This is a genomic window from Streptomyces puniciscabiei, from assembly GCF_006715785.1.
Lineage (GTDB): Bacteria > Actinomycetota > Actinomycetes > Streptomycetales > Streptomycetaceae > Streptomyces > Streptomyces puniciscabiei.
Window position 1 is genome coordinate 4,010,001 of the sequence record NZ_VFNX01000001.1, and the last position, 115,343, is coordinate 4,125,343.

The 115,343-nt window shown below is 71.6% G+C and carries 87 protein-coding genes, 1 tRNA gene, 2 rRNA genes, 1 other RNA gene and 1 pseudogene (2 of these 92 cut by a window edge); 60 read left to right on the top strand and 32 right to left on the bottom strand.

Going from position 1 to position 115,343, the window contains the following annotated elements; translation table 11 throughout:
* Positions 1–2,412: ribosomal RNA gene (locus tag FB563_RS18560) — 23S ribosomal RNA — on the top strand (it extends 708 nt beyond the left edge of the window).
* 84 nt (positions 2,413–2,496) lie between these two features.
* Positions 2,497–2,613, top strand: a 5S ribosomal RNA gene (gene rrf, locus FB563_RS18565).
* An 89-nt stretch (positions 2,614–2,702) separates the two neighbouring features.
* On the opposite strand, the gene FB563_RS18570 is transcribed toward rrf, so the two are convergent.
* Genes FB563_RS18570 through FB563_RS18590 form a run of 5 tightly spaced genes read right to left on the bottom strand, consistent with a single transcriptional unit; the run spans position 2,703 to position 8,346 of the window.
* A complete protein-coding gene (locus FB563_RS18570; RefSeq protein WP_142218798.1) occupies positions 2,703–4,013 on the bottom strand; it encodes a DUF58 domain-containing protein in 1,311 nt (436 codons plus the stop codon).
* A complete protein-coding gene (locus FB563_RS18575) occupies positions 4,013–5,002 on the bottom strand; it encodes an AAA family ATPase (RefSeq protein WP_142219070.1) in 990 nt (329 codons plus the stop codon). Before FB563_RS18575 ends, FB563_RS18570 begins: the two co-directional genes overlap by 1 nt.
* Positions 5,002–6,198 carry a DUF4350 domain-containing protein gene (locus FB563_RS18580; RefSeq protein ID WP_142218799.1) on the bottom strand — a complete coding sequence of 399 codons (1,197 nt, stop codon included), beginning with the start codon at positions 6,196–6,198 and terminating at the stop codon, positions 5,002–5,004. The genes FB563_RS18575 and FB563_RS18580 overlap by 1 nt, the downstream gene beginning before the upstream one ends.
* Positions 6,195–6,977, bottom strand: coding sequence for a DUF4129 domain-containing protein (locus FB563_RS18585; protein ID WP_208766302.1), 783 nt, complete (start codon positions 6,975–6,977; stop codon positions 6,195–6,197). The genes FB563_RS18580 and FB563_RS18585 overlap by 4 nt, the downstream gene beginning before the upstream one ends.
* Positions 6,978–6,981: 4 nt before the next feature.
* A complete protein-coding gene (locus tag FB563_RS18590; RefSeq protein WP_142218800.1) occupies positions 6,982–8,346 on the bottom strand; it encodes a DUF7847 domain-containing protein in 1,365 nt (454 codons plus the stop codon).
* A gap of 140 nt (positions 8,347–8,486) precedes the next feature.
* Between FB563_RS18590 and mtnA the strand changes: the two genes are divergently transcribed.
* The 7 genes from mtnA to FB563_RS18625 all read left to right on the top strand — a co-directional run bounded on the left by mtnA (position 8,487) and on the right by FB563_RS18625 (position 17,487).
* A complete protein-coding gene (gene mtnA / locus FB563_RS18595; RefSeq protein ID WP_055710073.1) occupies positions 8,487–9,629 on the top strand; it encodes an S-methyl-5-thioribose-1-phosphate isomerase in 1,143 nt (380 codons plus the stop codon).
* 266 nt (positions 9,630–9,895) lie between these two features.
* On the top strand, positions 9,896–10,585 hold the full coding sequence (gene mtrA / locus FB563_RS18600) for a two-component system response regulator MtrA (protein WP_191870552.1): 690 nt from the start codon (positions 9,896–9,898) through the stop codon (positions 10,583–10,585).
* Between the two features lies 1 nt (position 10,586).
* On the top strand, positions 10,587–12,701 hold the full coding sequence (gene mtrB, locus FB563_RS18605) for an MtrAB system histidine kinase MtrB (RefSeq protein ID WP_199833026.1): 2,115 nt from the start codon (positions 10,587–10,589) through the stop codon (positions 12,699–12,701).
* On the top strand, positions 12,691–14,529 hold the full coding sequence (locus FB563_RS18610) for an LpqB family beta-propeller domain-containing protein (protein WP_234358067.1): 1,839 nt from the start codon (positions 12,691–12,693) through the stop codon (positions 14,527–14,529). Before mtrB ends, FB563_RS18610 begins: the two co-directional genes overlap by 11 nt.
* Before the next feature lie 145 nt (positions 14,530–14,674).
* Positions 14,675–15,532, top strand: a complete 858-nt coding sequence (locus tag FB563_RS18615; protein ID WP_055710081.1) for a ComF family protein — start codon at positions 14,675–14,677, stop codon at positions 15,530–15,532.
* Between the two features lie 311 nt (positions 15,533–15,843).
* Positions 15,844–16,536, top strand: coding sequence for a ribosome hibernation-promoting factor, HPF/YfiA family (gene hpf, locus FB563_RS18620; RefSeq protein ID WP_411573231.1), 693 nt, complete (start codon positions 15,844–15,846; stop codon positions 16,534–16,536).
* 204 nt (positions 16,537–16,740) lie between these two features.
* The gene (locus FB563_RS18625; RefSeq protein WP_055710076.1) at positions 16,741–17,487 is read left to right on the top strand and encodes a response regulator; all 747 of its coding nucleotides are present in this window, start codon (positions 16,741–16,743) and stop codon (positions 17,485–17,487) included.
* 3 nt (positions 17,488–17,490) lie between these two features.
* On the opposite strand, the gene FB563_RS18630 is transcribed toward FB563_RS18625, so the two are convergent.
* Together FB563_RS18630 and FB563_RS18635 are read right to left on the bottom strand one after the other, a co-directional pair.
* A complete protein-coding gene (locus FB563_RS18630; protein ID WP_055710077.1) occupies positions 17,491–18,666 on the bottom strand; it encodes a winged helix-turn-helix domain-containing protein in 1,176 nt (391 codons plus the stop codon).
* A gap of 52 nt (positions 18,667–18,718) precedes the next feature.
* Positions 18,719–19,288, bottom strand: a complete 570-nt coding sequence (locus FB563_RS18635) for a GNAT family N-acetyltransferase (protein ID WP_055710082.1) — start codon at positions 19,286–19,288, stop codon at positions 18,719–18,721.
* A 262-nt stretch (positions 19,289–19,550) separates the two neighbouring features.
* Between FB563_RS18635 and secA the strand changes: the two genes are divergently transcribed.
* Positions 19,551–22,361 carry a preprotein translocase subunit SecA gene (gene secA / locus FB563_RS18640; RefSeq protein ID WP_055710078.1) on the top strand — a complete coding sequence of 937 codons (2,811 nt, stop codon included), beginning with the start codon at positions 19,551–19,553 and terminating at the stop codon, positions 22,359–22,361.
* Positions 22,362–22,435: 74 nt separating this feature from the next.
* Here the strand turns inward: secA and FB563_RS18645 are convergent, their stop codons facing one another.
* The gene (locus tag FB563_RS18645; RefSeq protein WP_055710079.1) at positions 22,436–23,026 is read right to left on the bottom strand and encodes an Rv3235 family protein; all 591 of its coding nucleotides are present in this window, start codon (positions 23,024–23,026) and stop codon (positions 22,436–22,438) included.
* Positions 23,027–23,357: 331 nt separating this feature from the next.
* Between FB563_RS18645 and FB563_RS18650 the strand changes: the two genes are divergently transcribed.
* A complete protein-coding gene (locus FB563_RS18650) occupies positions 23,358–23,870 on the top strand; it encodes a DUF6912 family protein (RefSeq protein ID WP_055704230.1) in 513 nt (170 codons plus the stop codon).
* A gap of 67 nt (positions 23,871–23,937) precedes the next feature.
* Positions 23,938–24,606 (top strand): HAD family hydrolase, encoded by a 669-nt coding sequence (locus FB563_RS18655; RefSeq protein WP_055704229.1) that lies wholly within the window; start codon positions 23,938–23,940, stop codon positions 24,604–24,606.
* Positions 24,607–24,757: 151 nt separating this feature from the next.
* Here FB563_RS18655 and FB563_RS18660 read toward each other — a convergent pair whose 3' ends face one another.
* Complete coding sequence (locus FB563_RS18660; protein WP_055704228.1) at positions 24,758–25,324, bottom strand: DJ-1/PfpI family protein; 567 nt, start codon at positions 25,322–25,324, stop codon at positions 24,758–24,760.
* Positions 25,325–26,093: 769 nt separating this feature from the next.
* Here FB563_RS18660 and FB563_RS18665 point away from each other — a divergent pair.
* From FB563_RS18665 to FB563_RS18675, 3 genes are all read left to right on the top strand, one after another.
* The gene (locus tag FB563_RS18665; RefSeq protein WP_055704227.1) at positions 26,094–31,028 is read left to right on the top strand and encodes an NAD-glutamate dehydrogenase; all 4,935 of its coding nucleotides are present in this window, start codon (positions 26,094–26,096) and stop codon (positions 31,026–31,028) included.
* Between the two features lie 159 nt (positions 31,029–31,187).
* The gene (locus tag FB563_RS18670; protein ID WP_055704226.1) at positions 31,188–31,673 is read left to right on the top strand and encodes a GtrA family protein; all 486 of its coding nucleotides are present in this window, start codon (positions 31,188–31,190) and stop codon (positions 31,671–31,673) included.
* Positions 31,654–33,165, top strand: a complete 1,512-nt coding sequence (locus FB563_RS18675; protein WP_425281733.1) for a hypothetical protein — start codon at positions 31,654–31,656, stop codon at positions 33,163–33,165. The genes FB563_RS18670 and FB563_RS18675 overlap by 20 nt, the downstream gene beginning before the upstream one ends.
* Positions 33,166–33,441: 276 nt before the next feature.
* On the opposite strand, the gene FB563_RS18680 is transcribed toward FB563_RS18675, so the two are convergent.
* From FB563_RS18680 to FB563_RS18695, 4 genes are all read right to left on the bottom strand, one after another.
* Positions 33,442–35,106 (bottom strand): glycosyltransferase family 2 protein, encoded by a 1,665-nt coding sequence (locus tag FB563_RS18680; protein ID WP_055709599.1) that lies wholly within the window; start codon positions 35,104–35,106, stop codon positions 33,442–33,444.
* Positions 35,103–37,319, bottom strand: a complete 2,217-nt coding sequence (locus tag FB563_RS18685) for a CDP-glycerol glycerophosphotransferase family protein (RefSeq protein WP_055709598.1) — start codon at positions 37,317–37,319, stop codon at positions 35,103–35,105. Before FB563_RS18685 ends, FB563_RS18680 begins: the two co-directional genes overlap by 4 nt.
* A gap of 148 nt (positions 37,320–37,467) precedes the next feature.
* Complete coding sequence (locus FB563_RS18690) at positions 37,468–38,304, bottom strand: ABC transporter ATP-binding protein (protein WP_055709600.1); 837 nt, start codon at positions 38,302–38,304, stop codon at positions 37,468–37,470.
* 100 nt (positions 38,305–38,404) lie between these two features.
* Positions 38,405–39,319, bottom strand: coding sequence for an ABC transporter permease (locus FB563_RS18695; RefSeq protein ID WP_142218802.1), 915 nt, complete (start codon positions 39,317–39,319; stop codon positions 38,405–38,407).
* Between the two features lie 200 nt (positions 39,320–39,519).
* Between FB563_RS18695 and FB563_RS18700 the strand changes: the two genes are divergently transcribed.
* Positions 39,520–40,143 carry a TetR/AcrR family transcriptional regulator gene (locus tag FB563_RS18700; protein WP_055710127.1) on the top strand — a complete coding sequence of 208 codons (624 nt, stop codon included), beginning with the start codon at positions 39,520–39,522 and terminating at the stop codon, positions 40,141–40,143.
* Between the two features lie 133 nt (positions 40,144–40,276).
* On the opposite strand, the pseudogene FB563_RS18705 reads toward FB563_RS18700, so the two are convergent.
* The 4 genes and pseudogenes from FB563_RS18705 to FB563_RS18720 form a co-directional block, all read right to left on the bottom strand.
* Positions 40,277–40,435, bottom strand: a pseudogene (locus tag FB563_RS18705) (ADP-ribosylglycohydrolase family protein); the annotation flags it as partial.
* A 10-nt stretch (positions 40,436–40,445) separates the two neighbouring features.
* Positions 40,446–41,426, bottom strand: coding sequence for a UDP-glucose 4-epimerase GalE (gene galE / locus FB563_RS18710; RefSeq protein WP_055710126.1), 981 nt, complete (start codon positions 41,424–41,426; stop codon positions 40,446–40,448).
* Between the two features lie 140 nt (positions 41,427–41,566).
* A complete protein-coding gene (locus FB563_RS18715; RefSeq protein ID WP_055710128.1) occupies positions 41,567–43,231 on the bottom strand; it encodes a glycosyltransferase family 2 protein in 1,665 nt (554 codons plus the stop codon).
* A gap of 44 nt (positions 43,232–43,275) precedes the next feature.
* Positions 43,276–44,544, bottom strand: a complete 1,269-nt coding sequence (locus FB563_RS18720; RefSeq protein WP_142218803.1) for a glycosyltransferase family 87 protein — start codon at positions 44,542–44,544, stop codon at positions 43,276–43,278.
* Between the two features lie 245 nt (positions 44,545–44,789).
* Between FB563_RS18720 and FB563_RS18725 the strand changes: the two genes are divergently transcribed.
* Positions 44,790–46,421: a glycosyltransferase family 39 protein gene (locus FB563_RS18725; RefSeq protein ID WP_208766323.1), complete on the top strand. Its 1,632-nt coding sequence runs from the start codon at positions 44,790–44,792 to the stop codon at positions 46,419–46,421.
* Here the strand turns inward: FB563_RS18725 and FB563_RS18730 are convergent.
* Entirely contained in the window at positions 46,369–46,845 is a 477-nt protein-coding gene (locus FB563_RS18730; protein WP_055707221.1) for a MarR family winged helix-turn-helix transcriptional regulator, read from the bottom strand. The genes FB563_RS18725 and FB563_RS18730 overlap by 53 nt on opposite strands.
* Before the next feature lie 102 nt (positions 46,846–46,947).
* Between FB563_RS18730 and FB563_RS18735 the strand changes: the two genes are divergently transcribed.
* Complete coding sequence (locus tag FB563_RS18735; RefSeq protein WP_055707222.1) at positions 46,948–47,361, top strand: organic hydroperoxide resistance protein; 414 nt, start codon at positions 46,948–46,950, stop codon at positions 47,359–47,361.
* A 59-nt stretch (positions 47,362–47,420) separates the two neighbouring features.
* Here FB563_RS18735 and FB563_RS18740 read toward each other — a convergent pair whose 3' ends face one another.
* The 7 genes from FB563_RS18740 to FB563_RS18770 form a co-directional block, all read right to left on the bottom strand.
* A complete protein-coding gene (locus FB563_RS18740; protein WP_055707220.1) occupies positions 47,421–49,643 on the bottom strand; it encodes a bifunctional glycosyltransferase/CDP-glycerol:glycerophosphate glycerophosphotransferase in 2,223 nt (740 codons plus the stop codon).
* Positions 49,644–49,649: 6 nt separating this feature from the next.
* Entirely contained in the window at positions 49,650–51,851 is a 2,202-nt protein-coding gene (locus FB563_RS18745) for a bifunctional glycosyltransferase/CDP-glycerol:glycerophosphate glycerophosphotransferase (protein ID WP_055707219.1), read from the bottom strand.
* A 173-nt stretch (positions 51,852–52,024) separates the two neighbouring features.
* Positions 52,025–54,271, bottom strand: coding sequence for a bifunctional glycosyltransferase/CDP-glycerol:glycerophosphate glycerophosphotransferase (locus tag FB563_RS18750; RefSeq protein ID WP_055707218.1), 2,247 nt, complete (start codon positions 54,269–54,271; stop codon positions 52,025–52,027).
* A gap of 171 nt (positions 54,272–54,442) precedes the next feature.
* Positions 54,443–55,282: a carbohydrate ABC transporter permease gene (locus FB563_RS18755; protein ID WP_055707217.1), complete on the bottom strand. Its 840-nt coding sequence runs from the start codon at positions 55,280–55,282 to the stop codon at positions 54,443–54,445.
* Positions 55,279–56,559, bottom strand: coding sequence for a carbohydrate ABC transporter permease (locus tag FB563_RS18760; RefSeq protein ID WP_055707216.1), 1,281 nt, complete (start codon positions 56,557–56,559; stop codon positions 55,279–55,281). The genes FB563_RS18755 and FB563_RS18760 overlap by 4 nt, the downstream gene beginning before the upstream one ends.
* 70 nt (positions 56,560–56,629) lie before the next feature.
* A complete protein-coding gene (locus FB563_RS18765) occupies positions 56,630–58,015 on the bottom strand; it encodes an ABC transporter substrate-binding protein (protein ID WP_055707215.1) in 1,386 nt (461 codons plus the stop codon).
* Between the two features lie 195 nt (positions 58,016–58,210).
* Positions 58,211–62,002 (bottom strand): FHA domain-containing protein, encoded by a 3,792-nt coding sequence (locus FB563_RS18770; RefSeq protein WP_142218804.1) that lies wholly within the window; start codon positions 62,000–62,002, stop codon positions 58,211–58,213.
* Between the two features lie 357 nt (positions 62,003–62,359).
* Between FB563_RS18770 and FB563_RS18775 the strand changes: the two genes are divergently transcribed.
* The 4 genes from FB563_RS18775 (at position 62,360) to FB563_RS18790 (ending at position 68,345) form a co-directional block, all read left to right on the top strand.
* On the top strand, positions 62,360–64,036 hold the full coding sequence (locus FB563_RS18775; RefSeq protein WP_055707519.1) for a serine/threonine-protein kinase: 1,677 nt from the start codon (positions 62,360–62,362) through the stop codon (positions 64,034–64,036).
* A 144-nt stretch (positions 64,037–64,180) separates the two neighbouring features.
* Positions 64,181–65,407 carry a serine/threonine-protein kinase gene (locus tag FB563_RS18780; protein WP_142218805.1) on the top strand — a complete coding sequence of 409 codons (1,227 nt, stop codon included), beginning with the start codon at positions 64,181–64,183 and terminating at the stop codon, positions 65,405–65,407.
* Between the two features lie 617 nt (positions 65,408–66,024).
* Positions 66,025–67,131, top strand: coding sequence for a peptide chain release factor 2 (gene prfB / locus FB563_RS18785; RefSeq protein ID WP_142218806.1), 1,107 nt, complete (start codon positions 66,025–66,027; stop codon positions 67,129–67,131).
* 308 nt (positions 67,132–67,439) lie between these two features.
* Complete coding sequence (locus FB563_RS18790) at positions 67,440–68,345, top strand: hypothetical protein (RefSeq protein ID WP_055707747.1); 906 nt, start codon at positions 67,440–67,442, stop codon at positions 68,343–68,345.
* A gap of 102 nt (positions 68,346–68,447) precedes the next feature.
* Here FB563_RS18790 and FB563_RS18795 read toward each other — a convergent pair whose 3' ends face one another.
* Positions 68,448–68,639, bottom strand: coding sequence for a hypothetical protein (locus FB563_RS18795; protein ID WP_023550109.1), 192 nt, complete (start codon positions 68,637–68,639; stop codon positions 68,448–68,450).
* A gap of 236 nt (positions 68,640–68,875) precedes the next feature.
* Here FB563_RS18795 and ftsE point away from each other — a divergent pair, with 236 nt between their 5' ends.
* The 5 genes from ftsE to ssrA all read left to right on the top strand — a co-directional run bounded on the left by ftsE (position 68,876) and on the right by ssrA (position 72,788).
* Positions 68,876–69,565 carry a cell division ATP-binding protein FtsE gene (gene ftsE / locus FB563_RS18800; protein WP_055707746.1) on the top strand — a complete coding sequence of 230 codons (690 nt, stop codon included), beginning with the start codon at positions 68,876–68,878 and terminating at the stop codon, positions 69,563–69,565.
* Between the two features lie 34 nt (positions 69,566–69,599).
* Complete coding sequence (gene ftsX, locus FB563_RS18805) at positions 69,600–70,517, top strand: permease-like cell division protein FtsX (RefSeq protein WP_055707745.1); 918 nt, start codon at positions 69,600–69,602, stop codon at positions 70,515–70,517.
* Positions 70,518–70,584: 67 nt separating this feature from the next.
* Entirely contained in the window at positions 70,585–71,769 is a 1,185-nt protein-coding gene (locus FB563_RS18810) for a S41 family peptidase (protein WP_079048907.1), read from the top strand.
* A 66-nt stretch (positions 71,770–71,835) separates the two neighbouring features.
* Entirely contained in the window at positions 71,836–72,315 is a 480-nt protein-coding gene (gene smpB, locus FB563_RS18815) for an SsrA-binding protein SmpB (RefSeq protein ID WP_055707743.1), read from the top strand.
* Between the two features lie 104 nt (positions 72,316–72,419).
* Positions 72,420–72,788: a transfer-messenger RNA gene (gene ssrA, locus FB563_RS18820) on the top strand.
* A gap of 142 nt (positions 72,789–72,930) precedes the next feature.
* On the opposite strand, the gene FB563_RS18825 is transcribed toward ssrA, so the two are convergent.
* Positions 72,931–74,154, bottom strand: a complete 1,224-nt coding sequence (locus FB563_RS18825) for an MFS transporter (protein ID WP_234357847.1) — start codon at positions 74,152–74,154, stop codon at positions 72,931–72,933.
* A gap of 84 nt (positions 74,155–74,238) precedes the next feature.
* Here FB563_RS18825 and FB563_RS18830 point away from each other — a divergent pair, with 84 nt between their 5' ends.
* The 5 genes from FB563_RS18830 to FB563_RS18850 all read left to right on the top strand — a co-directional run bounded on the left by FB563_RS18830 (position 74,239) and on the right by FB563_RS18850 (position 79,690).
* Positions 74,239–75,210 carry a LysR family transcriptional regulator gene (locus FB563_RS18830; RefSeq protein ID WP_055707741.1) on the top strand — a complete coding sequence of 324 codons (972 nt, stop codon included), beginning with the start codon at positions 74,239–74,241 and terminating at the stop codon, positions 75,208–75,210.
* 158 nt (positions 75,211–75,368) lie between these two features.
* Positions 75,369–76,748: a nitrate/nitrite transporter gene (locus tag FB563_RS18835; protein WP_055707740.1), complete on the top strand. Its 1,380-nt coding sequence runs from the start codon at positions 75,369–75,371 to the stop codon at positions 76,746–76,748.
* 88 nt (positions 76,749–76,836) lie between these two features.
* A complete protein-coding gene (locus FB563_RS18840) occupies positions 76,837–78,006 on the top strand; it encodes a uroporphyrinogen-III synthase (protein ID WP_055707739.1) in 1,170 nt (389 codons plus the stop codon).
* A 246-nt stretch (positions 78,007–78,252) separates the two neighbouring features.
* The gene (locus tag FB563_RS18845; RefSeq protein WP_055707738.1) at positions 78,253–78,993 is read left to right on the top strand and encodes a 2OG-Fe dioxygenase family protein; all 741 of its coding nucleotides are present in this window, start codon (positions 78,253–78,255) and stop codon (positions 78,991–78,993) included.
* Between the two features lie 79 nt (positions 78,994–79,072).
* The gene (locus tag FB563_RS18850) at positions 79,073–79,690 is read left to right on the top strand and encodes a LysE family translocator (RefSeq protein WP_055707737.1); all 618 of its coding nucleotides are present in this window, start codon (positions 79,073–79,075) and stop codon (positions 79,688–79,690) included.
* On the opposite strand, the gene FB563_RS18855 is transcribed toward FB563_RS18850, so the two are convergent.
* Positions 79,679–80,176: a YbaK/EbsC family protein gene (locus FB563_RS18855; protein ID WP_055707736.1), complete on the bottom strand. Its 498-nt coding sequence runs from the start codon at positions 80,174–80,176 to the stop codon at positions 79,679–79,681. The genes FB563_RS18850 and FB563_RS18855 overlap by 12 nt on opposite strands.
* A gap of 190 nt (positions 80,177–80,366) precedes the next feature.
* Between FB563_RS18855 and FB563_RS18860 the strand changes: the two genes are divergently transcribed.
* The 6 genes from FB563_RS18860 (at position 80,367) to FB563_RS18885 (ending at position 87,590) form a co-directional block, all read left to right on the top strand.
* Positions 80,367–80,960 carry a CGNR zinc finger domain-containing protein gene (locus FB563_RS18860; RefSeq protein WP_055707735.1) on the top strand — a complete coding sequence of 198 codons (594 nt, stop codon included), beginning with the start codon at positions 80,367–80,369 and terminating at the stop codon, positions 80,958–80,960.
* A 217-nt stretch (positions 80,961–81,177) separates the two neighbouring features.
* A complete protein-coding gene (locus FB563_RS18865; RefSeq protein ID WP_030167252.1) occupies positions 81,178–81,762 on the top strand; it encodes a sigma-70 family RNA polymerase sigma factor in 585 nt (194 codons plus the stop codon).
* Between the two features lie 62 nt (positions 81,763–81,824).
* Positions 81,825–82,589 (top strand): anti-sigma factor family protein, encoded by a 765-nt coding sequence (locus FB563_RS18870; protein ID WP_234357846.1) that lies wholly within the window; start codon positions 81,825–81,827, stop codon positions 82,587–82,589.
* A 184-nt stretch (positions 82,590–82,773) separates the two neighbouring features.
* The gene (locus FB563_RS18875) at positions 82,774–85,179 is read left to right on the top strand and encodes a HelD family protein (RefSeq protein ID WP_055707733.1); all 2,406 of its coding nucleotides are present in this window, start codon (positions 82,774–82,776) and stop codon (positions 85,177–85,179) included.
* A 365-nt stretch (positions 85,180–85,544) separates the two neighbouring features.
* The gene (locus FB563_RS18880) at positions 85,545–86,960 is read left to right on the top strand and encodes an NAD-dependent malic enzyme (RefSeq protein WP_055707732.1); all 1,416 of its coding nucleotides are present in this window, start codon (positions 85,545–85,547) and stop codon (positions 86,958–86,960) included.
* A 348-nt stretch (positions 86,961–87,308) separates the two neighbouring features.
* Positions 87,309–87,590: an HU family DNA-binding protein gene (locus tag FB563_RS18885; RefSeq protein WP_023550134.1), complete on the top strand. Its 282-nt coding sequence runs from the start codon at positions 87,309–87,311 to the stop codon at positions 87,588–87,590.
* Positions 87,591–87,770: 180 nt separating this feature from the next.
* Here the strand turns inward: FB563_RS18885 and murA are convergent, their stop codons facing one another.
* Positions 87,771–89,111: a UDP-N-acetylglucosamine 1-carboxyvinyltransferase gene (gene murA, locus FB563_RS18890; protein ID WP_055707731.1), complete on the bottom strand. Its 1,341-nt coding sequence runs from the start codon at positions 89,109–89,111 to the stop codon at positions 87,771–87,773.
* A gap of 277 nt (positions 89,112–89,388) precedes the next feature.
* Here murA and FB563_RS18895 point away from each other — a divergent pair, with 277 nt between their 5' ends.
* From FB563_RS18895 to FB563_RS18945, 11 genes are all read left to right on the top strand, one after another.
* Positions 89,389–89,961 carry a YqgE/AlgH family protein gene (locus FB563_RS18895; RefSeq protein ID WP_055707730.1) on the top strand — a complete coding sequence of 191 codons (573 nt, stop codon included), beginning with the start codon at positions 89,389–89,391 and terminating at the stop codon, positions 89,959–89,961.
* 29 nt (positions 89,962–89,990) lie between these two features.
* On the top strand, positions 89,991–90,272 hold the full coding sequence (locus FB563_RS18900) for a DUF3039 domain-containing protein (RefSeq protein WP_055707729.1): 282 nt from the start codon (positions 89,991–89,993) through the stop codon (positions 90,270–90,272).
* 173 nt (positions 90,273–90,445) lie between these two features.
* Positions 90,446–92,137 (top strand): beta-N-acetylhexosaminidase, encoded by a 1,692-nt coding sequence (locus FB563_RS18905; protein ID WP_107100691.1) that lies wholly within the window; start codon positions 90,446–90,448, stop codon positions 92,135–92,137.
* Positions 92,138–92,395: 258 nt separating this feature from the next.
* Entirely contained in the window at positions 92,396–93,289 is an 894-nt protein-coding gene (locus FB563_RS18910; protein ID WP_055707728.1) for an FAD binding domain-containing protein, read from the top strand.
* A complete protein-coding gene (locus tag FB563_RS18915) occupies positions 93,286–95,322 on the top strand; it encodes a 2Fe-2S iron-sulfur cluster-binding protein (RefSeq protein WP_055707727.1) in 2,037 nt (678 codons plus the stop codon). Before FB563_RS18910 ends, FB563_RS18915 begins: the two co-directional genes overlap by 4 nt.
* Complete coding sequence (locus tag FB563_RS18920) at positions 95,319–97,628, top strand: xanthine dehydrogenase family protein molybdopterin-binding subunit (RefSeq protein WP_055707726.1); 2,310 nt, start codon at positions 95,319–95,321, stop codon at positions 97,626–97,628. The genes FB563_RS18915 and FB563_RS18920 overlap by 4 nt, the downstream gene beginning before the upstream one ends.
* A 184-nt stretch (positions 97,629–97,812) precedes the next feature.
* Positions 97,813–97,983 carry a hypothetical protein gene (locus FB563_RS45215; RefSeq protein WP_324615854.1) on the top strand — a complete coding sequence of 57 codons (171 nt, stop codon included), beginning with the start codon at positions 97,813–97,815 and terminating at the stop codon, positions 97,981–97,983.
* Between the two features lie 128 nt (positions 97,984–98,111).
* Positions 98,112–99,272, top strand: a complete 1,161-nt coding sequence (locus FB563_RS18930) for an SUKH-4 family immunity protein (RefSeq protein WP_055707725.1) — start codon at positions 98,112–98,114, stop codon at positions 99,270–99,272.
* A 183-nt stretch (positions 99,273–99,455) separates the two neighbouring features.
* Positions 99,456–99,863 carry a hypothetical protein gene (locus tag FB563_RS18935; RefSeq protein WP_055707724.1) on the top strand — a complete coding sequence of 136 codons (408 nt, stop codon included), beginning with the start codon at positions 99,456–99,458 and terminating at the stop codon, positions 99,861–99,863.
* Between the two features lie 80 nt (positions 99,864–99,943).
* Positions 99,944–100,453 carry a SigE family RNA polymerase sigma factor gene (locus tag FB563_RS18940; protein ID WP_055707723.1) on the top strand — a complete coding sequence of 170 codons (510 nt, stop codon included), beginning with the start codon at positions 99,944–99,946 and terminating at the stop codon, positions 100,451–100,453.
* Positions 100,454–100,515: 62 nt separating this feature from the next.
* On the top strand, positions 100,516–101,229 hold the full coding sequence (locus FB563_RS18945; RefSeq protein ID WP_055707722.1) for a hypothetical protein: 714 nt from the start codon (positions 100,516–100,518) through the stop codon (positions 101,227–101,229).
* A gap of 100 nt (positions 101,230–101,329) precedes the next feature.
* On the opposite strand, the gene FB563_RS18950 is transcribed toward FB563_RS18945, so the two are convergent.
* Positions 101,330–101,404: transfer RNA gene (locus FB563_RS18950), tRNA-Cys, on the bottom strand.
* 175 nt (positions 101,405–101,579) lie between these two features.
* Here FB563_RS18950 and FB563_RS18955 point away from each other — a divergent pair.
* The 7 genes from FB563_RS18955 to dapE all read left to right on the top strand — a co-directional run bounded on the left by FB563_RS18955 (position 101,580) and on the right by dapE (position 109,437).
* Positions 101,580–103,010 (top strand): MFS transporter, encoded by a 1,431-nt coding sequence (locus tag FB563_RS18955; RefSeq protein ID WP_055707721.1) that lies wholly within the window; start codon positions 101,580–101,582, stop codon positions 103,008–103,010.
* A gap of 47 nt (positions 103,011–103,057) precedes the next feature.
* Positions 103,058–103,255 (top strand): Arc family DNA-binding protein, encoded by a 198-nt coding sequence (locus FB563_RS18960; protein ID WP_055707748.1) that lies wholly within the window; start codon positions 103,058–103,060, stop codon positions 103,253–103,255.
* A 3-nt stretch (positions 103,256–103,258) separates the two neighbouring features.
* Positions 103,259–103,642: a type II toxin-antitoxin system death-on-curing family toxin gene (locus FB563_RS18965; protein WP_055707720.1), complete on the top strand. Its 384-nt coding sequence runs from the start codon at positions 103,259–103,261 to the stop codon at positions 103,640–103,642.
* Positions 103,643–103,759: 117 nt separating this feature from the next.
* Positions 103,760–105,559, top strand: a complete 1,800-nt coding sequence (locus FB563_RS18970; protein WP_055707719.1) for a DEAD/DEAH box helicase — start codon at positions 103,760–103,762, stop codon at positions 105,557–105,559.
* A gap of 294 nt (positions 105,560–105,853) precedes the next feature.
* Positions 105,854–106,495 carry an IclR family transcriptional regulator gene (locus FB563_RS18975; RefSeq protein WP_055707718.1) on the top strand — a complete coding sequence of 214 codons (642 nt, stop codon included), beginning with the start codon at positions 105,854–105,856 and terminating at the stop codon, positions 106,493–106,495.
* 429 nt (positions 106,496–106,924) lie between these two features.
* On the top strand, positions 106,925–108,385 hold the full coding sequence (locus FB563_RS18980; protein WP_055707717.1) for an amino acid permease: 1,461 nt from the start codon (positions 106,925–106,927) through the stop codon (positions 108,383–108,385).
* On the top strand, positions 108,382–109,437 hold the full coding sequence (gene dapE / locus FB563_RS18985) for a succinyl-diaminopimelate desuccinylase (protein ID WP_055707716.1): 1,056 nt from the start codon (positions 108,382–108,384) through the stop codon (positions 109,435–109,437). Before FB563_RS18980 ends, dapE begins: the two co-directional genes overlap by 4 nt.
* On the opposite strand, the gene FB563_RS18990 is transcribed toward dapE, so the two are convergent.
* Positions 109,418–110,974 (bottom strand): PucR family transcriptional regulator, encoded by a 1,557-nt coding sequence (locus FB563_RS18990; protein WP_055707715.1) that lies wholly within the window; start codon positions 110,972–110,974, stop codon positions 109,418–109,420. The genes dapE and FB563_RS18990 overlap by 20 nt on opposite strands.
* A 100-nt stretch (positions 110,975–111,074) precedes the next feature.
* Here FB563_RS18990 and FB563_RS18995 point away from each other — a divergent pair, with 100 nt between their 5' ends.
* From FB563_RS18995 to FB563_RS19005, 3 genes are read left to right on the top strand one after another with little or no spacing between them, the layout of a single operon-like run.
* On the top strand, positions 111,075–111,824 hold the full coding sequence (locus FB563_RS18995) for a hypothetical protein (protein WP_055707714.1): 750 nt from the start codon (positions 111,075–111,077) through the stop codon (positions 111,822–111,824).
* The gene (gene menC / locus FB563_RS19000; RefSeq protein WP_055707713.1) at positions 111,821–112,930 is read left to right on the top strand and encodes an o-succinylbenzoate synthase; all 1,110 of its coding nucleotides are present in this window, start codon (positions 111,821–111,823) and stop codon (positions 112,928–112,930) included. The genes FB563_RS18995 and menC overlap by 4 nt, the downstream gene beginning before the upstream one ends.
* Before the next feature lie 32 nt (positions 112,931–112,962).
* Positions 112,963–113,754 (top strand): S16 family serine protease, encoded by a 792-nt coding sequence (locus tag FB563_RS19005; protein ID WP_055707712.1) that lies wholly within the window; start codon positions 112,963–112,965, stop codon positions 113,752–113,754.
* 24 nt (positions 113,755–113,778) lie between these two features.
* On the opposite strand, the gene FB563_RS19010 is transcribed toward FB563_RS19005, so the two are convergent.
* The gene (locus FB563_RS19010; protein ID WP_055707711.1) at positions 113,779–114,264 is read right to left on the bottom strand and encodes an Lrp/AsnC family transcriptional regulator; all 486 of its coding nucleotides are present in this window, start codon (positions 114,262–114,264) and stop codon (positions 113,779–113,781) included.
* 122 nt (positions 114,265–114,386) lie between these two features.
* On the opposite strand from FB563_RS19010, the gene hppD reads away from it, so the two are divergent.
* Positions 114,387–115,343, top strand: the 5' portion of a protein-coding gene (gene hppD / locus FB563_RS19015; protein WP_055707710.1) for a 4-hydroxyphenylpyruvate dioxygenase. The gene runs 189 nt beyond the window's last position; 957 of the gene's 1,146 nt are visible here — the first part of the coding sequence; it begins with the start codon at positions 114,387–114,389; the stop codon falls past the right edge of the window.

Consider the following 115,343-nt stretch of genomic DNA (forward strand, 5'->3'; position numbering starts at 1 on the left):
CCCGGGTGGGGAAGCCGTAGCGAAAGCGAGTCCGAATAGGGCGCTGTAGTAGCACGCTCAAGACCCGAAGCGGAGTGATCTAGCCATGGGCAGGTTGAAGCGGAGGTAAGACTTCGTGGAGGACCGAACCCACCAGGGTTGAAAACCTGGGGGATGACCTGTGGTTAGGGGTGAAAGGCCAATCAAACTCCGTGATAGCTGGTTCTCCCCGAAATGCATTTAGGTGCAGCGTCGTGTGTTTCTTGCCGGAGGTAGAGCACTGGATAGGCGATGGGCCCTACCGGGTTACTGACCTTAGCCAAACTCCGAATGCCGGTAAGTGAGAGCGCGGCAGTGAGACTGTGGGGGATAAGCTCCATGGTCGAGAGGGAAACAGCCCAGAGCATCGACTAAGGCCCCTAAGCGTACGCTAAGTGGGAAAGGATGTGGAGTCGCACAGACAACCAGGAGGTTGGCTTAGAAGCAGCCACCCTTGAAAGAGTGCGTAATAGCTCACTGGTCTAGTGATTCCGCGCCGACAATGTAGCGGGGCTCAAGCGTACCGCCGAAGTCGTGTCATTGCAGCTTTAGCCCCAACGGGTGCTGTGATGGGTAGGGGAGCGTCGTCTGCCGGGTGAAGCGGCACTGGAAGGTAGTCGTGGACGGTTGACGAGTGAGAATGCAGGCATGAGTAGCGATTCACACGTGAGAAACGTGTGCGCCGATTGACTAAGGGTTCCTGGGTCAAGCTGATCTGCCCAGGGTAAGTCGGGACCTAAGGCGAGGCCGACAGGCGTAGTCGATGGATAACCGGTTGATATTCCGGTACCCGCTGTGAAGCGTCAAACATCGAATCCAGTGATGCTAAGCCCGTGAAGCCGCCGGCTGAGTCTTCGGACGAGGTCGGAGTGGTGGAGCCGGTGACCCGAGCTGGTAGTAGGTGAGTGATGGGGTGACGCAGGAAGGTAGTCCATCCCGGGCGGTGGTTGTCCCGGGGTAAGGGTGTAGGACGCAGGGTAGGCAAATCCGCCCTGCATGTGTCTGAGACCTGATGCCGAGCCGATTGTGGTGAAGTGGATGATCCTATGCTGTCGAGAAAAGCCTCTAGCGAGTTTCATGGCGGCCCGTACCCTAAACCGACTCAGGTGGTCAGGTAGAGAATACCGAGGCGTTCGGGTGAACTATGGTTAAGGAACTCGGCAAAATGCCCCCGTAACTTCGGGAGAAGGGGGGCCAGTCCTGGTGATGAGCTTCGCGCTCTGAGCTGGGGGTGGCCGCAGAGACCAGCGAGAAGCGACTGTTTACTAAAAACACAGGTCCGTGCGAAGCCGTAAGGCGATGTATACGGACTGACGCCTGCCCGGTGCTGGAACGTTAAGGGGACCGGTTAGCTCCATTTCGGTGGGGCGAAGCTGAGAACTTAAGCGCCAGTAAACGGCGGTGGTAACTATAACCATCCTAAGGTAGCGAAATTCCTTGTCGGGTAAGTTCCGACCTGCACGAATGGCGTAACGACTTCTCGACTGTCTCAACCATAGGCCCGGTGAAATTGCACTACGAGTAAAGATGCTCGTTTCGCGCAGCAGGACGGAAAGACCCCGGGACCTTTACTACAGTTTGATATTGGTGTTCGGTTCGGCTTGTGTAGGATAGCTGGGAGACTGTGAAGCATGCACGCCAGTGTGTGTGGAGTCGTCGTTGAAATACCAGTCTGGTCGTGCTGGATGTCTAACCTGGGTCCGTGATCCGGATCAGGGACAGTGTCTGATGGGTAGTTTAACTGGGGCGGTTGCCTCCTAAAGGGTAACGGAGGCGCCCAAAGGTTCCCTCAGCCTGGTTGGCAATCAGGTGTTGAGTGTAAGTGCACAAGGGAGCTTGACTGTGAGACCGACGGGTCGAGCAGGGACGAAAGTCGGGACTAGTGATCCGGCGGTGGCTTGTGGAAGCGCCGTCGCTCAACGGATAAAAGGTACCCCGGGGATAACAGGCTGATCTTCCCCAAGAGTCCATATCGACGGGATGGTTTGGCACCTCGATGTCGGCTCGTCGCATCCTGGGGCTGGAGTCGGTCCCAAGGGTTGGGCTGTTCGCCCATTAAAGCGGTACGCGAGCTGGGTTTAGAACGTCGTGAGACAGTTCGGTCCCTATCCGCTGTGCGCGTAGGAGTCTTGAGAAGGGCTGTCCCTAGTACGAGAGGACCGGGACGGACGAACCTCTGGTGTGCCAGTTGTTCTGCCAAGGGCATGGCTGGTTGGCTACGTTCGGGAGGGATAACCGCTGAAAGCATCTAAGCGGGAAGCCTGCTTCGAGATGAGGACTCCCACCCACTTGATGGGGTAAGGCTCCCAGTAGACGACTGGGTTGATAGGCCGGATCTGGAAGCCAGGTAACTGGTGGAGGTGACCGGTACTAATAGGCCGAGGGCTTGTCCTCAGTTGCTCGCGTCCACTGTGTTGGTTCTGAAACCACGAACAGCCCCGCCGTTATGGCGGTGCGGCGTTCACAGTTTCATAGTGTTTCGGTGGTCATAGCGTGAGGGAAACGCCCGGTTACATTCCGAACCCGGAAGCTAAGCATCACAGCGCCGATGGTACTGCAGGGGGGACCCTGTGGGAGAGTAGGACGCCGCCGAACAATTCTTGGGAAAGGCCCACGCCATTTGGCGTGGGCCTTTCTGCGTTTCAGGACCCGCAATACCCGAAGGGCGGCGGGGCCAGGACCGATCAGAGGCGGCCCGCCGCCTTCAGAGCCAGATACGCGTCCGCCAACGCCGGTGCCAGATTCTCAGGTGTCGCGTCCACAACGGTCACGCCATGCCGTCGTAGCTGTTCGGCTGTGCGCTGACGCTCGCTCTGTGCCTGAGCCGCCGCCGCTGCCTCGTACACCGCCTCTGCACTGCCTCGGGACTCCGCCATGCGTGCGATGTGCGGGTCGGCCACTGAGGCGACGAGAAGGGTGTGCCGCTGAGTGAGCTGCGGAAGCACCGGGAGCAGACCTTGCTCCACAGGGGCCGCGTCGAGCGTCGTGAGCAGGACGATCAGAGATCGGCGCGGCGCCGTACGCAGAGCTGCCGCGGTGAGACCCCGGGCGTCCGTCTCGACGAGTTCCGGTTCCAGCGTGGCCATCGCGTTCACCAGGCCCGGCAGTACATCTCCTGCCGAGCGGCCTTGGACGAGGGCGCGGACCCGGCGGTCGTACGCCAGGAGCGCCACGCGGTCGCCGGCTCGGGAGGCCAGGGCTGCGAGGAGGAGCGCGGCGTCCATGGAGGCGTCGAGGCGCGGCGCGTCGCCCACGCGGCCGGCCGAGGTGCGGCCCGTGTCCAGGACGAGCAGGATGTGGCGGTCGCGTTCCGGCCGCCAGGTGCGGACGGCGACGGTGGACTGGCGGGCGGTGGCTCGCCAGTCGATGGAGCGGGTGTCGTCTCCGGGGACGTACTCCCGCAGGCTGTCGAACTCGGTTCCCTCCCCGCGGGTCAGCACGCTGGTGCGGCCGTCGAGTTCACGCAATCGGGCGAGTTTCGACGGGAGATGCTTTCGGCTGGTGAAGGGGGGCAGAACTCGTACGGACCAGGGCAGCCTGTGGGCGCCTTGGCGGGAGAACAGTCCGAGGGGGCCGTAGGAGCGGATCGTCACGCGGTCGGCCTGGCGGTCGCCCCGGCGGGTGGGGCGCAGCCTGGTCGTCACGCGTCGGCGCTCACCCGGAGGCACGGTCAGACGGTGCCGGGAGGCCTCGACCTCGGTGTCCGGTTGCCAGCTGCTGGGCGGCCAGGCGTCCCGCAGCTGTGCCCGCAGGGGGCGGCGGGACGGGTTGGCGATCGTGAGCGTGACGTCGGCGGTCTCGCCGAGACGGGTGGAGGTGTCGCCGGACCGGGACAGGACGAGCCGTCGTACGGGGGCAGCCAGCGCGTAGTCGCAGGCGCAGGCGAGGGCCAGCGGGCCGTTGACCGCGAGGATGCCCGTCCAGCCGGGTTCCAGGATGCCGACGGGGATCGAGCCGAGTGCCGCGAGGAGGGCGGCGCGTCCGGTGAGTGCCATCAGCGGGGGACCGGGACGTGCGCGAGGATGGCGTTGATGACGGAGTCCGCCGTCACGCCTTCCATCTCGGCTTCGGGGCGCAGCTGGACCCGGTGGCGCAGCGTGGGCAGGGCGAGTGCCTTGACGTCGTCGGGGATGACGTAGTCGCGGCCGGTCAGCCAGGCCCACGCGCGGGAGGCGGCCAGCAGGGCGGTGGCGCCGCGCGGGGAGACGCCGAGGGTGAGGGAGGGCGACTCCCTGGTGGCGCGGCAGATGTCCACGACATACGCGGTGATCTCGGGGGACACGGCCGTCTTGGCGACGGCGGCGCGGGCCGCTTCCAGGTCGGCGGGTCCCGCGACGGGGCGTACGCCGGCTGCACGGAGGTCTCGGGGGTTGAAGCCCGAGGCGTGGCGGGTCAGGACGTCGATCTCGTCCTGCCGCGAGGGCAGAGGGATCGTCAGTTTCAGGAGGAATCGGTCGAGTTGGGCCTCGGGGAGGGGATAGGTGCCCTCGTACTCGACCGGGTTCTGGGTCGCGGCGACCAGGAACGGCTCGGGGAGCGGACGCGGGGTGCCGTCGACCGTGACCTGGCGCTCCTCCATGGCTTCGAGGAGGGACGACTGGGTCTTGGGCGGAGTGCGGTTGATCTCGTCCGCGAGCAGGAGGTTGGTGAAGACCGGGCCCTCCTGGAAGGAGAACTCGGCGGTGCGCGTGTCGTAGACGAGGGAGCCGGTGACGTCGCTCGGCATCAGGTCGGGGGTGAACTGGACACGCTTGGTGTCGAGTTCGAGCGCGGATGCCAGGGCGCGGACGAGCAACGTTTTGGCGACTCCGGGGACTCCTTCAAGGAGAACGTGTCCGCGGCACAGGAGGGCGACGACGAGGCCGGTCACGGCGGGGTCCTGGCCGACCACGGCTTTGGCGATCTCGGCGCGCAGGGCTTCCAGGGAGGCTCGGGCGGTGCCCGCGTCCCCGGAGTTCCCGGCGTTGTCAGTGGTCGGGTCCATCATGAACGGCGTACCTCTCTTTCGAGGGCGTCGAGTTGGTCGGTCAGTGCGATGAGGGCCGCGTCGTCGCCGGGCGGCGGTCCGAAGAGGAGGGAATCCAGGCCCGGTTGGTTGCCGGTGAGGTGGGCGGCCAGGGCGGGGAGCAGGGCCTCGGGCGTGTGCGCCTGGGTGACGGGGATGCCGACGAGGGGGGCGAGCCGGATGCGGGTGGTGGAGCGAAGAGCGGTGGCCGCGCGGTCGCGGGCGTCGGCCTTGCGGTAGAGGCGGGCGCGGCCTTCGGCGGTCTCGGAGGCGCGGATCGCGACAGGGAGTTTCTCGGGCACGAGGGGGCCGAAGCGGCGTGCCCGCCAGAAGGCGGCGAGGACCGCTGCGATGAAGAGCTGCAGGGTGCCCCAGAGCCAGCCCGAGGGGAGCAGTTCGAGGAAGCCCTTCCGGTCGCCGCTGCCGGTGGCCGAGACGTCGGAGAGTGAGGGGAGGTACCAGACCAGATGGGGGCGGGAGCCGAGGAGTTGAAGGGCGAGCGAGGCGTTGCCCTGCTTGTCGAGGCGGTCGTTGTAGAGGATGTCGGGCGCGCCGAGCACGACGGTGTCGCCGCTCCCCGATGCCTCGGGGATGCGCAGCACGGTGGCGAGACGCGCGCTTGGGTAACAGCGGTCCGCGCCGGGGCGGGTGGTGGTGTAGCGAATGCCGCCGGTGTCGGCGCTGCCGGCTCGCCGGGCCTCGGGCAGGGCGCAGTCGGGGGCGAGCGTGGTGGCGCTGCTGGTGGCGGGGTCCGCGGTGACTCCGGGGGCGAGTCCTTCGACGGAGGAACTGCCGGCCGCGACCAGGACGGTGCGGCCGCCGGAGGCCACGGTGGCCGCGCGGAGCTGGGCCTGTTGACCGCTCGTCAGCAGGTCCGGTACGGCGACCAGGAGGGTGGTGTCGGCCCCGGCGGCGTTCCGTGCGTCCCTGAGCGTGGTGACCACGCGCGTGGAGACGCCCCGGTCGGCGAGGAGTTGAGCGACGGCACGGCTGCCGTAGGGGTCGGCGGAGCGCGGATCCAGTTCGCCGTGCCGGTCGGTGGAGCGTACGGCGGCCATGGCGACGGCCGCCACCAGGATGAGCACGGCGGCGAGGGCGAGGCCTCGCGCGCGGGTCCACACCTGGCGGACGGTGGGCGCGGTGGAGGTCGTCGGCAGCGTGGCCCCGGCGGTCACTCGGTGGCCCCCTGGCGGGTGGTGTGGGCCGTGCTGGTGGTGCTGTGGCTGAGGGCAGGCCTGGCGTGTTCCAGGTCGCGGTCGAGTTCGGCGATACGGTGGTACGACTGCTCGCCCGCCCTGCGCCCGCCATATGTCACGTCATCGAATTCACGAGCCGCGGACCGCAGTCGTTCGGTGTGTGCGGGCAGGGTCCGGCCGGCCTCGGCGGCCGCTTCGTCGGCGGTGCGGCCCGGGCGGACATCGAGCAGGGTGCGCTCCTCCAGGGAGCGGACGATGGCCCGCATCCGTTCCTGGACGGCCTGGTTCCAGTGGCCCTGGGCCGCGTGTGCCTCTGCGGCCGCGCGGTGTTCGGCGGCGCTGCGGGGTCGGTCGTCGAACAGGGTGGCGGCGGTGGAGGAGGGTTGCCGGTGCGGGGTGCCAAGGCGCCACCACAGGGCGGCCAGGACGGCGACGACGAACAGGACCACGACGACCAGGCCGGTCGTGCCGCCGGGTGTGGCCGACGCAGCCGAGTTGAGTACCCGGTCGAGCCAGTCCCAGAAGGCGTTCAGTGCGCGCTGGAAGAGTCCAGGGTCGTTCTCGTGGTACATCCGCTTGGACAGCTCGCGGCGAGCCGCCTCCCGCGCGGGATCGCGCGGGGTGGTGACGGGCGGCCCGTCTCCCGAGCCGCCTGCCGCGCGGACGGCCGTGTCCGCCGCGCGCAGCAGGCCTCGTACGACCGTGCCGCCGGCGCCGGACGGGACCGCCGCCGTGAGTACTCCCCCCGTGGGACTCACCGCATCAGCTCCCCGGGACGGGACCGGGGCCGCCGGTGCCCTGCACACCGGCGGCGCGGGCCAGCTCGAGGTCGAGGGCCTCGCGGCGGATGCGCTGGTCGATGTAGAGGAGCACGGTGACGCCCGCGCTGATCGGCAGGGTGAGCGTGGTGCCGATCAGGGCGCCGATGCCCCGGATGATCAGGGCGGTCCAGCCGATGTGTCCACCGCTGGTGCCGAGCACCTCGCCCGTGCTGTCGCCGCTGACGGCGGCCCCGATGAGGGCGAAGGGGACGGAGATGACCGAGGCGACGATGACAGTGATGATCATCGTGAGCAGCACGATGCCGAAGGTGCGCCACCAGGAGCCGCGGACGAGCTTCGCGGAGCGCTTCAGGGACTTCACGATGCCCTGCCGCTCCAGCATCAGGGCGGGCGCTGCCAGGTAGAAGCGGATCCCCAGCCACAGCGCGACGACGGAGGCCGCGAGGAAGCCCAGGACGAGCAGGGCCGCTCCGCCGACGGTGCTGCCGGAGAGCACGAGGAGGATGCCGGGCAGTCCACCGACGAGCGCGACCCCGGCGAAGATCAGGCCCAGCAGGATGAGCAGCCCGAAGAGCTTCAGGATCTGCGGGCGGGATTCGCGCCAGGCCTCGCCGACGGTGACCGACCTGCCGAGGACGGCCCGGCTGGTGATGGTCGTGAGCAGGGCGGTCAAAAGGATGATGGCGACCGTGCGGATCACCGAGACGATGCCGGTGCCGATCATGGTCTCGCGCAGGGCGTGGAGCGCTTCGTCGGGGCTGGCGCTGTTCGGGTCGTTGATCGTCGTCTGGACGGTGGTGTCGTTCAGGACGAAGCCCTGCAGCAGCACCATGCTGGTGTTCAGGAGCAGGGAGACCGCCAGCGAGATGCCGAGCACCGTGCGCCAGTGGGTGCGCATGGTGGAGACGGCGCCGTCGAGGATCTCGCCGACGCCGAGCGGGCGCAGCGGGATGACGCCGGGCTTGGCTGCGGGCGGGGGGCCACCCCAGCCGCCGCCCCAGGCTCCGTGGCCGCCGGGGGCGCCGTAACCGCCGTAGCCGGCGGGAGGGGCTCCGTGCCCGCCTCCGTAGCCGCCGGGCGGTTGTCCGGTCCAGCCCGGGCCGGGCGGCGGGGGAGGCGGGGTCTGCTGGGGGCTGGGGGCACCGGTGGGCGCGGACCACTGGCCGGGTGGCGGCTGCTCCTTGGACCACTTCACGCCTGGGCCCTGCGGCTGGGCACCCGGCTGCGGTGCGGGCGGGGTGTCGCCGGGGCGGTCGCCAGGCTCGGCGGGACCGGACGCGCCGGGTTCCCGCCCCTCGTTCGACGGGGCGGTTCCGGGCGAGGCCCAGCCCGGAGTGTCTGTCATCGAAGCTCCTTCTCGGTGCCCGTCCGCGGTCGCGGCGGCAGGTTGGCAGCCATCGTGCCATGGGGTGGTCATCAAGGGACCGGCCGCGGTAGGTGCTGGATGCCTTCAATTGTTCGCCGGATCCGGGGCAGACTGACCGCATGGCTGATCAGCAGGCGCGAACCGATGGGGACAAGCGGTCGACCGAGATACCTGCGATCCGATGGGAGGAACCGCCCGAAGGCCCTGTGCTGGTGCTTCTCGATCAGACACGGCTGCCGGCCGAGGAGGTCGAGCTGGTGTGCACCGACGCGCCGGCGCTGGTGGAGGCGATCCGGTCGCTCGCCGTGCGTGGGGCGCCGCTGCTCGGGATCGCGGGGGCGTACGGTGTCGCGCTCGCCGCCGCGCGTGGCTACGACGTGGCCGACGCGGCGCGGGCTCTCGAAGGGGCCCGGCCCACGGCGGTGAACCTGTCCGTCGGCGTGCGCCGGGCCGAGGCCGCGTATCAGGCCGTGCTGGCGACGAGCGGCGATCCCACCGAGGCGGCGACGGCGGCGCTGGCCGCGGCGCGGGCGCTGCACCGGGAGGACGCCGAGGCCAGTGCCCTGATGGCGGCCCACGGACTGGCGCTGCTGGACGAGCTGTTGCCCGGCGGCGGACACCGGATCCTCACCCACTGCAACAGCGGTTCGCTGGTGTCGGGTGGTGAGGGCACGGCCTTCGCGGTGGCGCTCGCGGCACACCGTCAGGGGCGGCTGCGGCGGCTGTGGGTGGACGAGACCCGCCCGTTGCTGCAAGGTGCTCGCCTCACGGCGTACGAAGCGGCCCGCACCGGCATGGCGTACACCTTGCTCACCGACAACGCGGCGGGTTCGCTGCTCGCGGCCGGTGAGGTGGACGCGGTGCTGATCGGGGCGGACCGGATCGCGGCCGACGGCTCGGTGGCGAACAAGGTGGGGAGCTACCCGCTCGCCGTGCTCGCGCGGTACCACCATGTGCCTTTCATCGTGGTGGCGCCGGTGACCACGGTCGATCCGGACACTCCGGACGGGGCGTCCATCGAGGTCGAGCAGCGACCCGGCTTCGAGGTGACCGAGGTCGCCGTACCGCATGTGCCGGTGACGGGAGCGGGAGGAGGTGTTCCGGTGGCGCCCCTGGGGACCCAGGCGTACAACCCGGCGTTCGACGTGACGCCGCCCGAGCTGGTGACGGCCATCGTCACCGAGGAGGGGATCGTCTCCCCCGTGACAGCCCAGGCTCTTGCGGAGCTGTGCGCCGGCTCACGCCAGGTGACGACCGGCTGATCGGCTTGCGCCGCAAGCTCAGCGCCGCATGGTCACCAGACCCGGATGCACCAACCCGACTCCGGCGATCCCGAACCGCAGTCGCTGTCCGCTTCCCCTGCCGCATGGCCCGTGTCGTCTGTCACGGGATTGCCGCCGGGGCGCCCGGCAGCCGTCCCTGACATCGGCGTCGTTGGACGGGGGCAGACAGTGACGCCCTCGTACGACTATCGTCACCGGCCAGTGACCTCGCTCACCAGCGCCTCTGTCACTGTTACGAGAATGGGATGATGTCGTTTATGAAGGGACGAGTCCTTGTCGTCGACGACGACACCGCACTGGCCGAGATGCTCGGCATCGTGCTGCGTGGTGAAGGTTTTGAGCCGTCTTTCGTAGCCGACGGCGACAAGGCGCTGGCCGCTTTCCGGGAAACCAAACCCGATCTGGTTCTGCTCGACCTGATGCTGCCCGGGCGGGACGGCATCGAGGTGTGCCGGCTGATCCGGGCGGAGTCCGGCGTGCCGATCGTGATGCTCACGGCGAAGAGCGACACCGTCGACGTGGTCGTGGGCCTGGAGTCGGGCGCCGACGACTACATCGTCAAGCCGTTCAAGCCCAAGGAGCTGGTCGCCCGGATCCGGGCGCGGCTGCGGAGGTCGGAGGAGCCGGCGCCGGAGCAGCTGACCATCGGTGACCTGGTCATCGATGTGGCCGGGCACTCGGTGAAGCGGGACGGGCAGTCCATCGCGCTGACCCCGCTGGAGTTCGACCTGCTGGTCGCGCTCGCCCGCAAGCCGTGGCAGGTGTTCACCCGTGAGGTGCTGCTCGAGCAGGTGTGGGGCTACCGCCACGCCGCCGACACGCGGCTTGTGAATGTGCACGTCCAGCGGCTGCGTTCCAAGGTCGAGAAGGACCCGGAGCGGCCCGAGATCGTGGTGACCGTCCGTGGTGTCGGTTACAAGGCCGGACCGAGCTGACATGACCGGGGACAGCGCCGCTTCGGCTCCCGGTCGGTCCGGGGCCCGTCCGGGGCGGCCTGTCGGCCGGACGGCGGGTGCCCGGTTCAGGAATCTCTTCGAGGGCGGACTGCTCGAGGGCGGGGTCCAGCGCAGCCCGGTCCTCAGGCTGCTTCTGCGCTGGGTGCGCCGTCCGCTGCTGCCCGTGATGCGGCTGTGGCGGCGCAACATCCAGCTACGGGTCGTCGCCATGACGCTGGTGATGTCCCTGGGCGTGGTCCTGCTGCTGGGCTTCGTCGTGATCGGGCAGGTGCGCAACGGCCTGCTGGACGCGAAGGTGCGAGCCTCGCAGAGCCAGGCCACGGGCGGCTTCGCGGTGGCCAAGCAGAAGGCGGACGAGGCCGCCAGCGGCGCCGACAAGGGCGCGGCCGCGGGGAGCGGCACCGCCGATGGCACCGCGACCGTGGACGGCCGGCAGTCGCAGAACGTCATCCCGTGGATGAGCGACCTCGTGGAGTCGCTGTCCAGCGGCGGTGCGGGCGCCTTCGACGTCGTCACGCTGCCCGTCGGCGACGACAGCGGCGGCGGCCGCAGCCCGCGCGGCTCCGGGAACGTCAATCCGACGTCCAGCATCCCCGACGACCTGCGCGAGCGCGTCAACGGCGGTACGACGGCCGCCCAGAGCTATACCCGGATCGTCTACGCCAACGGCAAGGAGTCGCAGCCGGCGCTGGTCATCGGCAAGCAGGTCAACGACCCGCACGGGCGGCCGTACGAGCTGTACTACCTCTTCCCGCTCACGCAGGAGGAGAAGTCGCTGAGCCTGGTCAAGGGCACGCTCGCGACCGCCGGTCTGTTCGTCGTCGTCCTGCTCGGCGCCATCGCCTGGCTGGTGGTGCGCCAGGTCGTCACGCCGGTGCGGATGGCGGCCGGGATCGCGGAGCGGCTGTCCGCGGGCAAGCTGCAGGAGCGGATGAAGGTCACCGGCGAGGACGACATCGCGCGTCTGGGCGAGGCCTTCAACAAGATGGCGCAGAACCTCCAGGTGAAGATCCAGCAGCTGGAGGACCTGTCGCGGATGCAGCGCCGGTTCGTGTCGGACGTCTCGCACGAACTGCGCACCCCCCTGACCACCGTCCGCATGGCCGCCGACGTCATCCACGAGGCGCGCGAGGACTTCGACCCCGTGACCGCTCGCTCGGCCGAGCTGCTCGCCGACCAGCTGGACCGGTTCGAGTCGCTGCTCGCGGACCTGCTGGAGATCAGCCGCTTCGACGCGGGCGCGGCGGCGTTGGAGGCCGAGCCGATAGACCTCAGGGAGGTCGTCCGGCGTGTGGTCAGCGGTGCCGAGCCGCTCGCCGAGCGCAAGGGCACGCACATACGCGTGGTCGGCGACCAGCAGCCCGTCGTCGCCGAGGCAGACGCCCGCCGGGTGGAGCGTGTGCTGCGCAACCTCGTCGTCAACGCCGTCGAGCACGGCGAGGGCAAGGACGTCATCGTCAAGCTCGCCGCCGCGGGCGGCGCGGTCGCCGTCGCCGTGCGCGACTACGGCGTGGGACTCAAGCCGGGCGAGGCGACGCGGGTCTTCAGCCGCTTCTGGCGGGCGGACCCGGCACGCGCGCGTACCACCGGCGGTACGGGCCTCGGGCTGTCGATCGCCCTGGAGGACGCGCGGCTGCACGGCGGCTGGCTGCAGGCCTGGGGCGAGCCGGGCGGCGGTTCCCAGTTCCGGCTGACGCTGCCCAGGACCGCTGACGAGCCGCTGCGGGGTTCACCGATACCGCTGGAGCCCAAGGACTCGCGCCGCAACCGTGGCCTCGACGAGGCCGGTCTGCCGGGCGGGGGCGAGGAGAAGCGGGCGACCGTTCCGGTGCAGCCCACCGGCAGCCAGGCGCCGGCGCTGCCGCCGCGCGCCCCGATGGCGCCGCGGCTGACCTCTGCCGCCCCCGCCGCCGACCCGGCCGCGCTGCCCGGTAACGGCAACGGCGCGCGCGTGGTGCCCCGGCCCGCGGGTGGCGCACGGCGCGCGGACGACAGGCCCGCCACGCGTCCGGCATCCGGCGCGGGCGCGGCCCGGCCGGATGCCGCCGACAGGGAGGACTCGACCGAGCCAGGGGAGGCATTTCGTGGGCGCTGACCGCAGGAGGGGCGCCCGGCCCCGGCCGGGACGCGCGGTGGCGTACACCGCCCTGGGGACCGTACTGCTGGCCGGGTGCGCCTCGATGCCGGACAGCGGGGATCTGCGGAACGTGGAGTCCACGCCGCGGCAGGACACCGGTGTCCGGGTGTTCGCCATGCCGCCGGCCGAGGGCGCCGGGCCCGCCGAGATCATGCAGGGCTTCCTGGAGGCCCTGACCAGCGACGACCCGGCGTACGACACGGCCCGCAAGTACCTGACGTCCGGCGCGGCGAACAGCTGGCGGCCGGAGCAGTCGACGACCGTCCTCGCCAACGGGCCGAGCATCGAGCCCGACTGCCGGGCGGGCAGCGGCCGCGAGACGGCCAACAGCGTCACCTGCGTGCTCGCGGGCAGCAGGGTCGCGACGGTGGACTCCCAGCAGGCGTACCAGCCGGCCGACGGCTCCTACCAGAAGAAGGTGCACCTCACCCGGGATCCCAAGAACGGGCAGTGGCGCATCGACGCGCTGCCCGACGGCGTGGTGATGGGCAAGTCGGACTTCCAGCGCAACTACACCTCCGTCGACAAGTACTACTTCGCCTCCGGCACGACGGGCGGGTCCACGGGGGAGCCGGTCGCGGTCGCCGATCCGGTGTTTTTGCGCAGCAAGGTGGACCCGATGACGCAGATGGTCCGCTCGCTGGTGGCCGGCCCCACCCGTTGGCTCGGGCCGGTCGTCAGGTCCAGCTTCCCGACCGGTACGGCCCTGCAGAAGGACGTGTCGGGGCTGGCACCGGACGACCAGAACAAGCTGACCGTGCCGTTGAACCTGAAGGTGTCCCAGGTCGCGGCGACCAGGTGCACCGAGATGGCGACGCAGGTGCTGTTCACGCTGCGGAACCTGGCGCCGACGCTGGAGTCCGTCGAGTTGCAGGGCATCGGCGGCCATCGGCTGTGCGACCTGAGCGAGGAGCGCGCCGAGGCCACCGCCTGGCACGGGTCGGCCAAGAGCCCCGAGAACCTGTACTACCTCGACGGCAAGCACCGGCTGGTGCGGATGCCGACCGGGAGTACCACCACCAGTGCCGTACCGGTGCCCGGTCCGTTGGGCGAGGGCGGCAAGACGCTCGAGTCGGTGGCGGTGTCGCGGGACGAGCACAGCGGGGCCGGCGTCGGCGACCAGGGCAGGTCGCTGTACGTGACGTCGCTGGCGTCGGGCGGTTCGCTGGGTCAGGCGCTGGTGACCAGCCAGGGCGCGACCCCGGACGAGCGGCTGACGACACCGAGCTGGGACGCCCGCGGCGATCTGTGGGTGGCCGACCGGGACCCGCGCCGTCCGCGGCTGTACGTCCTCGAACAGGGCGCCGCCAAACCGGCGGAGGTCTCGGTCCCGGACCTGTCCGGCCGGATCAGCGACGCGCGGGTCGCCGCCGACGGCGTGCGGATCGCGCTCGTGGTGGAGAAGGCCGGCAAGCAGTCCCTGCTCATCGGCCGGATTCAGCACGACGACGGCACGGGGCAGGGCACATCGGTGGTCGAACTGCGGTCGGCGGCGCCCGACCTGGAGCAGGTCAGCGCCCTGTCCTGGGCCGGGGACAGCAGACTGCTCGTGGCAGGCCGGGAGCAGGGCGGCGTGCTGCAGATGCGGTACGTCCAGGTCGATGGCTCCACGCTCGACGGACCGGCGCCGGGCGCGCTCACCGGTGTGAAGTCGGTCGCCGCGTCCGAGGACGAGCGGGTGCCGCTGGTGGCCTACTCGCAGGACGACGGGATCGTACGACTGCCGTCCGGGTCGCAGTGGCAGAAGGTGGACAAGGACGGAACGGCGCCGGTCTATCCGGGCTGAGCGCCGCGCGCAGCGTTTCCCCCGGATGGCCGTATGCCGCCCTTCACTCGTGTGAGTGAAGGGCGGTGCGCGTTCCCCGGGGTTGTCCACAGGGGGTTTTCCACAGGGGTGGCCGGGCCGCTTCCGCGTTGGCACAGTGGTGGACATGCGGGGGTGGTGGCAGGACCTCACCGACCTGGTGCTGCCGACCGACTGCGCGGGCTGCGGAGCACCTCGTACGGTGCTCTGCCCGAGGTGCCGGCGCGCGCTGTACGGCCGCACGCCGCGGCGGGTGCGGCCGGTGCCGGAGCCGGCCGGGCTGCCGGTGGTGCATGCGGTGGCCCCCTATGGGGAGGAGGTGCGCACGCTGCTGCTCGCGCACAAGGAGCGGGGCGCGCTGGCCCTCACGGGGACCCTGGGCAGGGCCCTGGCGGGAGCCGTGCGGGCGGGGCTCGGCGCGGGCCCCGGGGCCGTTGCCGCCGGTTCAGGGTCCGTGCTGCTCGTGCCTGTGCCCTCCGCCCGGTGGGCGGTGCGGGCACGTGGGCACGATCCGGTGCGGCGGATGGCGCTCGCGGCGGCCGGGGAGCTGCGGCGTACCGGCACGCCGGCCAGGGTGGCGGCCGTGCTCCGCCAGCGTCGGCCGGTCGCGGACCAGGCCGGGCTGGACGCGCGGCGGCGCCAGGCGAACCTCGCGGGCGCGCTGGAGGTGACGGCGGGCGGTGGCCGGCTGCTCGGCGCGGGACACGTCGTGCTCGTCGACGACCTGATCACCACGGGCGCCAGCCTCGCGGAGGCGGCGCGGGCTGTCCGGGAGGTGGCAGAGGAGGGAACTGGAGTGAGAACAGTCGTGTACGGGGCCGTAACTCGGGAAGGAAGGGATGAACGACGGAGCGGAGCACGGTGGGAGAGCGCGAAGTGGGTGCATGGTGCACCGGAAAAGACGGTCGTGAACACCCTCGGGCATGCGCTCCGTGCTGCCGTGATCGCCGCTCCGCTGGATTCTTTCGAAATAAACAGGAACTGACCGCCGACCTGCATCGTTGCAGGTAGCGAGAGGGGTAATTCACCTGAACGGAGGTACGCCGGAGTAGAGGGTGACGACATCCGTCCGGGCGAGATATGTTCGGTTGTGAGGAAAGGCGCAGGCCACACCTCTCATATCGAATGCCGTGCCACGGGTTTTCGGCAATCACCCGTGCCGGTGGGGTGGAGATCTCGCCCTTGGGGGAGGAGGAGGTGGAAGTCACCGAGTCCGAGGTCCGGTGCTCACCGGACCTGGTGCAAAAGGGAGATGCTCCGCCGATGGAGCGGAGCGATCCGGGAACGGAGTTCTGCGTGGACATCGTCGTCAAAGGCCGCAAGACCGAGGTGCCCGAGCGGTTCCGCAAGCACGTGGCCGAGAAGCTGAAGCTGGAGAAGATCCAGAGGCTCGATGCCAAGGTGATCAGCCTCGACGTCGAGGTGTCCAAGGAGCCCAACCCGCGACAGGCAGACCGCTGTGACCGAGTGGAGATCACCCTCCGCTCCCGCGGTCCGGTGATCCGGGCGGAAGCAGCGGCCAGCGACCCGTACGCGGCACTCGACCTGGCGGCGGAGAAGCTGGACGCCCGGTTGCGCAAGCAGCACGACAAGCGGTTCTCGCGCCGTGGCGCACGCCGGATCTCGGCGGCCGAGGTTCCCGACCACGTCCCGGGCGCGGCGACGCTGAACGGCAACGGCCTCCCCGTCCAGGAGGAAGAGACGGACGGAGTGCCGACGAAGAAGATCGGCTCGCTGGAGGTCAAGGGAGAAGGTCCCCTCATCGTCCGCGAGAAGACCCACGTCGCCGCCCCGATGAGCCTGGACCAGGCCCTCTACGAGATGGAACTGGTCGGCCACGACTTCTACTTGTTCGTCGACGCAGAGACGAAGGAACCGAGCGTCGTCTACCGGCGGCACGCCTACGACTACGGCGTGATCCACCTCAGCACGGACCCGATGGTCGCTGAGGCGCAGCCCCCCGCGGCAGGTGGCACGCTCGGCGGCTGACCCGCCCGTCCCATGCCGAGCCGGTGCCCCTGGAAGCGCGTGTGCGCCCCCAGGGGCACCTGTGTGCGACCAGTTCGCGCCTCGCACGTCACCCCGGTGCCGCCCGGGCATGAAATCATGACCGGACCGGCCCAACCGGTGGGCCGCTGCCTTGGGTTGGCGATGGCGCAGGATCACAGGCCACAGCCTTCAGGGGGAGGAACGATGGCGGACACCTTCGGACCGATGCGGGACGAAGAGGACGACGGCGGTGTCGTCGGCATGGGCCCGGAGGTGGGCGCCGTGCGCGCGGAGCCGATCAGAGTCCTGGTCGTGGACGACCACGCCCTCTTCCGGCGCGGCCTGGAGATCGTGCTCGCCGCCGAGGAGGACATCCAGGTCGTCGGCGAGGCCGGTGACGGGGCCGAGGCCGTGGACAAGGCCGCAGACCTGCTGCCCGACATCGTGCTGATGGACGTCCGCATGCCCAAGCGCGGCGGGATCGAGGCCTGCACCTCCATCAAGGAGGTCGCCCCCAGCGCCAAGATCATCATGCTGACGATCAGCGACGAGGAGGCGGACCTCTACGACGCGATCAAGGCGGGCGCCACCGGCTACCTCCTCAAGGAGATCTCCACGGACGAGGTGGCGACCGCCATCCGCGCGGTGGCCGACGGGCAGTCGCAGATCAGCCCGTCCATGGCGTCCAAACTCCTCACCGAGTTCAAGTCGATGATCCAGCGCACCGACGAGCGCCGGCTGGTGCCCGCGCCGCGGCTGACCGACCGGGAGCTGGAGGTCCTCAAGCTCGTCGCCACCGGGATGAACAACCGGGACATCGCCAAGGAACTGTTCATCTCCGAGAACACCGTGAAGAATCATGTCCGCAACATCCTGGAGAAGCTCCAGCTGCACTCCCGGATGGAAGCCGTGGTCTACGCGATGCGGGAGAAGATCCTCGAGATCCGCTAGCCCCTACCCGAGCAGTCCGGCGAGTTCCCTCGTCAGGGGCTCGCGCAGGCCGGGTGCGTCCACCCGCTCCACCCGGACGTCCGTGCAGTCCACCCAGGTCGCCGCCTCGACCAGGGCCTGGGCGACCGCCGGGACCGCCTTCGGGCCGTCCAGGGTCACCTGCCTGGCCACCAGTGTGCGGCCCTCGCGCGCCGGGTCCACCCGTCCGATCAGCCGGCCGCCCGCGAGCACCGGCATCGCGAAGTAGCCGTAGACCCGCTTCGGCCTGGGCACGTACGCCTCCAGGCGGTGGGTGAAGCCGAAGATCCGCTCCGTACGCGCCCGCTCCCAGATCAGTGAGTCGAACGGCGACAGCAGCGTGGTGCGGTGCCGGCCACGCGGCGGTGCCGCCAGCGCCGCCGGATCGGCCCAGGCCGGCTTTCCCCAGCCCTCGACCTCGACCGGCACCAGACCCGAGTCGGCGATCACCGCGTCGACCTGCTCGCCCTTGAGGCGGTGGTAGTCGGCTATGTCCGCGCGGGTGCCGACACCGAGGGACTCGCCGGCCAGCCGGACCAGGCGGCGCAGGCACTCGGTGTCGTCCAGCTCGTCGTGCAGCAGCGTGTCCGGGATCGCGCGCTCGGCGAGGTCGTACACCCGCTTCCAGCCCCGCCGCTCGACGCACACCACCTCGCCGTACATCAGCGCGCGCTCCACCGCGACCTTGGTGCCGGACCAGTCCCACCAGTCGCTCGTCTTCTTCGCGCCGCCCAGCTCCGTGGAGGTCAGCGGGCCCTCCGCGCGCAGCTGCTTGATGACCTGGTCGTAGACACCCTCGGGCAGCTCGTGGTTCCAGTGCGGGCGGTGGCGGTAGGCGCGGCGGCGGAAGGCGAAGTGCGGCCATTCCTCGATGGGCAGGATGCATGCCGCGTGCGACCAGTACTCGAAGGCGTGGGCGCCCTTCCAGTAGGCGGCCTCGACCGTCTTGCGGCCGACGGCGCCGAGCCGGGCGTACGGCACCAGTTCGTGGGAGCGGGCGAGGACCGAGATCGTGTCGAGCTGGACCGCGCCGAGATGACGCAGCACGCCGCGCACGCCGGCCCGCCGGTCGGGCGCGCCGAGGAAGCCCTGGGCCCGCAGGGCGATGCGGCGGGCGTCGTCCGCGGTGAGGGTGGTGGTCGGGCGCGGAAGGGTCGTCATGCCCGGGACGATAGAGGGTGCCACTGACAACCCGCGCTGAGCTGCGGTTTCGCTAGCCGCGCGCGGGCAGGTACGGCGCCGTGGACGGCAACCCCAGGTCCGAGGGAAGCAGGGAGCCGACCCAGCAGTCCCGGCGCACTCCCTTGTTGTTGATCGCGGAGCGCAGGGTGCCCTCGATGGTGAACCCCGCCCGTTCGGCCACCGCGCGGGAGGCGTGGTTGCCGACCTCGGCGCGCCATTCGACCCGGTCGACGCCGACCTCGGTGAAGATCCAGCGGCAGGCGGTGAGCGCGGCCTCGGTGACGTAACCGTGGCCGCGGTGCTCCTTGGCCGCCCAGAAGCCGACCTCCGCCACGCCGAGCGAACGCATGGTGAGACCGAGCATGCCGGCGAGCTCCCCGCCGGTGAGGAACACACCGAAGGTGAACATCGAGCCCTGCGCCCAGCCGTCGGGGACCAGCTCCTCGGTGAATCCGCTCGCGTGCTCGGCCAGATACGGCGAGGGCACCGTGGTCCAGCGCTGGATCTCGGGGTCCTGCGCGGCGTCGTACACCGCCTGGGTGTCCTGCGGGCCGACGGTGCGCAGGATCAGGCGGTCCGTGGTGAGTGTGACGGGTTCCATCGGCTGATTGTGCTCGGCGGTACCCGGCCGGGCCACGGATTTTCGCTATACGTGAGCGCGTGATCACAATTCGCGCAAATCCTCGCGCGGATGCGGCACTATGCGCATGCCCCGTCCGTTGTCCTGGATGAAGCAGCGACGAACAGCCGTCGGACCGCCAGGCCTCCCGGCCCAGCCGGGTCCTCGCATACGATGGCCGTTGCTCAGTACGTCAAATGGAAACCGACCGTCCCAGGCCCGACCGGCAAGGAGACAAACCCCCGTGTCCGTCCTCTCGAAGATCATGCGTGCAGGCGAAGGCAAGATCCTGCGCAAGCTGCACCGCATCGCGGACCAGGTCAACTCCATCGAAGAGGACTTCGTGAACCTCTCCGACGCCGAGCTGCGGGCCCTCACCGATGAGTACAAGCAGCGGTACGCCGACGGTGAGAGCCTGGACGACCTGCTCCCGGAGGCGTTCGCCACCGTCCGTGAGGCCGCCAAGCGCGTCCTCGGCCAGCGGCACTACGACGTGCAGCTGATGGGTGGCGCCGCGCTCCACCTCGGCTATGTCGCCGAGATGAAGACCGGTGAGGGCAAGACCCTCGTCGGCACCCTGCCCGCTTATCTCAACGCTCTGTCCGGCGACGGCGTCCACATCGTCACGGTCAACGACTACCTGGCCGAGCGCGACTCCGAGATGATGGGCCGCGTCCACAAGTTCCTGGGCCTGAGCGTCGGCTGCATCCTCGCCAGCATGACCCCGGCCCAGCGGCGCGAGCAGTACAACTGCGACATCACCTACGGCACGAACAACGAGTTCGGCTTCGACTACCTGCGCGACAACATGGCGTGGTCCAAGGACGAGCTCGTCCAGCGCGGACACAACTTCGCCATCGTCGACGAGGTCGACTCCATCCTCGTCGACGAGGCGCGTACGCCGCTGATCATCTCGGGCCCGGCCGACCAGGCCACCAAGTGGTACGGCGACTTCGCCAAGCTGGTCACGCGCCTGAAGAGGGGCGAGGCGGGCAACCCGCTCAAGGGCGTCGAGGAGACCGGCGACTACGACGTCGACGAGAAGAAGCGCACGGTCGCCATCCACGAGGCCGGCGTCAGCAAGGTCGAGGACTGGCTGGGCATCGACAACCTGTACGAGTCGGTGAACACCCCGCTCGTGGGCTACCTGAACAACGCCATCAAGGCCAAGGAGCTCTTCAAGCGCGACAAGGACTACGTCGTCCTCGACGGCGAGGTCATGATCGTCGACGAGCACACCGGCCGTATCCTCGCCGGCCGCCGTTACAACGAGGGCATGCACCAGGCGATCGAGGCGAAGGAAGGGGTGGACATCAAGGACGAGAACCAGACGCTCGCCACGATCACCCTGCAGAACTTCTTCCGCCTCTACGACAAGCTCTCCGGCATGACCGGTACGGCGATGACCGAGGCCGCCGAGTTCCACCAGATCTACAAGCTCGGCGTGGTCCCGATCCCGACCAACAAGCCGATGATCCGCAAGGACCAGTCGGACCTGATCTACCGCACCGAGGTCGCCAAGTTCGAGGCGGTCGTCGACGACATCGCCGAGAAGCACGAGAAGGGCCAGCCGATCCTCGTCGGCACCACGTCCGTCGAGAAGTCGGAGTACCTCTCCCAGCAGCTCAGCAAGCGCGGCATCCAGCACGAGGTGCTCAACGCCAAGCACCACGAGCGCGAGGCGCAGATCGTCGCTCAGGCCGGCCGCAAGGGTGCGGTGACCGTGGCCACCAACATGGCCGGCCGTGGTACGGACATCAAGCTCGGCGGCAACCCCGAGGACCTCGCCGAGGCGGAGCTGCGCCAGCGCGGCCTCGACCCCGAGGAGCACATCGAGGAGTGGGCCGCGGCCCTGCCGGCCGCGCTGGAGCGGGCCGAGGCGGCGGTCAAGGCCGAGAAGGAGGAGGTCGAGGCGCTCGGCGGTCTCTACGTCCTCGGCACCGAGCGGCACGAGTCCCGGCGCATCGACAACCAGCTGCGCGGTCGTTCCGGCCGTCAGGGCGACCCGGGCGAGTCCCGCTTCTACCTCTCCCTCGGCGACGACCTGATGCGCCTGTTCAAGGCCCAGATGGTCGAGCGCGTGATGTCCATGGCCAACGTGCCGGACGACGTGCCGATCGAGAACAAGATGGTCACGCGCGCGATCGCGTCCGCGCAGTCGCAGGTGGAGCAGCAGAACTTCGAGACCCGTAAGAACGTTCTGAAGTACGACGAGGTCCTCAACCGGCAGCGTGAGGTCATCTACGGCGAGCGCCGGCGCGTTCTGGAGGGCGAGGATCTGCACGAGCAGATCCAGCACTTCATGGACGACACGATCGACGCGTACGTCCAGGCGGAGACCTCCGAAGGCTTCCCCGAGGACTGGGACCTGGACCGGCTGTGGGGCGCCTTCAAGCAGCTCTACCCGGTGAAGGTCACCATCGAGGAGCTGGAGGACGCCGCCGGTGACCGGGCCGGTCTGACCGCGGAGTTCATCTCCGAGTCCATCAAGGAGGACATCCACGAGCAGTACGAGGCCCGGGAGGCGCAGCTCGGCTCCGAGATCATGCGTGAGCTGGAGCGCCGGGTCGTGCTGTCGGTGCTCGACCGCAAGTGGCGCGAGCACCTCTACGAGATGGACTACCTCCAGGAGGGCATCGGCCTGCGCGCGATGGCGCAGAAGGACCCGCTGGTCGAGTACCAGCGTGAGGGCTTCGACATGTTCACCGCGATGATGGACGGCATCAAGGAGGAGTCCGTCGGCTACCTGTTCAACCTGGAGGTCCAGGTCGAGCAGCAGGTCGAGGAGGTTCCGGTCGAGGCCGCGGAGCCGGTCGGCGAGGGTGTGCCGGAGACGGTGCCGGCGCAGGCCGGGGCGCGTCCGGAGATCCGCGCGAAGGGGCTGGACGTTCCGCAGCGCAGGGATCTGCACTTCTCAGCGCCGACCGTGGACGGTGAGGGCGGCATCGTGGAGCGCGACCTCGAGGACGACGAGCCGGTGCGGTCCGAGGCGGACGGGCTGACGCGGGCCGAGCGGCGGCGGCAGGCCAAGGGCGGGCGGCGCCGCAAGAAGTAGCGGTCGCCTGCGGCGCGTTGACCGTGAGAAGGGCCGGGCCTCCTTCGGGGGTCCGGCCCTTCGGCGTCGCTCCCTCAGGTGTCAAGGGGCGTTTGCTGGGGGCGGGGGCCCGTTTCCACCGCTGTGCAGCGCCAGCGGCGGTCCTGGCCGCGTTCCAGGCGGAAGGCCAGGGCGCGGAGTTGGTCGCCGGCCGCGACGCGGGCGAAGACCTCGAGGGCGCCCTCGCTGGGGACGTAGTAGCCGATGTCGTGGACGACGGGGCGGGCCCCGCGCGTGCGCAGGGGGCTGCGTTCGGCGAGGCGGGTCAGGTCGTCGTAGGCGCGGCCGGCGGTGTGGCGGAGCATCCAGTGAACGGGCCGCTGACCGCTCAGGACGGCCAGCAGACGGTCGGCGAAGACGTCGGTGGGGCGTACCGAGGGCAAGGTGGTCTCCGGCCTGGTGGGAGCCGTGATCTCCGGCATGGGCGGAGCCGTGGTCTCCGGTGTGGTGAGGGCCGTGCCGGCGTTTCGGGGTGCGGTCGGTGGCATGCCATGCCTGCCCCTGATCGACGGCTTCCGGGGCGGGGTGCCGCCCGGGCGGCGGGTGTCGTGGCGGGTCGGCGGGCGGTGGCGCGGGGTGCGGTTCGTCGTCGCCTTGGGCGTGGTGCGGCTCATGACCTTGTTCATGGGGGTCCCCGTTCGGCGGGCCCGGTGGATACCGGACGGTAACTCGCTGGTGGGGATCTTGTACGGGGGCGGGGAGTGGGGTGGCAAGGGAGGCGTGGGCCGGCCGGGCGGTGCGCAGATGTTCACCTATCCGAGTGAGGCGGGTGTCGCGGATCCCTGGTGTTCGGCGGGTCGCCCCGTGATCGCGTGATCCGGAGTCGACGGCTCCCGGGGCGTGGGCACAGACCCGAAAGGGGACGGGCGCACGTATCCTGAAGGCCCTCCGGGAGACGCCGGCAGCGCACCTTCCCGGGGCCTCAGCGGAGCCTTTGAGCAGGAAAGAGCGGCCAGCATGCGCGTCTACGTCCCCCTGACCCTCCCCGGTCTCGCCGAGGCGTACAAGACGGGTGAGCTGGGGAGCGGTCCCTTCGTCGGGTATGCCGTCACGCCCGCGCTGCGCGAGTGGTATCTCTCCGAGGACATCGAGGAACTGGAGTACGCGGCGCTCGGCCGGGCCGCGCTGGCCTCGCTGCGGCTCCTGGCCGCGGATCCGGGTGCGGTACGGCGCCGGGTCGTGGTCGCCGTGGACGTGGCCGACGGCGCCGCTGGCGTCGCCCCGGACCGTGGCCTGGACCCGGACGCCATCGGCGAGGTGACCGTGACGGTGACCGTGCCGCTCGCCAAGGCGGCCGCGGTGCACATCGACGCGGATGATGCGACGCAGGACGTGGCCGCGGCGGCGGACGCGCTGGAAGCGGCCGACGGCGGGGACGACGACGCGCAGTTCGTCGTGGACGGCGCGGACGATCATGAGCTGCTGTGGTACGCCACGCAGGAGATCCCCAACCTCGTCGGACTCGCCTGACCCGGTCCGACCTGCGCGGATACGTCGGCCGGCCGCGTTGTCAGTGGGGGCGGGTACGGTTTCTGGCATGGGGATGAACGGGAGCGCGCACATCGTCTGGGACTGGAACGGCACGTTGTTCCACGACAATGACGCGATCATCGGGGCGACGAACGCGGCCTTCGCCGAGCTGGGGCTCGCGCCGATCACGCTGGAGCAGTACCGGTCGCTGTACTGCGTGCCGGTGCCGAAGTTCTACGAGCGGCTGCTCGGCCGGCTGCCGACCGATGCCGAGTGGGAGCTGATGGACGAGGTCTTCCACCGGTACTACGCCGAGCACCGGGCACGGTGCCGTCTGACCGACGGGGCGGAGGAGCTGCTCATGGGGTGGCGGTCGGCGGGGCACAGCCAGTCGCTGCTCAGCATGTATGGGCACGACGAACTGGTGCCGCTCGTGCGGCGGTTCGGGATAGAGGCGCACTTTCTGCGGGTCGACGGGCGTACGGGGCCGTCCGGGGGGAGCAAGGCCGCGCACATGGTGCGGCATCTGAAGGCGCTGAGCGGGGTCGTGGAGCCTGCGCGGACCGTGGTGATCGGGGACGCGGCGGATGACGCGGTTGCCGCGCGGGGCGTGGGGGCGCGGGCGGTGCTGTACACCGGGGGGTCGCACAGCCGGGCCAGCCTCGAGGAAGTGGGGGTGCCGGTGGTGGACACGCTGGCCGAGGCGGTGGAGGAAGCGGAGCGAATAGCGGCGTAGCCGGGGGCGCCGGGTTCTTGGGGTCCGGTGCCGGTGCGGGTGCCCTGTGCTGCGGCGGGGCGGGGCTTGTGAGGTGCCCGCGGCACGGGTATCCGGTTCCAGTGGCTGCCCGCAGCGGCACAGGCACCGCTGAGACGCCCCCGGCCGCTGCTCAGCTCGCCGGCGCCTTCGAGCGCAGTACCTGGAGGAACTCGCGCATCCAGGCCGGGTGGTCGGGCCAGGCCCGGGAGGAGACCAGGGTGCCGTCGACCACGGCCTCGGTGTCCTGGAAGCTCGCTCCGGCCGCCTGCATGTCCGGCTCCAGCGCGGGGTACGCCGTGACCCGGCGGCCGCGCAGGCTGTCGATCGCCGCGGTGAGCAGCGGGCCGTGGCAGATCTGGGCGACCGGCCGGTCGGAGTCGAAGAACGCCTTGAGGATCTTGCGGAGTTCGGGATCGTTGCGCAGATACTCGGGGGCCCGGCCGCCGGGGATGACGAGGGCCGCGTACTCGCCGGGGTCCACGTCGGCGAAGGCCAGGTCGGCGGGCCAGGTGTAGCCGGGCTTCTCGGTGTAGGTGTCGTAGCCGGGTTCGAAGTCGTGGACCACGAAGCGGAGGGTCTTGCGGGAGGGGGCCGCGATATGGACCTCGTAGCCTTCCTCGCGCAGGCGCTGGTAGGGGTAGAGGACTTCCAGGGACTCCGCCGCGTCGCCGGTGACGATCAGGATCTTCGCGGGCATGTCGGCTCCTCCGGTACTCCGGTGCTGGGTGCTCCTGCACTCCTGGGCGGGACGCACTGTCCCTGGGCAACGTGCCAACACCGGGCGTGCTTGCCAAGGGGGGCCGTCGCGGTTCCGGCCCCCCTCGGGCGAGCGCCGGGGCCTCGCGCCGGGGCCTCACCTGGTGGCAGGGTGCCCTCTTCTCAGATTGCGGTCGGGGCCCCGCCGGCGCGACCGGACGCCCGCCGCCACAGGACGGGCGCCCGCCCCCCGCTCCGGCAGGCGCACGCACCCCGCACCGCCGCCCTCCCAAACGCCACGTACCCCCATCCGACCGAATACGTCACCACGCCCCGGCCCACCCCTGTGCAGAACGTCAAACTTCACCCCTCGGTTTTGTACACATACGGCTCATGACGGGCCCCCGGTAAGGAGCGATAGCCTTGTGGCGTGATCAGCGCGATATCCCGCGGGGGCGATCCTGCTCCTGCCCTGCGCCCGGGTTGCACGGAACACCTCCGTGACCGGGCGGCGGTCGCTGGTCTTCGCGGGCGGGACGGGGCCGTAGGAGCCTCCGGGACGCCGAGGACACCCCTGGACACGACGGCGCCGAGACCGGCGTCACACCCGACGGGCGTGTCGAGAATGGCCGAATTCCCCCCGCTCATCTCACCTCGCGGCATAGCGTCGACACGGACCGGACACCCCGGGCCGTGGCGTCGAGCCGGTGGGAAAGAGACCGTACTTCCTTCTACGTCACGCAACGGCGCGCGACAGGAGTCAGAGGACAATGCAGACCAAGCTGGACGAAGCCAAGGCCGAGCTGCTCGAGAGGGCTGCCCGGGTAGCTGAGAACAGCCCGGTCGGGGGGTATCTACCGACCGGGACCGAGGGCGAGGGCTCCCCGGGCACCCCGGACAGCGAGTCCGTGCTCGCGTTCCTCCAGCGCTACTACCTGCACACCGCCCCGGAAGACCTCACCGACCGCGACCCGGTCGACGTCTTCGGCGCCGCGGTCTCGCACTACCGTCTCGCCGAGATGCGCCCCCAGGGCACGGCGAACGTGCGGGTACACACCCCGACCGTCGAGGAGAACGGGTGGACCTGCAGCCACTCGGTCGTGGAGGTCGTCACCGACGACATGCCCTTCCTCGTCGACTCGGTCACCAACGAGCTGACCCGGCGCGGGCGCGGCATCCATGTCGTCGTCCACCCGCAGTTCGTGGTCCGCCGCGACCTGACCGGCAAGCTGATCGAGGTCCTGCCGACCCCGCCGAGCGGCGACCTGCCGCACGACGCGTACTTCGAGTCCTGGATCCACGTCGAGATCGACCGGGAGACCGACCGCGCCGACCTGAAGCAGATCACCGCCGATCTGCTGCGCGTGCTGTCCGACGTGCGCGAGGCCGTCGAGGACTGGGAGAAGATGCGGAGCACGGCGACCCGGATCGCCGACGAGCTGCCGAGCGAGCCCGCCCCGGGCGACCTGCCCTCGCCGGAGGTGGAGGAGGCCCGCGAGCTGCTGCGCTGGCTGGCCGACGACCACTTCACCTTCCTCGGCTACCGCGAGTACCAGCTGCGCGAGGACGACACGCTCGCCGCCGTGCCCGGCACCGGCCTGGGCATCCTGCGCTCCGACCCGCACCACGCCGAGGACGAGGAGCACCCGGTCAGCCCCTCCTTCGAGCGGCTGCCGGCGGACGCCCGCGCCAAGGCCCGCGAGCACAAGCTGCTCGTGCTGACCAAGGCCAACAGCCGGGCCACCGTGCACCGGCCGTCGTACCTGGACTACATCGGCGTCAAGAAGTTCGACGCGGACGGGAACGTGGTCGGGGAGCGGCGCTTCCTCGGTCTGTTCTCCTCGGCCGCCTACACCGAGTCCGTCCGCCGGGTGCCCGTCATCCGGCGCAAGGTGGACGAGGTCCTCGAGCGCGCCGGGTTCTCGCCGAACAGCCACGACGGCCGCGACCTGCTGCAGATCCTGGAGACCTACCCGCGCGACGAGCTGTTCCAGACACCCGTCGCCGAGCTGCAGTCCATCGTGACCAGCGTCCTGTATCTGCAGGAGCGGCGGCGCCTGAGGCTCTACCTGCGCCAGGACGAGTACGGCCGCTACTACTCGGCCCTCGTCTACCTCCCGCGCGACCGCTACACCACCGGTGTCCGGCTGCGGATCATCGACATCCTGAAGGAGGAGCTCGGCGGCGTCAGCGTTGACTTCACCGCCTGGAACACCGAGTCGATCCTCTCCCGGCTGCACTTCGTCGTCCGTGTCCCGCCGGGCACCGTGCTGCCCGAGCTGTCGGACGCCGACAAGGACCGGATCGAGGCCCGCCTGGTCGAGGCCGCCCGGTCCTGGGCCGACGCGTTCGCCGAGGCACTCACCGCCGAGTGCGGCGAGGAGCGCGCGGCCGAGGTGCTGCGCCGCTACAACCACGCCTTCCCCGAGGGTTACAAGGCCGACCACACCCCGCGCGCCGCGGTCGCCGACCTGGTCCACCTGGAGCAGCTCAGCGAGGACAAGACCTTCAGCCTGAGCCTGTACGAGCCGGTGGGCGCCGGGCCGGAGGAGCGCCGGTTCAAGATCTACCAGAAGGGCGGCACCGTCTCCCTCTCCAAGGTGCTGCCGGTGCTCAGCCGCCTCGGTGTCGAGGTCACCGACGAGCGGCCGTACGAGCTGCGCTGCGCGGACCGCACGACCGCCTGGATCTACGACTTCGGTCTGCGCATGCCCAAGGCGGTCAGCGGCGACCACCTCGCCGACGACGCCCGCGAGCGCTTCCAGGAGGCCTTCGCCGCCACCTGGACCGGCAAGGCGGAGAACGACGGTTTCAACGCGCTCGTGCTGAGCGCCGGGCTGACCTGGCGGCAGGCGATGGTGCTGCGCGCCTACGCCAAGTACCTGCGGCAGGCCGGTTCGACCTTCTCGCAGGACTACATGGAGGACACCCTCCGCAACAACGTCCACACCACCCGCCTGCTGGTCTCCCTGTTCGAGGCGCGGATGTCGCCGGACCGGCAGAAGGCCGGGCTGGAGATCACGGACGCCCTGCTGGAGGAGCTGGACGCGGCCCTGGACCAGGTGGCGAGCCTGGACGAGGACCGGATCCTCAGGTCCTTCCTCACCGTCATCAAGGCGACCCTGCGCACGAACTTCTTCCAGGAGGCGCACGGCGGCGAGCCGCACGACTACGTCTCCATGAAGTTCGACCCGCAGGCCATCCCGGACCTCCCGGCGCCGCGCCCGGCGTACGAGATCTGGGTGTACTCGCCGCGGGTCGAGGGCGTGCACCTGCGCTTCGGCAAGGTCGCGCGAGGCGGCCTGCGCTGGTCCGACCGGCGTGAGGACTTCCGCACCGAGATCCTCGGCCTGGTCAAGGCGCAGATGGTGAAGAACACCGTCATCGTGCCGGTCGGCGCCAAGGGCGGCTTCGTCGCCAAGCAGCTGCCGGACCCGAGCGTGGACCGGGACGCGTGGCTGGCCGAGGGCATCGCCAGCTACAAGATGTTCATCTCGGGCCTGCTCGACATCACCGACAACATGGTCGCCGGGGAGGTCGTGCCGCCGCAGGACGTGGTCCGGCACGACGGCGACGACACCTACCTGGTCGTCGCCGCCGACAAGGGCACCGCGACCTTCTCGGACATCGCCAACGGGGTCGCCGAGAAGTACAACTTCTGGCTCGGCGACGCCTTCGCCTCCGGCGGCTCGGCCGGTTACGACCACAAGGGCATGGGCATCACCGCGCGCGGTGCCTGGGAGTCCGTCAAGCGGCACTTCCGTGAGCTGGGCGTGGACACGCAGTCCGAGGACTTCACGGTCGTCGGCATCGGTGACATGTCCGGTGACGTGTTCGGCAACGGCATGCTGCTCTCGGAGCACATCCGCCTGGTCGCCGCCTTCGACCACCGGCACATCTTCATCGACCCGACGCCGGACGCGGCGACCTCGTACGCCGAGCGCCGCCGGCTGTTCGAGCTGCCCCGCTCCAGCTGGGCCGACTACAACACCGAGCTGCTGTCGGCGGGCGGCGGGATCTTCCCGCGCAGCGCCAAGGCGATCCCGGTCAACGCCCACATCCGCGAGGCCCTCGGCATCGAGGGCAAGGTCACCAAGATGACCCCGGCCGACCTGATGAAGGCGATCCTGGAGTCGCCGGTCGACCTGCTGTGGAACGGCGGCATCGGCACGTACGTGAAGTCGTCCGTCGAGTCGAACGCGGACGTCGGCGACAAGGCCAACGACGCCATCCGGGTCGACGGCAAGGACCTGCGGGTCAAGGTCGTCGGCGAGGGCGGCAACCTGGGCCTGACCCAGCTCGGCCGGATCGAGTTCGCCATGCACGGCGGCAAGATCAACACCGACGCGATCGACAACAGCGCGGGCGTGGACACCTCCGACCACGAGGTGAACATCAAGATCCTGCTGAACGGCCTGGTCGCGGACGGCGACATGACCGTCAAGCAGCGCAACAAGCTGCTCGCCGAGATGACCGACGAGGTCGGCGCGCTGGTCCTGCGCAACAACTACGCACAGAACACCGCGATCGCCAACGCCCTGTTCCAGGCCAAGGACATGCTCCACGCCCAGCAGCGGTTCATCCGCCACCTGGTGCGCGAGGGCCACCTGGACCGGGCGCTGGAGTTCCTGCCGACCGACCGCCAGATCCGCGAGCGCCTCGCCCAGGGGCAGGGGCTCACCGGCCCGGAGACCGCCGTCGTCCTGGCGTACACGAAGATCACGGTCGCCGAGGAGCTGCTGCACACCTCGCTGCCGGACGACCCGTACCTGCGCAGCCTGCTGCACGCCTACTTCCCGACGGCGCTGCGCGAGCGGTTCGCGGACGCGGTCGACAACCACCCGCTGCGCCGCGAGATCACCACGACCGTGCTGGTCAACGACACGGTCAACACGGGCGGTACGACGTATCTGCACCGCCTGCGCGAGGAGACCGGTGCCTCCCTGGAGGAGATCGTCCGCGCCCAGACCGCGGCCCGCGCGATCTTCTGCTCGGCACCGGTGTGGGACGCGGTGGAGGCCCTGGACAACAAGGTCGACGCCGCCGTCCAGACCCGGATCCGGCTGCACTCGCGGCGCCTCGTCGAGCGTGGCACGCGCTGGCTGCTCAACAACCGGCCGCAGCCGCTGCAGCTCGCCGAGACGGTCGAGTTCTTCGCCGAGCGGGTCGAGCGGGTCTGGCAGGAGCTGCCGAAGCTGCTCAAGGGCGCGGACCTGGAGTGGTACCAGCACGTGTACGACGAGCTGTCCGCGGCCGGTGTCCCGGACGAACTCGCCACGCGCGTGGCCGGTTTCTCCTCCGCCTTCCCGGCGCTCGACATCGTGTCGGTGGCGGACCGCATGGGCAAGGAGCCGCTGGACGTCGCCGAGGTCTACTACGACCTCGCCGACCGGCTCAGCATCACCCAGCTGATGGACCGCATCATCGAGCTGCCCCGCAACGACCGCTGGCAGTCCATGGCCCGCGCCTCCATCCGCGAGGACCTGTACGCGGCGCACGCGGGGCTCACCGCTGACGTCCTCGCGGCCGGAAACGGCACGTCCACGCCCGAGCAGCGGTTCGAGGCCTGGGAGCAGCGGAACGCGCCCATCCTGAGCCGGGCGCGCACCACTCTCGAGGAGATCCGCGGCTCGGAGACCTTCGACCTCGCCAACCTGTCGGTGGCGATGCGGACGATGCGGACGCTGCTGCGCACGCATTCGTAGCCGTACGACAGCGAGTGCGCAGCCGTACGACGGTGTGAGCGCCCCGGGCCGACGACGAACCGGCCCGGGGCGTTCCGTTTCTTGCCGAGGATTAGCCAAAAAAGTTCAACGATTTTACCGTTTCCTGCTAATCGATGGCCGTCGGATAGGGTCTGCGGTGTGACTGTTCAACTCACCGAGACCCGACCGGCACCAGCACCCGCGCCGGCTCCGGCTCCGGCCCGGCGGCCCGTCACGCGTGTCGTGCTGGAGGTCGTGAAATTCGGGATCGTCGGCGGCAGCGGCGTCCTCGTCAATTTCCTGATCTTCAACCTGCTGCTGCACGGCCTGGGTTGGCAGGCGATGACGGCGACCGTCCTGGCCAGCTGTATCGCCATGGTGACCAATTACGTGGGTTTCCGCTATTTCGCCTATCGAGACCGGTCCTCGCGCACCCGCAGCCAGATCATCCTGTTCTTCGTCTTCAGCGGCCTCGGTGTCGTGATGGAAATCGGCCTGTTCTGGGTCGGTTACCACGGTTTCGGCCTGCACAGCGTGCTGGCATCGAATGTGGCGAAGGCACTGTCGATCGTGCTCGCCTCCGCCTTCCGATTCCTCGTCTACCGCACTTGGGTGTTCCAGCAGGATGCACACCGCACCGTCTGACATCGAACCGGTGAGCCGCACACAGTCACCGCAGGGTGCCGCGCGGGCCGGCCGGGCGCTGCCGCAGGCCGCCGCCGCGCTCGTCGTGGTGCTGCTGCTCCTGGTGATCGTCCGCCTGCCCTGGGCGGGCGACCTCGGCATGCACGCCGCCACCGTCCAGCGTCTGAGCCACAACCTGTTCCATCCGGGCAACCCGCTGGTGGACGCGGACACGCCGAGCCCCTACTACTCGCCGTGGATGCTGGTCCTGGGCCTGGTCGCCAAGGTGACCGGCCTGTCGGTGTTCGTGGTGCTGCGCCTCGCGGCGCTGGCCGGCCTGTCCCTGCTGGTCACCGGGGTCTGGCGGTACGTCCGCACGCTCAGCGCCCACCGCGCCGCCCCCGCCCTGGCCCTCCTCAGCCTGCTCTTCCTCTGGGGCCCGCTGCTGTTCAACTGGTCCGGCTTCCTGGGCCTGAACTCCCTCGCGCTGACGGTGTCGTACCCCAGCGTCTTCGCGCTCGGCCTCACCTTCCACTTCTGGGCCTGGGTCACGCGCGCGACGCGGGAGGAGGCCGCGTGGGGAAGGTGGCTGTGGCTCGGGGTCCTGTGGGCGCTGGTCCTGCTGTGCCACCAGTTCACCGGCGTCGTGGCCTCACTGGGCGCGCTGGCGATGGTGATCGCGGCACGGCCGGCCCGCCCGGTGCTGCTGCGGCTGGCCGCCGCGCTCGCCCTGGGCATGCTCCTGCTGTGGCTGTGGCCGTACTACGACTTCTTCTCCCTCTTCTCCGCCGGCGCGGACCTGGAGGCCATCCACAAGCCGCTGTACGAGGACCTGGCCGCGCGGTTCGGCCTGGTGCTGCTCGGGGTGGCGGCGCTGGTGCTCCGTCTCCGCCGCGACCGCTGGGACCCGCTGGTGCTGTTCTTCCTGCTGGGCGTGCTGGTGTTCGCCGCGGGCGGGCTGTCCGGCCACTACTCCTGGGGCCGCGCCCTGCCGGCCGCGCTGATCCCGGCGCAGCTCGCGGCCGCGCTGGAGGTCGTCTCGGCCGGGCGGCGGGCGGTGCGGGCGGGCTGGGCGTGTGTGCTGGGCGCCGCGCTGGCCGTCGGGGCGTGGACGCAGGTGGGGACGCTCGGTTATGTGACGGGCCGTGCCGCACTGCCCTCCGCTGTCGCCGCGAAGTACCGGACGCCGTGGGTGGGGTACCACTGGATCACACCGTGGGTGAAGTACGGGGATGTGGTGATGGCTCGGACGACTCCGGCGCGGCAGATCCCCGCGTACGGGGCGTACACCGTGGCGCCGGGGTATCCGGATGTGTTCCTGAAGGACGCCGGGCGGCGGGAGGCGGCGGTTGAGCGGTACTTCGCCGCGGGCACCTCTTCTGCCGACCGGGCCGGGATCCTGCGGGAGTACGACGTGAAGTGGGTCGTGGGTCCGAAGAGCCTGGCGGGACCGGGTCTTCGGAAGGTGACCGTCGGCCCCGCGTCCCAGGTCCTGTACCGAGTGCTGCCCTGAGCCGCGGCCGGCCAACGGGGGTTTCGCTCGCCCGCGCTTGCGGGGTGCCGCTGCGCCCACCCGTGCCGCCCCCAGCGGCACGACTGCGCGCAGCGGCGGCGGCACTAGGAAGCCGACGGCACTGCAGCGCCCCCGAAGGGGCGCGGGGAACTGCGCGACCAGCCACGACGGGCCCGCAGTCGGCCATGTGCCGTCAGTGCAACGGCGCTTCGCCTCCCACGGACCCGCAGTCGCCCACGCCCCTCAAGCGGAACGGCGCTTCGAACCGGCCGCCTCTTACCGCAGCACGCTCGACAGCAGCTTCGCCGCCTTGCGGACCTTCGGGCGGGCCACCTTCTGCACGACCGGGCGGATGACGCGGGCCGTGACTCCCACCGGCATCCAGCGGAGCTGCAGGCGGCCGGGGTTGCGGCCCTCCGGTTCGACGGTGAGCTCGTGCGGGGTCGCGCCGGAGCGGTACTCGATGCGGGCGGTGAGGGTGGGGAAGTCCGGAGGGGCCAGCAGGAGACCGGAGTTGGCCAGGCCCTGCTGCTGAAGGCGGACCAGGGGGTGCCGTACGCCCGCGAAGCCCTGCAGGGGCAGCGGGGCCTCGGTGAGGTCGAGGTGGACCGTGCCCTCGAAGACGCCGGGGCTGACCGGGTCCAGGCGGAAGGGCACCGTCATGCGGCGGTTGCCCGGCGACAGGATCAGACCGGCGCGCTGCGGGCCGACGGGGAGACGCAGACCGGGGTCGTACGTGCGGATGGCCAGCGTGAGGGAGGCTCCCCGGCCGGGCGTCAGCTCGACGATCTCGTGCCGGAAGAGCGCGCTCGGGAACGGGCGCGTGTCCAACTCCAGGTCGGACACGGCCAGTTCACGGCGTCCGCGGTCGGAGGAGGGCACGCTGTCGCCCCAGTACGGCACTCCCGTCGCGTCGGCCGTGACCTGCCGCGGCGCCACCGGATGCCCGAGCCCGCGTGCCGCGAGCCCGAGCTCGTCCAGCCGGCGTTCCCGCAGCAGCTCCAGCACCACCCGCTCCTGCCGGGGCAGCCGGACGTACGCGCCGTCGGACAGCGTGTCCAGGTAAGGGTTCATGATGTCCGCGAAGGCGGCCAGCCACTCCTCGTCCCGGTAGGGCAGGTCGCCGGCGTACATCCGGAAGTCGTGCTTGAGGAACTTGTAGTCCTTGTCCTCGCGCAGCCCCGCGTGTCCGCTCTCCACCAGGAAGTCGTCGATCAGGCGCTGGACATGGACGCGGTCGCGGACGTTGGTGACCTTGTGCCGCTGGTTGGAGATCGAGGCCGCCGCGGCCGCCGCGTACGGGTCGATGTACCAGATGTACACCGGGTCCGGAATGATCGTGAACGCCTTCGCCAGGCAGTACGACTGCGCCGAGAACAGCTGGTCCTCGTAGTGGATGCCCTCCGGGAAGCGGAGTTCGTGGCGGTCCAGGAAGGAGCGCGCGTACATCTTGCTCGTCGACAGGTGCTCGAACAGCAGGCGGGGGTCCGCGTCGATGCCCTCCACCGTGCGGCGCTCGGCGACGAGGTGCGGCATCCACGTGGTGCGGCGGCCGGTGTCCACCCGGTGCCGGCGCACCGCGCCCATGGTGAAGTCCACCTCGCGCTCGCGGTGCGCGGCGAGCAGCAGCTCGACCGCCCGCGGCGTCAGTTCGTCGTCGCTGTCGAGGAACATCAGATACGGCGCCCGGGCGATGTCGATGGCCCGGTTGCGCGGGGCGCTGCAGCCGCCGCTGTTCTCCGGCAGGCGGAGGTAGCGGACGCGGTCGTCCTGCGCCTCCAGCCGGCGTGCCACCTCGGGCGTGTTGTCCGTCGAGTGGTCGTCGCTGATGATGATCTCGATGTTCGCGTGCGTCTGGGCGCGCAGCGAGGCGACCGCCCGGGGCAGGCGGGCGGCGTCGTTGTAGACGATGACCGTCACCGTCACGTCGGGGGTGGTCATGCCGAGGCCTCCTCGGGGGTCGGGGCGGGGGTGCGTTCCTCGAGCGGGATCACCGGTGGCAGGGACTCCTCCGGCTCGCCCAGGAACACCCGTCGTACGACCCGTTCGGCGGCGCGGCCGTCGTCGTACTCGCAGAACCGGCGCCGGAAGGCGGCCCGTGCCTTGGCCGCGCTCTCGTCACGCCAGGCGCCGGAGACGAAGATCTCCGTCAGCTCCTCCTGGGTGCGGGCGACCTGGCCGGGGTGGTCGGTCATGAGGTCGAAGTAGACGCCCCGGGTGGTCCGGTAGGTCTCCCAGTCGTCGGCGTAGACGACGATCGGGCGGTCGAGGTTGGCGTAGTCGAACATGATCGACGAGTAGTCCGTGACCAGCGCGTCGGCGGCCAGGCACAGCTCCTCGACGGGGTCGTAGGAGGAGACGTCGATGATCCGGCCGGAGCGGCGCAGGCCGGTCAGCGGGGAGGCGGCGCCGCCGTAGAAGTAGTGGGCGCGCACCAGGAGCACGGTGTCCTCGCCGAGGCGGTCGGCGAGGGCCGCGAGGTCCAGGCGCGGGGTGAAGCCGGCCTCGTAGTCGCGGTGCGTGGGCGCGTACAGGACGGCCGTCTTGCCGGGCGGGATGCCGAGGCGCTCGCGGGCGGCGCGGACGTCGGCGGCCGTGGCCGAGTAGAAGACGTCGTTGCGCGGGTAGCCGTAGTCCAGCGAGGTGTAGCGGGCCGGGTAGGCGCGCTCCCACATGCGGGTGGAGTGGCTGTTGGCGCTGACGCTGTAGTCCCACTTGTCGATGCGGGCCAGCAGGGCGTCGAAGTCCAGGCCCTTGGCGGCGGCCGGGTGCTCCATCTGGTCCAGGCCCATGCGCTTGAGCGGGGTGCCGTGGTGGGTCTGGAGGTGGATCGCGTCGGGGCGCTTGACCACCGCGTTGGGGAAGTTGACGTTGTTGACGAGGTACTTGGCGGTGGCCAGGGTCTCCCAGTAACGGCGGGTGCCGGGGATCACATGGTCGGTGCCGGGCGGCAGCAGGGCCTCGTTGCTCTTCGACACCACCCACACCGGGTGGATGTGCGGGGCGAGTTCGCGGAGCTTGGCGGCGATCGCGGCCGGGTTGCAGGCCACTCCGCGCTCCCAGTAGGCGGCGAACACGGCCAGGTTCGGGTCGACCGGGCGGGTCAGGGCGCGGCGGTACTGCTGGTCGCGGAGCTTGGCGCCGACCTGCTTCTTCCGGGTCCGTACGGCCTTCTTGGCGGCGCGGCGGGTGCGGTTGGCGGCCTGGAACGCACGGTACTTGGTGTACGCGCCCTCCTCCAGCAGGGCGTGCCGTACGCCCTCCACGCCCGCCGGGTGCTCGTGGTTCTCGGGGCGCCAGCGGACCGCGGCCAGGGAGGCGCGGCGGAAGAACTCGCGGGCCACCGCGTCGGGCAGGTTCTCCCCGGCGAAGGTGCGCACGAGGTCGCGCATCATCAGGTCGTACAGCACCACGCGGGCGGCGCGGCGGTCCTTGGCGAGCGCGAGCACCGACTCGTAGCGCTCGATCAGGTCGAACCGGTCCTCGGGGGCGAGCGGCGGCAGGCTCTCGGGGCGCAGTTCGCGGCTTTCGTACGCCGCCTGGTTCAGGCAGGCGACACGGTCGGCGAGCAGCAGGGCGGCGTGGGCGGCCTGCGGTTCGTCGTCGGTGGTGAGGCGCTCCTCGTGGGCCCGCCAGAAGTCGGCGCGCAGGACCCGGTTGCCGAGCAGCGGGGTGAGGCGCAGCAGGTCGGCGGCCTCGTCCAGGGGCAGGCTCGCGCGGCCGACGGCGGCGAGGAGCCGGCCGTCGCGGGAGGGCGTGCCGGCGGTCTGCCAGGTGGTGGTGACGTGGTCGACGAGCAGAATATCCGCGCCCGTTACGCCATCGGGGTCAGTGGCGTCCAGCTCTGCGGTCCGCTCGGCGATCAGCCGCGCGGCGCCGGCCGGCAGGCTGTCCTTGGCGTGGACGAAGTGCAGCCAGCGGCCGGTGGCGCGGGCGGCGCCGGCGGCCCGGGCCGCCGCGTCACCGGTGCCGTCCGGCAGCGGTACGACGACCGTCTCGGGGGCGTGCCCTTCGGCGGCCTCCCGTGCCCAGTCACCGACCGCCGCGACGATCACCTCGGCGTCGGACAGCGGGTGGGCCTCCAGAGAGTCCAGCAACTCTGTCAGATGCCCCTGTGCGTTCGGTCCGTAGACGATGACGCTGAGTTGGGGCATCGCAGTGGACTCCTTCGGGTCGTGGATTTTGGCCCCCTTCATAACATACTGTCACTAAGCGGATGAAAGGGATAACCGCTGTCGGAGTAAGAGACGCCCAGGAGGGAAGGGGAAGTTCCGTTACCTGGGGTTTCTCTTCCGACAACTTTTACGCCGCCTTCTTACCAGCGGCCTTCTTGTCGCTCTTGTCACCGGTGAAGGCCTCGTACTCCTTCATGACGTCCTCCGTCGGCCCGTCCATGCGCAGTTCGCCGCGCTCCAGCCAGATCGTCCGCTCGCAGGTGTCGCGGATCGACTTGTTGTTGTGGCTGACCAGGAAGACGGTACCCGCTGTCGCGCGCAGCTCGCGGATCCGTTCCTCGGAGCGCATCTGGAACCTGCGGTCACCGGTGGCCAGGGCCTCGTCGATCAGCAGCACGTCGTGGTCCTTGGCGGCGGCGATGGAGAAGCGGAGCCGGGCGGCCATACCGGAGGAGTACGTGCGCATCGGAAGGGTGATGAAGTCGCCCTTCTCGTTGATGCCGGAGAAGTCGACGATGTCCTGGTAGCGCTCCTTGACCTGCTCCCGGGACATGCCCATGGCGAGCCCGCCGAGGTAGACGTTGCGTTCGCCCGTGAGGTCGTTCATCAGGGCCGCGTTGACGCCGAGCAGGGAGGGCTGGCCGTGGGTGTAGATGTGGCCGTTCTCCACCGGCAGCAGGCCGGCGACGGCCTTGAGCAGCGTGGACTTGCCGGAGCCGTTGGTGCCGATCAGGCCGATCGCCTCACCCTTGTAGGCGACGAAGGACACGTTCTTCACCGCGTGCACCCGGCGCACACCGGCCGCCTTCTCCGCCTGCTTGCGGCGCAGGATGCGGTTGAGGGCGGCGGTGGCGGAGCCGCGGCCGGAACCGGTGCCGTTGACGCGGTAGACGATGTCGACGCCGTCGCAGACGACGGTGGGGATCCTCTCCGCCTTGGACAGACGCTCGAGCCTCTCCCGCATCATGCGCTCGTCGGGAGTCTCCTCGGCGGTCCCGTCGGGGTTCGCGGGGTTCGCGGAGCGCTCGGGGTTCTTGGGGTTCTCGGGGTTCCCGGGAGTCTGCTCAGCCACGGCCGTACCTCTCCTCAGCCTTCCAGAAGTAGATGAAGCCGCCGACGCCGGCGACCAGCGCCCAGCCGATCGCCGTCGGCCACACGTGCGGGGGCAGCTGCTTGGCGTGGAAGCTCTTGATCAGGGCGAAGCGCATGAGGTCGATGTAGACCGCGGCCGGGTTGGTCTCGAGCAGGACCGTGACGACGTGCGGCAGGTGGTCCTTCTTGGTGAGCGAGTGGATGCTCCACATCACGCCGGACACGTACATCCAGGTGCGCAGGACGAACGGCATCAGCTGGGCGATGTCCGGGGTCTTGGCGCCCATCCGCGCCATGATCATCGCCATGCCGGCGTTGAACACGAACTGCAGGATCAGCGCGGGGAGCACCAGCAGCCAGGAGACGGAGATCGGCACGCCCAGACTGAGCAGGATGACGACCAGCGCGGCCATCGAGAACAGCAGCTGCTGCAGCTGCTGGATGCAGAAGGAGATCGGCAGGGCGGCGCGCGGGAAGTGCAGGGCGCGGACCAGGCCCAGGTTGCCGGAGATCGCCCGGGTGCCGACCTGGATCGAGCTCTGCGTGAACGTCCAGACGAACACGCCGGTGACCAGGAACGGGATGTAGTCCGGGACGCCCTTCTTGGTGCCCAGCAGCACGCCGAAGATGAAGTAGTAGACCGCCGCGTTCAGCAGCGGGGTCATGACCTGCCAGATCTGGCCGAGCTTCGCCTCGCTGTACTGGGCGGTGAGCTTGGCGGTGGCGAAGGCGGTGATGAAGTGGCGCCGGGCCCACAGCTGGCGGACGTACTCCGGCAGGGAGGGGCGGGCGCCGCTGACCGTCAGGCCGTGCCGGGCGGCCAGTGCCGCGAGGTCGTCGTCGGCCGGGGCCTGGGTGGGGGGCGGTGTGTCGAGGACCTGGCTCACATCCGCTGCTTTCGCTCGGGGGGAGGGGGTGCCGCGGCCCGGCCGGCTGCCGGGGCGCACGGTCACCGGTCCGACGTTTCCTTACGTTTCTCTTCACGTTCTCTTACGTCGGGACGGGACCGTATCGTCGCAACGGCGAGCGTAGAACCAATCGACGTCGGAACGCAACCGTATCGTCGTCACGGCCTATGCTGTGCGTCATGACGACGAACGCCGACGACCCGACGACGCGTCCGCGCCGGACCCCCGCCGGGGCCGCCGTACTCCGGGAGGATGTGACCGAGGCCATCCGGGCCGCGGTCTTCGAGGAGCTCGCGGCCGTGGGATACGCGCGGATGTCCATCGAGGGCATCGCGCGGCGGGCCGGGGTGGGCAAGACCGCGGTGTACCGGCGCTGGCGTTCGAAACTGCATCTCGTCCTGGACGTGGTGTCGGCGATGGCGGTGCTGGGCCTGCCGGTACCGGACACGGGCTCCCTGGAGGGCGACCTCCGCCTCCTCTACGAGGTCACCTCCCGCGCCCTGCGCCATCCGGTCGCCTCGCAGATCATCCCCGACCTCCAGGCCGAGGCGGCCCGCAATCCCGACATCGCCGACGCCTTCCAGAAGGCCCTGCGGGACGGACAGGAGGGCGTGGCCAGCAAGATCGTGGCGGCGGCGGAGGAGCGGGGTGAGGTGCGCGCGGGTGTCGACCCCGACCTCGCCCTCGACCTGATCTCCGGCCCGCTGTACTGGCGCGCGGTGGTCATCCGCTCCCCCAAGCTCCCCAAGGGCTACCTGAACAACCTGGCCCGGGCCACGGCGGGGGCGCTCAAGGCGCTGTGACGGCGGGGTGAGCCGGACGGGGCGGGGTGCCGCGGCTGGGTGACGGGGCGTTTCGGTCGCCCGTGCCGACGGGGTGCGGGGCGCCGCGGCCGGTGGCGCCGGCGCGGTTTGCCCGCCCGCGCCGGCGCAACCGGCCGCCGCCCCCGCACATCTCGCCGCCGTGTCCGGGGCGGGGGAAGCGGGCGGAGAAGGCGCCCTCGGGGCCGAACTCGAAGGGCGCCCCGAGCGCGTCGCCGACGGCGGAGCCGAGCACGGCTCCGGCCGCGCGTTCGAGGATCCCGGGACCGCTCATCCCGCGGAGCCTACGACCGCGCCGCCTCCGGGTGGTGGTGTACCCAGCCCTCCCAGGCCGAGGTGATCATGTCCTGGACGTCGTACTTGGCCTGCCAGCCCAGCTCGGTGGCGATGCGCGCGGCGGAGGCGACGACGCGTGCGGGGTCGCCGGGGCGGCGCGCGGTGACGGTCGGGGCGCGGTCGTAGCCGGTGACCGCGTTGATGCGGTCGATCATCTCGCGCACCGACACACCCTCGCCGCGGCCGATGTTGAGGGTCAGGTCGGTGCCGGGGGAGGAGGCCAGGGCGCGGGCGACGGTGACGTGGGCCTCGGCCAGGTCGACCACATGGATGTAGTCACGCACGCAGGTGCCGTCCGGCGTCGGGTAGTCGTCGCCGAAGATGCGCGGCGCCGCGCCCTCGGTGAGCTTCTCGAAGACCATGGGGACGAGATTGAACACGCCGGTGTCGGCGTATTCGGGGGCGGCCGCGCCCGCCACGTTGAAGTAGCGCAGGGACGCCGTGGACATGCCGGTCGCCCGGCCCGTGGCGCGCACCAGCCACTCGCCGGCCAGCTTGGTCTCCCCGTAGGGGGACATCGGCCGGCAGGGGGTCTCCTCGGTCACCAGGTCGACGTCCGGCATGCCGTAGACGGCGGCCGAGGAGGAGAAGACGAAGGCCCCGATCTCCGCCCGCGTCACCGCCTCCAGAAGGACCCGCAGGCCCTCGACGTTCTCCCGGTAGTAGTGCAGCGGGCGCTCCACCGACTCGCCCACCTGCTTCTTCGCCGCCAGATGCACGACCCCGCTGATCTCGTGCTCGGCGAGCGTGCGGGCGACAAGCTCCGCGTCCAGGACCGAGCCCCGCACCAGCGGGACCTCCGTCGGCACGCGCTCGGCGACGCCCGTGGTCAGGTCGTCGTAGACGACCGTGCGCTCACCCGCCTCGGTCATCGCCCGTACGACGTGTGCCCCGATGTATCCGGCACCGCCGGTGATCAGCCAGGTCATTGCGGCCGTCTCCTCGTCAGTTGGCCCGTTCAGCCGCTCGGTGGAGCAGTGGGCGTCTCTCAGTGAATCAGTGGGTGTCCCGCCGGGTCAGCGGGTGTCCCGGTGAAGGGGCGGGTGTCCCGTGTGAACCGGCGGGTGTCTCAGTGAAGCAGGCGCCGGAGCCGGTTGCGCGCCACCTGCACCACCCCGCCCACCCCGGTCGCCACGCGTACGGCCAGTGCGCCGGAGTGCGTGGCGTACGGCTGCACCAGGAGCACGCCGTGCCGGATGCTCGGGACGGCGCGCCGGCGCAGCCGGCCGGCGCCCGCAAGGGCGTGCGCCGTCACCTCCCGCTCCGCGCCGTCGGCGAAGCGCACGGTCAGCCGCAGGTCCCAGGTACCGGCGCCGAGCCCGGCCAGATCGACGGGCAGCTCGGCCGTCCAGCTCACCGCGCCGGTCTCCCCTTCGGTCTCCGCGCCGGAGGGCGTGAGCGGGACCGTCGTACGCCCCCGCCTCTGCTCTTCATCGTCCCGGCAACTCCACTCCACGTCGGCCTCCCGCGGGCCCGCCTCGGCCACCCTGCCGTACAGCTCGTGCAGCCGCAGATGGAGCAGCGAGGCACGCGCGCGTGGCCGCAGTTCCGCGTCGACCGTCACCGGGAGCAGAGCGGTGGGGCGGGTCAGGAACGGTGTGAGGGTGACCTGGGGGAGGTCGGCGGCCCAGACGGGGACACCGTCGGGGGTGCTGGCGTAGGGCGGCAGCAGGCGCGCCGGGCGGGCGGCCAGCTCGCGCAGCCGGGGCAGGTCGCGGGGTTCGGGCGACTCCATGACGACCCGCGCCAGCAGCCGGCCCGGGGCGCCCGGGTTCAGCTCCCAGTCGGCGGCGTCGTAGCCCGCGAGGTACTCCCGGGTGTGCGCCCACCACGCGCTCCGGTACTGCGCGTCGCGCAACCCCAGCTCGCGGGCGTACATGCGCACCTCGTGGTCGAGGAACTTGGCCCGGGCCGCCCGCGCCAGCTCCTTCTGCCCGGCGCCGAGCAGGATCTCGTACGCCAGCGCGCACGCCTCCACGCGCGCCTTCCAGTTGTCGATGTGCTCCCGGGCCAGCGAGAGCGACAGCTGCTCGGCGGCACGGCGCACATGCCACACGTACACGCGGTCCGGTACGAGCGCGATGCGGGGGCCGGCGGCCAGTATGCGCGAGGTGAAGACGATGTCCTCATAGAGGAAGCGGCCCTCGGGGAAGCGGATGCCGTGCTCACGCAGGAAGTCGGTGCGGTACAGCTTGTTGACGCACAGCGTGTCGTGGACCAGGCGCGGGCGCTGGGAGGGGCGCGCGAGGACGGTGTGCGCCGTGTAGAGGGGCGCCTGCCAGGGTTGTTCGCGCCCCGAGGGCAGCTCCCGGCGGACGCACAGCCCGCTCGCGACCTCGGCGCGCGCCTCGGTGGCCGCCGTCAGCAGCGCGTCCACCGCACCGGGCGGCAGCACGTCGTCGCTGTCCAGGAACATCACGTACGGCGTGGTCACCGCGTCGATCCCGGCGTTGCGCGGGCTGCCGCAGCCGCCGCTGTTCTCGCCCCGGTGCACCACCCGTAGTCTGGGCTCGTCGGCGGCCAGCCGGTCGAGCAGTTCGGCGCTGCCGTCCGTGGAGCAGTCGTCCACGGCGACGACCTCGGCGACCGCCGGTCCCTGCGCGAGCGCCGAACGCACGGCGTCACCCACATGGGTAAGGTCGTTGTAGCCGATGACGACGACACCGACCTGCGCCGGACGCGGCGAATCGGCGGTACCTGCTGTATCGGGTGTGTCAGTCGAGTCTGATCGCATCGGGTCCACAGGTCGGGAGCGTAGAAATGTTCGGTAATACCCTGTTAAGAGAGACTTAGAGCCCGGTCCGGAAGACGGCCGGAATCGGGTCGAGGTTCCCTTGTTTGCAGGGTCTTTTCCTTCGAATGTGTCGAACGCCACAACCGGAAGAGCGACAGCGCGGACGCGCCCGCCAGGATCCCGTTGCGGGCCAGCATCAGCAGACAGCCGGTCCAGGTGCCGTCGACCACCTCGCCGTAGTTCATCGGGAACACCAGGGCGCTCAGCGCCGCCGCCGCCACGACCAGCGCCGCCACCGGCCGCTGGCTGGTGTGCCGCGAGGTCAGGCACACCGCCGCGAGACCGAGCAGCCAGATCATGTACTGCGGGCTGATCACCCGGCTGGTGACCGTGAACAGCAGCACCGCGCACAGCGCCGCGTCGAACGGCGTGGCCTCGCTCCACCGCCGCGCCCGCGCCCGCCACAGCACCAGCAGCGCGAACGCGGCCGCCGTCAGCGCGAGGGAGACGGTGGCGACGGCCTGCACATGCGGGCCGACCAGCTCGGTGGCGCCGTACCGGTAGCGCGCGCGGCCCGGCCAGCCGGCGTGCCGCGCCAGGTTCAGTGCCGTACCGCCGAGCGACTCGATCTGCACGCCCCGCCCGCCCTGCTCCCGCAGAAAGGCCAGGGGGTGGTCGAACAGCGCGGCGAGCGCGCCGAAGGCGACGGCTCCGGCGGCCGCCGCCCACCCCCACGCCCGGCGCGTATCCCGCCCCCGGGGCGTGCCCAGAAGCATCAGCGCCGGCCATACCTTCACCAGTGCGCCCAGCGCTCCCCAGACCCCGGCCGCGCGCGGGGAGCGGCCCACGGCCAGCAGCGAGAGCACGGCCAGGGCGGTGACCTGGACGTCGTACCGGGCGAGCGGGAGGTGCAGCAGCAGCGGCAGGCCGGCCGTCCACAGGACCGCGCCGAGCGGGCTGCGCCCGGGAAGCCTGCCCGCGCGGGTCAGCGCCGCCGTGACCAGCGCGTCCACGGCCAGCGTGAGCACCACGAACGCCTGGAAGTACGTCAGCCACGGCAGCAGGCGCGGCGCCAGCAGCACCACGCCGGCGCCCGGCGGGTACTGCCACAGCGTGTCGTGCGCCGGGAACGAGCCGTGTGCGAGGACGCCGTACCAGTCGCCGTACAGCCACCACACCTCACGCGCCACCGTGCCCCCGCCCAGCAGCGGGGCACTGTCGTGGGTGAGCAGCCACAGCATCAGCGCGCGGGTGGCCAGCCAGAGGGCGGTGACGCCGGGGACCGGACCGGAGTTGACACGGAGACGGTTCATCGCATGGGAGCCTAAGCGGGGCGGATGGTCCATTCATGCCGATACGCCGTCATGACTGTAAAAAGGTTGGCTAATCGCAAAAGATCGGGCGGGCCGTGGTGAACGTCGGGCTTCCTGTGGAACGGCAGTCGCGCAGGGCGGCTGCGACGGCAGCCGGCGCGCCGGCCGGCGGGGCGGGGCGCGTGCCGCGCGGTCGACGGGCCCGGATCCACCGCCTGCTCGCCGTGGGGATGCCCGCGCTCGTGATGCTCGTGGTCGGGCTCTGGGGGCTCGACCGGGGCGGCATGTGGCGCGACGAGGCCGTCAGCTTCCAGGTCGGGCGGCGCACGGTGCCGCAGATCTGGCTGCTGCTGCACGACGTGGACGCCGTGCACGGCCTGTACTACCTCCTCGTGCACACCGTCCTCGCCGTCCATCCCGGCGAGGTCGTGCTGCGGCTGCCGTCGGTGTGCGCGGCGGCGGGGACGGCCGCGCTGGTGGCGGCGCTCGGCACCCGGCTGTCCCGGCCGCGCGTCGGGCTGTGGGCCGGGCTGCTGTACGCCGTCGCGCCGATGGCCGGCCACTATGCGCAGGAGGGCCGCTCGTACGCCCTGGTCGCCGCCGGGGCCGCCTTGGCGACACTGCTGCTCGTCCGGGCCGTGCGCTGCGGTTCCGCGCGTTCCTGGGCGGCGTACGGGGCCGTCCTCGGCCTCACCTGCTGGCTGCACGAGTTCGCGGTGCTGCTGCTGTGCGCCCACGCGGGAGCGCTGGCGTCGGCCCGGGTCGGGGGGAGGGTGTGGCGCCGGTGGGCGTGCGCGGCGGGCGGGGTCGTGGTGTCGCTGGTGCCGATGGCCGTGGTGTCGCGGGGGCAGGCGGCGCAGGTGGCATGGCTGCGGAGGCCCACGGTGGTGACGGCGGAAGGGCTGGTGCGGGGGTTTCTCGGGCCCTCGGGCGGGGTGTACGCGGTGTGTCTGGGCCTTGCGCTGGCCGGGTCGGCCGGGCTGGTGGGGCGGCGGGGGGAAATCACCCTCGCGGGGGTGGCGTTGCCGTTGACCGTGGTGCCGCCCGCGGTGCTGATGCTGGCCTCCCAGGTCTCGCCGCTGTACGTCGACCGGTACGTGCTGTACGCGCTGAGCGGGGCGCCGTTGCTGGTGGCGGCGGGGGCCGAGCGGGTGGCCGGGGTGGTGGGGCGGCTGCGGCTGAGCGGCCGGCCGGGAAGGTGCTCTCCGCCGCAGCCGGGGAACGACCGCTCACCGGGGCCGAACGCCGCACGCGAGGACGGGCGGCCGAAAAGGTGCCCTTCGCCGCCGCCCCGCGCGCTGTCGCGATCCCCCCTCGTCGCCCTCGCCGGCGTCTTCGCCGTCGCCCTCGCGTTCCTGCATCAGCTCCCCCTCCTCCGGGCGGACCGGAACCCCGGGGCCCGGCCCGATGATCTCGGTGCTGTTTCGCGGGTCGTGGCGCGGGAGTTGGGGCCCGGCGACGCCGTGGTGTTCCTGCCGGCACACGCACGGAACGTGGCTCTGACCTACCCGGGGGCGTTCCGGGGCGCGCGGGATGTGGCCTTGGGGGAGGGGGCCGCCGGGTCGGGGACGCTGTACGGGCGGGAGGCCGGGGCCCGGGAGGTACGGCGGCGGATGGCGCGGCTGGACCGGGTGTGGGTCGTGGCGGACCCGGATCTGCTCGCCGGGCGCTGGATCCCCCGCAACCACACCGAGCGGGCCAAACTCGCCGTGCTGCGGCGGTACTTCACCGGGCGGGAAGAGGTGCTGCGGGGCGGCATGGCCGTACGGCTGTACGTCCGCAAGCCCGTGAAGCCCCTGCCCGCGAAGCCCCTGCCCGCGCCGGCTAGTTCTCCTCGCGCCCCGCTGTCACGGCCGCCGCGTCCAGCGCGGTCGTGAGCCGGTCGAGGCGTTCGCGCAGCTCGGTGATCTCCTCCAGGCCGAAGCCGGTCGCCCGGGCGATGCGGCGCGGCACCTCCAGGGCCCGCTCGCGCAGCCCCGCGCCCTCCTCGGTGAGCCGGACCCATACCGAGCGCTCGTCCTCGGCGCTGCGCTCCCGGCGCACCAGACCGGCCCCTTCCAGCCGCTTGACCAGCGGGGACAGCGTGCCGGAGTCGAGCCGCAGATGTTCGCCGAGCGCTTTGACGGGCAGGTCGCCCTGCTCCCACAGCACCAGCATCACCAGGTACTGGGGGTAGGTGAGCCCGAGGTCCTTCAGGATCACGCGGTAGACGCCGTTGAAGGCGCGGGACGCGGCGTGCAGGGAGAAGCAGATCTGGCGGTCCAGGCGGAGCCAGTCGGCGGCGGTGGGCGAGGCGGTCATGACTCCAGGATAGCTCTTGCGAGCCATTTAGTTGTGCACAACTTAATTGTGTGCTCTACTTGTGGTCACATCGAACCCCGCACCCGAGAGGGAATGGTCATCATGGACGCGCTCTACACCGCAGTCGCCACCGCCACCCACGGCCGGGACGGCCGTGCCGTCTCCTCCGACGGCAGGATCGACCTCAAGCTGGCCCCGCCGGTGGAGCTGGGCGGCAACGGCGAGGGCACCAACCCCGAGCAGCTCTTCGCCGCCGGTTACGCCGCCTGCTTCGGCAGCGCCCTCGGCCTCGTCGGCCGGCAGGCCAAGGTCGACGTCAGCGACGCCGCCGTGACCGCCGAGGTCGGCATCGGCAAGCAGGGTGAGGGCTTCGGGCTGAAGGTGACGCTGCGCGTCGAGCTGCCCGACACCGTGGACACGGAGACCGGCCGCAAGCTGGTCGAGACCGCCCACCAGGTCTGCCCCTACTCCAACGCGACCCGCGGCAACATCGAGGTCGACCTCGTCATCGAGTAGGCCCCGGAGATCCGTCCTCCAGGGTGCCGGTCCGGGCCGGCACCCTAGAGGCGTGCGCCCTACGCCGACGCCAGCGCGCCCGGGCCCACCGCCTGGCCCGGGATCCGGGCCGCGCCGGGGCCGGTCATCGGCTCGCCCAGCAGCAGCGTCCGTACGACGCGCTCGGCGGCCCGGCCGTCGTCGAACTCGCAGAACCGCTCCCTGAACCGGGCCCGCAGCCGCGCCGACTCCTCGTCCCGCCAGGACCCCGAGGCGAACAGCCGGGCCAGCTCGCGGTAGGAGCGCGCGACATGGCCCGGCGGTTCGGCGGTGATGTCGAAGTAGGCGCCCCGGCTCGCGGTGTACGCGGGCCAGTCGTCGGCGTGCACCACGATCGGCCGGTCCAGGTTGGCGTAGTCGAACATCACGGCCGAGTAGTCGGTGACCAGCACGTCGGCCGCGAGCAGGACGTCCTCCACGCGCGGCTCGTCGGTCGCGTCGACCAGGATCCCGCGCCGGTCCAGCTCGGTCAGGCCCATGCCCCGCGCGGGACCGGTCGCCAGTGACGGGTGCAGCCGGACCACCAGGGTGAGCCCCGCGCCCACGCACTCGCTCAGGTCCGCCGCGAAGCGGTCCAGGTCGATCCGGTCCACGTGCCCGCTGCGGCGGTAGTCCCGGCGGGTCGGGGCGTACAGCACCACCGTGTCCGTCTCCGGGATGCCGTACCGCCGACGGAAGTCGCTCTCGGCGCCGTTCACCAGCACGTCGTTGCGCGGGCTGCCGGTGCGCAGCGAGGTGAAGTGGCAGGGGTAGGCGCGCTCCCAGACCAGCTCCGAGTGGCGGTTGGCGACCAGGCTGTAGTCCCAGCGGTCGGCCCGGCGCAGCATCTGCGGCACGTCGAAGCCGAGCCGGGCGCCCGGCTTGTCCAGCAGATCCGCGCCCATGTACTTCAGCGGGGTGCCCTGGTGGGTCTGGATGTGCACGCTGCCGGGCCGCTTGGCGAGCGTGCCGGGCCAGTTGACGTCGTTCACGAAGAACGTGGCCCGCGCCGCGACCTCCAGATAGCGCCGGGAACCCACGATCACGTGCTCCACCCCGGGCGGCAGCCGGTCGGCGCTCTCCTCGTCCTTCACCACCCACACCCCGCGCAGCTGCGGGGCGATCTCCCGGGCCTTGGCGTACACGGCGGCCGGGTCGCCGAGCACGCCCCGGTGCGAGGACGCCGAGTAGACGACCAGGTGCGGGTCCAGCGGACGGAGCGTGTGCACGGCCGCCCAGCCGGCGCGGGCCCGGGCGGTGGCCGCGCCGCCTGCCAGAGCGGCCAGCCGTGCCGCCTCCTGCCCGGCCCGCGCCGCCTGCCGCCTGATCCGGTACGCCGTCCAGGAGCCCTCCAGCAGCCTGGTCTCGCCGTCGGCCGGGGCACCCTGCGCCGGCCGGTGGCGCCGCGACATCTCACGCGTACGCCGGAAGAACTCGGCCTTGTCGGCGGGCGGCAGCCGGTCGGGCTTGGCCAGGATGTCCAGGCAGTGCTCGCCCATCTTGCGGTGCAGGTACGGCCGCCAGTGCGCGAGCTCCGGACGCTGCTCGACGAACGCGAAGACCCGCTCGTACTGGTCGTGGATGTCGAAGTGCTTCCGGCTGGTCGTGGACAGGATGCTGCCCTGCCGGCGCTGCCGGTAGTTCAGGCAGATCCGGTCCAGCGTGGCGATCCGCCGTGCGCTGAGCATGACCGGGAAGGTCCAGGGCGTGTCCTCGTAGTAGCCGGGCGGGAACTCGAAGCCCTCCGCCTTCACGAACGCCCGCCGGTAGACCTTGTTCCACACCACCATCAGCAGGTCGAGGATCTGCGGGTACTCGTCCGCGGTGAAGGTGCCCGGGCCGGCCTCGGCGAGCACCTCGGCCAGGGCGTTGCGCCGGGTGCCGCCCCACCAGTAGGTGCGCGCGTAGTCGAAGACCAGCACGTCCGGGTCCCCGGCCTCGGCCAGCCGGTCGGCGATCGCCCGCAGCGCGCCCGGGGTGAGGGTGTCGTCGCTGTCCAGGAAGAACAGGTAGTCGCCGGTGGCGTGCGGCAGCCCGGCGTTGCGCGCCCGGCCGAGGCCCACGTTCTCCGGCAGGTGCAGCACCTTCACGCGCGGGTCGCGCTCGGCGTACTCGTCGAGGATGGCGCCGCAGCCGTCGGGGGAGCGGTCGTCCACGGCGATCAGCTCGAAGTCGTTGAAGGACTGCAGCAGCACCGAGTCCAGGCACTCGCGCAGAAAGCCCTGCACCTTGAAGCAGGGCACGATCAGACTGAAGCGGGGCACGGCGGGTCAGCTCCTCACGAGGGTCGCGGCGGCGGGGGCGGGGACGCGCCGCGCCGGCGGGATCACGGGCGGGAGAGCCTCCGGCGGCTCGCCGAGCAGCACCCGCCGTACGACGCGTTCGGCGGCCCGGCCGTCGTCGAACTCGCAGAACCGCTCCCGGAACGCCGCCCGCAGCGCCGCGGCCTGCTCACCCGCGTACGAGCCGTCCCGGAAGACGGCGGCCAGCTCCTGAGGGGTGCGCGCGACCGGTCCGGGCGGTTCGGCCATCAGGTCGAAGTAGACGCCCCGGGTCTCCCGGTAGACGTCCCAGTCGTCGGCGTACACCACGATCGGCCGGTCCAGGTTGGCGTAGTCGAACATGATCGAGGAGTAGTCGGTGACCAGCGCGTCCGCCGCCAGGCACACGTCCTCGGCCGAGCGGTGCGCGGTGACGTCGATGATCCGGCCGTCGCCGCGGCCCGGCCCCCGGTCGTAGAAGTAGTGGGCGCGCAGCAGCACGACCACGTCCTCGCCGGCCGCCGCGCAGAACGCCTCCAGGTCCAGGCCGGGCTCGAAGCCGGTGTGGTGGTCGCGGTGGGTCGGGGCGTAGAGGACGGCCGTGCTGCCCTCGGGGACGCCCAGCTCCCGCCGGACGCGGGCCACGTCCTCGCCGGTCGCCGTGTAGTAGACGTCGTTGCGCGGATAGCCGTACTCCAGCGCCTCCCAGGAGCCGGGGAAGGCGCGCTCCCACATCTGGGTGGAGTGGCGGTTGGAGGAGAGGTTGAAGTCCCAGCGGTCGACCCGGCCCAGCAGTTTCGTGTAGCTGCCGGACTGCGCGGCCACCACCGGGTACGTCGACTGGTCCACGCCCATCGTCTTCAGCGGGGTGCCGTGCTGGGTCTGCAGGTGCACACTGCCGGGCCGCTTGACGATGCCCTCGGCGAAGTTGGCGTTGTTCACCAGGTACTTGGCGCGGGCCAGCACCTCCCAGTAGCGGCGGGAGCCGATCACCGCGTACTCCACGTCCTCCGGCATCGTGTGCGCCTGGCCGACCTCGACGAGGAACACCGAGCGGATGTGCGGGGCGAGTTCGCGGGCCTTGGCGTGGATCGCGGCCGGGTTGCAGGTGTACCCCCGGCCCCAGTAGGCGCAGTACACGGCCAGGTTCTCGTCGAGCGGGCGGTGCAGGTCGCGGGCGTAGCGCAGCCGGGTGCGCACCGCGCGCGGGCGCGGCAGGCTCTCGGCGGTGTGCACGGCCAGCTGGTTGGCGCCACGCAGCGCCCGGAACGCGCTGTACGCCCCGGTCGCCAGCAGCCGGTGCTGCACGCCCAGGCTGCCGCCCGGGGCCCGGAAGCCGGCCGGGCGGTGGCGCCGGTAGAGGCGGGCGGCGCGGCGGAAGAACGCCCGGTGCCCGGACGGCAGCCGCTCCGGCCGGGACGCGGTCTTCAGGACCTGGGTGAACAGCTGCTCGAAGAGCGCGCGCGTCCGCTCGGCGGGCAGCTCCCGCTCGGCGGCCCGGGTCAGCACGAGCTCCACCTGGCCGAGCAGGTCGTGCTGGTGCGGCCCCGGCAGGTTCAGCCGGCTGCCCTGCCGGCGCAGCCGGTGGCGTACCACGACCCGGCGCAGCACCGCGATCCGCCCGGCCGCGAGCGTGGTCAGCCCGCCCCAGCCCAGGTCGGTGAAGTGGCTGTCGGGAAAGGCGAGTTCGTGCTCGGTGAGGAAGTCGCGGCGGTAGGCCGCGCTCCACGCCGGGAGCTGGACGCCGGTCAGCTCCGGCAGGTCGGCGGGGGCGAAGGCACCCTTCGGCGCTCCGGCGAACAGCGGCGCGGCCGGGTTGGTCGGCTCGCCCTCCCACCAGGGGGCGCGCTCGTGCTCGGCGTAGAGGACGTCGACGCCGGCGGTTTCGGTCAGCCGGGCGTCCAGCGCCGCGAGGGCACCCGGCAGCAGCAGGTCGTCGCCGTCCAGGAACAGCACATACGCGCCGGTCGCCGCACGGATCCCCGCGTTGCGTGCCCCGCTCAGACCGGCGGACGGCGGCGAGTGGACCGGGGTCACCCGGGAGTCCCGCTCCGTGTGTCCGGCGGCCACGGCGCCGGCCGGGGAGTCGGGGGCGTCGCAGACCGGGATCAGCTGCAGATCGCCGAAGGACTGGCCGAGAACCGAGTCCAGCGCCTGGGACAGCCGGGCGACGACCCCATGGGAGGGGACGATGATGCTGAAGCGGGGCATTCTGCTCTTTCTGTTGTCTTGCGGACGCGTGTCGTGCGGAGGCGTGTCCAGACGACAGGGCCTGGGCCGGCCCCGCGACCGGGCCGCCCCGCCGGACGCCAGGTGGACGGCCGGCTCGGGGTCGGCCGCGTCGAGCCGAGGGGCACGGGAACTCCCGAAGAGATCAACGCCCTTCAGCGCCTCTCGGTGACGGGGAGGGAACCGGAAGGTTGCGGCACGGTGGCGGTGGCCAGCGGGGAGCGCGCACAGGCGGCCGACGGCACCGGCTTGCGCTGCTCCAGCGGCACCACCGGCGGCAGCCCCGACCCGCCCAGCACCACATGCCGTGCGACCCGCTCGGCGGCGCGTCCGTCGTCGTACGGGCAGAACCGCTCCCGGAACGCCGCCCGCAGCTGGGCCGAGCGCGAGCCGCACCAGTGCCCGGTCGCGAAGATGTCGATCAGCTCGTCCTCGCTGCGCGCGACCGCGCCCGGCGGGAAGGCACGCAGGTCGAAGTAGGTCCCACGGGCCGCCTGGTACGCCTCCCAGTCGCCGGTGTGCACCACGATCGGCCGGTCCAGGTTGGCGTAGTCGAACATGATCGACGAGTAGTCGGTGAGGAGGGCGTCCGAGGCCAGACACAGCGACTGCACGCTCGGATGGTCACCGACGTCGACGATCCGGCCGCCCGTGGCCAGGGGGCCGCCGCGGGTGGGGTGCGGGCGGGCCAGGATCACGAAGCGCGGGCCGAGGCGGCGCACGATCCGCTCCAGGTCCAGCAGCGGACGCTGGGTGCGCAGATAGTCCCGGTAGGTCGGCGCGTACAGGATCGCGACCGCGCCCTCCGGGATGCCCAGCGACTGGCGCAGCCGGGCCACGTCCGCCGAGGTCGCCCGCTGGAAGACGTCGTTGCGCGGCGACCCGTACTCCAGGGTGCGGTACCGGCCCGGGAGGACGCGCTCCCAGGTCAGGGTCGAGTGCCGGTTGCCGGACAGGACGACGTCCCACTGGTCGACGCCGCGCAGCAGCCGGGCGAAGTCGGTGTCACGGGCCGCCGCCGGGCGCTCCTGGAGGTCCAGGCCCATGTGCCCCAGCGGGGTGCCCTGCCGGGTCTGGACCAGGATCTGCCCGGGGCGCTTGCGCAGGCCCGGGTCCAGGACGTCGTCGGTGACCAGGTACTTGGCGCGGGCCAGCGCCGTCCAGTAGGCGGCGGTGCCGGGCCGTAGCCGGCGCGGCCCGGGCGGGACCCTGTGCTGGTGCTCGGGACGGGCGATCCACGCGGTGCGGATGTGCGGGACATGGGTGCGGAACGCCTCCTCCAGGGCACCCGGGTCGCCGCCGTGGCCCCGGCCCGCACCGGAGCCGAACACCGCCCGGTCGGCGCGCACGGGCAGCCGCAACTGGATCCGGTAGTGCAGCCGCAGCACGCCGGTCCGCACGGCCCGGGCCAGCTTCACCACCGCCTTGAACGTACGCCGGCGCACGGCCGAGACCAGCTGGAACGCGCGGAACGTGCGGTGCAGGCCGAAGCGGACCAGGATGGCACGGCGCCGCATCCGGGCTCCGGGGACGCGGTGGCGGCGGTAGTGGGCGCGCGCCCGGCGCAGGAACTCGCCGTGACTGCCGCGCGGCAGCCGGTCGCGCTTGGTGAACACGGTGGCGTAGTGGTCGATCATCCGGCGGAACAACTCAGGCCGCCAGCACGCCAGTTCGGGATGCTCCTCGACGTACGCGAAGACCCGGTCGTACTGCTCGAACAGATCGAAGTGCCTCGCGCTGGTGGTGCCGAGGATGTTGCCCTGCCGGCGCTGCCGGTAGTGCACGCACACCCGGTCCAGGGTGCTGATCGACCCCGCCGTCATCAGCACCGGGAAGGTCCAGGGGGTGTCCTCGTAGTAGCCCGGCGGGAAGGTGAAGCCGTGCTCCTCCACGAACTCCCGCCGGTACGCCTTGTTCCAGGCCACCATCAGCACCCTGAGCAGCCCCGGCCGGTCCTCCAGACGGAACGGCGCCGCGCTCTGCTCGGTGAGCTGGCCGGCGAGCTGGTTGCGCACCACCCGGCCGTCCCAGTAGGTGCGCGCGTAGTCGTACACCAGGACGTCCGGCTCGCCGGTCTCCTTGATCCGGTCGGCGATCGAGCGCAGCGCGTCCGGGGTGAGCGTGTCGTCGCTGTCGAGGAAGACCAGGTAGTCACCGGTCGCCTCGGCCATCCCCGCGTTCCGGGCCCGCCCGAGCCCCTGGTTCTCGGCCAGGTGCACGGGTCGCACCCGCGCGTCCCGGTCCGCGTACTCGTCGATGATCGCCCCGCAGGCGTCCGGGGAGCAGTCGTCCACGGCGATCAGTTCCAGATCGGGGTACGACTGCGAGAGCACCGAGTCCAGGCACTCGGAGAGGTACGCCTGGACCTTGTACGCGGGGACAATGACACTGAACCTGGGCAAGGGACATCCAAGGGTCGTCGGTCGGCGCGGGGTTTCTGACCGGAAACGGCCGATGGAGTGAATTGGTTACGGTTCGTACGGCATGTGGGGGACTGCGGGGGGACGGCGGGTGAACGGCGAGGGGCGGGCCCCCTTGTGGCCCGCCCCTCTGAAGAGTGCTGAGAACTGCCCTTACTTGACCGCGCCCGCCATCACCCCGGACACGAACTGCCGCTGGAACGCGAAGAACACGGCCAGCGGGATCACCATGGAGATGAACGCACCGGGAGCCAGCACGTCGATGTTGTTGCCGAACTGCCGTACCTGCGTCTGCAGCGCGACCGTGATCGGCTGGGTGCCGGACTTGGTGAACACCAGCGCCACCAGCATGTCGTTCCACACCCACAGGAACTGGAAGATGGCGAGGCTCGCGATCGCCGGCCCGGCGAGCGGCAGCACCACCCGGGCGAACAGCCGCAGTTCACCGGCGCCGTCGAGACGGGCCGCCTCCAGCAGCTCGCGCGGGATCTCCGCGAAGAAGTTCCGCAGCAGGAACACCGCGAACGGCAGACCGAAGCCGGTGTGGAACAGGATCACGCCGAGGATGCTCCCGAACAGGCCGATCTTCCCGAACAGTTCGGCGATCGGGATCAGCGCCACCTGCACCGGCACCACCAGCAGGCTCACCACGCCCAGGAACCACCAGTCCCGGCCCGGGAACTCCATCCACGCGAACGCGTAACCCGCGAGGGAGCCGACCACGACCACCAGGACCGTCGCCGGGACCGTGATCAGCACGGTGTTCCACAGGGAGTGGGTGATGTCGCCGTTCTCCAGCAGCTTCCGGTAGCTGTCGAAGGTGAGCTGGGACGGCTTGGTGAACACCTTCCACCAGCCGCTCGCGCTCATGTCCTCCGGCGAGCGCAGGGAGGAGGCGAGCAGCCCGATCGTCGGCACCAGCCAGAACAGGCCCACGACGATCAGGAAGGCGCGGACCAGACCGCCGTTGATCTTCTCCAGCAGCCAGGTCATCGCCGCACCTCCCGCCTGAGCCGACGGATGTTGAACGCCATCACAGGGATCACGAGCACCAGCAGCAGCACCGCGATCGCGCTGGCGACGCCCGGCTGGTTCTCCGCGAAGCCCTTGCGGTACAGCTCCAGGGCGAGCACGTCGGCGTCGTCCTGGGAGGAGCCCGGCGCGATGATGTAGACGAGGTCGAACACCTTGAGCACGTTGATCATCAGGGTGACGGTGACGACCGCGAGGACCGGCGCCAGCAGGGGCACGGTGACCTTGCGGAACACCTGCCACTCGTTCGCGCCGTCCACCCGGGCCGCCTCCAGCAGCTCCCGGGGCACGCCCGCGAGCCCGGCCGCGATCAGCACCATCGCGAAGCCCGCCCACATCCACACGTACGCCCCGATGATCGCGGGGGTGACCAGCGTGGGGCCGAGCCACTCGACGCCGTTGTACGGCTCCCGGAAGTTGCTCGCGGGCAGCCGCAGCCGCGCGCCGTCGGCCGAGGCGGGCAGGGTGAAGGTGCCGTCGCCGGCCGCCTTGGTGGCGGCGACCACCGTGCCGTCCTTCACCGCCTCGATCCGCATCCCGGCGTAGCCCAGCTCGGACGGGTCGGGCGCGCCGAGCCGTCCCACGCCCTTGCCGCGCGTGAAGTCCTGCCAGGTGGTGCCGGTGATCCTGCCGGGCTCGGGCCGGGCGGCCACCGCCCTCTTCGCGCTGTCCGGCATCTGGTCCGGGGCCACGCCGACGAGGGGCAGGGCGACCGGCTGCCCGGCGTGCACGGCGGCCTTGGTGACGAAGCCGCCGCCTTGGGGCACGAGCGGCGACTCACGGCCCGGGTGGGCCTTCGGGAACGCCGACGACTGCGCGAAGGTGTCGTGGACCCCCACCCACACCGCGTTCGCGACCCCCTTGTGCGGATCCTGGTCGTACACCAGCCGGAAGATGATCCCGGCCGCCAGCATCGAGATCGCCATCGGCATGAAGACGACCAGCTTGAACGCCGTTCCCCAGCGCACCCGTTCGGTCAGCACCGCGAAGACCAGACCGAGCGCGGTGGAGACCGTCGGTGCGAACACCACCCAGATCACGTTGTTCTTCAGGGCGGTGCGGATGCCGTCGTCGGTGAAGAGGGTCTTGTAGTTGTCGGCGCCGGCGAACCCGTCGCCGTTCGCGTTGTAGAAGCTGCGGATGACCGAGTACCCGATCGGGTAGACCACGAGCGCGCCGAGCAGCACCAGGGCGGGCAGCAGGAACAGTGCTGCCACGGTCTTCCGGGTGCCGGTCACGCTCCTACGACTGCGGGGTGCGGCCGGACCCGGTGGGGCCCCGGCCGTCGCTGCCGACGTCATCGCCGGATCAGCTCCCGTTTCCGTACGCGGCCGCCGCGTCCTTCTCCAGCTTCGTCTGGGTGCCCGTCACGTCCGCCGGGTTCTTCAGGAAGTCCTGCAGGTCCTTCCACTCACCCTTGCCGGGGGTGCCGCCGAAGGCCTGCGGGGCCTGGTCGGACATGTCGAAGCGGAAGTCGTCGCCGGACGCGATCAGTGCCTTGGCGATCTTCTGCTGCACCGCGTTCGGGTACGCCGAGAGCGGCACGTTCTTGTTCGGCGAGAGATAGCCGCCGAGCTTCGCCTGGATCGTCGCCGCGTCCGGGGAGGCGAGGAAGGTGACCAGGGCCTGGGCCGCCTTGGAGTCCTTCAGGATCACCGCCGCGTCACCGCCGGAGACCACCGGCGCGCTCGAGCCGACCGCCGGGAACGGGAACACCTTCGCGTCCGTGCCCACCTTCGCCTTGGTCTCACCGATGTTGACCTGCGCGAAGTCGCCCTCGTAGACCATCGCGGCCTTCGGCTGGTCGCCGCCGGTGAAGGTCTGGGTGACCGAGGCCGGGAACTCCGTCTGCAGCGCGCCGTCCTGGCCGCCCGCGAGATAGTCCTTCTTGCCCCAGAGCTGCGCGAGGGTCGTCAGTGCCTGCCGGACCGAGGGATCCGTCCACTTGATCCTGTGCTGGGCGAGCTGGTCGTACTTCTGCGGGCCCGCCTGGGACAGATAGACGTTCTCGAACCAGTCCGTCAGCGTCCAGCCGTCCGCGCCGCCGACCGAGAACGGGGTGACACCGGAGTCGTACACGTTCTGTGCCGTCTTCAGCAGCTCCTGCCAGGTCTTCGGCTCCTTGCTGTTCGCACCCTCGAACACCTTGGCGTTGTACCAGATCAGCGACTTGTTGGCGGCCTTGTAGTAGACGCCGTACTGCTTGCCGCCCACCTTGCCGATGTCCTGCCAGCCCTGGGAGTAGTTCTTCTGCAGCTCCTTCAGGGCGTCCGGGCCGAGCGGCTTGGCCCAGCCCCGCTGCACGGCCTGCTTGATGGCGCCGGGCTGCGGCAGCATGGCCACGTCCGGCGGCTGGCCGCCCGCGATCTTGGAACCGACGAAGTTGATGATCGGGTCCTGGGCGGGCACGAAGGTGACCTGCGCACCGGTGCGCCGCTCGAACTCGGCCAGCACCTGCTTGAAGTTCTTCTGCTCCTGACCGGTCCAGACGGCGGCGATCTCCAGGTGCGCGCCGTTCAGCTTGGGCAGGCCGACGGTGGAGGTGCTCTGCGAGGGGCCGCCGCTCGTGCCACCGTCCTTGGTGTCCTTGCCGCTGCTGGAGCAGGCGCTGAGGGCGAGGGCTCCCGTGAGGAGCGCGGCGAGTGTGGTGACGGTCCTGTGTGTCCGGATGGTGCTGCTGCTTCTGCTGCGCATCACTTCCCCGTTCGTCGTTCTCCGTTGAACGTCGTTGAACGTCAAGAAGACTGTCCCGTGCGGTCCGGTCTACGCCGGGCCGCTCGGAGGCGGCAAGAGCGCCTGCGGTGTCAAGCGGCGCATCGTGACCGGCTCGTGACCGGGGGTGTATGCGTCGTTCTCCGGTTACAGCTTCGGTGACAGGGGGGCTGTCGGCTACAGCAGGGACGGCACCTGAGCCGCCGACACCTCCCGGGCCGCCCGGTCCACCGCGCTCGCCAGCAGGGCCAGGTCGGTGGGGCCGTTGCCCAGCTCCCGCACGGGCCGGCGGGCCGGGGGGTCGCCCATGCGCTGCCAGTCCAGCGGGACCACCGTGGGCCGCTGGGTCGCGGTGCGCGGGATCCGGCCCGTCACCCGGCCGGCCTGGAAACCGACGACCCGCCCGTCGGCGTACGCCAGCCGGCCACGGCCCGGCGCCGGTTCGTCCGGCCCCTGCCGGGGAGCGTCCAGCACGACCCGCAGGGCCGCCCGGCGCGCGGGCTCGGTCTCCGCCGTACGACCGCCGGTCCCGGCCGCCGCCACCAGGTGCACCCCGAGTCGCTCGCCCTCCCGGGCCACCGCCTCCAGCGCGCGCATCACCGAACCGGCGGCGGGCCGGCCCGGCGAGCCGAGCGGGGGCGATACCAGCGCGTCCAGATCGTCGACGACGACCACGAGCCGGGGCAGCGGCGGCGCGGCCTCGGCCTGCTGCCGTGCGGCCGCCCCCGGCCGCAGCCGCAGGGTGGAGCTGGGCGGCGCCTCTATGTCCCCGCTCGCGGTGCCGGGCGTGCGCTGGGCGACGATCCGGCCCGACACCTCACGCCCCGCGTGCCACTGCGCGAAGTCGGTCCGGCCCAGCAACTCCGCCCGCCGCTTCAGCTCGGCGGCCAGCGACTGGGCGAACTCCCGCATGCGCACGGGGTCGTTGGCGATCAGATGGGTGGTGACATGCGGTATGTCGGTGCACACCCGCAGGCCCTCGCCGTGCCCCGCGCCCGTCCCGACGCCGTCCCGCCCGTCCATCAGGACGACCCCCAGCCGGTCCGGCCGCTCGGCGGCGGCCAGCGAGGCCACCACGGCCCGCAGCAGCTCCGTACGGCCGCTGCCGGCGGGCCCCTCGATCAGCAGATGCGGTCCGTCGGCCACGAGATCGGCGGTGAGCGGCCCGCGCGGCCCGGCACCGAGCACCGCCCGGGCCCGGCCGCCCAGCGCCTGGGTGTCGTCGGCCGCGTCGGCCCAGCGAGCCATCAGCGACGCCGGGGTGGCCCGGGCCAGCCCCAGCTCGTCCAGCAGCCGCGCCGACTGCGGCAACGGTGCCGCCACGCGCGTGTCCCGCTCGCCGACCGGGCCGTCCGGCCGCAGCGGCGCCAGCGCCCGGGCGAACCGCTCCGCCCAGGCGAGGGACACGGCGTCCACGGCGGCGAGCGTCCCCGGTCCGACGGGCCCGCCCGGCGCCACCCGCAGCAGCCGCAGCGCCGTCGCGACATCCCCGCTGAGCAGCGCGACGGCACCGCAGTGCCGGAACGTCGGCAGCACCGCGCACGCGGCCTCGTACGTCCGCGTCACGGGGGAGGCGGGCGAGGCGGGTTCCGTCTCGGCGAGGCAGAGCACATGGATCCCCACCCGCGGCCCGGCCACGGCAAGCCGCGCCAGGGCATCCCGCAGGGCGCCGCCGCCGGGATCGCCGTCCACGACGACGACGGTGCAGGGCCCGGGGAACCCGCTGCCCCCGCCGACCTCGCCCTCCTCCTTGGCCCAGGAGGGGCGGCGGGTGGGGGCGGTGGGGGTTTGTCCGGGGGCGGGGGAGCCGGTTCGAGCGGGGGTGCCGGTGGTCCCCGCGGTGGCGCCATGGGGGCCGGTGGCCTGGCCGTGGACGGCGGAGCCGGTGCCGGGGTGGCCGGAAAAGCTCCCCTGGGCGGTGACGTCCGGGCGCTGCGCGGGAGCGCCGAACGCCTCGGTCGGGGTGCCCTGGGCCGGTGTGCCCGACGGGGAAGGCTGGGCGGCAGCACCCGAGCCGGTGCCGTGCGCGGAGGCACCGAACGCCTCGGACGGGCTCTGGGCCGGTGCGCCCCTGCGCGGCGTCCCAGCGGTGCCCGGGCGGGCGCCGGGCGTCGCTGTGCCGGTCGGCTCGCCGTGTGCGGTACCGGGTGCCGGGACCCGGGCGGGGTGGGCTGCCGTTCTGCCGGTCGCCGCGTGGTCGTCGAGCCGGCGCAGGAGCTCCTCCGCGCGGGCCGCCGCCTGCTCGCGGTCGTAGGCCAGCAGCAGCCGGCAGTCCTGGCCGTGGCCCGGCCTGACATGCGGGAGCCAGCCCAGCCAGGACCACTCGGCCGTGCGCTCCTCCACCGGGCGGGAGCGGTCGGCACTGATCAGCACGATCTCCAGCAGGTCGGGCGAGTGCAACGCGGCCAGCTGGGCCAGCGCCGCACGGGCCAGCCCCGACAGCCGGGGCCGCGGCCCGGCCAGGCCCAGCGCGCCCGCCTCGCGCAGCGCCGCCGTCACGGGCACCGCGGGAAGCACACCGGAGCCGTCCGGCGCGCTCCGGTCCGCCGTGCCGAGCCGCACGGTCAGCGTTTCCGGATGACCGGGCCCCCGCTCCCACAGCCGGGGCCCCGGGCCGAGCGCGGTCAGCAGCAGTGCGGCGGGATCCGGCCAGGTCTCCTGCTGCTGCGACGCGGAGACGGCCGGGCCGGCGCCGGCATGGGCGTCGGTGCCGTCGTACGCCTCGGGACCGGCGGACTGTTCGCCACGCCCACCAGCCAGCCGGCGCGCCCAGGCACCGAGCCCGCGCCGCCGTGCGCCCTGCGGCGCGTCGATGCCGCGGAGCCCCGCGTGCGTGTCCCCGCTGAAGGCCGCACCGGATGCGCTCTCGATCCGGGGCGCCCCGCCCTGCCCCGGCACCACCGCCGGCTCCCCCCGCCGATGCTCCTGCCCCCCACTGCCGGAGGTCCCCCAGCCACCGGACCCGTAACTGTGCTGCCCCGCCTCGGAGGCACTCCGCCCCCCACGCCCGGACGCCGACCCGCCCCCACGGGCCGCGGAGGGCACTCCATCCCTAGCCCCACCAGCACCTGCATCCACCGAAGGCACTTCATCGCCAGGAGTCCAGCGCGCACCCGCAGCCGGCGATCCCGGGCCCCCGGCGCGCCCCGCACCCGCCGATGCCCCCCGCCCGCCCACGGCGGAACCCGCACCCGCCGCCGGCGATCCCGCCCCACCAGGGCCACCCGCACCCGACGACGATGCCCGCACGGGTGGTGCCGGTGGGAAACCGAACCCCGAGGCCCCCGACGCACCCGCACCCGGCAACGCGTCCCGAACGACCCGGAGGCACCCCTCACCGTCGGGGACGGTCGGCGCCCCCGGCCCCCCGGACGGAGCAACCCGAAGCGCCGACTCCCCGATCCGCAGCAAGCCCCCGGCAGGGACCCGCACCGGGCGCTCGCCCACCCGCGCCCCGTCCAGCGCCGTGCCGTTCGTGGAGCCGAGGTCGGCGACGGACACCTGGCCGTCCGCCGCGACGGTGACCGCGCAGTGCAGCCGGGACACGTCGGGGTCGTCCAGCGGCACGTCCGCGTCGGCCGAGCGGCCCACGGTGATCCGGCCGCCGTGCAGCAGATGGACCCCGCCCGCGTCCGGACCCGCGACGACATGCAGCTGGGTGGGGGCGTCGTCGAGCTCGGGATGCGGCTCGGGGGCCGCGGGCGCGCCCAGGGACAGCACGGCGCCGTCGACCAGCGGGGGCTCGCCGAGGGTGCAGCGGCGTGGATCCAGCCGCTCGGTGCCGGCGTAGAGCACGACGGAGGAGCCGGCGGTGTCGCGGCCCTCCCCGGTGACCGCCCCGGCCAGTGCCGACGCGACCGCGGCCAGGTCCGTGCCCGTGGGCGCCGTGACCAGCACGTCGCGGCTCGCGGCACGGCCCCGCTGCGGGGACGGGCCCAGCGGGTCTACGACGGTCAGCCGGATCTGCATCGGCGTCAGCGGTCCCTTCTGCGCGGGTCTGCGCGGGACGGACTTCCCCCCACCCCACACGAGCACGTCGGCCAGTACTGGAAGGCATCCTCGCACCTGCCACCGACAACGCGCCCGGAACCCGGAGAGAAGTGATCTTGATTGGTCGGCTCTGCCCCCAAAAGTGCCTGACCAGTGCCGCACCGGCGATCACTTGAGATCGGTCACGTCCGGCTCCGGCAACCAGGAGACCGGGACGCGCGTCTTTCCGTCGACACGTGGTGCCCACAGGGGCGGCACTACAGTGGGTCGGAACAACCGGAACGACAACCGGAATGCAGCGAAGCAAGCACCAGCAAGCAGCAGGGAGCGCGTGACGTGCGGCCAGTCGGCAGCAAGTACCTGCTTGAGGAGCCGCTCGGACGCGGCGCCACAGGCACCGTCTGGCGTGCCCGCCAGCGCGAGACCGCGGGCGCCGAGGCGGCCGTACCCGGGCAGCCCGGCGAGACGGTCGCGATCAAGGTCCTCAAGGAGGAGCTGGCGAGCGACCCGGACATCGTGATGCGCTTCCTGCGCGAGCGGTCCGTGCTGCTGCGCCTCACCCACCCGAACATCGTCCGGGTCCGCGACCTGGTCGTCGAGGGCGATCTGCTGGCGCTGGTCATGGACCTCGTCGACGGCCCCGACCTGCACCGCTACCTGCGCGAGAACGGGCCCCTGACCCCGGTCGCCGCCGCGCTGATGACCGCGCAGATCGCCGACGCGCTCGCCGCGAGCCACGCCGACGGCGTCGTCCACCGCGACCTGAAGCCCGCCAACGTGCTGCTCCGGCAGCACGAGGGCCAGATGCACCCGATGCTGACCGACTTCGGCATCGCCCGCCTCGCGGACTCCCCGGGCCTGACCCGCACCCAGGAGTTCGTCGGCACGCCCGCGTACGTGGCACCGGAGTCCGCCGAGGGCCGCCCGCAGACCTCCGCCGTGGACATCTACGGCGCCGGCATCCTGCTGTACGAGCTGGTCACCGGCCGCCCGCCGTTCGCCGGCAGCACCGCTCTCGAAGTGCTGCACCAGCACCTGAGCGCCGAGCCGCGCCGCCCCTCCACCGTCCCGGACCCGCTGTGGACGGTCATAGAGCGCTGCCTGCGCAAGAACCCCGACGACCGGCCCAGCGCCGAGAACCTCGCGCGCGGCCTCAGGGTCGTCGCCGAGGGCATCGGCGTGCACGCGAACGCCGCGCAGATCGCCGCCGCCGAGGGGGTGGGCGCGCTGCTGGCCCCCGACCCGGCCCCGACCGCCGTCCCGGGCGTGCCCGGCGCCGCCGACCCCACCCAGGTGCTGCCCCAGGGCTCGGCGGGGTCCTACGACCCGAACGCCGCGACCAGCGTGCTGCCGCACACCGGCGGACCCGTCGGCGCCGCCGACCCCACCGCCGTACTGCCGAACACGGGCGCGGCCGACCCGACGGCGGTGCTGCCGAACACCGGCCCGCAGGGGCAGCAGCCCGAGCAGCCGCACCCCTGGCAGACCCAGCTGCGCGCGGCCCGCGACCGCAACGAGCAGACGCAGATCCAGTACCTGTCCCCGGAGGACGACCCGCTGCGCCACCGGCCCCAGCGGCAGGTGGCCCGTCCGCAGCAGCAGCCGCGGCAGGCCCCGCAGGCCCGCCCGCAGCAGCCGCAGCCGCGCGGCCGGCAGCAGGGGTACCAGCAGGGCTACGGCTACGCGCCGCAGCAGCCCCAGCAGTACGCCCCGCCGCAGGCGCCGCAGCGGTACGCGCCGCCCGCGCCGGAGCCGCAGCGGCCCGCCCGTGAGCCCCGGGCGCCCCGCCGGCGCAGCGCCAATCCGATGAAGATCCCGGGACTCGGCTGTCTGAAGGGCTGCCTGTTCACGATCGTCATCCTGGTCGTGGCGAGCTGGCTGATCTATGAGCTGACCCCGCTGCACACCTGGATCGGCCAGGGCCGGAGCTACTGGCACGAGGTGAGCCACTGGGCCGGTCAGGTGAGCAAGTGGGTCAAGGACCTGGGCGGCTCCTCGGGCGGCGGCAACTGACCCGGTGTACTCGCGGTAACTGATCGCGAGTTTGCGGATTTGTCGACATCTGGCGGGTGATTTCCGTCTCCGCGGTGAAGGTTGGCTCCCCGGACGCGTAGTTTTAACGACACCACGCGACAACGCGCGTCTGTAGGAGCAGTCTTGGCACGGAAGATCGGCAGCCGGTACACCGCGAACCAGATCCTGGGGCGGGGCAGCGCCGGCACGGTGTGGCTGGGCGAGGGGCCGGAGGGTCCCGTCGCCGTCAAGCTGCTGCGCGAGGACCTCGCCTCCGACCAGGAGCTCGTCGGACGCTTCGTCCAGGAGCGCACCGCGCTGCTCGGCCTGGAGCACCCGCACATCGTCACCGTGCGCGACCTGGTGGTCGACGGCAACGACCTGGCCCTGGTCATGGACCTCGTGCGCGGCACCGACCTGCGTACCCGGCTGGAGCGCGAGCGGCGGCTGGCCCCCGAGGCGGCCGTGGCGATCGTCGCCGACGTCGCCGACGCGCTGGCGGCGGCCCACGCGGCCGGAGTCGTCCACCGGGACGTCAAGCCGGAGAACGTGCTCCTCGACATGCAGGGCCCGCTCGGGCCGGGCGGCGCGCATCCGGCGCTGCTGACGGACTTCGGCGTCGCCAAGCTGATCGACTCGCCCAAGCGGACGCGGGCCACGAAGATCATCGGTACGCCGGACTATCTGGCCCCGGAGATCGTCGAGGGCCTGCCGCCGCGCGCGTCCGTGGACATCTACGCCCTGGCGACGGTCCTGTACGAGCTGCTGGCGGGCTTCACCCCCTTCGGCGGGGGCCACCCGGGCGCGGTCCTGCGCCGGCACGTCACCGAGACGGTCGTCCCCCTCCCCGGTATCCCGGAGGAGCTGTGGCAGCTGATCGTGCAGTGCCTGGCCAAGGCGCCCGCGTCCCGGCTGCGCGCCTCCGAGCTGGCGGCGCGGCTGCGGGAGCAGCTGCCGACGCTGGCCGGGATGCCGCCGCTGGACGTGGACGAGCCGGACCTCTCCGAGGAGGCCGCCGATGAGTCGCTGCCGCCGGCTCCGCCGGGGGACGAGCCGGTACGGCGGCGGGGTGCGGTGTCCCTCGTCCCCGGGGCCAAACCGGACTCCAACCGCGACACGCACACCTCGATGAGGGTGCCGGGGCCGGACGAGCTGGCGGGCGGGGCCCACGGGACGGCGCGCGTTCCCCGGGCCACCGGTGCGCCCCGGCCGGGGTCGGCCCGGCACCGGGCCGCGGTGCGGCGGCGCCGGGTGACGCTGGGGGTGGCCGGGGTGGTCCTGGCCGCTGTCGTGGGCGTCGGTGCGTGGCTGGCGTCCGCCGACGGGGACTCGGACGCGCCGTCGGGCACCCACAGCACGTCATCCCCCTGACGCACCAGCTGATCGGCCGGTGGGCCGGCCGGTGGGCGGGCGGGGGTGCCTCCGGGTCGTTCGGGACGCGTTGCCGGGTGCGGGTGCGTCGGGGTCCTCCGGGTCGGGTTGCCCACCCGCACCACCCGTGCGGGCGTCGTCGCCGGGTGCGGGTGGCCCTGGTGGGCCGGGACCGCCGTCGGCGGGTGCGGGTGCGGGTGCGGCCGGGGCGGCTGTGGGTGCGGGGCGCGCTGGTGGTGCGGGGTCGTCGGCCGGACGCGCGGGCCGCGCTGGTGGGGCAGGATCGCCGTCGGCGGGTGCGGGTGCGGGTGCGGCTGGGGCGGTCGGCTGGCGCCAGCCGGACGTGCGGGGCGCGCTGGGAGCGTGGATCCTGCGTCGGACGTTCGGGGCGCGCTGGTGGGGCGGGATCGCCGTCGGCGGGTGTGGGTGCGGGTGCGGCCGGGGCGGCCGGCGGGGGCGGCCGTGGGTGTGGGGCGGGGGGACTTCTGGGGGCGGAGCGTCTTCGGTGGGTGTGGGGCGCGCGGTGTGGGGCCGTCGGCAAGGGGGGACCGGTGGGAGGCAGGGGTGGGGACACCCGGCCGGGGCTCGGTGCTCGGCGGAGCCGTTACGCTGGATGCGTGGCAGTCGTCGATGTATCCGAAGAGCTGAAGTCCCTCTCCTCGACCATGGAGTCGATCGAGGCCGTCCTGGACCTCGACAGGATGAGGGCAGACATCGCCCTGCTCGAGGAGCAGGCGGCCGCGCCGTCCCTGTGGGACAACCCGGACGAGGCGCAGAAGATCACCAGCAAGCTCTCCCACCTCCAGGCCGAGGTCAGGAAGGCGGAGGCGCTGCGCGGCCGGATCGACGATCTCGCCGTCCTCTTCGAGATGGCCGAGGAGGAGGACGACCCGGACACCCGTGCCGAGGCCGAGTCCGAGCTGGCCGCGGTGCGGAAGGCGCTGGACGAGATGGAGGTCCGGACGCTGCTCAGCGGTGAGTACGACTCCCGTGAGGCGCTCGTCAACATCCGCGCCGAGGCCGGTGGCGTCGACGCCGCCGACTTCGCCGAGAAGCTCCAGCGCATGTACCTGCGCTGGGCCGAGCAGCGCGGTTACAAGACGGAGCTGATCGAGACGTCGTACGCCGAAGAGGCCGGCATCAAGTCGACCACCTTCGCCGTCCAGGCGCCGTACGCCTACGGCACCCTCTCCGTCGAGCAGGGCACGCACCGCCTCGTGCGCATCTCGCCCTTCGACAACCAGGGCCGGCGCCAGACCTCCTTCGCGGGCGTGGAAGTGCTGCCCGTGGTCGAGCAGTCCGACCACGTCGAGATCGACGAGAGCGATCTCCGGATCGATGTCTACCGGTCCTCGGGCCCGGGCGGTCAGGGCGTCAACACCACCGACTCCGCGGTCCGCATCACCCACCTGCCCACCGGCATCGTCGTCTCCTGCCAGAACGAGCGGTCGCAGATCCAGAACAAGGCCACCGCCATGAACGTCCTCCAGGCCAAGCTGCTGGAGCGGCGCCGGCAGGAGGAGCAGGCCAAGATGGACGCCCTCAAGGGCGACGGCGGCAACTCCTGGGGCAACCAGATGCGTTCGTACGTGCTGCACCCGTACCAGATGGTCAAGGACCTGCGGACGGAGCACGAGGTGGGCAACCCGGAGGCCGTGTTCAACGGTGAGATCGACGGGTTCCTGGAGGCCGGCATTCGCTGGCGCAAGCAGCAGGAGAAGTAACTTTGTCGACTTGACAGCCCATAGGACAACTGCCGCCCGAGGGGCGGCAGTTGTCTTTTGTCTGGGTTTTACATCACACTCACAGGCTTCAACTCGCCGCAAACAGCCCCCGAAAGGACATTGCGCCCGCAACGGCCTTGACGTTGCTTTGAAAAATCGGAAGGGTTAAGCGCGGCATGCGTACCTTGGGGCGCATGTGAACCGGGGGAATGAGTTGACGCGGTCTTCGTCACCGGCTGCCTCCCGTCGATCACGGCACGCCCCAGGCGCCGCCTCATTGACGATCAGCTACTGGGGGTAGCAACCACATGACGAAGAAGACGCGGATCCGGGTCGCGCGGATAGCCGCCGGCGCCGTGATCGCGGCCGGTGCGTCACTGACCGCAGCCGGCGCGGCCTCCGCCGCGGGCATCGATGTCCAGGCGGGCCCGATCAGCCTGGGCGTGCACGCCAACGGCGAGGGCGACAACGGCGGCACCGACGGCGGTGACGGCGGCTGCGACCTCGGCGTCTGCACCACGACCGGCGGCACGGACGGCACCGGCGGCACCACGACCGGTGGCACCGACACCACCGGCGGTACCGACACGACGGGTGGCACGGACACCACCGGTGGCACCGACACCACCGGCGGTACCGACACCACCGGTGGCACCGACACCACAGGCGGTGACGTCACCATCGGCGGCGTCATCGGCGGCGGCACCACCACGACCGGCGGCGACAACGGCACGGGCGGCACCACCACCACCGGTGGCGACAACGGCACCGGCGGCACCACCACCGGTGGCGACAACGGCACCGGTGGCGGCAACGGCACGGGCGGCACCACCACCACCGGCGGCGGCAGCACCGGCGGTTCCACCACCACGGGCGGCGGCAGCACCGGCGGTTCCACCACCACGGGTGGCGGCAGCACCGGCGGCTCCACCACCACGGGAGGCGGCAGCACCGGCGGTTCCACCACCGGCGGCAACAACGACAAGCCCAACGGCGGCAACGGCCCCGCCACCCAGGACCAGGGTTCCTCGCAGCTCACCGACACGGGCTCCGACACCCAGACCCAGGACAAGGGCCACGGCAAGCAGCTCGCCGAGACCGGTGCCGGCCAGACCGCGTTCCTGCTCATCGGCGCCGCGACGATGATCGCCGGCGGTATCGGCTTCCGCGTCCTGCCGCGTCTGGCGGGCGGCCGGGGCGGCGCGGCCGCGTAACCGTACGGTCACGCAGCGCGCCGACACGCAGACGTGAGGGCCCGGAGCTCAACGCTCCGGGCCCTCACGGCTTTTCTGAAGCTTTTCTTACGCCTGGTGGCCTCAGGCCGTCTGATGCGCCAGCAGCGCCACCGCGGCGATCAGCACCGCCAGCAGTGCGATCAGCGCCATCGGGTTCACCCCGCCCAGGAAGCCCTCTTGCTGCAGTCGCTCGCGGTTGGCACGGCACACCGGGCACCGGCCCTCGCTCACGGGCGCCGCGCAGTTCGCGCACACCAACCGGTCGTACGTCATGCGCTCGCCCTCCTCGCACCGGCCATCACTCGTACAACGCCCACGGGAACGAGAACGTTCCCCCTCCACTGTGCCAGGTTCACGGAGTGCGTGCGCGGGGCCCGGGAGAGCCGGGCGGGCACCGATGCCGGTACAAAAATGTACAAGCCTTACCCAACCTCGACCTGCGACTGCACTTGCACACCCGGTTCGCGTATGGTCACGCTCATCTACCCCCGGCGACCCGTGGTGCATCCGTGATCCGATTCGACAACGTCTCCAAGGTCTACCCCAAGCAGACCCGCCCCGCACTCAGGGATGTCTCCCTCGAGGTGGAGAAGGGCGAGTTCGTGTTCCTCGTGGGGTCCTCCGGCTCCGGAAAGTCCACCTTCCTGCGGCTGATCCTCCGCGAGGAGCGGTGCAGCCACGGCCAGGTGCACGTGCTGGGCAAGGACCTCGCGCGCCTCTCCAACTGGAAGGTGCCGCAGATGCGCCGCCAGCTGGGGACGGTGTTCCAGGACTTCCGGCTCCTGCCGAACAAGACCGTCGCGGAGAACGTGGCCTTCGCCCAGGAGGTCATCGGCAAGTCCCGCGGCGAGATCCGCAAGTCCGTGCCGCAGGTGCTCGACCTCGTCGGGCTCGGCGGCAAGGAGGACCGGATGCCCGGCGAGCTGTCCGGTGGTGAGCAGCAGCGCGTGGCCATCGCGCGGGCCTTCGTCAACCGGCCCAAGCTGCTGATCGCCGACGAACCCACCGGCAACCTCGACCCGCAGACCTCCGTCGGCATCATGAAGCTGCTCGACCGCATCAACCGGACGGGTACCACGGTCATCATGGCGACGCACGATCAGAACATCGTGGACCAGATGCGCAAGCGCGTCATCGAGCTGGAGAAGGGCCGCCTCGTCCGCGACCAGGCCCGCGGCGTCTACGGCTACCAGCACTAAGCAAGTTCACGACGGAAAGGCTCGACAAGACGCCATGCGCGCCCAGTTCGTCCTGTCGGAGATCGGTGTCGGTCTCCGCCGCAATCTGACGATGACCTTCGCCGTCATCGTCTCCGTCGCCCTGTCCCTGGCGCTCTTCGGCGGCTCGCTGCTGATGAGCGACCAGGTGAGTACCATGAAGGGCTATTGGTACGACAAGGTCAACGTCTCGATCTTCCTGTGCAACAAGCACGACGCCGACTCGGACGTCAACTGCGCCAAGGGCGCGGTCACCGAGGACCAGAAGAACCAGATCCTCGCCGACCTGAAGAAGATGCCGGTCGTCGAGAAGGTGGCGTACGAGTCGCAGGACGAGGCGTACAAGCACTACAAGGAGCAGTTCGGCAACTCCCCGCTGGCCAGCTCGCTGACGCCGGACCAGATGCAGGAGTCGTACCGGATCAAGCTCAAGGACCCGCAGAAGTACCAGGTGATCGCGTCCGCCTTCAACGGGCGCGCCGGTGTGCAGTCCGTGCAGGACCAGAAGGGCATCCTGGACAACCTCTTCACGCTGCTGAACCTGATGAACCGCGGGGCGCTCGGCGTGATGGCGATGATGCTGATCGTCGCGCTGCTGCTGATCATCAACACCGTGCGCGTCTCGGCGTTCAGCCGCCGGCGCGAAACCGGGATCATGCGCCTGGTCGGCGCCTCGGGCTTCTACATCCAGGCACCGTTCATCGCCGAGGCCGCGGTGGCCGGGCTCATCGGCGGCGGCCTCGCCTGCGTGGCCCTGGTGGTCGGCCGGTACTTCACCATCGACCACGGCATGGACCTCGCCCACCACCTCACCCTCATCAACTTCGTCGGCTGGGACGCGGTGTTGACCAAGCTGCCGCTGATCCTCGCAACCAGCGTTCTCATGCCGTCACTTGCGGCGTTCTTCGCGCTGCGCAAGTACCTGAAGGTGTGACGCATGCCAAGAGGGCCGTACGGGCATCCGCCCGTACGGCCCTTCGCGTTGTCCTAGACTCACCGCCATGTCAGGCCACGACCTGTTCTGTCCGCCCCGCCGCTTCCGCCGCGGGGCCGCCCTGACATTGGTCTTCGCCGGCGTCCTGGTCACCGGCGCCGCCACCGGCTCCTTCCCGGAACCCGACGCCGCCGCACCGGTGGCGTCCGCCCGGAAGGCCGCTTCCTCCCCGAAGGGTGCGGCCACCGGGCACGAGGACGTGCAGAAGGCCGCCGCCGAGGCGATGGCCGACGGCAAGTCCCCGATGGAGGCCGCCGAGCGGGCCGTCAGCCGCAGCGGGGACCGCTGGGGCGCGGTGTACAGCGAGGGCGAGTACCAGGAGTTCCAGGAGTCCCTCGAGGGCCGCTACACCGGCGTCGGCCTGTGGGCGCGGCGCGAGCGGGACGGCCGGATCGAGGTGACCAAGGTCCAGCCGGGCTCGCCGGCCGCCGCCGCGGGGATCCGCACGGGCGACCGGCTGCGCAGCGTGGACGGCGAGCGGGTCGACGGCCGTCCGGTCACCGACGTGGTCTCCTTACTGCGCGGAGACGCCGAGGACGCGCCCGCCGGTACGGCCGTGACGCTCGGCCTGCAGCGCGGCACGCGCGCGTGGACCGAGACACTGCACCGGGCCCGCCTGTCCACCGACGCCGTGACCGTGCACCGGCTGCCCGGCGGGGTCACCGTCATCAGGATCGCCGCGTTCACCAAGGGCTCCGGCGCCGCCGTACGCGCCGCGGTACGGCGGGCCCCGGCCGACGCCGGGATCGTGCTCGACCTGCGCGGCAACTCGGGCGGCCTGGTCACCGAGGCGGTGGACACCGCCTCCGCCTTCCTCGACGGCGGCCTGGTCGCCACGTACGACGTCGACGGCGCCCAGCGCTCCCTGCACGCCGACCCCGGCGGCGACACCACCCGGCCCCTGGTCACCCTGGTCGACGGCGGCACGATGAGCGCGGCCGAGATGCTCACCGGGGCCCTGCAGGACCGCGGCCGCGCGGTGGTGATCGGCTCGCGCACCTTCGGCAAGGGGTCCATCCAGATGCCGACGACCCTGCCCGACGGCTCGGTGGCCGAGCTGACCGTCGGCCACTACCGCACCCCCTCCGGCCACGCGGTCGACGGCCGGGGCATCACCCCTGACCTGGAGGCGGGCTCGCAGGCCCTGACGCGGGCCGAGACGGTTCTCACGGGGCTGGGCGACGCGTCGTAGCCCCTCGTCATCACCCGTAATCGGCTGTACGCGCACCCCCGGTGTGGTGCCAAAATGGTCGGCACTATGGCTAAGGAAAAAGGGCGCAAGCTGATCGCGCAGAACAAGAAGGCGCGGCACGACTACCACATCCTCGACACCTACGAGGCCGGTCTGGTCCTCATGGGCACCGAGGTGAAGTCGCTGCGCCAGGGGCGGGCCTCGCTGGTCGACGGCTTCGTGCAGCTGGACGGTCACGAGGCGTGGCTGCACAACGTGCACGTCCCGGAGTACAGCCAGGGCACGTGGACCAACCACAGCGCCCGCCGCAAGCGCAAGCTGCTGCTGCACCGGGCGGAGATCGACAAGCTGGAGTCCAAGTCCCAGGAGACGGGTCACACGATCGTGCCCCTCGCCCTGTACTTCAAGGACGGCCGCGCCAAGATCGAGATCGCGCTCGCCAAGGGCAAGAAGGAGTACGACAAGCGCCAGACCCTGCGCGAGAAGCAGGACCGGCGCGAGGCGGACCGCGCGATGGCGGCGGTCCGGCGCAAGCAGCGGGGCTAGCGGCGCGGCCGGTGGGAATACGCTGGCACGGGCCTGCGTTGTTCCCGTACGATGGCACCAGCACCGGACGTCAGCGCCCGGTGTGAACCTTGAGAAATCAACATGGGGATGATCGGTTTCGACAGCGGCTGTCGAAGCAGGGGAAGCGTGTCGAGGAAGCGGCCATGATCTCGTAAACCACAGGCCGAAAAAAATAATCGCCAACACCAAGCGCGATTCCTTCGCCCTCGCTGCCTAAGTAGCGACTTGCGAAGTGTCAGCCCGGGGCTGTTCCCGACCCGGATCCTGGCATCAGCTAGGGAACTAAACCTCGATCCCGGTCACGGGGTGAAGAGGGAAACCAAACAGTGACTGGGCCCGTCGGCGACTTGTTCGCGTGATCGCCGGGGCCGAGAAAAGCGAAGCGGACTGCACACGGAGAAGCCCTGATTCCGCACCGTTGGACGCGGGTTCGATTCCCGCCATCTCCACGAGGCCCCTCCGGGGGTTCAGCCCCATGTAACGGCCCCGTCGCTTTCAGCGGCGGGGCCGTTGGCGTCGGGCAGCGCCGTGGGGGTGCGTCGCCATTGCCGGGTGCGGGCGGGTGGTGGGTTGCTCGCGCAGTTCCCCGCGCCCCTAAGGGAGCTGCAGCGCCGTCGGCTTCAAGGTCGTGCCGCCTGCGCGGGTGAGCGAAGCCACCCCCAGCGCCAGCGTGGCTCCGGCCGCTGGTACGAGGTATGCGGAGGCCGGCGAGAGGTGCTCCGCCGCCCAGCCTCCCGTCGCCGAGCCGCACGCGATCCCCGTCAGCAGCCCCGTCACCACCAGGCTCATCCCCTCGTTGAGCCGGTCCTCCGGTGTGCGGCGCTGTACCAGGGTCATCGCCGTGACCATCGTCGGAGCCGTCGCCATCCCCGCCACCAGCAGCGCACCCGCCAGTGCCCACAGGGAACCGGTGAGGCCCGCGGCCAGCCAGGGCAGGGTCATCAGCGCGGCCATCGCCGCCAGGCAGTGGCCGAGCCGTACCCCCGCCGGCCGTACCGCCCCGTACACCAGGCCCGCCGCACAGGAGCCCGCCGCCTGCAGGGCGAGGACCGCGCCGGCCGCCGTGCGGTGACCCTGCGCGTCGGCGTAGGCGATCGTGACGACCTCCATGGAGCCGAACACCGCCCCGGTGGCGGTGAAACAGGCCAGCAGTGGCGGGATGCCCGGGCTGCGCAGCGGCGAGGGTGCCTGGGAACGGGCCCGCGGCGGCGGCTCGGTGCTCCGCTGGGCGGTGAACAGGAGCATGCCGGCGAACAGCAGCCCCGCGCCCGTGAGCGTGCCCGCCTCCGGGAAGAACGTGCCGGTGAGGAAGGAGGCCAGCACCGGGCCGAGCATGAAGCACAGCTCGTCCGCGGCCTGTTCGAAGGAGTTCGCGGCGTGCAGCGCGCCCGGCTCGTCGCGCAGCAGATGGGCCCAGCGGGCGCGGGACAGGCCGCCGATGTTGGGGGTGGCCGCGGTGAGGGCGTAGGCGGCGAACAGGGTCCAGTCCGGGGCGCCGTAGCGCACGCAGAACAGCAGAGCCAGGCTGCCGAGCACGGAGACGAGCGTGGCCGGTACGGCGACCCGGGCCTGCCCGTGCCGGTCCACGAGGCGGGCGACCCAGGGCCCGGCCAGCGCGGTCGCCGCGAGACCGGTCGCGGTGACGGCACCGGCCAGGGCGTAGGAGCCCCGCGAGCCGGCGATCATCACGACGGCGCTCACGCTGAACATGCCCATGGGCAGCCGGGCGAGGAGGTTGCCGGTGGTGAAGGCGCGGGCACCGGGGAGCGAGAAGAGGCGGCGGTAGGTGCCGGTGGTCCTGGACATGACGGAAGGCATGGATTCACCCTCGCCCCGAGTGGATCACGGGGTCCAACACCTTCTCGGTGCCGATTCACGCACGTGCGTTGTAAGTTCACGGTCATGCCCGCCCCCGCCGACATGGACCCCCGTCTCCTGCGCGCCTTCGTCGCCGTGGCCGAGGAACTGCACTTCACCCGGGCCGCGGCCCGTCTGTACGTCGCCCAGCAGGCGCTCAGCCGGGACGTACGGCGGCTGGAGCGGGAGCTGGGCGCCGAGCTGTTCGTGCGGACGACCCGGCAGGTGACCCTGACCGCGGACGGCGTACGGCTGCTGCCGCACGCCCGGCGGGTCCTCGCCGCCCAGGACGACCTGCTCGCCGCCTTCGCCCCCGGCCGGTCCCGCCCGCTGCTGGTGGACCTCAACTCCGCGGGCCTGGTCACCGGCCGCCGGGTGCTGCACCGGGCCCGCGAACTCGCCCCGGACTGCGAGCTGATGGCCCGTTACGAGAGCGGTCTGACCGGGGCGGCCGCCGAGCTGCTGGCCGGCCGGCTGGACGCCTCCTTCGGCCGTTTCGCCGGCCTGGACCCGGCGCTGCGCTCCGGTCTGGAGCAGCAGCCGGTGCGGTACGAGCCGATGGCCGTCGTCCTGCCCGAGGACCATCCGCTGGCCGCCCGCGCCGAGGTGCCGGTGGCCGCGCTGGCCGGCGAGACCGTGTACGCCGGTGCCGGGAACCCGCGCACCCTGGAGTGGACCGACCTGGCGACCCGGCTCTTCGAGGGGCGGGGCATCCGGCTCGCCGCGCCCCTGCCGCTGGCCGTCGGGGACGAGGAGTTCGTGCGGATCATGGCCAAGAACCGGCATCCGGTGCTGGCCGTCGTGGACTTCCCGGCGCTGCCCCGCACGGTGCGCAGGCCGCTCGTCGATCCCGTCCCGCTGTCGCCGGTCTCCCTGGTGTGGCGCAAGGGGCTGGTCCATCCCGGGCTGGACGCGCTGCGCCGGGCGGCGGCGGAGCTCGCGGGGGAGCAGGGGTGGCTGCGGCGGCCCGCCGGGGGATGGATTCCCGCCGTCGACGCCGGTGTCATGCACCCGTGAGCGGGCCTCACCGACCGGTCCCCGGCAGAGTGAGAGCAACGTTCCCTTCCGGTCACCCACAGCCACAGACAGGAAACGCGCCCTCCCTACCTTCGGGCTGAGTCAGTCGATGGCAGGTCGACGGCAGACCTGGCAGCCGTAGCCCCCGTGGAGGCGTGATGACAGCCCCAGCCCCAACAGCCCCAACCCGTCGCAGTGGCCGCTGGATCGAGCGCTGGGACCCGGAGGACGAGGGATTCTGGAAGGCGACCGGGGAACGGATCGCCAATCGGAACCTGTGGTTCTCCGTCCTCTCGGAGCACATCGGCTTCTCCATCTGGACCCTGTGGTCCGTCCTCGTGCTGTTCATGGGCCCGGAGTACGGCCTCACGCCCGCCGACAAGTTCCTGCTGACCTCGATGGTCACCCTCGTCGGCGCGGTCGTGCGCGTCCCCTACACCTTCGCCGTGGCCGTCTTCGGCGGCCGCAACTGGACGATCATCTCCGCGAGCCTGCTGCTCATCCCGACGATCGCGGCCTTCGCGGTCATGAAGCCGGGCACGTCCTTCACCACGTTCCTGGTCGTCGGCCTGCTGGCCGGCATCGGCGGCGGCAACTTCGCCTCCTCCATGACCAACATCAACGCCTTCTTCCCGCTGAGGAAGAAGGGCTGGGCGCTGGGCCTGAACGCGGGCGGCGGCAACATCGGCGTGGCGGCGATCCAGCTGGTGGCCCTCGCGGTCATCGGTGCCGGCGGCGGCCCGCGCGTCCTGCTGGGCATCTACATCCCGCTGATCGTCGTGGCCGCCGTGCTCGCCGCCGTCTTCATGGACAACCTGGCGACGGTGAAGAACGACACCGGCGCGGCCAAGGACGCCGCGAAGGACGCCCACACCTGGATCATGTCGTTCCTGTACATCGGCACCTTCGGCTCCTTCATCGGCTACAGCTTCGCCTTCGGCCAGGTGCTGACGAACCAGTTCGGCCGGACCCCGCTGCAGGCGACGTACCTCACCTTCATGGGCCCGCTGCTCGGCTCGCTGGTCCGGCCCATCGGCGGGCGGCTCGCGGACCGCTTCGGCGGCGCCCGCATCACCCTGTGGAACTACGTCGCCATGGCCGCCGCCACCGCCGTCCTGGTCGCCGCGAGCCAGCAGAAGTCGCTGCCGCTGTTCGCCGGCGTGTTCGTGGTGCTGTTCGTGCTCAGCGGACTCGGCAACGGCTCGACGTTCAAGATGATCCCGGGCATCTTCCAGACCAAGGCCCTGGCCAAGGGCCTGGAGGGGGAGGCGGCGGTGCTCTACGGCCGGCGCCTGTCCGGCGCCTCCATGGGCCTGATCGGCGCGGTCGGCGCGCTCGGCGGGGTCGGCATCAACCTGGCCTTCCGCCAGTCCTTCCTCTCCTACGGTTCCGGAACCGGGGCGTTCGTCGCCTTCCTCGCCTACTACGGGGTCTGCTTCGCGGTGACGTGGGCCGTATACCTTCGCCGCCCGGCGCGCGAGGCGGTGCAAGCTGCGGCTTCGGAGACGAAGGCGCAGCTCAGCTACGCGGAAGTGTGACGTAACACCGGTGCAATGAAGCCGAACCGAGCCTGTCACGCGCCGTTGACAGGCTCGATTCGCGCGCCGGCCAGCTAGGAGAGCCTCCATGTACGACGAAGAGCAGCACCCCGGGCCCCGTGGCGCCCTTGAGCACGGTCCGCTCGCGGGATTCACCGTGGGCGTCACCGCCGCGCGCCGGGCCGACGAGCTGGGCGCCCTGCTCCAGCGGCGCGGTGCCGCCGTCCTGCACGCACCGGCCCTGCGCATCGTGCCGCTGGCCGACGACGGCGAGCTCCTCGCCGCGACGAAGGAGATCATCGACCAGGTGCCCGACGTGGTCGTGGCCACCACGGCGATCGGTTTCCGGGGCTGGATAGAGGCCGCCGACGGCTGGGGCCTGGGCGAGCAGCTGCTCGGCGGGCTGCGCGGCGCCGAGCTCCTGGCCAGGGGCCCCAAGGTCAAGGGCGCGATCCGCGCGGCCGGGCTGACGGAGGAGTGGTCGCCCTCCTCGGAATCACTGGCCGAGGTCCTGGACCGCCTGCTGGAGGAGGGCGTCGACGGCCGCCGTATCGCCGTACAGCTGCACGGCGAACCGCTGCCCGGCTTCGTCGAATCCCTGCGGGCCGGCGGGGCGGAGGTCGTCCCGGTCCCGGTGTACCGGTGGATGCCCCCGGAGGACGTCACCCCGCTGGACCGCCTGCTGGACGCGACGGTCTCCCGCTCCCTGGACGCGCTGACCTTCACGAGCGCGCCCGCTGCCGCGTCCCTGCTCTCCCGGGCGGAGACCCGGGGTCTGCTGGAGGAGCTCCTGTCGGCCCTGGCGCACGACGTCCTGCCGGCCTGCGTGGGCCCGGTGACGGCGCTCCCCCTCCAGGCCCACGGTGTGGACACGATCCAGCCGGAACGCTTCCGCCTGGGCCCCCTGGTCCAGCTCCTGTGCCAGGAACTCCCGGCCCGTGCCCGCGCGTTGCCGATCGCCGGGCACCGGGTGGAGATCCGGGGCCACGCGGTCCTCGTGGACGGCGACCTCAAGCCGGTCCCCCCGGCCGGCATGTCCCTGCTCCGGGCCCTGTCCCGCCGCCCCGGGTGGGTGGTCCCCCGGGCGGACCTCCTGCGCGCCCTGCCGGGCGCGGGCCGCGACGAACACGCGGTGGAGACGGCGATGGCGAGGCTTCGTACGGCCCTCGGCGCGCCGAAGCTGATCCAGACGGTGGTCAAGCGCGGCTACCGCCTGGCCCTCGACCCGGCTGCGGACGCGAAGTACGCGGACGCGTAGCCGGGCCCCGGCCTCAGGCCAGAAACGAATCTCGTTCAATGCTGCACAATGGGCGGCGGATAAAATCGGCCACAATAATCCGGCCAAAATCGAGCCGCACCTTCGAGTGGGTTTTTCCCGAAAAATACTCAACCGAATATTGCGGCCGCGCCAACACCTCCCGGGCCGCGTGGACACTTGTTGACATGCTTCCTGCTGAACTGCATGATCAAGAATGTAAGTGATCATGGAAGTGAAGGGGGAAGAATGTCTTCGCGGTACGTGGCCGGGGTTGAGGGAATATGCGAGTCCCTCTCGGAGAACAGTTACGACCTGATCCCCGGTGACCGGGTGAAGGAGCTGCTCCTGGCCCGGTCCGAAAACGCACTGGACGATCTGGACGCCTTCCGCGAATCGTGGAACAGGATGCCGCTCGACGGCTACATGGCCGACGGGGGCCGCTACCGGCGCCGGCGCCACGCCACACTGAGCGCGCCGCGCGCCGGAGACGACTACCGGGTGGAGCCTCGGCAGCCGCACTACCAGACGCTGGACTACAACACCCTCAACGGCGGGGTCGCCCGGCACTACGAGCCGTTCGAGGACGACATCCTCCGCGGCAACACGATGGACGGCCTGGTCCGGCTGGGGGCGGGTGTCTTCGGCCGCCTCGCTCCCTACTCGGCCTGGCACATCGAGGCGCACCAGTTCCGTATCGAGGTGAACGGCGAGGAGATCGGCAAGCCCACCCCCGAGGGCGTTCACCGGGACGGTGTCACCTTCGTACTGATGGCGATGATCGGCCGCAAGAACGCCATCGGCGGCGAGAGCACCATTTTCAACCTGGAGAAGGAGCCGGTGGCGAAATTCACGCTGTCCGACGTCCTGGACGTCGCCCTCGTCAACGACGAAAGGGTTTACCACGGCGTCTCGCCCATCGAGCAGGTGGATCCGCAGACCCCCGCCTCGCGTGACGTACTGGTGATCACCTACCGTCACAAGGCCTGACATCACCATGTGTGCGGGGGGCGCGTGTCGGCGCCCCGCACGTCTCACGTCGTTCGAGCGAGGAAACGGGGAAAGGCAAGTGGGCCAGATCATCGCCGTCGCGGTCATCACCATTCTGGCTGTCATCAGTCCCGGCGCGGATTTCGCGATGACCGTCCGCAACAGCTATCTGTACGGACGCACCGCGGGGGTCCTCGCGGCGGTCGGCATTTCCCTCGGGGTGCTGGTCCACGTCACCTACACCATGCTCGGTGTGGGCCTGCTGGTGTCGCGGACTCCGGCCCTGTTCACCGCGATGAAGCTGATCGGCGCGGCCTACCTGGTGTTCATCGGGTACAAGACGTTCATCACCAAGGCCCAGGTGGACATCGACCTGTCCGACGGCAGCGGCCTCTCGAAGGCCGGGGCCCTGCGCACCGGGTTCCTGACGAACGCGCTCAATCCCAAGACCATGCTCTTCGTACTCAGCACCTACACCCAGGTGGTCAGCGCCGATACCCCGGTCGCCCAGCAGATCGGTTACGGCCTGTTCATGTCCGTCGCCCATCTGGTCTGGTTCGCGCTGGCCGCGACCCTGTTCTCCAACCAGAGCCTGCGCACCCGGTTGCTGCGGCGGCAGTCCGTGCTGAACAAGGTGATCGGGACGGTGCTCGTCGGCCTCGGCATGGCCCTGGCGCTCACCCCGTCAGTCCAGTGACACCGGCTCCACGCGGGGCTCGGCGATGGACCGGTAGTCGGCCGTCGACAGCGCGAGCGACCGATCGAGCCGGGCGGCGTTGAAGTAGAACTCCGGGTGCACCAGCAGCCCGGGGTCGACGATCAGCTCCAGCCGCTCGTCGAAGGACAGGGGCAGGATGGTGCCGCTGGGGGAACCGGCCAGTTCCTCGGCGATGTCGGGGGAGGCGAAGGAGGCGTAGGTGCCGCCGTAGAGCGCCTTCACCGCCCCCAGGTCGACCCGCTTGTCCCCCGGCACGACCACCAGCGCGTGGCGCTTCTCCTTCTTGCCGATCTTGACCATGACGATGATGCACTTGGCGGCCTGGTCGAGTGAGTGGCCGCGGAGCCGGCTGACCGCCTCGGTACCGCCCTCCGGGGCGTGCTCGATCACCCGATACGTCGCCTGGTGCTCATCGAGCAGGGCGAGCAGCTTGCCGTAGGTGTCGTCGGCGTCGTCCGAACCCATCGGATCCTCCTGATTCGGTGTTCAACTGGGCTGTTGATCTCCTGAGTTGACCTTATCCCCAGCGTGGCGCCGGACGGGGAGGTGATCAGCCGGTACGAGGGGTTCCGGCCGCGGCCCCGGGCGGGCACTGTGAAGGGGAGAGCCCCTCGGAGAACAGCCCCACGCTTCCTGCCTAGGCGGTGACAGGCACATGGCACTGGGTACGGCGACACCCCCGTACGAGCCGCGGTTCGACGCCGGACGGATCTGTCTCGATCTGCTCGCGACCACACATCCGGCCGAACGGCTGGACGGCGTCGAGGTGTTGTGCGCGTGGATCCGCGGGGTGGGACTCGTGCCGGAGGGGACGGCGCTCGGCCGGGCCGACGCCTCCTGGCTGGTGGGGTTCCGTGAACTGCGCTCCCACATCGGGCAGTTGGTGCGCAACCCGCACGCACCGGACACGTCGTCGTACGAGAGGGCGCTGCGGCGGGTCAACGAGGTCGCGCACGCCGAGCCCCCCGCCCCGCGTGCCGTACGCGGTCCGGACGGCGGACTCACCAGGGAGCTGGCCGACCCGCCGACCTGCGCCGGGCTGCTCGCGGTCGTCGCACGGGACGCCGTGGACCTGCTCACCGATCCCGTCGTGCGGGCGGCCGTCCGGGAGTGCGAGGGGGACAACTGCCCGCTCGTGTACGTCGACACCTCCCGGGGGCGGCGCCGGCGGTGGTGTTCCAGCGAGGTCTGCGGGAACCGGGAGCGGGTGGCCCGGCACCGGCGGCGGGCCGCGCTCGCGAGAGCGTGATTTCCGTAACACCGAGTTTGGATGCCCTGTACACGGGAATCGGCGAGCATCCCGGATCGCGTGTCTGAAATGTGAAGATCAAGTGGTGGGATTGTGGTCGCATGTCCCGCTCGTCACGTCACCCCCGAGAAAACTGTCACCTCCGTTTGAACACCGCGCCACTTCCTTCCGTACGGGTGGGCGAGCGACCGACTGGGGGAACCCCCGGACACCGGAGGTGGGCGTGCGCAAGGATGCGGCCGTGGCCAATGAACGTGGATCGAGGGCCCGACATCGCATGTCCTCACAGCCCTCGGAACCTGATGAGGAGCTGATGCGTGCGCTGTATCGAGAGCACGCCGGACCCCTGCTCGCGTATGTCCTGCGCCTGGTCGCCGGTGATCGGCAGCGCGCCGAGGACGTCGTACAGGAAACGCTCATCCGTGCCTGGAAGAACGCCGGTCAGCTCAATCGGGCGACCGGTTCGGTACGCCCCTGGCTGGTGACGGTCGCGCGCCGCATCGTCATCGACGGCCACCGCAGCCGGCAGGCCCGGCCGCAGGAGGTCGATCCGTCGCCGCTGGAGGTCATCCCCGCGGAGGACGAGATCGACAAGGCGCTGTGGCTGATGACGCTGTCGGACGCGCTCGACGACCTGACCCCGGCCCACCGGGAGGTACTCGTCGAGACGTACTTCAAGGGGCGTACGGTCAATGAGGCGGCCGAGACGCTGGGCATACCCAGCGGCACGGTGCGCTCTCGGGTGTTCTACGCCCTGCGATCGATGAAGCTGGCACTGGAGGAGCGGGGGGTGACGGCGTGATGAGCAGTGGATACGGGGGGATGCAGGGATTCGGCACGGGTGGTCCGGGTATGTCTGGCCCCATGAACCCCAGTTCGGGATCTCCGGTGCCGAGCGAGCACGAGACCGTCGGCGCCTACGCGCTCGGGATTCTCGACGACGCCGAGGCAACCGCTTTCGAGGCACACCTCGCCGGCTGCGAGTGGTGCGCCCAGCAGCTGGACGAGCTCGCCGGGATGGAGCCGATGCTGGCCGCGCTGGCGGATCTGCCGGGCTCCGGCAGCAGCCCCGCGATCGGCGAGTCGCTGTCCGCCAAGCCCAGCCCGCGGCTGGTGGAGAAGCTGGTCGACGAGGTCGCGGAGAAGCGCGCCCAGAAGCGCCGCCGCAGCTTCTACATGATCGCCGCGGCGGCCGCGCTGATCATCGCCGGACCGCTGGCCGCGGTGGCGGTGAACAGCGGGTCGGGCGGCGGGCAGGTCACCGCGTCCGCGGCGCAGACCACCTTCGAGTCCATGCCCGACAGGAAGTCCGCCACGGACCCGGCGTCCCAGACCAGCGCCACCATCGCGATGCAGCAGAAGGACTGGGGCACCCAGGCGGTCCTGGAGCTGAAGAACGCCAAGGGGCCGCTGAAGTGCTCGCTGGTGCTCGTCGCGAAGAACGGGCAGCGCGTGACGATGTCCTCCTGGTCCGTGCCGAACTGGGGCTACGGCATCCCGGACGGGAAGACGCCGGAGTCCAGGAAACCGCTCTACATCGGCGGCGCGGCGGCCTTCAAGCCCAACGAGATCGACCACTTCGAGGTCGTGACCTTCCAGGGCAAGAAGCTGGTGCAGGTGCAGGCGTAGCCGCTTTGGGGGCTGCGCCCCCGGACCCCGCCGATTCCGGATGTGTGTTGTCCGTTGTCGGCTGCGGCTTCGTTGTGGCTGGTCGCGCAGTTCCCCGTGCCCCTGGGGAACTGCCGCCCCGTAGCTTTGATGGGTCCCCTTGACGTACGGTTGACGGCTGCCCAGCACGTCAGAAGGGGGCCCGGTGGCCGCTCAGGTTCAGCAGTCCGCGGTCGGCCCGGCACACGACGGACAGGATTCCGTCCGTGACCGGGAGATCGGCATCGAACAGGAACACCTGGACCGGGTGTACCGGCGGCTCGAGGAGAAGATCCACGAGGCCGAGTTCCTGATGCACGACGCGGCCAAGCGCGGCCAGGTCGGCACCCCCGGCGCGCTGGCCGAGCGGGACGCGCAGGTCTTCCGCGCGGGCATCCACCTGAACCGGCTGAACAACGAGTTCGAGGACTTCCTGTTCGGGCGGATCGACCTGCTGCTCGGCAAGGACGGCAAGAAGGGCCCGGACGGCGCGTACACGGCCGTCGAGCCCGCGGAGGGCGCGGTCCGGCCCGACAACACCGCCGACATCGCCGAGACCCTGCACATCGGGCGGATCGGCGTGCTCGACGAGGACTACTCGCCGCTGGTCATCGACTGGCGGGCGCCCGCCGCCGCGCCCTTCTACCGGGCCACAGCGGTGGAGCCCGGGCGCGTCGTACGGCGCCGGGTCATCCGGTCCAAGGGGCGCCGGGTGCTCGGCGTCGAGGACGACCTGATGCGGCCCGAGCTGACCGCCCGCCTCGACGGCCGTGAGCTGCCCGTGATCGGCGACGGCGCCCTCATGGCCGCCCTCGGCCAGGCCCGCAGCCACACCATGCGGGACATTGTCTCCTCCATCCAGGCCGAGCAGGACCTGGTCATCCGCGCCCCCGCCGCCTCGATCACCTATGTGGAGGGCGGCCCGGGCACCGGCAAGACCGCCGTCGCCCTGCACCGCGCCGCCTACCTGCTCTACCAGGACAGACGCAGATACGCGGGCGGCATCCTGATCGTCTCCCCGACCCCGCTGCTCGTGGCCTACACCGAGGGCGTGCTGCCCTCGCTCGGCGAGGAGGGCCAGGTCGCGATCCGCGCGATCGGCTCGCTGGTCGACGGTGCGGAGGCCACGCTGTACGACTCCCCGGCCGTGGCCCGCGCCAAGGGCTCGCACCGGATGCTGAAGGTGCTGCGGAAGGCCGCCCGGGGCGCCCTGGAACTGGGCCCGGCAGGCACCGGCGCGGTGGGGCAGCTCGCCCTGGACGACGGCAGCGAGGACACCGACGAGACGGCCGGCGCCGACGGCAGGGCGGCGCGGGCCTTCAGCGGGCCGCCGTCCCGCCTCCGCGTCGTCGCCTTCGGACGCCGTCTCGAGCTGGAGGCGGAGGAGCTGGAACGCATCCGCCGTACGGCCCTCGGCGGCACCGCGCCGGTCAACCTGCTCCGCCCGCGCGCCCGCAGGCTGCTGCTGGACGCCCTGTGGGCCAGGTCCGGGTCGGCCGCCCGGCACACCGACCCCGAGCTGGCCGCCGAACTGCGCTCCTCCTTCGACGAGGACGTCACGTCCGAGGACTCCTTCCTCGCCTTCCTCGACGCCTGGTGGCCCGAGCTGACCCCGAAGGCCGTGCTCGCCGCCATGGCCGACGAGAAGCGGCTCGGCCGCTGGGCCCGCCGGATCCTCAACCCCGGCGAGGTCCGCAAGGTGGCCCGCTCGCTCCAGCGGGACGGGTACTCCGTGCACGACATCGCCATGCTGGACGAGCTCCAGGCGATCCTCGGCGCCCCGGCCCGGCCGCGGAAGAAGCGCGAGCTCGATCCGCTGGACCAGCTCACCGGGCTGGAGGAGCTGATGCCGGTGCGCGAGGAGTCGCAGCGGGAGCGGGCCGAGCGCCTGGCGCAGGAGCGCACCGAGTACGCGCACGTCATCGTCGACGAGGCCCAGGACCTCACCCCCATGCAGTGGCGCATGGTCGGCCGCCGCGGCCGGCACGCCACCTGGACGGTCGTCGGCGACCCGGCCCAGTCCTCCTGGTCCGACCCGGACGAGGCCGCCGAGGCCCGCGACGAGGCCCTCGGCACCCGGCCCCGGCGCCGCTTCGAGCTGACCGTGAACTACCGCAACCCGGCCGAGATCGCCGAGCTGGCGGCCAAGGTGCTCGCGCTCGCCATGCCCGGCTCCGAGGCGCCGAGCGCCGTGCGGTCCACCGGGGTCGAGCCGCGGTTCATGGTCGTACGGGAGTCTGTCGGGGCCACCGTGCGCGCGGAGGCCGAGCGGCTGCTGGAGCTGGTGGACGGCACGGTCGGCGTGGTCGTCGCCATGAACCGGCGCGCGGAGGCCCGGCGCTGGCTGGACGGGCTCGGCGACCGGGTGGTGGCGCTCGGCAGCCTGGAGGCCAAGGGGCTGGAGTACGACGCGACGGTCGTCGTGTCGCCCGCGGAGATCGCCGACGAGTCCCCGGCCGGGCTGCGCGTGCTCTACGTGGCGCTGACCAGGGCCACCCAGCAGCTGACGGTGGTGTCGGGGGAGCGGGACGAGCCGGATGCGGCCGGGGTGCCGGACCTGCTGCGGGACTGACTTCCTGTGAACATCCGGCACGGGAATGGCCCCGGGGCGCCGGTTTGTTAGCCTTGGTGTGGCACCGGCCCGATCCAAGCCCCCGGGCCCAACCTTCGTCCCTGCGAGGGACCACTTGCCGCGAGGCGAGCATGGCGGGTCGGTGTCATGAGCGTGAGAGAGACCCACGTCGGATGTGACGTGGGTCTCTTTCTTTGCCTGATCTTCTCTCGTATGGTGGAAGTGGTTTTCCGAAATCATGCGGGAGCCTTGCACCGCTCATGAACAAAACGTCCGCAATCCAGGGCGACTACCACGTACTCCGCGGTAGGTGCGACGATCGGACGGCACAACTCGCGACACGGTGAAAGCAGAGGAAGTCGGCCATGGCAACGGCGCCCAGCGTCTCCTACTCGATGACCATCCGGCTGGAGGTGCCCGCGAGCGGAACCGCCGTCTCGCAGCTCACCACCGCGGTGGAGTCCTCCGGAGGCTCGGTGACCGGCCTCGACGTCACCGCGTCCGGGCACGAGAAGCTCCGTATCGACGTCACCATCGCGGCCACCTCCACGGCCCACGCCGAGGAGATCGTCGAGAAGCTGCGCGGTATCGAGGGCGTCACCCTCGGCAAGGTCTCCGACCGTACGTTCCTGATGCACCTCGGCGGCAAGATCGAGATGCAGTCCAAGCACCCCATCCGCAACCGTGACGACCTGTCCATGGTCTACACGCCCGGCGTGGCCCGCGTCTGCATGGCCATCGCCGAGAACCCCGAGGACGCCCGCCGCCTCACCATCAAGCGCAACTCCGTTGCGGTCGTGACGGACGGCTCCGCCGTGCTGGGCCTGGGCAACATCGGCCCCAAGGCCGCGCTGCCCGTCATGGAGGGCAAGGCGGCCCTGTTCAAGCGCTTCGCCGGCATCGACGCCTGGCCGATCTGCCTGGACACCCAGGACAGCGACGCGATCGTGGAGATCGTCAAGGCGATCGCCCCCGGGTTCGCCGGCATCAACCTGGAGGACATCTCCGCCCCCCGCTGCTTCGAGATCGAGGCCCGGCTGCGCGAGGCCCTCGACATCCCGGTCTTCCACGACGACCAGCACGGCACCGCGATCGTCGTCCTCGCCGCCCTGACCAACGCACTTCGCGTCACGGACAAGGCGATCGAGAACATCCGGGTCGTGATGTCCGGCGCCGGCGCGGCCGGTACGGCCATCCTCAAGCTGCTGCTCGCCGCGGGCGTGAAGAACGCCGTCGTCGCCGACATCCACGGAGTCGTCCACTCCGGCCGCGAGGACCTGGTGAACGCCCCGGCCGACTCGCCGCTGCGCTGGATCGCCGACAACACCAACCCCGAGGGCCTCACCGGCACGCTGAAGGAGGCCGTGCGCGGCGCCGACGTGTTCATCGGCGTCTCCGCCCCGAACGTCCTCGACGGCGACGACGTGGCCGCCATGGCCGACGGCGCCATCGTGTTCGCGCTCGCGAACCCCGACCCCGAGGTCGACCCCGCAATCGCCCGGCAGACGGCGGCCGTTGTGGCCACCGGCCGCTCCGACTTCCCGAACCAGATCAACAACGTGCTGGTCTTCCCGGGCGTCTTCCGCGGCCTGCTGGACGCCCAGTCCCGCACCGTCAACACCGAGATGATGCTGGCCGCCGCGAAGGCCCTCGCCGACGTGGTCAGCCAGGACGAGCTGAACCCGAACTACATCATCCCGAGCGTCTTCAACGACAAGGTCGCGGGCGCCGTGGCGGGCGCGGTCCGCGAGGCCGCCAGGGCGGCGGGCGCGACCGCCTAGCCACCCGCCACGCCGCTCTGCCGGGTGACGGCGGAGCGGCGGCCGGGCGACGTCCCGGTGACGGCGTGCCGTACTGTGCAGGGGCTGTGAGGATCACCACGGCGGCCCCTGCACCGGCGCGTCGTGGAACCAGCCGATGCCGGGCGCACTCTAGGGTGACGCCGAGCGGGCGCTTTTCGTGTGACTCCCCAGGGTGTTCTCACGACTCCTACGGGTGCCGGATTGGCTTTACCGCCGCAGGTAGGGGCAGGATGCGTCCCTGGGCGCGAGCGCATCGGCATCGCAGTGCCTCGGGCGTCTCCGCCGCAAGGCACACCCCAACGGCAAGAAAAACACGGGAGTAACAACATGAACCGCAGTGAGCTGGTGGCCGCGCTGGCCGACCGCGCCGAGGTGACCCGCAAGGACGCCGACGCCGTGCTGGCCGCGTTCGCCGAGACCGTCGGCGAGATCGTCGCCAAGGGCGACGAGAAGGTCACCATCCCCGGCTTCCTGACCTTCGAGCGCACCCACCGTGCCGCTCGCACCGCGCGCAACCCGCAGACCGGCGAGCCGATCAACATCCCCGCCGGCTACAGCGTGAAGGTCACCGCGGGCTCCAAGCTCAAGGAAGCGGCCAAGGGCAAGTAAGCGCTCCGCTTCGAGCGCCGGTCCACCGAAGCGCCGCTGCGGTGGAGCGCCGTGGGCGGCTGCGGGCCCGTCGTGGCTGGTCGCGCAGTTCCCCGCGCCCCATGGGGCGCTCGAGCCGAAGACGCTGAAAAGGGCGGCCCCCCTCGTACGAGGGGGGCCGCCCTTTGCCGTTGACGCGGACTAGCCGAGCGCCTTGCCCGGCAGCTCGACCTTGGCCCCGAGCTCGACGAGCTTCTCCATGAAGTTCTCGTAGCCCCGGTTGATCAGGTCGATGCCGTGGACGCGGGACGTGCCCTCGGCCGCCAGGGCCGCGATGAGGTACGAGAACCCGCCGCGCAGGTCGGGGATGACCAGGTCGGCGCCCTGGAGCTTGGTGGGTCCCGAGACGACCGCGGAGTGCAGGAAGTTGCGCTGGCCGAAGCGGCAGTCGGAGCCGCCCAGGCACTCGCGGTAGAGCTGGATGTGCGCGCCCATCTGGTTGAGGGCCGAGGTGAAGCCCAGCCGGGACTCGTACACCGTCTCGTGGATGATGGACAGGCCCGTCGCCTGGGTCAGGGCGACCACCAGCGGCTGCTGCCAGTCGGTCTGGAAACCGGGGTGTACGTCCGTCTCCAGCGCGATCGACTTCAACTGGCCGCCGGGGTGCCAGAAACGGATGCCCTCGTCGTCGATCTCGAAGGCGCCGCCGACCTTCCGGTAGGTGTTCAGGAACGTCATCATCGACCGCTGCTGGGCGCCGCGGACGTAGATGTTGCCGTTGGTCGCGAGCGCCGCGGAAGCCCAGGAGGCGGCCTCCAGGCGGTCCGGGAGGGCGCGGTGGGTGTAGCCGCCGAGCCGCTCCACACCCGTGATGCGGATCGTGCGGTCGGTGTCCATCGCGATGATCGCGCCCATCTTCTGCAGGACGCAGATCAGGTCCTCGATCTCCGGCTCCACGGCCGCGTTGGACAACTCCGTTACGCCCTCGGCCAGTACGGCCGTCAGCAGCACCTGCTCGGTCGCGCCGACGGACGGGTACGGCAGCCGGATCTTCGTACCGCGCAGGCCCTTCGGGGCCTCCAGGTACTGCCCGTCCGCGCGCTTCTCGATGACCGCGCCGAACTGCCGCAGCACGTCGAAGTGGAAGTCGATGGGCCGGCCGCCGATGTCACAGCCGCCGAGGCCCGGGATGAACGCGTGGCCGAGGCGGTGCAGCAGCGGCCCGCAGAACAGGATCGGGATACGGCTGGAACCCGCGTGGGCATCGATGTCGGCCACGTTGGCGCTCTCGACGTGCGTCGGGTCCATCACCAGCTCGCCGGGCTCCTCGCCCGGCCGGACCGTCACGCCGTGCAGCTGCAGCAGGCCGCGCACGACCCGCACGTCCCGGATGTCGGGAACGTTGCGCAGGCGGCTCGGCGCGCTGCCCAGCAGGGCGGCGACCATGGCCTTCGGTACGAGGTTCTTCGCACCGCGGACACGGATCTCGCCCTCCAGCGGGGTTCCGCCGTGGACAAGCAGGACATCGTCGTTGACGGTCATGTATCTCGCGTTCCGATGAGTTGGTCAGGGGGCGGCCGATCACTGTTGCGCGGGGGCCGGGAGAGACAGGGTAATCGCCGATCACCCCCCGCCCGTAAGCCCAAGGACCGCCCAGGAACGTCATATCTGTGTCACAACACGAACCGTTCCCAAACGGGCACATGGGGTCACCGCTCGTGGCGTGCGCCCGTGATGCTCCCGGACTCCCTGAGCTGCGTTCACTCCCGCACCCCGATTGGCTCCCCACCGAAGGGGAAGATGCGGGATCATGTCTGGCATGACCGAGGTGTCCTCGCTCACAGGGCGGCTGCTCGTGGCCACTCCCGCCCTGGCGGACCCGAACTTCGACCGCGCGGTGGTGCTCCTTCTCGACCACGACGAGGAGGGTTCCCTCGGTGTCGTCCTCAACCGTCCCACCCCGGTGGACGTGGGCGACATCCTGGAAGGCTGGGCCGACCTGACCGGCGAGCCTGGCGTGGTCTTCCAGGGCGGCCCCGTCTCGCTGGACTCCGCGCTCGGCGTCGCGGTCATCCCGGGCGGCGCGAACGGCGACCTCGCCCCGCTCGGCTGGCGCCGGGTGCACGGCGCGATCGGCCTGGTCGACCTGGAGGCCCCGCCGGAACTGCTCGCCTCCGCCCTCGGCTCCCTGCGGATCTTCGCCGGGTACGCCGGATGGGGCCCGGGCCAGCTGGAGGACGAGCTGGTCGAGGGCGCCTGGTACGTGGTCGAGTCGGAGCCCGGGGACGTCTCCTCGCCGGCCCCGGAGAGGCTCTGGCGGGAGGTGCTGCGCCGCCAGCGCAACGAGCTGGCGATGGTGGCCACGTATCCGGACGACCCGTCGCTCAACTGATGCGTCTGCGCTTCAGTACCCTGGGGCATATGAGCACTCTTGAGCCCGAGCGCGGGACTGGTACGGGGACCCTCGTAGAGCCGACGCCGCAGGTGTCCCACGGCGACGGCGACCACGAGCGCTTCGCCCACTATGTCCAGAAGGACAAGATCATGGCGAGCGCCCTCGACGGCACCCCCGTCGTGGCGCTGTGCGGCAAGGTCTGGGTGCCGGGCCGCGACCCGAAGAAGTACCCCGTGTGTCCCATGTGCAAGGAGATCTACGACTCCATGGGCAGCGGCGGCGACGACAAGGGCGGCGACAAGAAGTAGCGGTCCGCCCGCGTACGTGAGGCCCCCGGTGCGTGTGCGCTGCGCACGTGCCGGGGTTTTCGCGTTCTCTGGCCAGGGAGTGGTCCAGACCTGTAACCTCCGGTCGAAGTTGTACGGAGCGGAACGGTGGTTGCACGCAGTGCAACGCACGTGACGGAGGTGCGGCGGGCGACATGAGCGACGAACTCGGCGAGACGAGCGGCACACCCCTCTTCCCGGAACCCGACGTGGCGCTCATTCCCGCGCCCCAGCGGGTCTCGGCCTCGCTGCCCGGCGGCGGCACCGGACAGGTCATCGACGCGGGCACCGAGATCGACGCCACCGAGGGCACCGAGCGGGTCGCGCGCTGGCTGCGGACGACGGTCGGCGCGGCGACCGGGCTGCCTTTGCACCCGCACCGCGACAGCGGCTCGCGCGTCCTGCTGCGGATCGACCCCTCGCTCGAGGACGAACTCGGCAGCCCGGAGGCGTATCAGCTGTGCGCCGACGGCTACCTCGTCGACATCTGCGGCGCCAGTGAGGCCGGCCTGTTCTGGGGCGCCCAGACCTTCCGTCAGCTGCTCGGCCCCGAGGTCTTCCGGCGCGCCCCCGTCACCGGCCGGACCGAGTGGGAGGTCCCGGCCGTCACCGTCCGCGACGCGCCCCGTTTCCGCTGGCGCGGCCTACTCCTGGACGTGGCGCGGCACTTCATGCCCAAGGAGGGCGTGCTGCGCTATCTCGACCTGATGGCCGCGCACAAACTCAACGTCTTCCACTTCCATCTGACCGACGACCAGGGCTGGCGGATCGAGATCAAGCGGTATCCGAAACTGACCGAAACCGCCTCCTGGCGGGCGCGGTCGAAATTCGGTCACCGGGCCTCCCCGCTGTGGGAGGAGAAACCGCACGGGGGTTACTACACCCAGGACGACATCCGGGAGATCGTCGCCTACGCCGCCGAACGGCATATCACCGTCGTCCCGGAGATCGACGTACCGGGCCATTCGCAGGCCGCCATCGCCGCGTACCCGGAACTCGGCAACACCGACGTCATCGACACCACCGCCCTGACCGTCTGGGACAACTGGGGGATCTCCGCCAACGTACTCGCCCCCACTGACACCACCCTGCGGTTCTACGAGGGCGTCCTCGAGGAGGTCCTGGAGCTGTTCCCCTCCGAGTTCGTCCACGTCGGCGGCGACGAGTGCCGCAAGGAGCAGTGGACGGAGTCGGTGACGGCCAAGACCCGGATCGCCGACCTCGGCCTCGCCGGCGAGGACGAGCTGCAGTCGTGGTTCATCGGCCACTTCGACGCCTGGCTCGCCGCGCGCGGGCGCCGGCTCATCGGCTGGGACGAGATCCTGGAGGGCGGGCTCGCCAAGGGCGCCGCGGTGTCGTCCTGGCGCGGTTACGGCGGCGGGATCGCGGCCGCGCGGGCCGGGCACGACGTCGTCATGTGCCCGGAGCAGTACGTGTACCTGGACCACCGTCAGGCGCCGGGCGAGGACGAGCCGGTGCCGATCGGGTTCGTGCGCACCCTGGAGGACGTCTACCGGTTCGAGCCCGTCCCGGACGGTCTCACCGAGGCCGAGGCCCGGCATGTGCTGGGCACTCAGGCCAACGTCTGGACCGAGGTGATGGAGGACATCGGGCGCGTGGACTACCAGACCTTCCCCCGGCTCGCGGCCTTCGCCGAGGTGGCCTGGAGCCGGCTGCCCGCCCCCGCCGAGCGGGACTTCGCCGGCTTCGAACGCCGGATGACCGCCCACTACGCGCGACTTGACGCCCTCGGCGTCGCCTACCGGCCACCCACCGGACCCCGGCCGTGGCAGAAACGCCCCGGTGTACTCGGTCGCCCGATCGAAGGACCGCCGCCGAACAGGTGACCGTACGGTCCGGCTGACCGTTTCGAACAAGTGCTGGAAAACCGCGCCAAGGGTCACCGAAGAGTGTCAATCGGCGCGCACCGGTGATGCCGTGCGAAACCGGACCATCTCCGCGATGAGGTGGGCGAATGCCTCCTAAAGGACCCCCGCGCTCGCCCCCTGCGAAGATGTGCCAGAGTTGCCACGTCCGCCCTGTGAGCACGTACCGTACGGCCACACAGGTGGGACCAGGTGGGGCAGCGGGAAGGGGCAGCCGGTTTGACCACGCACGCACCGCAGGCGGAGCAGGCCGTCACGCTGCCCACGACGCTGGACGAGGCCGTGGCGGCCCTCGCGGCCATGCCCGCCGCCGTGCCCGTCGCGGGCGGCACCGACCTGATGGCCGCCGTCAACTCCGGCCAGCTCAGGCCCGCCGCCCTGGTGGGCCTCGGGCGGATCAGCGAGATCCGCGGCTGGCAGTACCAGGACGGACACGCGCTGCTCGGCGCGGGACTCACGCACGCGCGCATGGGCCGCCCCGACTTCGCGGCCCTGATCCCGGCGCTCGCCGCCGCCGCGCGCGCCGCGGGACCGCCGCACATCCGCAACGCCGGCACCCTGGGCGGCAACATCGCCTCGGCCGCCCCCACCGGGGACGCGCTGCCGGTGCTGGCCGCCCTGGAGGCGACGCTGATCATCGCGGGCCCGGGCGGAGCCCGCCGGGAGATCCCGGTGTCGCACCTGCTGGCCGGCATGGAGATGCTGCGCGGCGGCGAACTCATCGGCTACGTGCGCGTGCCCCTGCTGCACGCCCCGCAGGTCTTCCTGAAGGCGACCGGACGCACCGGCCCGGGCCGCGCGCTGGCCTCCGTGGCCCTCGTCCTCGACCCCGCCCGGCGCGGAGTGCGGTGCGCCGTCGGTGCCATAGCGCCGATGCCGCTCAGGCCCCTGGAGGCCGAGCAGTGGGTCGCCCAGCTGATCGACTGGGACAACGACCGCGCGCTCGTCCCGGAGGCCCTGAACGCCTTCGGTGAGTACGTCGCCGCGGCCTGCATCCCGGACCCGGCGCCGGAGCCCGACGGCTCGGTGCCCGCGCTTCCGCCCGCCGTACTGCACCTGCGGCGCACCGTCGCCGCACTGGCCCGACGAGCACTGGGGAGGGCGCTGTCGTGACCGACGACCAGCACGGAGAGGGCACGCCCCAGGGCGGCGGACGCTGGGACCCGCTGCCCCAGGGCGACTACGACGACGGCGCCACCGCCTTCGTCAAGCTCCCCGAGGGCGGCATCGACGCCCTGCTGTCCGGCGACAGCCCGCTGGCCGCGCCGGGGCACGGCTATGTGCCGCCGCGGATAGCGGTCGCCCCCGGCACCGGCGACCCCGCCGCGGCCGGCACCTGGAGCGCGCCCGCGGGCGGCGCCGAGTGGCCCGACCCGAACGCCGCGCCCCAGGCGCAGGCCGCGGACGACCGGTTCACGTACAACCCCGGCGCGACCCAGCACTGGACCTTCGAGGAGCCCCCGGCGCCGGCCGCGCCCGGGCACGACGTCACCGGACAGTGGTCGATCCCCGTCGCCGGCGGTGACCTTCCGGACGAGTCGGGCGAGTTCACCACGTCCTCCCTCGTGGAGCAGTGGGGCGGCACCCCGCCGGCCACGCTGCCCGGCGGCGCGCCCGCGCCCTGGGCGACGCCGGAGCCGGCCCGCTCCTGGGACCGGCCCGCCGAGACCGGCCACACCGGCCTGCCCGACCACACCGACGCCCACCCGGCGGGCGGTCCGGGCGCACCGGCACCGGCGGGTGCGGCGACGCCGGGCTACGCGCCCGCACCGGACGAGCGGTACGGGCAGGCCCCGCCCGACCACGCCCCGGCCGCCCCCGAGGAGACCGCGGGAGGGGAACCCGGACACGGCGACGCCGGGCACCGGCCGGCCGGTCACGGGGACGGCCGACGGGCCGAGGGCGCCGAGGGGCACGCCGAGGCCGCCCGCCCGGGCGGGTTCGGTGAGTCCGCCCCACCTGCCTTCAACGCGTTCGGCGAGTCGTCCCCGTCCCGCGAGCCCGCCCGGCCCGGTGCCCCGGCCGGATTCGCGGAGCAGCGGGCCGAGTCGGCGGCCGGACCGGAACCGGACGCGGACGGCCACGGCCCCGCCGAGGCCCCTGAGCGCCCCGCTGACGGCCCAGCGGGCCACGAGGGCCCCTCGGTCCCCGCCGGAGCCCCACAGGCGGTCACAGAGCCCACGACGCCCACCAGCACCGGCATGTCCGACGCGGCGGGGGCCGACCCCGCGGCGCCGCGGCCCCCGGCCTCGGCGGCCGTACCGGAGCACGCCGCCGACGCACCCGAGGCCGCCGTCGGAGCCGCACCCGGGACGGACGACGCGCCGGAGGGCGCCGCCGAGGACACCGCGCCCCGGCCGCAGGAAGCCGCGGAGGGACAGGCGGAGCACACCGCCCCCGTCCCGCCGCACGACGACCACCCCCTGGCCTCCTACGTCCTGCGCGTGAACGGCGTCGACCGGCCCGTCACCGACGCCTGGATCGGCGAGTCGCTGCTGTACGTGCTGCGTGAGCGGCTCGGGCTCGCGGGGGCCAAGGACGGCTGCTCACAGGGCGAGTGCGGGGCCTGCAACGTCCAGGTCGACGGCCGTCTGGTGGCCTCCTGCCTGGTCCCGGCGGTCACCGCGGCCGGCAGCGAGGTGCGCACGGTGGAGGGCCTGGCCGCCGACGGGCAGCCCTCCGACGTGCAGCGCGCGCTCGCCCGGTGCGGGGCCGTGCAGTGCGGTTTCTGCGTGCCCGGCATGGCGATGACCGTGCACGACCTGCTGGAGGGCAACCCCGCGCCGACCGAGCTCGAGACCCGGCAGGCGCTGTGCGGCAACCTGTGCCGCTGCTCCGGTTACCGGGGCGTCCTGGAGGCCGTCAAGGAGGTCGTCGCCGAACGCGAGGCCTCGCGCGCGGCCGACGCTGAGACGGACGCGGGCGAGGCCCGTATTCCTCACCAGGCGGGCCCCGGCGCCGGCGGGGTCAACCCGTCGGCGTTCGAGGCGCCGGGCGCGTTCGACACGCCGCAGGCCGCTCCCGGCGGCTACGGCGACACGCCGCCGTACGGCACACCCGACCCGTACGGCACGCCGCCGCACGGCACCCCGGGACCGCACGGCCCGCACGACCCGCACTACGGCCAGGACGGAGGCCAGGCGTGAGCAACGAAGCCGCCACGGCGACGACCGCCGCGGAACCCGCCCCCGAGGCCGAGCCGTGGCCGCACGGCCTCGGCGCCTCCCTGCCGCACGCCGACGCCCGCGCCAAGACCGAGGGCACCTTCCCGTACGCGGCCGACCTGTGGGCGGAAGGCCTGCTGTGGGCCGCCGTCCTGCGCTCGCCGCACGCGCACGCGCGCATCGTGTCCATCGACACCAGCCACGCGCGCGAGATGCCCGGCGTACGGGCCGTCGTCACGCACGAGGACGTGCCCGGCACCCCGCGCCACGGCCGGGGCACCCCCGACCGTCCGGTGTTCGCCTCCGAGGTCGTACGGCACCACGGCGAGCCCATCGCGGCCGTCGCCGCCGACCACCCGGACACCGCGCGGATGGCCGCGGCGGCCGTCATCGTCGAGTACGAGGTACTCGACCCGGTCACCGACCCCGAGCAGGCCTTCGAGGCCGAGCCGCTGCACCCCGACGGCAACCTGATCCGGCACATCCCGCTCCGGCACGGCGACCCGGAGGCGGTCGGCGAGGTCGTCGTCGAGGGCCTGTACCGCATAGGGCGCCAGGACCCGGCCCCGATCGGCGCCGAGGCCGGCCTCGCCGTGCCGCGTCCCGACGGCGGCGTGGAGCTGTACCTGGCCTCCACCGACCCGCACGCCGACCGCAACACGGCCGCGGCCTGCTATGGCCTGTCCCCCGATCGGGTGAAGATCGTCGTCACCGGGGTGCCGGGCGCCACCGCCGACCGCGAGGACCAGGGTTTCCAGCTCCCGCTCGGCCTGCTCGCCCTGAGGACCGGCTGCCCGGTGAAGCTCACGGCGACCCGCGAGGAGTCCTTCCTCGGCCACACCCACCGGCACCCGACGCTTCTCCGGTACCGCCACCACGCGGACGCCGAGGGCAAGCTCGTGAAGGTGGAGGCGCAGATCCTGCTGGACGCGGGCGCGTACGCCGACACCTCCTCCGACGCCCTGGCCGCCGCCGTCTCCTTCGCCTGCGGCCCGTACGTCGTCCCGAACGCCTTCATCGAGGGCTGGGCCGTGCGCACCAACAACCCGCCCTCCGGCCATGTGCGCGGCGAGGGCGCCATGCAGGTGTGCGCCGCCTACGAGGCTCAGATGGACAAGCTGGCCAAGAAGCTGGGTCTGGACCCGGCCGAGGTGCGCCTGCGCAACGTCCTGGCGACCGGTGACGTCCTCCCGATCGGCCAGACGGTGACCTGCCCCGCCCCGGTGGCCGAACTCCTGCAGGCGGTACGGGACTTCCCGCTGCCCGCCCTGCCCAAGGACACGCCCGAGGAGGAGTGGCTGCTGCCCGGCGGCCCCGAGGGCGCCGGTGAACCGGGCGCGGTGCGCCGGGGCGTCGGCTACGGGCTCGGCATGGTGCACATGCTCGGCGCGGAGGGCGCCGACGAGGTGTCCACCGCGACGGTCAAGGTCCACGACGGCGTTGCGACCGTCCTGTGCGCGGCCGTGGAGACCGGCCAGGGCTTCACCACCCTCGCCCGGCAGATCGTCCAGGAGACCCTCGGCATCGAGGAAGTCCACGTGGCGCCGGTCGACACCGACCAGCCGCCGGCCGGCGCGGGCTGCCGGGGCCGCCACACGTGGGTGTCGGGCGGCGCGGTGGAACGCGCGGCGAAGATGGTCCGCACCCAGCTCCTGCAGCCGCTGGCCCACAAGTTCGGCATGTCGACGGAGCTGCTGCAGATCACCGACGGCAAGATCACCTCGTACGACGGTGTCCTGTCGACGACCGTCACGGAGGCGATGGACGGCAAGGAGCTGTGGGCCACGGCGCAGTGCCGCCCGCATCCCACCGAGCCGCTGAACGACTCCGGCCAGGGCGACGCCTTCGTGGGCCTGGCCTTCTGCGCGATCCGCGCGGTGGTGGACGTCGACATCGAGCTGGGCTCGGTCAGGGTGGTGGAGCTGGCGGTCGCCCAGGACGTGGGCCGGGTCCTCAACCCGACCCAGCTGGCGGCCCGTATCGAGGCGGGCGTGACCCAGGGCGTCGGCATCGCGCTCACCGAGAACCTGCGCACCCCCCGGGGCCTGATCCGCCACCCCGACCTGACCGGCTACGCCCTGCCGACCGCGCTGGACGCCCCGGACATCCGGATCGTCAAACTGGTCGAGGAACGGGACGTGGTCGCCCCCTTCGGTGCCAAGTCCGTCAGCGCGGTCCCGGTCGTCACGGCACCGGCCGCGATCGCCTCCGCCGTCCGCGCGGCCACCGGCCGCCCGGTCAACCGCCTCCCGATCCGGCCGCAGGCGGCGGTGGTGACGGCGCAGTGAGCCACCGCCGCACATGATCGACGGGGTCGTGGTCATCACCGGGCCGATGGCCGCGGGCGGGTGACGGTGGCCCGGCTGCCGGCCAAGGGGGCACGCCCACGCCCTTGAGGCAGTGGGGGAGTCTGCCGCGCGCGGCGCACCGGCGCCGACGGCGGACGCCGCTGCGGAGGCCGGCTTAACGGGCGTGGTGCAGGATGTGCTGCTCGGCGAGGACCTGCGGGCCTGCGTCGGCCTGGACGAGGAACTGCGCCACCGCACCCCGCGCATCGGCCTGTGCCCGGACACCTCGGCGTGGACACCGGGACAGACGGTGGAGGCGATCCTCGCGAACGCGCAACGTACCCGGGTCGCCTGACGTCCTTCCTGATGAGGGCCGTTGTCAGTGGGGCGGCGTAGTGTGCGCAGCAGTGGGCGCACCCGCACCCACGAACTCATGTGCGCCCGACGCGCATGCGCACCGACGGGGAAGATCGCGGGGGAGCGATGAGCACGACGGATGCCGGGGTTGCGGCGATCACGCTGACCGAGGCGGAGCTGGACCGCTATGTCACGCACGCGCCGACGCGCGGCCTGCTCAGCGGCGCCGGACTGCCCGCGGACACCGGTCTGCTGACCTTCTCCCCGTTGCGCAGGCACGGCCTGCGCACGCTCGCCGACGCCGCGGACGGCCCGTTCCGGGTGGCGGACGAGCTGCGGGACCGGCTGGTGATAGGCGAACTGCTCGGTCCGGCGGGCATGGAGCGCGAGTCGATCCTGCTCGACGGCGGCACCGGCGAGCTGACGACGGCCTACCTCCTCGACCCGTCCCGCCCTCGGCCCTTCGCGCCCTCCCTGGACACGCTGCTGCGTTTCGCCGCGGTCACCGAGGAACTGGCGGGCCTGCGCGGCCGTTTCGCCTCCCTCGCGGGGCAGTACGGCCCCGGGGCCGTGGCCGAGGCGACCCGCCGTCTGCTCTCCCTCTTCGAGGAGGGCGCGGGCGGCGAGGTCCCGCCGTACTGGAAGGCGGCGGCCCTGATCCGCCCGCTCGCCCTGGTCGCCGGCCCCGGCACGACGTCGGGCCTGACCCTGGACGTGCCCGCCCGGATCCTGGACCAGGAGTTCGGCCACGGCCGGGTGACCCGCTTCGAGGAGGTCGACTTCCCCGCCACGCTCACGCACGAGCCGACCCGGCGCTTCCTCCGGGAGACCGGACTGCCGGAGGCGGCGGTCCTCTTCCACGCCGACACGGACGTCCCGCTGCCGACGCTCCGGGAGTACGTCACCGAGGAGCGCGCAGGCGACCACCTCCTCCACGAACTACCCGCTCACGCGGACCACTTGATCCGGCTGGGTCGCCTCGTCGAGGACAACAGCCTGGTGATCGACGGCAGAACCGGCGCGGTCCTGACCTTCAGCGAGCCGGAGGCCACGCTCCACCCCCTCAACACCGACGTCTCCACCCTCGCCTTCACGCTCTGGCTCCTGCACCACGAGCGCACCATCGACGAACACCTCGGCCACGAACTGACCACGGCCGCCTACGACCAGCTGGCCGCGGTGATGATCCACATCCTGTCGGCCGTCGATCCCACGGGCACGGCGCCCGGCACCGACTGGCACTACTGGACGGAACTGTTCCAGGACGAGGCGGGCGGGGTCCTCTGACCCGGCAGGCGCGGTGACCTGCACGGAACCGGCGCAATTCCTCTCGGGAACACCTCAGTTGGCAGGGCGCGGGATCCGGCGACGCCGCTCGACCCGGCCCGGCACCCGCTCCCGTGGCCGATCCCCGAGCAGGCGAATAGGCTGGTCGCAGGGGTCGACGTGTTTCGATCCGAGGAGCCTCCCATGACCAAGAGCAGAAACGCCTGGCGCGCCACGGGAGTCGTCACCGCACTCGCCACGGCCGCCGCCATCGCCTCCGCCGCCCCGGCACAGGCCCAGTCCACCGCTCAACTGACCGCGTGGGTCAGTGACGGTTGGGGCGGCGGAACGATCACCAGCCGGCCCGCCGGGATCAACTGCCACCAGGCGGCGTGGGACGACCCGTACGGGAACAACGCCGGACAGCCGTACCCGACCGGCACCTGCACCGCGACCTTCCAGGTCGGAACGACCGTCACCTTCACCGCCACACCCGACTCCGGGTCCTTCGTCAACGGCGGCCCGGACCCGAATCCCGTGACCGTACGGACCGGCTACAACCACACGTGGGTCATGTTCTGCCCGAACGACGGACTCTGCTCCGCGGGCTAGCGGGATTTCTGCTTCTCCGGGTGGGACGCAATCCTGTGGCCACAGCGTCTTCAGAGTGTGGACGACGAACAGGATCTCGGATGAAGCGCCGGCACGAAGAGGAATTCATGGCGTTCGCCGCTGCGCGATCCGCACCTCTGTTCCGCTCAGCGTGTGTGCTCACAGGCGGTGATGTGCACCTCGCCGAGGACCTGGTGCAGGACACGCTGGGCCGGATGTATGCCAACTGGCGCAAGATCGCGCAGGCGGACGACCCGGCGGCCTACACGCACACCGTCCTCGTACGGATCTACCTGTCCTACCGCCGTCGGCGCAGCAGCTCCGAGCGGCCCACCGACATCCTGCCGGACTCCGGTGCCGTCACCGAGCACGACGCCACGCTGCGGGTCACGTTGCTCGACGCTCTCGGCCGGCTCTCCGCCCGGGACCGGGCCGTGCTGCTCCTGCGCTACTGGGAGGACCGCAGCGTCGAGCAGACCGCCGAGATCCTTCAGGTTCGGCCGGGGGCGGTACGCAACCAGAGCATGCGGGCGCTCGCCCGCATCCGGGCCCTGCTGGGCCACGACCTGTCCGAGCTCGTCAGCCCCTGACCCCGGTGCCGCGGCACCCACCTCGCCCTTGTCGTCGACCCCCGGAAACGCGGTGACCCGCCATGCCCATCGAAGAGGACTTCACCGAGGCCCTCCGCACCACCCTCCTGACCTTCGAGCCGCCCAACACCCCGTCACTTGTGCAGGCCGGTGTCCGCAACGGCCGGCGCAGGCGTCGCCGCCGCGCCGCGGCCGTCGGCGTGTGCGGAGCGGCCGTACTCGCGCTCGCCGGGCTCGGCGCGACGGTCGTATCCGGACAACTGTCCGACCGGCGAACGGCCGATCACACGCTCGCCGGTCCGGCGGCCTCGCCCACAACCGGTCCGGCCACGGCATCCGCCACCCCGAAGCCGACCTTCACCGGCACACTGCCCGCCGACCGCGCCCTTGCCAGACTGACCGCGCTGCTGCCGACCGGCCTGACCCGTTCGAGCCCGCCCGGCGGCCGGCGGTCGGGGCAGCTGTGGGTGGACGACGGCCACGGCAAGTCGCTGCTGGAGGTGCACGTCTCCCGGCAGACCTCCACCACCGCGCTCCGCAGCCACGTCTTCGCCGGCACGAAACCCCTGGCCGACGGCACCCTGATCGAGTCCCGGCAGGCCCCACCCGGAACGGGCCCCGGGCACGAGGCGGTGAACGTACTGCATCCCGACGGGCTCTACATCACCCTCATGGAATGGCAGGCACCGAGCCAGAACGCCCCCTCGACCCGTACCACGCCGATCCTGACGCCGGCCCAACTGCGCGCCATCGCAACCAGCCCGCAGTGGCACTAACGCCCGCAGCGACCGTGCGGCACCTTGCGAGGCAGGCGGAGGGTCGGATCGATATCCGGGAGCGCCGTCCACACACCTTCGTTTCGCCTGGTAAAGGCGCTGGAGGCCGTGGCGGGATTCGAACCCACGTAACTCGCTTTGCAGGCGAGCCCCTGAACCACTCGGGCACACGGCCGTGTTGATGGAGTAACCGTAGGAGGCCGTGTGGGACGGGCTCAAGGGGAGCGGGCGGGGCGCAACGCGACTGCCATACGGCGTTCATGAACGGCCGGAGGCGTACGACCGAGGTCGCAGCGCGAGCAGGACCACGGACAGGGGTCATACCGCACAGTGCGCCTTACTCTGACGCCATGAGTGCTCTCCAGTCCCGTGCCGCCGCCGTTCTGAACCCCGCCGGGAAGGACGACGGCGTGCTGGGCCGGTCCCACCGGGCGCTCAGCATCGGGATCGTCTCCGTCGTGCTGCTGATCGCCTTCGAGGCCACCGCCGTCGGCACGGCCATGCCGGTCGCGGCGCGGGAACTGGACGGCGTGGCGCTGTACGCCTTCGCCTTCTCCGGGTACTTCACGACCAGCCTGTTCGGCATGGTGCTGGCCGGCCAGTGGTCCGACCGGCGCGGGCCGCTCGGGGCGCTGACCACGGGGATCGCGGCCTTTGCCGCGGGGCTGGTCATCGCCGGGACCGCGCAGGTCATGTGGGTGTTCATCCTCGGGCGGGCCGTGCAGGGGCTCGGCGGCGGGCTGGTCATCGTCGCCCTGTACGTCGTCGTCGGCCGCGCCTACCCCGAGCGGCTGCGCCCCGCGATCATGGCGGCGTTCGCGGCCGGCTGGGTCGTACCGTCCATCGTCGGCCCGCTCGCCTCCGGCGCCGTCACCGAGCACCTCGGCTGGCGCTGGGTCTTCCTCGGCATTCCGGCGCTCGTCGTGTTCCCGCTCGCCCTCGCCCTGCCGCAGATACGGCGGAGGGCGTCGGGCCCGGTGGACGAGGAGGCCGGCGCCCTCTCCTCCGACCGTCGGCGGATCCGCCTCGCCCTCGGCATCTCCCTCGGCGCGGGCCTCCTCCAGTACGCCGCCCAGGACCTGCGTCCGCTGTCCCTGCTCCCCGGGCTGGCCGGCGCCGCCCTGCTCGTGCCCGCCGTCCTCGGACTGCTGCCGCGCGGCACCTACCGGGCCGCTCGCGGCCTGCCCTCCGTGGTACTGCTGCGCGGTCTGTCCGCCGGTTCCTTCATCGCCGCCGAGTCCTTCGTGCCGCTGATGCTGGTCACCCAGCGCGGGCTGTCGCCGATGCTCGCCGGGCTGTCCCTGGCGGCGGGCGGCGGCACCTGGGCGCTGGGCTCCTGGGTGCAGTCCCGGCCGCGCGTGCAGCCGTACCGGGAACGGCTGATGACGCTCGGCATGGTGCTGGTCGCCGCAGCGATCACCGCCGCGCCCAGTGTGCTCGTGCACTCCGTGCCGGTCTGGACCGTCGCCGTCGCCTGGGCGTTCGGGTGCTTCGGCATGGGTCTGGTGATCTCGTCCACCAGCGTGCTCCTGCTCCAGCTGTCCGCCCCGGGGGCGGCCGGCGCCAACTCCGCCGCGCTGCAGATCTCCGACGCCCTCTCCAACGTCGTCCTGCTCGCCGCGACCGGCGCCGCCTTCGCGGCCCTGGGCGGCGGCAGCACGGCCACTGCGGCCACGGCCACCGACGGCGCCCATCCCGCGGCCTTCACCGCGGTGTTCCTGCCGATGGCGGGGGTGGCGTTGGCGGGGGCATGGGTGACGAGGCGGCTGCGGGCCGCGTGAATGTGGTACCACGATGGCCCCATTACCAGTACCATTGTGGTATGGCTATGAACCTTCGTCTGCGTGACGACCAGCAGGAGGCGCTCAGGCTGCGTGCCGAGGAGGAGGGCCGCAGCATGCACGCCATAGTGCTTCAGGCGATCGACCGCTATCTGGAGCAGGAGGCGGACCGGGCCACGGTGCGGCGCCTCGGGGCGAAGTACGCCGCGGCACACGCCGACCTGCTGCGGAGGTTGGGGGAGTAGCGGATGAAGTACCTCACGGTCCAGGAGGTCCTGGACCTGGCAGAGCTGGCGTGCGGGGGGCAGGAGGTCGCCGTGCGCGATCTCGGTCTGCTCAGCTCGGCCGTACATCGCCCCCGGTCGCAGATGTTCGGCGTCGAGGCGTACACCGACCTGTTCGAGAAGGCGGCTGCGCTCTTGCATTCGCTGCTCATCAACCACCCGCTGGTGGACGGCAACAAGCGCATGGCCTGGATGTCCACGGTCGTCTTCCTGGACTTCAACGGGACCGACATGCTCGACGTCGACCAGGACGGGGCGTACAAGCTGGTGATCGAAGTGGCGTCGGGAAGTCTTGAGGACGTGGGCCTGATCGCCCGGCGTCTGAGGGCGCTGCACGAGGCGATGTGACCTCGGTCCCACCCATGGGCGACCCGGCCTCGTCCGGGCGTTGACACCGTCGGGGCGCCGGTAGGGTGGCCCGGTTGTCATACGTAGCCGAGCCGCCCAGCCCCATAAACGGAGACCGTGACTACCACCGCCGCTTCCTCCGCTCACTCCCACCACCTGTCGCCCGCCTTCCCGGGCCGCGCGCCCTGGGGTACCGCCAGCAAGCTGCGTGCCTGGCAGCAGGGGGCGATGGAGAAGTACATCCAGGAGCAGCCGCGTGACTTCCTCGCCGTCGCCACGCCCGGCGCCGGCAAGACCACCTTCGCGCTGACGCTGGCCTCCTGGCTGCTGCACCACCACGTCGTGCAGCAGGTGACCGTGGTCGCGCCGACCGAGCACCTGAAGAAGCAGTGGGCCGAGGCGGCCGGACGGATAGGGATCAAGCTCGATCCCGAGTACAGCGCGGGACCCCTCGGCCGGGAGTACGACGGCGTCGCGGTCACCTACGCGGGCGTCGGCGTGCGGCCCATGCTGCACCGCAACCGGGTGGAGCAGCGCAAGACCCTGGTGATCCTGGACGAGATCCACCACGCCGGTGACTCCAAGTCCTGGGGTGAGGCCTGCCTGGAGGCGTTCGAACCCGCCACGCGCCGGCTCGCGCTGACCGGTACGCCCTTCCGGTCCGACACCAACCCCATCCCCTTCGTGACCTACGAGGAGGACAACGCCGGAATCCGGCGCTCGGCCGCCGACTACACCTACGGGTACGGCTCCGCCCTGGCGGACGGTGTCGTCCGGCCGGTCATCTTCCTCTCCTACAGCGGCAACATGCGCTGGCGTACCAAGGCCGGTGACGAGATCGCCGCCCGGCTCGGCGAGCCGATGACCAAGGACGCGGTCAGCCAGGCCTGGCGTACGGCACTCGACCCGCGCGGCGACTGGATGCCCAGCGTGCTGCGCGCCGCCGACCAGCGGCTGACCGAGGTCAGGAAGGCCATCCCGGACGCCGGCGCCCTCGTCATCGCCTCCGACCAGGACTCGGCGCGTGCGTACGCGAAGCTGATCCGGGAGATCACGGGGACGAAGGCCACGCTCGTCCTGTCCGACGACGCCGGCGCCTCGAAGAGGATCGACGACTTCAGTGCGAGCGACGACCGGTGGATGGTCGCGGTGCGCATGGTGTCCGAGGGCGTCGACGTGCCCCGGCTCGCGGTCGGCGTCTACGCCACGACCATCTCGACCCCTCTCTTCTTCGCCCAGGCCGTCGGGCGTTTCGTACGGTCCCGGCGGCGCGGCGAGACCGCGTCCGTCTTCCTGCCGACCGTGCCCGATCTGCTGACCTTCGCCAACGAGATGGAGAAGGAGCGGGACCACGCCCTCGACAAGCCGAAGAAGGAGGGCGAGGAGGACCCGTACGCCGAGTCCGAGAAGGAGATGGAGGAGGCGAACAAGCAGCAGGACGAGGACACCGGCGAGCAGGACATGCTGCCCTTCGAGGCGCTGGAGTCCGACGCCGTCTTCGACCGGGTGCTCTACGACGGCGCCGAGTTCGGTATGCAGGCGCACCCGGGGAGCGAGGAGGAGCAGGACTACCTCGGCATTCCCGGGCTGCTGGAGCCGGAGCAGGTGCAGTTGCTGCTGCAGAAGCGGCAGGCCCGGCAGATCGCGCACAGCCGGAAGAAGCCGGACAGCGAGGCCGACCTGCTGGAGCTGCCGGCCGAGCGGCGGCCGGTGGTCACGCACAAGGAGATGATGGAGCTGCGGAAGCAGCTGAACACCATGGTCAGCGCGTATGTCCACCAGAGTGGCAAGCCGCATGGTGTGATCCACACCGAGCTGCGGCGGGTGTGCGGGGGGCCGCCGAGTGCGGAGGCCACGGCGGGGCAGCTGCGGCAGCGGATCGCCAAGGTGCAGGAGTGGGCCACGCGGATGAGGTAGGTGGGCGTGCAGGTTCCTGGGGCATGTGCAGATCCGGACGAATAGCAGCAGGCCGGATCTGGTCTTGCCCGGATTCTGGACGGAGACTTCCGCTCAGCGAACTGGCTTCGCTACTGTCCCGCTACGCACACGCCCCGTGGCAGCGCCGCCGCGGAGCGCAGCCGTGAAGCGACATGGCCCGGAGCCGCCGGGCGTCCTGCCGATCGGCGGCCTCTGAAGCGCGTCGCCGACGGGACTCGGCGACGCATCCGCCGCTCAGGGGTCGCCGACCTCACCGTCGAAGGAGTGGGCGTCGTGACCGCGGAGACCTCTCAGACGCTCGATCGGGGACTGCGTGTCCTCAAGCTGCTGGCCGACACCGACCACGGGCTGACCGTCACCGAGTTGTCCACGAAACTGGGCGTGAACCGTACCGTGGTGTACCGGTTGCTCGCCACGCTGGAACAACACGCGCTCGTACGGCGTGACTTGGGCGGGCGAGCCCGGGTCGGGCTCGGGGTGCTGCGGCTCGGCCGGCAGGTGCATCCGCTGGTGCGGGAGGCCGCGTTGCCCGCGCTGCGGTCGCTCGCCGAGGACATCGGGGCCACGGCGCATCTGACGCTGGTGGACGGGACGGAGGCGCTGGCCGTCGCCGTCGTCGAACCGACCTGGACCGACTATCACGTGGCCTATCGCGCCGGGTTCCGGCATCCGCTGGACCGGGGCGCGGCCGGCAAGGCGATCCTGTCCGCGCGGCAGTCGCCGTCCGCGGATCCCGGGTACACCCTGACGCACGGGGAGCTGGAGGCCGGGGCGAGCGGCGCTGCGGCGCCGTTGGTGGGGGTCACCGGCGTCGAGGGCAGCGTGGGCGTCGTCATGCTGGCGGACTCCGTGCCGGAGCGGGTGGGGCCGAGGGTGGTGGAGGCGGCGCGGGAGGTCGCGGAGGCGTTGCGCTGACGCCGGCTGCGCTGAGCGGTGTGCCGGGTGCCGTGTACTGACCAGCTGACCTGCTCTGGTGCCGGCCGGGGGTAGGTCTCGCGTGCCCGCGCTCGCGGGGTGCCTCCCCCACTCTCGGCTTCGCTCGAGCGGGGGCCCCCACCGCCCACCCGTGCCGCCCCAGCGGCACGACTGCCCGCAGCGGCGGCGGCGCCTCCAAGGCGACGGCACTGCAGCTCCCCAGGGGCGCGGGGCTGTGATCAACATGCGGCTCCGCCGCGTGGGCGCGACCAGCCCCCACATACCCGCACCTGGCACACGACCCCCGCCGGCCCCTTGTTCATGCGGTCAATCAAAACCCCGCACCTTTGGCCGATCCGCACACCCCGCCGCACCCCCACCTCCGCATCATCAAGGGCCATACAGCCCCGAGGCGGAGGTAACAGCGCGGTGGACACAGTAGGCACCCGGCCGGAGGCCAGAGCACGACAAGCGAGCGCCACGCGTCGGCTCACCCGGCGACAGCCCGTGCAACGACTCGTCGGTGAGGCGGCCGGAAGCCCGCTGAAGCGGACCATGGGCGTGGCCCAGCTGACGCTGCTCAGCGTGGGCGCCACCCTCGGCACCGGCATCTTCGTGGTGCTGGGCCAGGCCGTGCCGGAGGCGGGGCCGGCGATCGTCGTGTCCTTCGTCCTCGCCGGCGTCACCGCCCTGTTCTCGGCGCTGTCGTACGCCGAGCTGGCCGGCATGATCCCCGGCTCGGGGTCCTCGTACAGCTACGCCTACGCCACCCTCGGCGAGCTGGTCGCCTGGGTGTGCGGCTGGTGTCTGATCCTGGAGTACGGGGTGTCGGTGGCCGCCGTCGCCGTGGGGTGGGGGCAGTACGTCAACGAGCTGCTCCAGCTGACCTTCGGGGTCACCCTTCCCGACTCGCTCAGTGCGCCGCCCGGGGCCGGGGGCACCCTCAACATCCCCGCCGCACTCATCGTCGTACTCGCCATGGTCGTCCTGCTGCGCGGGGCCAGGGAGAGCGCCGTCGCCAACACCGTCATGGTCGGCGTGAAGATCGCCGCCCTCGTGCTGTTCTGTGCCGTCGCCTTCACCGCCTTCCGCGCCGGGAACTTCCACCCCCTCTTCCCGCTGGGCGCCGCCGGCATGAGTGCCGGAGCCGCCTCGCTGTTCTTCTCCTACATCGGGTTCGACGCGGCCTCCACCGCGGGTGAGGAGGCGCGCAACCCCCAAAGAGACCTGCCGCGCGCGATCATCCTGTCCCTCGTCCTCGTCACCGCCCTGTACGTCCTCGTCGCGGTCGCCGCGCTCGGTGCCATGCCGTGGAAGCAGTTCGCGGGGACCGAGGCCACGCTCAGCGAGGTGCTCGTACGGTCCGTCGGCGGCGGGAACCTGTGGCCCGTCCTGCTGTCCATCGGCGCCGTCGTGGCCACCACCAGCGTGGTGCTCACCGTGCAGTACGGGCAGATCCGCATCCTGTTCGCCATGGCCCGGGACGGGCTCGTGCCGCCCCTGTTCGCCAAGGTCCACCCACGCACCGGCGTGCCCCGCGCCAACACCGTGATCGTCTCGGCGTTCATCGCCGTCCTCGCCGCCCTCGTCCCGCTCGGCAGCCTCGCCGACGCCACCAGCATCGGCACCCTGTTCGCGTTCATGCTGGTCAACCTGGCGGTCGTCCTGCTGCGCCGGCGCAGCCCCGGCATCCCGCGCTCCTTCCGGGTGCCGTTCTCCCCGTTCACCCCGCTCCTCGGTGTCGGCTTCTGCGTCTACATGCTGGGCAGCCTGGGCACCGACACCTGGATCGCCTTCGGGGCGTGGATGGCCGCCGGGCTCGTCATCTACGGCCTGTACGGCGTCCGGCACTCCAAGCTCGCCCAGACCTCCCCGGAAGACCTCGCATGACCGCCCTCGAGCTCGCCGCCGACGTCGTCACCCTCACCCGCGCCCTCGTCGACCTGCCCTCCGAGAGCGGACGGGAGGCGCGGATCGCGGACGCCGTCGAGGCCGCCCTGCGCGCCCTGCCCCACCTCACCGTCGACCGGGTCGGCAACTCCGTCGTCGCCCGCACCCACCTCGGACGCGGCGAACGCGCCCTGATCGCCGGGCACCTGGACACCGTCCCGGCCGCCGGCAACCTGCCCTCCCGTCTCGCCGACGACCGTGTGCACGGGCTCGGCGCCTGCGACATGAAGGGCGGGGTGGCCGTGGCGCTGCGGCTGGCGGCCACCGTGCCCGCGCCCGTCCGTGACCTCACCTACGTCTTCTACGAGTGCGAGGAGGTGGAAGGGGACCGCAACGGGCTCGCCCGTATCGCCGCCGAGCGGCCGGACCTGCTCGCCGACGCCTCACTCGCCGTCCTCATGGAACCCTCCGACGCGGGCGTGGAGGCCGGCTGCCAGGGCATCCTCACGGCCGACATCGTGGTCAGGGGCGCCCGCGCCCACACCGCCCGCGCCTGGCAGGGCGTCAACGCCGCCCACAAGGCCGCACCCGTCCTGCGGCGGCTCGACGACCACACGCCCGAGCGGGTCCTCGTCGACGGGCTGGAGTACCGGGAGGGGCTCAGCGCCGTCGCCGTACGGGCCGGGGTCGCCGGGAACGTCGTGCCGGACGAGTGTGTCGTCACCGTCAACTACCGTTTCGCGCCCAGTCGTTCACCCGAGGAGGCGGAGGCGTACGTGCGCTCGCTCTTCCCGGAGTACGAGGTGCGTCTCACCGAGGTCGTCGGCGGCGCCCTGCCGCACCTGGACCGGATCGGCGCCCTCGCCGCCGCGCTCGGTGCCGAGCCCCGGCCCAAGCTCGGCTGGACGGACGTCGCCCGGTTCGCCGCCCTGGGCGTGCCCGCGCTCAACTACGGCCCCGGGGACCCCTCCCTCGCCCACACGGCGGGGGAGTACGTCCCCGTGGAGCACCTTCGGCGGTGCGAGGACCGGCTCAGGCAGTGGCTCCGGTGAGCCCGGCCAGCACCCGCAACTGAAGCCAGAGCACCAGCCGCTGGTCGGGGTCGTCCAGGTCGACCCCGACCAGCGGCTGGAGCTGCCGGAGGCGGTAGCGGCAGGTGTTGGGGTGGACGGCCAGGAGCTTCGCCGCGCCGGCCATGTCGCAGCCCGCGTCGAACCAGCAGACCAGGGTGCGGGCGTACTCCGTGCCGTGCGCGGCGTCGTACGCCAGCACCCGCTGCCAGGCGCCCGCGCTCAACTCCCGCCGCTCACCCATCACTTCGGCCAGCCGCAGCAGCGTGACGCGGGGCCGTACCTCGTCCACGCCGGCCACCGGCAGGCCGGCGTCCAGCACCCGCAGCACCAGATCCGCGTCCGCCCGGGAGTCCACCAGTCCCGCCGCGTCCGGCACGACCTCGCCGAGCGCCGCCCGCACCGGCAACCGCAGCGCCTGCCCGGCCCGCGCCACGATGTCCTCGGCCAGCCGCTTGTGCCGCTCACCGGTGCCGGGCAGCACCGCGTACACCACCCCGTCCACCAGAACGCCCGCGTGCCGCCCGTAGCGGGCCTCGCACTGAAGCCGTACGACGTCCAGCAGGCGCAGCGCCGTGCGCTCGGCGTCGGGGACACTCGCGGCCGACTCCAGCACGAAGGCCGCCACCCGGGCGGGCCCGGTGAGACCCAGGCGCTCGGCGGCCGTGGCCGCGTCCGGCGCCGTGCCGTCCAGCAGGCGGCGCAGCAGCTCGCTGCCCCGGTGCCGGGCCAGTTCCCGGGCCGCGCGCGCCCGCAGCAGGAGCAGGGCGGCCGTGGAGGCGCCCTGCGCCAGGGTGTCCTCGGCGTCCGGGGCGAGCGAGCCGCCGTCGATCACCCACACCGAGCCGAGCGTCTCCCCGCCGGCCCGCACCGGCATCGCGAGGCGGGGCAGGTCCCCGTCGGCCAGCGCGGGCAGCCGGATCGGGCGGTCGGCGGCGAACAGCCGGCGGTACTGCTCGGTGTTCTCCGTACTGGCGGGCACCTGCCGGCCGAGGATGCCCTGCCGGCGGTCCTCGTCCACCGGCTGGCCGGGGACGGTCGAGTAGGCGAGGATCCGCTGCCGGGGATCCTCGATGGCCGTGGCCCCGCCGGTCGCCGTCGCGATCGCGTCGGCCAGTGCGAACAGGTCGCCGAGCCCGCTGTCGGCCGCGGCAGCGGCGGCGGGGCGGGCGGCGATGGCCGAGGCAAGCAGCAGATGCACGTGGTGCCAGGCGGCGTCCTCCGCCACCGACAGCAGGGCCACGCCGTGCGCCTCCGCCTCCGCGACCGGGCCGTCCGCGCCGCGCACCACCACCCCGGTCAGCCCCGCCTCGGCCGCCGCCCGCAGCAGCGGCCCGGACTCCGCCGCCTCGACGCCGACCGCGAGCAGGAGGGCGCCGGGCAGCCGGGGCAGCGGGATGCGCCCGTCGTGGAGCACCGCCTCGGTCACCGGTACGGCCTGGCCGGCGGGGGCCGTGTGCAGGCGCAGGGCGGGGCCGCCGACGACGTCCAGGAGGTCACCGAGGGTGCAGGCGTCCATGGGAATCCCCAGCAGCTGTTGGCGGATGGTGAAACGAACGTACGCGTGCGTTGGCCGCTCGCACAACACACGCCAGGCCCGGCCCTCCGAGACTCGTGCCATGACAGCAGGAGTCACCATCCGTACCGTCCATGACGTCGCCTCCCTCGCGGCCGTGGCCGACCACTTCAGCGACGTCTGGCAGACGCCCCGCGCCGCTCCGCCCTACCCGGCCGAGGTCCTGCACAGCCTGGTGCACGCCGGTGGCGCGGTCCACGCCGCGTACGACGGGCAGCGGCTCGCGGGCGCCTCCGTCGCCGTCCTCGGCACCGACCGCAGCACCTACTCGCTGGTGGCCGCCGCCGACCGGGGGCTCGGGCACGCCGTGAAGCTGGCCCAGCGCGACTGGGCCCTCGGCCTGGGCGCCCGCACCATGCGCTGGACCTTCGACCCCCTGGTCGGCCGCAACGCCCGCTTCAACCTGGTCAAGCTGGGCGCCACCGGCACGGAGTACCTGGTCGACTTCTACGGCCCGATGACCGACGGCGTGAACGACGGCGACGAGAGCGACCGGCTGACGGTCACCTGGGACCTGGCCGCGCCGCCGGTGCCGTACGACGCCGGACCCCGCGGACCGGTCACCGCCACCGCCCCCGACGGCGACCCCCTGGCCCGCCGCGACGACCGGCACCTGTGGTGCCGGGTGCCCGAGGACATCGTCAAGCTGCGCGCCGCCGACCCGGCCCTGGCGCTGCGCTGGCGGCACGCGGTGCGCGAGGTGTTCCTGGCGGCCTTCGCCGAGGGCTTCAGGGCCACCGGGATGTCCCGCGACGGCTGGTACACGCTGACCCGGACGGAGGGAGCCCGGTGAAGCTGGAGCGCGTCGAGATCGTGCACGTTGCGATCCCGCTGGTCACGCCCTTCCGTACGTCGTTCGGGACGATGACGACGAAGGACACCTTCCTCCTGCACGTCGTCACCGACTCCGCCGAGGGCTGGTCGGAGTTCGCCGCCGACCCCGAGCCGCTGTACTGCTCGGAGTTCGTCGCCGGCGCCGAGATCGTGCTGCGCGACTTCCTGATCCCGCGCATGAGCGCCCTCCCGGACCTCACGACGGCCGCGCTCGCTCCCGCCCTGGCGAAGATCAAGGGCCATGAACTGGCGAAGGCGGCCCTGGAGACGGCCCTGCTGGACGCCGAGCTGCGCTCGTACGGCATGCCGCTCGCCGTGTTCCTCGGCGCCGTACGGGACCGGGTGCCCGCCGGGGTGTCGGTCGGCATCAAGAACTCGGTGCCGGAGCTGCTGGACGACGTCGAGCGGTACCTGGCCGAGGGCTACGTCCGCATCAAGCTGAAGATCGAGCCGGGCTGGGACGTGGAGCCGGTCCGGGCGGTCCGCGAGCGCTTCGGCGACGCCCTCCCCCTCCAGGTCGACGCCAACACCGCCTACACCCTCGCGGACGCCGAGCACCTGCGGCGCCTCGACGACTTCGGGCTGCTGCTGATCGAGGAGCCGCTGGCGGAGAACAACCTGCACGCCCACGCCCAACTGCAGCAGCGGCTGCGTACGCCGGTCTGCCTGGACGAGTCCCTGCACCACGCCTCCGACACCGCCGCCGCGATCGCGATGGACGCCTGCCGGGCGGTGAACGTCAAGCCGGCCCGGGTCGGCGGCTACCTGGAGGCCCGCCGGGTCCACGACGTGGCGCACGCGCACGGCGTCCCGGTGTGGTGCGGCGGCATGCTGGAGACCGGCATCGGCCGCGCCCCCAACCTGGCCCTGGCCGCCCTGCCCGGCTTCACCCTCCCGGGGGACACCTCCGCGTCCTCCCGCTACTTCGCCGAGGACATCACCGAACCGTTCGTCCTCGAGGACGGCCACCTGCCCGTCCCCACCACTCCCGGAATCGGCATCGCGCCCCTCCCGGAGGCCCTGCGCCGCTTCACCCGTCAGCGACGGGACCTGTACGCGGCATGAGGCACGGCTCGTGACCACGTTAGATTGATCCCGTGCTCTCACGTCTCACGCGTCCCCAGGCCGTAGCCGTCTGCGCGGTGCCCGTCGTGGCCCTGCTGGCCACGGCGGCGTTCGCGCCGCTGCCGTTCTCGGTGGCGCAGCCGGGGATGACGGCGAACGTGCTCGGTGAGAACAGGGGCACCCAGGTGATCACCGTCTCCGGCGCGCCGGCCCGGAGGACCAGCGGGCAGCTGCGGATGGTCACCATCGAGGCGACCGGACCGGACGCCAGGGTGACCCTGGCCGACGTGATCGGCAACTGGTTCCGCACCGACCGGGCCGTCATGCCGCGCGACGCCGTCTACCCGAGCGGCGACACCGTCAAGGAGATCGAGAAGCACAACGCGGCGCAGATGCAGCAGTCCCAGGACGCGGCGACCCGGGCGGCGCTGAAGTACCTGGGGCTGAGCGCCGACAAGGTCAAGGTCACGCTGAAGCTCGCCGACGTGGGCGGGCCCAGCGCGGGCCTGCTGTTCACCCTGGGGATCATCGACAAGCTGCACGGCGACGGCAGCGGCGGTGACCTCACCGGCGGCCGCACCATCGCCGGCACGGGCACGATCGAGGCCTCGGGCACCGTCGGCGCGGTCGGCGGGGTGGCCCTGAAGACCCAGGCCGCCCGGCGCGACGGCGCCACCGTCTTCCTGGTCCCGAAGGCCGAGTGCGCCGACGCCAAGGCGGAACTGCCCAAGGGCCTGCGACTGGTGCCGGTCACCACGCTCAAGGGCGCGGTGAACGCGCTGAACGCGCTGGAGAAGGGCAAGGGTCCGGTGCCGAGCTGCTGAGCCCCCGGGCCCGGGCGCAAGGGATCACTCGAGGCCGCCGCCACTGTCCGCGGCCGCCTGCTCCACCAGCGGGATGATCCGCAGCGGGACCGGGTTCTCCATGACGATCGCCGTGGAGGCGCGGACGATGCCGTCGAAACCGATGACCCGGTCGATGACCCGCTGGAGGTCGGCGTTGGAGCGGGCCACCAGGCGGCACAGCATGTCGCCGCTGCCGGTGGTGGTCAGCAGCTCCAGCACCTCCGGCACGGTCGCCAGGTGCGCCCGGACGTCGGGCCCCTGGCCCTGCCGGATCTGCAGCGTGGCGAAGGCCGTCACCGGATAGCCGAGGGCAGCCGGATCGACCTGCGGGCCGAATCCCCGGATGACGCCGTTCGACTGGAGCCGGTCCAGTCGCGCCTGCACCGTGCCCCGGGCGACCCCGAGCCGCCGGGACATCTCCAGCACGCCGATGCGCGGCTCCCGGGCCAGGAGCACGATGATCCGCCCGTCCAGATGATCGATCGCCACGGCACCCCCAGGGATGGGCATCCTGTACAGAAAGACCGCCGAGGCGGCCATACCACTGGGCAGATTGCCCAGTGAATGCACAAACTATTGCGCAGCTTGCAGAGCGGGTCCACCCTTCCGGCATGACGCAGACCACACACCACACTCCCGACACCGCCCGGCAGGCCGACCCCTTCCCGGTCAAGGGAATGGACGCGGTCGTCTTCGCCGTGGGCAACGCCAAGCAGGCGGCGCACTACTACTCCACCGCCTTCGGCATGAAGCTGGTCGCGTACTCCGGACCGGAGAACGGCAGCCGCGAGACCGCCAGTTACGTCCTCGAGAACGGCTCCGCCCGCTTCGTGTTCACCTCGGTCGTCAAGCCGAGCACCGACTGGGGCCACTTCCTCGCCCGGCACGTGGCGGAGCACGGCGACGGCGTCATCGACCTGGCCATCGAGGTGCCGGACGCCCGCGCCGCGTACGCGTACGCCGTCGAGCACGGCGCGCGGAGCGTCGCCGAGCCGTACGAGGTGAAGGACGAGCACGGCACCGTCGTGCTCGCCGCGATCGCCACCTACGGCGAGACCCGGCACACCCTGGTCGACCGCTCCGGCTACGACGGCCCCTACCTGCCCGGTTACGTCGCCGCCAAGCCGATGGTCGCACCGCCCGCCCAGCGCACCTTCCAGGCCATCGACCACTGCGTCGGCAACGTCGAACTCGGCCGGATGAACGAGTGGGTCGGGTTCTACAACAAGGTCATGGGCTTCACGAACATGAAGGAGTTCGTGGGCGACGACATCGCCACCGAGTACAGCGCGCTGATGTCGAAGGTCGTCGCGGACGGCACCCTCAAGGTCAAGTTCCCGATCAACGAGCCCGCGATCGCCAAGAAGAAGTCGCAGATCGACGAGTACCTGGAGTTCTACGGCGGCGCCGGCGTCCAGCACATCGCGCTGAACACCAATGACATCGTGCAGACCGTCCGCACCATGCGCGCGGCCGGCGTCGAGTTCCTCGACACCCCCGACTCCTACTACGACACCCTCGGCGAGTGGGTCGGCGACACCCGGGTGCCGATCGAGACCCTGCGCGAG

Bases quoted from the DNA above. Each gene is read 5' to 3' on its own strand.
- FB563_RS18570 (WP_142218798.1), bottom strand. From the start codon at position 4,013: ATGGCACTCACCGGACGCGCCGCCCTCCTCGCGGCACTCGGCTCGATC.
- FB563_RS18575 (WP_142219070.1), bottom strand. From the start codon at position 5,002: ATGGACCCGACCACTGACAACGCCGGGAACTCCGGGGACGCGGGCACC.
- FB563_RS18590 (WP_142218800.1), bottom strand. From the start codon at position 8,346: ATGACAGACACTCCGGGCTGGGCCTCGCCCGGAACCGCCCCGTCGAAC.
- mtnA (WP_055710073.1), top strand. From the start codon at position 8,487: ATGGCTGATCAGCAGGCGCGAACCGATGGGGACAAGCGGTCGACCGAG.
- mtrA (WP_191870552.1), top strand. From the start codon at position 9,896: ATGATGTCGTTTATGAAGGGACGAGTCCTTGTCGTCGACGACGACACC.
- mtrB (WP_199833026.1), top strand. From the start codon at position 10,587: ATGACCGGGGACAGCGCCGCTTCGGCTCCCGGTCGGTCCGGGGCCCGT.
- FB563_RS18615 (WP_055710081.1), top strand. From the start codon at position 14,675: ATGCGGGGGTGGTGGCAGGACCTCACCGACCTGGTGCTGCCGACCGAC.
- FB563_RS18625 (WP_055710076.1), top strand. From the start codon at position 16,741: ATGGCGGACACCTTCGGACCGATGCGGGACGAAGAGGACGACGGCGGT.
- FB563_RS18630 (WP_055710077.1), bottom strand. From the start codon at position 18,666: ATGACGACCCTTCCGCGCCCGACCACCACCCTCACCGCGGACGACGCC.
- FB563_RS18635 (WP_055710082.1), bottom strand. From the start codon at position 19,288: ATGGAACCCGTCACACTCACCACGGACCGCCTGATCCTGCGCACCGTC.
- FB563_RS18645 (WP_055710079.1), bottom strand. From the start codon at position 23,026: ATGAACAAGGTCATGAGCCGCACCACGCCCAAGGCGACGACGAACCGC.
- FB563_RS18650 (WP_055704230.1), top strand. From the start codon at position 23,358: ATGCGCGTCTACGTCCCCCTGACCCTCCCCGGTCTCGCCGAGGCGTAC.
- FB563_RS18655 (WP_055704229.1), top strand. From the start codon at position 23,938: ATGGGGATGAACGGGAGCGCGCACATCGTCTGGGACTGGAACGGCACG.
- FB563_RS18660 (WP_055704228.1), bottom strand. From the start codon at position 25,324: ATGCCCGCGAAGATCCTGATCGTCACCGGCGACGCGGCGGAGTCCCTG.
- FB563_RS18665 (WP_055704227.1), top strand. From the start codon at position 26,094: ATGCAGACCAAGCTGGACGAAGCCAAGGCCGAGCTGCTCGAGAGGGCT.
- FB563_RS18675 (WP_425281733.1), top strand. From the start codon at position 31,654: ATGCACACCGCACCGTCTGACATCGAACCGGTGAGCCGCACACAGTCA.
- FB563_RS18680 (WP_055709599.1), bottom strand. From the start codon at position 35,106: ATGACCACCCCCGACGTGACGGTGACGGTCATCGTCTACAACGACGCC.
- FB563_RS18685 (WP_055709598.1), bottom strand. From the start codon at position 37,319: ATGCCCCAACTCAGCGTCATCGTCTACGGACCGAACGCACAGGGGCAT.
- FB563_RS18690 (WP_055709600.1), bottom strand. From the start codon at position 38,304: ATGCGGGAGAGGCTCGAGCGTCTGTCCAAGGCGGAGAGGATCCCCACC.
- FB563_RS18700 (WP_055710127.1), top strand. From the start codon at position 39,520: ATGACGACGAACGCCGACGACCCGACGACGCGTCCGCGCCGGACCCCC.
- galE (WP_055710126.1), bottom strand. From the start codon at position 41,426: ATGACCTGGCTGATCACCGGCGGTGCCGGATACATCGGGGCACACGTC.
- FB563_RS18715 (WP_055710128.1), bottom strand. From the start codon at position 43,231: ATGCGATCAGACTCGACTGACACACCCGATACAGCAGGTACCGCCGAT.
- FB563_RS18720 (WP_142218803.1), bottom strand. From the start codon at position 44,544: ATGAACCGTCTCCGTGTCAACTCCGGTCCGGTCCCCGGCGTCACCGCC.
- FB563_RS18725 (WP_208766323.1), top strand. From the start codon at position 44,790: ATGCTCGTGGTCGGGCTCTGGGGGCTCGACCGGGGCGGCATGTGGCGC.
- FB563_RS18730 (WP_055707221.1), bottom strand. From the start codon at position 46,845: ATGACCGCCTCGCCCACCGCCGCCGACTGGCTCCGCCTGGACCGCCAG.
- FB563_RS18735 (WP_055707222.1), top strand. From the start codon at position 46,948: ATGGACGCGCTCTACACCGCAGTCGCCACCGCCACCCACGGCCGGGAC.
- FB563_RS18745 (WP_055707219.1), bottom strand. From the start codon at position 51,851: ATGCCCCGCTTCAGCATCATCGTCCCCTCCCATGGGGTCGTCGCCCGG.
- FB563_RS18755 (WP_055707217.1), bottom strand. From the start codon at position 55,282: ATGACCTGGCTGCTGGAGAAGATCAACGGCGGTCTGGTCCGCGCCTTC.
- FB563_RS18765 (WP_055707215.1), bottom strand. From the start codon at position 58,015: ATGCGCAGCAGAAGCAGCAGCACCATCCGGACACACAGGACCGTCACC.
- FB563_RS18770 (WP_142218804.1), bottom strand. From the start codon at position 62,002: ATGCAGATCCGGCTGACCGTCGTAGACCCGCTGGGCCCGTCCCCGCAG.
- FB563_RS18790 (WP_055707747.1), top strand. From the start codon at position 67,440: ATGACGAAGAAGACGCGGATCCGGGTCGCGCGGATAGCCGCCGGCGCC.
- FB563_RS18795 (WP_023550109.1), bottom strand. From the start codon at position 68,639: ATGACGTACGACCGGTTGGTGTGCGCGAACTGCGCGGCGCCCGTGAGC.
- ftsX (WP_055707745.1), top strand. From the start codon at position 69,600: ATGCGCGCCCAGTTCGTCCTGTCGGAGATCGGTGTCGGTCTCCGCCGC.
- FB563_RS18810 (WP_079048907.1), top strand. From the start codon at position 70,585: ATGTCAGGCCACGACCTGTTCTGTCCGCCCCGCCGCTTCCGCCGCGGG.
- smpB (WP_055707743.1), top strand. From the start codon at position 71,836: ATGGCTAAGGAAAAAGGGCGCAAGCTGATCGCGCAGAACAAGAAGGCG.
- FB563_RS18825 (WP_234357847.1), bottom strand. From the start codon at position 74,154: ATGCCTTCCGTCATGTCCAGGACCACCGGCACCTACCGCCGCCTCTTC.
- FB563_RS18830 (WP_055707741.1), top strand. From the start codon at position 74,239: ATGCCCGCCCCCGCCGACATGGACCCCCGTCTCCTGCGCGCCTTCGTC.
- FB563_RS18835 (WP_055707740.1), top strand. From the start codon at position 75,369: ATGACAGCCCCAGCCCCAACAGCCCCAACCCGTCGCAGTGGCCGCTGG.
- FB563_RS18840 (WP_055707739.1), top strand. From the start codon at position 76,837: ATGTACGACGAAGAGCAGCACCCCGGGCCCCGTGGCGCCCTTGAGCAC.
- FB563_RS18845 (WP_055707738.1), top strand. From the start codon at position 78,253: ATGTCTTCGCGGTACGTGGCCGGGGTTGAGGGAATATGCGAGTCCCTC.
- FB563_RS18855 (WP_055707736.1), bottom strand. From the start codon at position 80,176: ATGGGTTCGGACGACGCCGACGACACCTACGGCAAGCTGCTCGCCCTG.
- FB563_RS18860 (WP_055707735.1), top strand. From the start codon at position 80,367: ATGGCACTGGGTACGGCGACACCCCCGTACGAGCCGCGGTTCGACGCC.
- FB563_RS18870 (WP_234357846.1), top strand. From the start codon at position 81,825: ATGAACCCCAGTTCGGGATCTCCGGTGCCGAGCGAGCACGAGACCGTC.
- FB563_RS18880 (WP_055707732.1), top strand. From the start codon at position 85,545: ATGGCAACGGCGCCCAGCGTCTCCTACTCGATGACCATCCGGCTGGAG.
- FB563_RS18885 (WP_023550134.1), top strand. From the start codon at position 87,309: ATGAACCGCAGTGAGCTGGTGGCCGCGCTGGCCGACCGCGCCGAGGTG.
- murA (WP_055707731.1), bottom strand. From the start codon at position 89,111: ATGACCGTCAACGACGATGTCCTGCTTGTCCACGGCGGAACCCCGCTG.
- FB563_RS18895 (WP_055707730.1), top strand. From the start codon at position 89,389: ATGACCGAGGTGTCCTCGCTCACAGGGCGGCTGCTCGTGGCCACTCCC.
- FB563_RS18900 (WP_055707729.1), top strand. From the start codon at position 89,991: ATGAGCACTCTTGAGCCCGAGCGCGGGACTGGTACGGGGACCCTCGTA.
- FB563_RS18905 (WP_107100691.1), top strand. From the start codon at position 90,446: ATGAGCGACGAACTCGGCGAGACGAGCGGCACACCCCTCTTCCCGGAA.
- FB563_RS18930 (WP_055707725.1), top strand. From the start codon at position 98,112: ATGAGCACGACGGATGCCGGGGTTGCGGCGATCACGCTGACCGAGGCG.
- FB563_RS18935 (WP_055707724.1), top strand. From the start codon at position 99,456: ATGACCAAGAGCAGAAACGCCTGGCGCGCCACGGGAGTCGTCACCGCA.
- FB563_RS18940 (WP_055707723.1), top strand. From the start codon at position 99,944: ATGAAGCGCCGGCACGAAGAGGAATTCATGGCGTTCGCCGCTGCGCGA.
- FB563_RS18945 (WP_055707722.1), top strand. From the start codon at position 100,516: ATGCCCATCGAAGAGGACTTCACCGAGGCCCTCCGCACCACCCTCCTG.
- FB563_RS18955 (WP_055707721.1), top strand. From the start codon at position 101,580: ATGAGTGCTCTCCAGTCCCGTGCCGCCGCCGTTCTGAACCCCGCCGGG.
- FB563_RS18960 (WP_055707748.1), top strand. From the start codon at position 103,058: ATGAACCTTCGTCTGCGTGACGACCAGCAGGAGGCGCTCAGGCTGCGT.
- FB563_RS18965 (WP_055707720.1), top strand. From the start codon at position 103,259: ATGAAGTACCTCACGGTCCAGGAGGTCCTGGACCTGGCAGAGCTGGCG.
- dapE (WP_055707716.1), top strand. From the start codon at position 108,382: ATGACCGCCCTCGAGCTCGCCGCCGACGTCGTCACCCTCACCCGCGCC.
- FB563_RS18990 (WP_055707715.1), bottom strand. From the start codon at position 110,974: ATGGACGCCTGCACCCTCGGTGACCTCCTGGACGTCGTCGGCGGCCCC.
- FB563_RS18995 (WP_055707714.1), top strand. From the start codon at position 111,075: ATGACAGCAGGAGTCACCATCCGTACCGTCCATGACGTCGCCTCCCTC.